Here is a 115,343-nt window from a genome sequence, read left to right as displayed (position 1 = left end):
TTTTGACATGGCTTATGGTGGATGGGAAATCGATGGAGAGCCGTACACCCGCAAAAACGGAACTAAGTTTGATTGGTTTCGTTCCAGAATGCTAGGAGGTCGAACCAATCACTGGGGTCGTATTTCTTTACGTTTCGGTCCTTTAGATTTTAAAAGAAAAGACTTTGATGGCAAAGGTGATAACTGGCCTATTGGTTATGAAGATGTAAAACCATATTATGATAAGGTCGATAAATTAATAGGGGTATTTGGTACGAAGGAAAATATCCCGAATGAACCGGATGGATACTTCCTTCCTCCTCCAAAGCCCAGACTTCATGAACTTTACCTTAAAAAAGCGGGGCAAAAATCTGGACTGCCAGTAATCCCTTCCCGTTTGTCAATTCTTACAAAAAGAATAGACAATCGCCGGGGAGCATGTTTCTACTGTAAGCAATGTTCAAGATCGTGCAGCATCTATGGAGACTTCTCATCCTCTTCCGTTTTGGTTAAACCTGCTCTTGAATACGACAACGTCGATTTATACGTAAATGCAATGGTAAGGGAAGTACTCACAGATGAGAACGGTAAAGCAACAGGTGTTTCTTATATCAACAAACACGATCTGCAGGAATATACGGTAAAGGCTAAAGTCGTTATTTTAGCAGCAAGCGCATGCGGTTCAGCAAGAATCCTTTTGAATTCCAAATCTTCCAAATTTCCAAATGGATTGGCGAATTCAAGTGGCGTTGTCGGTAAGTATCTGCACGATTCAACCGGCGCAGCACGAACAGCGCTTGTACCTTCTTTAATGGACAGAAAACGCTACAATGAAGATGGCGTTGGAGGCATGCACCTCTATGTGCCATGGTGGTTAAACGATAGTAAAAACCTTGGTTTTACCAGAGGATATCACATGGAATTCTGGGGAGGCATGGGAATGCCTGCCTATGGAGTAGGTTTTGGAATGGAGAATATCAACGGATTGGTTCCTGGAAAAGATGGACAAATGAAAAAACCAGGTGGTTATGGTTTGGATTTTAAAAATGATGTGAATCGATTCTATGGCGCCATTGTTGGCATGGCAGGAAGAGGTGAAAGTATACCACAAAAAAATAACTATTGTGAAATTGATCCGGATGTAGTAGACAAATATGGTATTCCTGTTCTGCGCTTCAACTATAAATGGACAGATGAAGAGCGAAAACAAGCCAAACATATGCATGAAACGTTCGAAGAATTAATTCACAATATGGGAGGTATAGCCTTAGGAAATAAACCCGGAAAAGAAAGTGACTACGGCTTAGATGTTCCCGGCCGGATTATTCATGAAGTCGGCACCACAAGAATGGGCGACAATTCGAAAACTTCCGTTTTAAACAAATACAACCAAGCCCACGATGTTCCTAATCTATTTGTTATGGATGGGGGTGGATTTGTATCACAGGCCGATAAAAACCCAACATGGACTATACTTGCCTTGGCTTGGAGAGCCTCTGAATATTTAACTGAAGAAATTAAAAAAATGAATATTTAAAACATAAGTCATGGATAGAAGAAAAAGCTTAAAAGCAATGGTTGCAGGAACGGTTACTTCCGGATTTATGTTTTCCGGATGTTTAACTGATTCTGAAGAACAAGTAGCCAATGAAACCCCGACCCCTGAGATTGAAGAAAGTGGGTATGGCCGAACTCCCGAAGAATTAGCAAGAGATAAAGAATTATATAGCAAAACATTCTTCAATGAACATGAAATGGCCACACTGGCGGTTTTGTCGGATATTATAATTCCCGCAGATGAAACTTCCGGATCGGCTACAGATGCAAAGGTACCCGAGTTTTTAGAGTTTATCGTAAAAGACATGCCTCATCACCAGACACCAATGCGTGGCGGACTCATGTGGCTAGACCACGAAAGCAACAAACGATTTGATAAAGTCTTTAAAGACACCCCTGAGACGCAACAACTTGAAATCATTGAAGATATTGCCTATCCGGATGATGTGAAACCTGAATTTTTACAAGGCGCTAAATTCTTCTCGAGACTTAGAAACCTGGTGGCAACAGGGTATTTCACAAGCAAAGAAGGTATAGAGTACCTAGGCTATGTCGGAAACGTTCCTAATGTTTGGGACGGCGTTCCTCAAGACGTACTGGATCGACATAAACTATCTTATGACGAGAAAACGCTTAACGAATGTATTAAACCAGAAGAGCGAAACGAAATAGCCAATTGGGATAATTATGACCTCGCATAACGCTTGTTAAAAATGAAACTTACAATCATTGTTTTGTTACATTTCATTGCTATATTTGAAGTAATTAAAACCAACTTAGCATGAAGCCAGATTTATTTGAAGCGCCCGACTATTTCAATATAGACGACTTATTATCAGAAGAACATAAATTAGTAAGGGATGCAGCTCGCAGCTGGGTAAAACGCGAAATATCTCCTATTATAGAAGAGTACGCTCAGAAGGCTGAATTCCCCAAACAAATCATTAACGGGTTAGCCGAAATTGGCGCCTTCGGACCATACATTCCTGAGGAATACGGTGGTGCCGGATTAGATCAAATCAGCTATGGCCTCATCATGCAAGAAATAGAGCGTGGAGATAGTGGTGTGAGATCTACTGCCTCGGTGCAGTCTTCATTGGTCATGTATCCAATTTGGAAATATGGCTCAGAAGAACAACGTCAAAAATACCTCCCAAAATTAGCCACGGGAGAATTCATGGGCTGCTTTGGATTAACAGAACCAGATCACGGGTCAAACCCCGGAGGAATGATTACTAATTTCAAAGACAAAGGAGATCACTATCTTCTTAACGGTGCTAAAATGTGGATCTCCAACGCTCCATTTGCAGACATCGCAATTGTGTGGGCAAAGAACGAAGAAGGTCGCATACACGGATTAATTGTAGAACGAGGTATGGAAGGATTTTCCACCCCTGAAACACACAACAAATGGTCATTGAGAGCTTCTTCTACTGGTGAATTAATATTTGACAATGTACAAGTACCCAAAACTAATCTATTGCCCGGAAAAAGCGGCTTAGGCGCTCCATTGGGCTGTTTAGACTCTGCTCGCTATGGTATTGCCTGGGGAGCCATTGGTGCCGCAATGGATTGTTACGATACAGCTTTACGATACGCAAAGGAGCGTATACAATTCGACAAACCCATTGCTGCAACACAACTTCAGCAAAAAAAACTAGCTGAAATGCTTACCGAGATCACCAAAGCCCAATTGATGGCATTGCGCTTAGGGCAATTAAAAAATGAAAATAAAGCTACTACAGCTCAAATATCTATGGCGAAACGCAATAATGTCGACATGGCCCTAAAAATTGCCAGAGAAGCAAGACAGGTATTAGGAGGTATGGGTATCACCGGAGAATATAGCATTATGAGACACATGATGAATCTTGAAAGTGTGATTACCTATGAAGGGACACACGATATACATTTATTAATTACCGGAGCTGATATTACCGGAATGCCAGCATTTAAATAAAATCTCCAGATGTATACATTTTATTATCAGGCAGAGAAGTAATATCAATTCTATTGAATAACATAAGCTGGCGTACAATGTGCTTTTAATACCAAAAGACCATAGTGCGCCTTTTTATTCTCTAACAAACTATCAAAAACCTTTTAATAATTAAAACCTGCCGTTATTTCAAACCAAAAGACGGGTCCTGTAAAAATAAAATTGAAACCAATAAGCAATTAACTTATATTTGGATGATTATAACCTTTATAATCAATCCTGGCAATAGTGATATAATTGAAGTAATATGCAACTAAAATTAACACATGACTCAAAAAACCTCTCGTTTTATATTCCGGAACTAGATCATGAGGAAGATCATTTTTTTGTGACTGAAGGCATTGCTGCAGGGCTACCATCACCAACGGGCAGTTATACAGAAACCAGAATAAGCTTAGACAAAACCTTAGTTCGAAATAAAGAAGCTACCTTTTATGCAAAGGTTAGAGGTCAGTCAATGATTGATGCGAACCTTGATGACGGTGATCTTTTAGTTGTTGACAAAAGCATTGAACCACGAGATGGAAAAATTGCTGTATGCTTAATTGATGGTGAATTTACTGTGAAACGATTAAAGATTGAAAAAGAAAAGGTTTTTCTAATGCCAGCAAACGAGATTTTCAGACCTATTGAGATAACTACAGAAAATAATTTTCAAATCTGGGGTGTGGTTACCCACGTTATCAAAAAATTATAAAGAAAAAAGCCCGGTAAAAACCGGGCTTCCATTAACCAACCAAAACTTTAAATTATGAAAACTTTACTTAAAGTTACAAAAGGGCACCACCCACTTTTGCATCGACAAATTTACGTCAAGTTTTTTACTATGCAAGCATAATAACTAAACTTTAACTTATTTAACAGCACCTTGACAATAAACAAAGTTTAATATTGTCAAAAACGCAAAAAAACCGAAATTTATTCAAGCGTTCCCCTTAATTCCTGCTCTCTTTCTATGCTTTCAAAAAGGGCTTTAAAATTACCTGCTCCAAATCCTTGAGCTCCCATACGCTGAATGATCTCAAAGAAAAGCGTTGGCCTGTCTTCTACTGGCTTCGTGAAAATTTGCAATAGATACCCCTCCTCATCTGCATCAACTAATATTGACAGCTCCTGCAGCTCCTTAATATTTTCTTTCATAATCTTCATATGGGTTCCCATTCGCTCAGGAATAGCATCGTAATAGGATTGCGGAGGCGGTGGTAAAAATTCAATTCCCCTGGCTTTCAAAGCTCTGACAGTCGATATAATATCATCTGTCGCCACCGCGATATGCTGAACCCCTGATCCTTCATAAAAATCTAAGTATTCCTCTATTTGAGACTTCTTTTTACCCTCGGCAGGTTCATTTATTGGGAATTTAATACGCCCATTACCGTTACTCATCACTTTACTCATTAAAGCGGAATATTCAGTATGGATCTGCTTATCGTCGAACGTTAAGAAGTTAACAAACCCCATAACGTCTTCATACCATTTAACCCACTTGTTCATCTCTCCCCAACCAACATTACCAACCATGTGGTCTATATATTTTAAACCAACAGGAGATGGATTATAGTCAGACTCCCATTTTTGATAACCAGGCAAAAATGCACCTTTATAGTTCTTGCGCTCCACAAACATATGAACAGTTTCTCCATAGGTATAAATTCCTGCTCTTACCACTTCGCCATGTTCGTCTTTTTCTACCGTTGGCTCCATATATGATTTAGCACCGCGTTTGGTCGTCTCTTCATAAGCAGCTCTGGCATCCTCAACCCAAAGAGCAATAACCTTTACACCATCTCCGTGCTTCACAATATGATCATTGATTGGCGATGATGAGTTTAATGGAGTGGTTAACACTAGTCGGATCTTATCCTGCTTTAAAACATAGCTGGCTTTATCCCTCACGCCCGTTTCCAACCCTGAATAGGCATGAGATTGAAATCCAAAAGCAGTCTTATAAAAGTGAGCTGCCTGCTTGGCATTACCAACATAGAATTCTACATAATCCGTTCCTAAAAGAGGCAAAAAATCTTCTGCTCCTTCAAATATTTTTTCCAGTCCGTATTCTACTGACTTAACTTCCTTTGACATTTTATCTTTGTTTTTAGTTGTGATCTATACAATTAATTAATCTTCTAACCATGATTGATAATACGAATCATCAGCAATGGCCATCGCTTCCTCAGTTAGCTGTAATGGTTTAAAGGTATCAACCATAACCGCTAATTCATCGGTCTTTTCTTTACCAATACTTCTTTCAGCTGCACCCGGATGCGGCCCATGAGGGATTCCTGCCGGATGTAAAGAAATGTGCCCTGCATCAATATCATTTCTACTCATAAAATCACCATCAACATAATACAGCACTTCATCCGAATCAATATTACTGTGGTTATAAGGTGCTGGAATTGCTTGTGGGTGATAATCATAAAGTCGAGGCACAAAACTACAAACCACAAAAGCATCAGTTTCAAAAGTTTGATGCACTGGTGGCGGTTGATGAACTCGACCGGTTATAGGTTCAAAATCATGAATACTTAATGCATATGGATAATTAAACCCATCATACCCCACAACATCGAAAGGATGTGTGGCATATTCCATGTCAAAAAGCTCATTTTGTTTTTTTATTTTCATCAGGAAAGATCCTTTTTCGTCATTAGTTTCTAACTCATAAGGTCTTCTTATATCACGCTCACAAAAAGGCGCATGTTCCAATAACTGACCAAACCAATTTCGATATCTTTTAGGGGTATAAATAGGCCTGTGCGACTCTACAATAAATAACCTGTTGTCTTCGGTGTCAAAATCTATTTTATAAATAGTTCCTCTGGGTATTATTAAATAGTCTCCATACTTAAAATCTAAATTCCCTAAATGAGACCTTAACTTACCACTTCCTCTATGAATAAAAATCATTTCATCCGCATCGGCATTCTTATAGAAATATGAAGCTGTAGATTCCTTTGGAGCCGCCAATATAATGGTACAATCACTATTGGTCAAAACAGGCTTTCTACTATCGAGGTAATCATGCTCCGGTTTAATTTTAAAGCCATGTAACCGGTATGACTGAATATTGTTTTTTATAGACACCCTTGGAGCAACATCCTTTTTACCCAGAATGTTTTTAACCTGAGTAGGCCTGTGCACATGATACATATTAGTTGACATGCCATCAAACCCAATCGTACCAAACAATTGTTCGTAATACAACTCCCCGTTTGACTTTCTAAATATGGTATGTCGTTTATGCGGGATTTCTCCCAATTTATGATAAAAAGGCATAATTTTAATTTTTGAAGAAATTAAGCTTTAGATAATATAATAAAATAGTATCTATTTCTTTGTTATTTTACTATCAACCTTGTATTATATTGCGGTTGCCTAAGAAGTATCACTCACTCAGGATTTCTCTTGATGAGGTAATGGAGTAATATGAGTAAATCTTTCCAAAAATTTGTCATATTCACAAATATCGGTAATTTTTCAGAGAAAAACACAAACATTTAAAATGTTTCGTGACTTTCCATAAAAAGATCTTAAAACCAGAAGCCAACGTTAAAAAGCCAAAGCCCCTTCCCTCTTTCAGGAGACCAGGTGTATTTAGCCTCTATTGGACCCAGAAAAGTTTCCAGTCCATAACCTATTGCATACCCTGTATAATCAGGCTTACTAAACCATTCGCCCGTGTCGAACAAGCGGTCATCAACATTAGCGAAATTAGCCGAAAAATTAAGGTGATTTTTACGTACAAACTCCCAATCTACAATCGCTAACCCTTTAACAAAGCTATCAGCACCAAAACTCAAAAAGTCGTAACCTAAAAACGGAATGAAATTATTAATCAGGTTATTGCCGTATCCTCCCAAAATAAAATCAAAAGAATTCAAAGCTGTATTTCCTATTTTAAATCCACCCTCAGAAAATGCGTTAAAAGACACTGTCTTGGTTACTGGCATTGCAAAACCAAGCTTAGCCTTAGCAATTGAAAATTCATCAAATAAGCCCGTAAAGTCATCCGGTGAGCTAAAATATAAATGAAAATCACCATCAAAATAAATCCCCCGGGAAGGAAAATATTTATCATCAAAGGAATCAAATTTTAAAAATCCATAGGTACTAAAGTAGTTGCTGTTATCAAATACAGCATTATTACTATCCTGTCCGGAAATAGTCTCTGACTCAATCTGTAAATACTTATGTTCCAGGCCCGCCCCAAAAGAAAATTCCTCCCTGAAAACAGACTGAAGATATATCTGATTGGTCAAATCGTCTAATTCAACATCTACCTGCCTCACCCCTGCATCTTCAGACCCCGCTCTTTCTCTGACAAAGTTAAAATCAATAGGCTTTAAAAACGAATTAAATCTCGACTTGATACCAAAACTCCAGTAAAAACCTTTATCTAAATAGTACTCAAAATTATAACGAATCCTATCTCCCAAAACAAAATCCAGCGATACAACATCATCATCAAAAAGCAAATGCTTTTGTGTTAAATTAACCAATACGGCAGATTTGTATAAATCATCATAATGAACTCCCAAACGCAAAAACAAATCTGTAGGCGATTCCTCAACTCGCATCAGCAAATCCTCCCTGCCAGATGCTTCGTTATGCTTTAATTCGTATTGTATGGCTTTAAAATTGTTGGTGGCTGACAAATTACTAATACCCTCATTGAATTTTTCAAAAGTGATAGGCTCCTCCATTTTAAATCGAAGCTTTCCACGTATATAAGCCCTGGAATATCGATCGTAGCCCTTTATCTGAATTCTGCTTAAACTAATGGTATCTTTAGCATAAGGTCTTAATTTACTTTCTTCAGGATGCTTTTTCTGCAGCAACGCAAGGCTATCTAAAACACTTGAATGCTCTATTGCAGCATAATATCCTTTTTTAAAGATCTTCCCCCCCTGATCAAAAGAAAGCACATTAAAATCCGTTATGTCCGGTTTAATATATACATCCGTTTTTTTAATTTTCTCCTTCATGCTCAGAGCCGTCCTGTAATTACTAATTTGTAATAGAATCTCATTAGCGGCTTTCAAAGACTCCCGATCAGATAATTCATCCTGAACATCGACTCCTATAATCACATCCATTCCTTTAGCCTTAACTTCATCTATAGGAAAATTATTCACTACACCACCATCGATTAGGAGTTTATCATCAATCGCTACTGGCTCAAAAACCGACGGTAACGCACCACTGGCAGCTATAGCCTGTGGCAAATACCCCCTATCTAATATTACCGGCTCACCCTTTTCTATATCCGTGGCAATACAAAAAAAAGGAATTGGCAGCTTTTCGAAATTATCAACATCTCTAACGTGAAATAATAACTGTGAATAAAGATTATAAACATTCTGCCCCTTAGATATAGCAGTCGGAATGGCAATTTTAAAATTGTCAAAAGGAAGCGTTAAGGCATAACGCTCACTGTTATTCTTTTCGTAAAAGGTCTTTGCTGATCTAGGTACTTCATCTTGAATTAATTTTTGAAAATCAACACTTTTAAAGATCGAATCCAGATCATGAGAAGAATATCCGGAAGCATACATAGCACCTATGATCGCCCCCATGCTCGTACCACCTATATAGTCAATCCTTAAACCCGCATCTTCTATAGCCTTTAACACTCCAATATGAGCCAATCCCTTAGCCCCTCCTCCACTTAAAACTAAGCCTACTTTTAAATCCTGATCGCTATCATTTTGAGCCTGTAAAACAAAGCCAAATTGAAGAATGAAGATCAACGACGTAAGTATTTTTTTCATAAAATGAAGGTAAGTATTTTTAATGAAATGCCTCATAAATTTTCTGCGCTTTTGAAACACCGACTACTTCGATTAGCTTTTCAATTGATGCCTCCTTAATGCGCTTCACTGACTTAAACTCTTTTAACAACTCCACAGCGGTTTTTTCCCCTACCCCGGGAATGTTTTCAAGTTCGGAATCAATAGCAGCTTTACTTCTTTTTTGCCGATGAAATGTGATTCCAAATCGATGTGCTTCATTCCGCAAATACTGAATTACTTTTAATGTTTCAGACTTTTTATCCAAGTACATTGGAATCGAATCTCCGGGATAGTAAATCTCCTCCAATCGCTTTGCTATGCCTATTATTGCTATTTGCCCCCTCAAACCCAAGGCATCCAAACTCTTTAAAGCTGATGATAATTGCCCCTTTCCACCATCTATAATAATTAACTGGGGAAGGGACTGATTTTCATCCAACAACCTTCGGTATCTCCTGTGAACCACTTCCTCCATAGAAGCAAAATCATCAGGTCCTTCAACAGTCTTTATATTAAAATGTCGGTAATCTTTTTTACTAGGCTTACCATTCTTAAACACAACACAAGCAGCTACCGGATTCGTACCCTGAATATTGGAATTATCAAAACATTCAATATGACGGGGCTCTTCCGAAAGCCTTAGATCCTTCTTCATTTGAGCCATTAACCTATTCACATGTCTATCGGGATCTGTTATTTTAGCTTGCTTAAATCGCTCCTGTCGATAAAACTTCGCATTCCTCTCAGACAGATCCAAAAGCTTCCTTTTATCCCCCACTTTGGGTATCGTTACCTTTATGCCCTCCTCCATCGTTATTTCAAACGGCACATAAATTTCTTTAGACTGTGAATGAAAACGCTGTCTTAGCTCAATTATTGCTAATTCCAACAACTCTCGATCGGTTTCATCAAGTTTCTTCTTCATTTCTATGGTATGCGAACGAATAATTGCACCATAAGACAATTGAAGAAAGTTGACATACCCATAAGCCTCATCCGACACAACAGTAAATACATCAACATTAGTAATTCGAGGATGTACTATCGTAGACTTGGCCTGATAATTCTCTAAAACTTCTAATTTTTCCTTTATTTTTTGGGCCTCCTCAAACTTTAACGCTTCGGCAAAATCCTTCATTTGCTTTTTAAAAAGCTGTAAAGACTCTTTTAAATTCCCTTTTACGATCTCTCGAATAGCCTTAATTTGCTGATCATAAGATTCGGTCGACTGAATTCCTTCACATGGACCTAAGCAGTTTCCAATATGATATTCTAAACACACCTTATACCGTCCGGCATCAATTTTCTCTTTAGAGAGATCATAACTACATGTTCTTAAAGGATACAAATCTTTAATTAATTCAAGTAAGGCCCTAACGGTTCGTACATTGGTATACGGACCAAAATATTCCGATCCATCCCGGACCAACTTCCTGGTGGAGAACACCCTTGGAAAACGTTCATTCTTAATACAGATCCAAGGATAGGTCTTATCATCCTTAAGCATTACGTTGTACCGAGGCTGATACTTTTTAATCATATTATTCTCCAACAACAGGGCATCGGTTTCAGTTGGAACAACAATATGTCGGATCTCTACGATCTTTTTTACCAACACTCTGGTTTTACCAGAATCGTGTTCCTTATGAAAATATGAAGAAACTCTTTTCTTTAGATTCTTTGCCTTACCAACATAAAGAATCTTGCCTTCTTTGTCGTAAAACTGATAAACACCAGGGTTATTCGGGATGGTTTGTAACTGAAGTTCGATTGATGCTTGGCTCATAACTACGAAATTACTAATTTGCCATTGCTTTTACATTTAATTGTATAAAGATTAAACAAAATTTTAACCCAAACTTATCTAAACATTGATCTATGAAAAAAGTTATTTTACTAAGCGCCATGGCAATTTTCGGAATTACTATATTAGGATCTTGCTCTTCACACCACGCTATTTCAATAAATTCAGGAAAAAAAGTACCTCCAGGACAAATGAAAAAAATGACTGGCTCTAAGAGCGCAAAAGATTATGCTCCTGGGCAACAGAAAAAGAAACACAAACACTAAGATGTTAAAAAACACACTCAGAAAGAAATATAAAACTTTAAGAAGTCAATTATTATCGGAAGACCTGGAAGAATTAAGTATAAAAATTGCTAATGAATCTCTGAAACTACCTATTTGGGATAAGACCTATTATCATTTATTCTTACCAATTGAAGAACAAAAAGAAGTTGATACCTCTTTTTTATTAAGCATTTTACAAGGTAAGGATAAGGAGGTTGTAGTTGCTAAAAGCAACTTTCAAAACCTAAGCCTTACCCATTATTTACTTACAGAAAATACACGGTTCAGAAAAAACAGTTATAATATCCCTGAGCCTGTAGATGGTATTGAAGTTCCGATAGAAAAAATTGACGTAGTATTTGTCCCTTTATTAGCTTTTGACCAAAAAGGCAATAGAGTTGGTTATGGCAAAGGGTTTTATGACCAATTTCTTTCTGAGTGTAAAAACACTACAATAAAAATAGGATTATCCTTTTTTGAAGCCGAAAGTTTCATTGAAGATCTTCGGGAAGACGATATAAAAATTGATTATTGCGTCACCCCGGAAAAAGTCTATACTTTCCCCTGATCTTCCTCTTTTTTAGGAAATGCCTTTTTGTTAAAAACCAATAATATCCCTACCCCAAAACTAATGGAGGTATCCGCGATATTGAAGACCGGTTCGAAAAACCTGAAGTGATTACCTCCTACCATAGGTATCCATTCAGGAAACGTTGTATCAATCATTGGAAAATATAGCATATCTACCACCTTTCCGTGAAATATACTACCATAAGGATCATCAGAAAACATAGTTGCTACCTGACCATAACTGTCATTAAAAATCATTCCGTAAAAAACAGAATCGATTATATTTCCCAAGGCCCCAGCGAAAATTAATGCAATAGAAACAATTAAAATCTTAGGACTTTTCTTCTTCACACTATCATATAACCAGTATCCAATCCCTCCAATAGCAAATATTCTAAAGATTGTTAACGACAACTTGGCCACCTCATCTGAAACAAAAGGAACGATATCACTTAACTTGGTACCCCAGGCAGCTCCTTCATTTTCTACAAATAATATTTTAAACCAATCAAAAACGTCAGTATGCTCTCCCAGAACAAAATTTGTCTTAATATATATTTTTGAAATTTGATCTACCAATAAGACCAAGGCTATAATGAAAATCGATTTTTTTAATGACATATGTTCTTAAATATAAAATGGGTCTGGATTTTTCCCAAAATGAGCTCCAAAAATAAGAATATTATTCATTTTGAGATATGTAAATATTACCATGAACCGTTTTTAATGATATTAAACTATTACCTGAGGAAACTCCACGATTTATAACCTTTCCAAATTTTGAGGAAGCTTTTATATTTCCTCCGGAAGACTTATATCGTATATCTCCTTGAAAAGAATAAGCATCCAAATCGCCTTCCACATCATAAAACCTGGTAGTACCTGATCGTGTTTTGGTTTTCACCTGATTGTACTTCCCACTTACATCTACTTCAGTATCCGCCCCCAGCACAAGCACTTCTAAATATTCGGGTACTTCAACAATAATTCGCACCGAGATCACCTTATGCGCACTTAATTTATCGTCTGGCATATCAAATGAAGGTGAAAATTCTGCTTTAACATTTAACGTATGCTCCTCTACATTAGCTACCACATATAATTCATTTCTATATTCTCCGTTCATTTGGGCCTGTATCCTTACGTGATCAGTTTTTTTGGCAAATACTATAATTTTATAGGCGTTTAAACCCTGAATCTCCATTGATGAAATCCCTGAAGAAGGAAATACCTTTTCAACCTTCTTCTGCCCCATCGCACTCATGGTAAAAACAAAAAGTAATAATCCTGTAAAATAATTACGAATACCTTGCATGATAACTAGTGTAACGTATTGAACTAAATAAAAAAACGCCCAGTAATGGACGTTTTTTACGATAGAAAAGAGCTGTGTAAATTTAACTCTTTTGCATGTTTTTTGCTTCTATACTTAAAGTTGCATGAGGAACCAACTTTAAACGCTCTTTATTAATAAGTTTTCCTGTAACTCTACAAATTCCGTATGTTTTATTTTCAATACGTACTAAAGCATTTTTTAAATCCCGAATAAACTTTTCTTGACGAATTGCCAATTGAGAATTTGCTTCTTTACTCATGGTCTCTGATCCTTCTTCAAATGCTTTGAATGTAGGAGAAGTATCATCCGTACCGTTATTCCCATCATTCATGTAAGCACTTTTTAAAAGATCCAGATCTTGCTTGGCTTTCTCGATTTTAGCTTCGATTATAGCCCTGAATTCTTCTAGCTCTTTATCAGAGTATCTTACTTTAACGTCTGTGCTCATAGCTATAAGTGTTTTTGAATAGACAATTTGGTGTTTACGTCATCAAAAGCAATTTCCGTACCATTCTCAAGATGCTCTTCAAAGCCTAAGTCTGCTGTAAGGGTTTCGGCCTTGATATAATCTATATTACTCATTACCGCCTGTTCTATTACAGTACTGTCTTTTTGAAACTTAACATCTATTTTATCAGTCACTTCTAAACCAGAATCTTTTCGAAGATTTTGAATTCTGTTCACCAGCTCTCTGGCAATTCCTTCCTTACGTAAATCATCGGTTATAGTAACGTCTAAAGCTACAGTGATGGCCCCTGAATTAGCAACCAACCAACCTTCAATATCTTTCGATGAAATCTCTACTTCATCGATTCCTAAAGTAATATTTTTTTCGTTAATAACAAGCGTTATATCGCCATTTTGCTCAAGTTTTTGGATATCTTGTTGGTCGAATTTTTTTATCTTACTGGCAATCAACCCCATATCCTTGCCAAATCGAGGACCAAGAACTTTAAAATTCGGTTTAATCTGCTTCACCAAAACTCCTGATGCATCGTCTAAAAGCTCCACCTCTTTTACATTTACCTCCGCGATAATCAAATCTGAAACCGCCGAAATTTCCTGACGTTGATTTTCATCCAATACTGGCACGATCACCTTCTTAAGCGGCTGTCTAACTTTAATTTTTTCTTTTTTCCTTAACGACAAGACCAGGGAAGTAATTGTCTGGGCAGTTTCCATTTTACGCTCCAGACGTTTATCAATAACCCCTTCATCACATGTTGGAAACTCTGATAAATGCACACTTTCAAGCGCTTCTTTTTTAGTAGCTCCATTTAAATCTTTATACAACTGATCTGTAAAGAATGGCGCTATAGGTGCCGCTAACTTCGCTACAATATCCAGACATGTATACAGCGTTTGATATGCCGAAATTTTATCTTCTCCATACTCCCCTTTCCAGAAGCGTCTTCTACATAGTCTAACATACCAGTTACTCAGGTACTCCTGTACAAATTCTGAAATAGCGCGCGCTGCCTTTGTAGGTTCATAATCATTATACGCATCATCTACCTTCTTGATCAAAGTATTCAATTCCGAAAGAATCCAACGGTCTATCTCCGGACGCTTTTCCAACGGAATATCACTTTCAGCATACGTAAAGTTATCGATGTTTGCATATAGACTAAAGAACGCATAGGTGTTATATAGTGTTCCAAAAAACTTTCGCCTAACTTCTGCAACACCATCTATATCAAACTTTAAGTTATCCCATGGATTAGCGTTACTAATCATATACCATCGGGTTGCATCAGGTCCGTATTCTGAAAGCGTCTCAAAAGGATCGACAGCATTACCCAATCGTTTAGACATTTTTTGTCCGTTTTTGTCCAATACCAGACCATTTGAAACTACATTCTTGTAAGCAACAGAATCAAAAACCAGGGTTCCAATAGCATGGAGCGTATAGAACCAACCTCTTGTCTGGTCAACCCCCTCAGCAATGTAATCTGCAGGATACGACAACTTATCATCAATCAATTCTTTGTTCTCAAATGGGTAATGCCATTGGGCATAAGGCATTGAACCACTATCAAACCAAACATCTATTAGATCTGCCTCACGATTCATTGGTTTTCCTGAAGGAGAAACCAGGGTTATCTGGTCCACAATATTTTTATGAAGATCTACCTTGTCATAGTTGTCTTCACTCATATTACCGACTTCAAACTCGGCAAAAACATCTGATTCCATATATCCCGCCTCCACAGCTTTAGCCATTTCAGCTTTCAGTTCTTCTACCGAACCAATAATAATCTCTTCTTTTCCATCTTCCGTTCTCCATATAGGTAATGGGATCCCCCAATAACGTGAACGAGAAAGGTTCCAGTCGTTTGCATTTTGCAACCAGTTTCCAAACCTTCCCTCTCCTGTAGCTTTCGGCTTCCAGTTAATAGTTTGATTCAGCTCAAACATTCTATCCTTAAGCTCAGTAACTTTAATAAACCAGGAATCTAACGGATAATATAAAACAGGCTTATCCGTACGCCAGCAATGTGGATAACTATGGACATACTTCTCAACCTTAAAAGCTTTATTTTCTTCTTTTAATTTAATGGCAATCTCAACATCAACAGATTTTTCGGGAATCTCACCATCAGCATAATACTCATTCTTTACATATTTTCCTCCAATCTCAGGAAGTTCTGATCTGAATCGTCCCTGAAGATCTACAAGCGGAACCAAATTATCATTCTCATCCCTCACCAACATTGGCGGCACCTCAGGAGTTGCCTCCTTAGCCACCTTGGCATCATCTGCACCAAAAGTTGGCGCTGTATGAACGATACCTGTACCGTCTTCAGTGGTAACAAAATCACCAGAGATTACTCTAAACGCATTTTCAGGATTTTGATAAGGCAAAGCATAGGGCAATAATTGCTCATACTTTATACCCACCAAATCAGCTCCTTTAAAATCTTTAACAACGAAATAAGGGATCTTTTTATCACCTTCAGCGTAAGCCTGCAGCTCCTCTTCGCCCAGAACGGCCACATATTTACCCGAAAACTGACTGGCTAACAATGGCTTCCCTAACACAACATTTATCGGTTTATGTGTATACTGATTATAGGTTTTTACCAACACATAATCTATCTTAGGACCAACAGTTAATGCCGTATTTGACGGAAGTGTCCATGGTGTTGTCGTCCAGGCCAGCAGGTCGATCTCCCCATATCCTCTTAAGAACTCCGGCAATGTTTCTTCCTTCGTCTTAAACATAGCCACTGCCGTTGTATCTGATACATCCTTATAAGTGCCAGGCTGATTCAATTCATGGGAACTTAATCCAGTTCCGGCTTTGGGAGAATACGGTTGAATCGTGTACCCTTTGTAAAGCAAATCTTTGTTGTATATCTGCTTTAACAACCACCATACACTCTCCATATACTTAGGCTTGTAGGTAATATATGGATTCTCCATATCTACCCAATAACCCATTTTTCTGGTAAGATCATTCCAAACATCCGTATAACGCATTACCGCTTGCTTACATGCTTTATTATAATCCTCGACAGAAATCTTCTTTCCAATATCTTCTTTAGTAATACCCAACTCCTTTTCAACACCAAGCTCCACGGGTAGGCCGTGGGTATCCCAACCGGCTTTTCGCTTTACCTGATATCCTTTTTGAGTTTTATAGCGACAAAAAATATCTTTGATGGCACGAGCCATCACATGATGAATCCCCGGCAAACCATTTGCTGAAGGAGGTCCTTCAAAAAAAACAAAAGGCTGAGCGTTCTCACGCGTAGTTATACTTTTTTCAAATACATCATGCTCCTCCCAGTAGTTCAAAATTTCTTCTGCTACTTTCGGTAAATCAAGTCCTTTGTACTCAGTAAACTTCATTAAAAATCTTTTTCCTAATTCTGGATATTTAATACTAAATGTTCAATTTTAACCCTGAGAGTAAGTTGCCAATCACTTCACATAAAGCTTTCAACCCTGACTCACTCTTATGAGTTGCGCGAAATTAGTGATTTTCATCGAATTGTAGGTTTTAAATACATAAAAAAAGCCCCTTAAAAAGGAGGCTTTTTACAAAAACAGGCTAATTATTAACTACAACTAAATCCATTTTTAATGGATTTAACCTGCTATAAATATTTTTTAAAGACAAGCTTATTGCTTATGACTCTGGATTATTACCGTATGAATTAGCAAATCATTACCCGAAATATACCTTCCCGATTCAACGTCATAACCACTGGCAACAAGTGACGAAAAATGTCGTGCCCTATAATAAAACAATAACACAACGCATTAACCCTACCCCTACCAGAAGAATTTTTTAAGAAAACTACCCAAACAACTGATCTAAAACGTCCAGGGATTTAGGCTCTCTGAATCCATGTAAATGGAATTGGTAAAAACGAATAATAGCCTTTAATAACTCCTTCCTTGTTGCCTTGGTAGCTCGAATGTATACAAATGTATCGTAATCGGAACCTAAAAACGCATTAAACAATTGAAGCTGGTCTTCACTCAAGTAGGAATGTTTCGGCTTTATTGAGGTGTACTCTGCTTCCTGAAGATCAAAGTATTTTGCATCTTCCATAATTTCGTAAGGTTGAAAACCGAGATATCTTGATAATTTCAGCAGAAAAAATATATGAAAATTTGCCACCTCTTCATGTGTATCCAGCCACTGTATAGAAGATTCAATAAACTTAAACATAGACTTGTTTTCCTCCTCCTCCTGTAATACGCTTGCTAAAGTTTCGGAAAGAAAAAAAACGATATAATTTTTAATAATATCGATATGAATGGATTGAAAATAATACAAAACCCGAACCTCGCTTAAACGTTCTAAAGTTCCTTTACCCCTATGGTTAGCAACTATTTCAAGCTGCGTCAGGGGCTGAAAATAACTAGCTTTTAGCTTACCTCTTTTAGCGGCCAACACCCCCTTAAGCATATAACTCTTAACGCCTTCAGATTCGGTGTAACATTTAACTATTAAACTCGTATCAGAATATTTAATAGCTGATAGCACAATCGCTTTTGTTGTTACTAGCATTATAACCTCAATTCTATAAAGATTTCATACGACAATGTACGATTCAAAATTATCAAATAAAAAAGCTCCTCAGTAATTCTGAGGAGCTTTTTTTACAGTTAATAACACGTAAAACAAATTAATTACACTACGCCTTGAGCAAGCATAGCATCAGCAACTTTTACAAAGCCTCCAATATTTGCGCCTTTGACATAATTTACATAACCATTCTCTTCACCATATGATACACACATATCGTGAATATTCTTCATGATCCCTTTTAAACGCTCATCTACTTCATCTCTTGTCCAGCTAATTCTTAAGGAATTCTGAGACATTTCAAGTCCTGAAGTTGCAACCCCTCCAGCGTTTGAAGCTTTCCCCGGAGCAAATAATATTTTATGTTCATGGAAAGCATGGATTGCCTCTGGAGTTGACGGCATATTAGCACCCTCGGCAACAGCTATACAACCATTAGCCAATAACGCTTTGGCATCCTCCCCGTCTAATTCATTCTGTGTGGCACAAGGCAGAGCCACATCACAAGCAACACCCCATGGCTTCTTTCCTGGATGAAACGCTGCGTCCGGATATTTCTCTACATATTCAGAGATACGAACACGCTTCTCATTTTTTAAATACATTACATGAGCTAACTTATCCTCATCGATACCATCCTTATCATAAATAAACCCGGATGAATCAGACAAAGTAAGAACGGTACCGCCAAGATGAAGCACCTTTTCTGCCGCATATTGAGCAACATTACCAGAACCAGATATAACAACTTTTTTACCTTCAAAGCTATCACCTTTGGTATCAAGCATACTTTGCGCGAAATATACCGTACCATATCCAGTGGCTTCTGGCCTTATTAAAGAACCTCCCCAAGAAAGTCCTTTTCCGGTAAGCACCCCTGTAAACTCATTTCTTATCTTCTTATACATCCCAAACAAATACCCCACTTCACGAGCTCCAACACCAATATCTCCTGCAGGAACATCTGTATTTGGACCGATATGACGACACAACTCAGTCATGAAACTATGGCAAAAGCGCATAATTTCTGCATCAGACTTTCCTTTAGGATCAAAGTCAGAACCTCCTTTTCCGCCACCCATAGGAAGTGTCGTCAAACTATTTTTAAACACTTGCTCAAAAGCAAGGAATTTAAGAATACTCATATTTACACTCGGGTGAAAACGCAACCCTCCTTTATAAGGACCAATTGCTGAATTCATTTGAATTCTATAACCTCTGTTCACATGTATCTCTCCTTCATCATCAACCCATGACACCCTGAAAGTAATCGCCCTTTCAGGCTCTACCATTCTTAATAAGATGTTCTTACCACTATAGATATCATGTTGAGCGATATACGGAAGAACCGTTTCAGCTACTTCCTGAACAGCTTGCATGAACTCCGGCTCATGTGAGTTACGAGCCTTTACAAGCTCCATAAAATCGTGGATTTTTTGTTCCATGTCTAGCAAATAATGCGTTTTAAAAAGTTCGTAATAAATCAGAGCAAATATACGATATACTCAAAAATGACCATCTATTTTTTATAATTTTATAATATCAGTCTTAAACATTAAGCCTATATTAACAAAAATTGATTTTTAACCAATAGCCTGTTTTAAATCTTCAATTAAATCTTCAACATCTTCAATCCCCACACTTAAGCGTATTAAGGCATCAACCACCCCCGACTTTTCTCTTTCTTCTTTTGGGATGCTGGCATGTGTCATACTTGCAGGATGACCAGCCAAAGACTCTACCCCTCCAAGGGATTCAGCGAGCGTAAAAACTTTTAAACTTTCTATGATCCTAATAGCGTCTTTAAAACTACTGTCTTTTGTAACAAAAGAAATCATACCCCCAAAATCTTTCATCTGCCTTTTAGCTATTTCATGGTTAGGATGGTGTTCAAAGCCGGGCCAATACACCTTTTCAATTTTGGAGTGTCCGGCCAAATATTCAGCAACTGCGCGTCCGTTCTCACAATGACGCTGCATTCGAACATGAAGTGTTTTGATTCCTCTTAACACCAAAAAGCTATCCATAGGCCCACATATCGCACCACTAGCATTTTGAATAAAGTATAATTTATCTGCCAGATGCTTTTCCTTCACCACCAAAGCTCCCATAACAACATCACTATGCCCGCCCAGGTATTTGGTAGCGGAATGCATTACTATATCAGCACCTAAATCCAAAGGGCGCTGCAGGTATGGAGTAGCAAAGGTATTATCAACAGCCAAAATCAATTGATGTTGCTTCGCTATTTTAGAGACAGCCTCTATATCTATAATATTCATCATTGGATTCGTCGGTGTTTCTACCCAAATAAGCTTCGTATTTGGATTAATGCAGGAGGATATATCCTCCACTGTTCCCATCTCAATAAAATGAAATTTAATACCAAAATTTGAGAATACCTGATTGAATAAACGATAAGTACCTCCATAAAGATCATTCGTCGAAATAACCTCATCGCCTGGCTTCAAAAGCTTTAATACTGCATCAATTGCAGCCAACCCACTGCCAAAGGCTAGACCGTAGTTCCCGTTTTCTATACTTGCCATTGCATCTTCCAAAGCCTTTCTGGTAGGATTGTGGGTTCTTGAATACTCAAATCCTTTATGACCGCCAGGCGTAGATTGGGCATAGGTGGAAGTTTGATAGATTGGAGGCATAACAGCTCCATAAGCCTCATCGGGTTTCTGGTTTCCGTGAATTGTCTTGGTATTGAACTTCATATGATTATTTATTAAAATCCCTCTAACAAAAATATCGTTTCCTTTTGGGGATTCCAACGAAGAACGTACCTTTATCCTATTATAATATGACTTTTATCCAGATGAAAAAATACTATTTCCTGTTTCTGGCAATTCTTGCATTCATTTCATGTAACTCAGACGGAATTAAATTAACAACCGAGGCTATCAATTCAAAATCATGTAAAGATTGCGCTAAAGTCTCTATTAACCTACCTAAGGCCACTGGTAATTTTGTAGCAGACTCGATTAACCAGCACCTTAATGATTACGCAATTCAAGTGTTGAATTATACCGAAGAGCATACTTCTGAATCCATAAAACAAGAAGTGGAAAATTTTGTATCCGAATATCAAAAAACGAAAAAAGATTTCCCTGATATGGCCGCTGTGTGGGAAGCTACTATCGATGGAAATGTATCTTACCAAACTGAAGATTTAATTAGCCTTCAACTCGACTCGTATGTTTATACCGGAGGAGCACATGGGTATGGAGCAGTTTCTTACATGAATATCGACGCTAAAACCGGAGCATTATTGGAGACTAAAGATCTTTTTACAGATTTTTCTGCATTTAAAGTTTTAGTAGAAAAAAAATTCAGACAAATCCATAACATCCCTGATGAAGAAAGCATCAATAGTACAGGATTTATGTTTGACAACGATGTATTCGAATTACCCCAAAATATCGGTTATAATGAAAAAGGGATTGTACTAATTTACAACCCCTATGACATTGCGGCTTATGCTGAAGGAATGATTAAAATTGAAATCCCTTTCGACGACCTGCAAAATAACCTCATTATAAAATAATCACTAAGCTCCCAGCGACCTTCGCTGAGCTAATACATACCCCAAATGCAAACCTTCGTGGAAATTATTGAACTCTAATGCTTCTTCAATATTACTTAAAGTACTGTCGTTTGTAGACACTGTATACTGTTGATAAACTTTGAATTTACCTTCTTCATAATCTTTTTTTAACTGATCCAAGGTTGAGAACAAAAGCCCTTTCAAGGCTTCAACCTCCGTTTGGGTTACATCCCTGGTAGGTTTGGTTCCTTTACTATATGATGCTATCATTTCATCCGAAACATTTACTTCAAGGCCAGATAACTTATACGCGAGTAATTGTTGTGTTACCACAGCATGAGCTATATTCCAAAAGACATTGTTATTATACCCCTTCGGAACTTTATTCAAGTCCTCCAAAGACATTTCTTCCAATATTTTTTTAAATATGGCTCTGTTTTTTGTTGTTATATCAAAAGTCCATTCCATTTTACTATATTTTTTTCCAAAGATATTTTAAAAGGATTTACTTTGCATATTCTTTCGGAACGAAAACTAATTTTCATGACAAAAATATACTACCTCAGCACTTGCGACACTTGCAAACGAATCATTAAAGAGTTAAATCTTCCCGAAGACACTATAATGCAAGACATTAAAAAGGAAGTTATAACTAATGAACAGGTAGAAGAAATGAAATCATTATCCGGGTCGTACGAATCTTTGTTTAGTAAAAGAGCTAGGCTTTATAAAGGACGTGGATTGAAAGACATGGAATTAAGTGAAGATGATTATAAATCTTTAATACTGGAACACTACACCTTTCTTAAAAGACCCGTAATTATAGTTGACAAACAAATCTTTGTTGGAAATAGTAAAAAAGTAACGGAAGCTACTTATAAAGCTCTGCATCCTTAGTTATGAATAAAAGAATTCTTGCATTAATTGCCGCCTTTATTGCCTCTGCCATCTATGGTATTAATCATACACTTGCGAAAGGAGTGATGCCAACCTATGTACAGCCTTATGGATTTATATTGATTAGAGTACTTGGTGCAGCCATCCTGTTTTGGGGTATAAGCTTTTGGGGGCCTAAAGAAAAAATAGCTAAATCCGATTGGCCTAGAATTATTGGTTGTGCAATTCTTGGAATGGTTATTAACATGCAAGTGTTTTTTAAAGGTTTAAGTCTCTCCACTCCCATACACAGCTCCCTGATTATTACAGTAACCCCGATACTGGTTTTTGTACTATCAGCCTTGTTGATAGGTGAAAAGCTTAGTTGGCTCAGAGCATTCGGAATTCTACTAGGTTTTGCGGGTACTGCCGGTCTCATTTTATACGATAATACTACTGCAGAAAACGCCCCGAACATCCCATTGGGCAACTTGTTGTTTGTGATTAACGCAACCTCATACGGACTTTATTTGATACTGGTAAAGCCACTTACAAATAAGTATCACGCTTTTACATTAATGAAATGGCTCTTTTTAATTGCCGTATTCATTAATTTTCCAATTAGTTACGTTGAGTTCTCCCAGGTCCAATGGCAAGAATTACCTGTTGATATTGTTTTAAAGATTATATATGTCGTATTAGGAACAACATTTGCCACCTATTTACTTAATATTTTTGCTATAAAAACACTGAAAGCATCAACCATCGGAGCTTTTATATACCTACAGCCACTAATAGGAATTCTGTTTGCGGTAGTTGTAGGTGCAGACCAACTAAATTTAATGAAAGTTGCCACTGCCGCGATGATCTTCACAGGCGTTTATCTGGTAACCAAAAAAACCGAAAAATCAGTTTAGATCTTTAGGCTTTTTATTAAATTTTCTGGTATCCTCTTTGGTAAGCTCCTTGAAATCTTCAGCCTTGTGAGCCATATCAAACAGTGATCGTATTTCCGGTTCCAAACCTATCAAGGTTCTGGACTTTAAATCAATCCACCCCCCCATCATTTCACAGCTGGCAAAATTTCGCCCTTTGTGATCATAATAATTATGCCTGAAAGCAAAGAACTTGGCATCATCACTTAATCCGGTTAACTCCAGAGAGACCTTAACAGGCTTCCCTGCAAAAACTTCTTTGAAATAATAAATATGTTCATAGAATACTACAGGTCCAATATTTTTTTCTTGCAACAATTGTTGATTAAACCCATGCTCAATTAAAAAAGACATTCTTGTATGCGCAGCATAAGCTATATAAGCTTGATTGGCAAGGTGCCTGTTTGCATCTATGTCATTCCATCTAATTTCAAATTCTTTCGTATACATCATTTTTATTATTATGCGTGCATAGCAAAACTACCACTATTTCATCGTTAATTCAAATAGATCGATTCTTAAATTTTAAACAAAATTCTATTATAATTTGGTAGTGTCTAGGGGCAAAAAACTATTCTATTACTTATCTTAGCGAGAAACTAAAATTACACATCATGAAATTATTTAATAGAGCACTCGTAGTTGCTTTTACCGGCCTGCTAATTAGTTGTGGAGGTAAGGAAGAAAAGAAAAAAGACGGCTTTCAATATGAAGAAGGAAGCAAAAAAACTGAATCAACCACCCAAACAAAAAAGGAAGATGGGGTTAGCGAAGTTGTTATCACCGGAGACGATATGATGAAGTTTAACCTTAAAGAAATTAAGGTGAAAGCTGGCGATAAGGTTAAACTGACTTTAAAACACATCGGTAAGCTTGATAAAAATGTAATGGGACATAATTTTGTATTACTTGCTCAAGGTGTAGACCTCGTTGATTTTGCAACCAAGGCTGCTACTGCAAAAGACACCGAATACATTCCTGAAGGTTCTGAAAATGATGTATTGGCCCACACAAAAATCCTTGGTGGTGGTGAGACTGACATCATAGAGTTTGAAGCTCCTGAAAAAGGAACATACCAGTTCTTATGCAGCTTCCCTGGACACTATGCTATGATGCAGGGTAAATTTATAGTAGAATAACACGCTACAAAACCAACCAAAACTTATGAATAAAAGCCTTTTATTAAGTACACTCATACTATTCTCTGTTATTACATCGTGTAAAAACGAGAAAAAGGAAGTAAAACAAGAATCAAAAACAACCGTAACACTCAACTGGGAGCAATTGTTCAATGGTAAAGATCTCTCAGGCTGGACCCCTAAAATATCTAAACATGAATTGGGGGAAAACTTCGGAGAGACTTTCCGTATAGAAGACGGTAAAATGGTCGTTCGTTATGACCAATATGGTGCATTCGATCAACAATATGGTCATATCTTTTACAATCAACCCTTTTCTGCATACTTCTTAGCAGTAGAATATCGCTTTGTTGGCGAACAAGCTCAGGAAGGAGAGGGTTGGGCCTGGAGAAATAGCGGGGTGATGCTCCACGGTCAGGACCCAAAAACCATGACCGTTAATCAAAATTTCCCAATAAGCATTGAAGCACAATTTCTAGGGGGGGATGGAGAAAATGAAAGAACCACTCTTAATCTATGCACTCCGGGCACTAACGTGTTCATCAAAGACACCTTATTCACCCCTCACTGTATCAGCTCAACATCAAAAACCTATCATGGTGATCAATGGGTAAGAGCAGGATTCTTAGTATTAAAGGATTCCTTGGTCCAACATTATACAGGCGATAAAGTAGTTATGGAATATACAAAACCTCAAATTGGTGGAGGTATGGTGAATGAAACCTCCGAAGGAGTTCAAATTGAAGGAAAGGCACTGACCCAAGGATACATTTCTCTTCAAAGTGAAAGTCATCCAATAGAGTTCAGAAAAGTTGAAATAATTGATTTGGAACCTATTTATAACGACAAGCCCCTTCTGGAAACTACCATTGAAACCATTTTAAAAGAAGAAGCAAAATAAAAGTCGATCTATGATCGACTTTTTTTATTTAAATTGTAATAAGGACTCACTAAAAACTATCAACCTCTTTATAGGCTTTAATCAGTGACTCTTCACCCTCTTTACCAGGTTTAGAATTTCCATGCTCCATCCCCAGAATTCCTTCAAATCCTCTTGAGTTGATATGCTTGAACACATTTTTATAATTAATCTCTCCTGTTGTTGGCTCTTTTCTACCAGGATTATCACCTATTTGAAAATAGGCAATTTCATCCCAGCAAGCATCAATATTTGGGATTAAATTTCCTTCAGTAATCTGTTGATGGTAGATATCAAACAATATTTTACAAGAAGGAGAATCTACAGCTTTACATATTTCGTAAGCTTGCGGAGACTCACTTAAGAACATCCCTGGATGATCCCTGAAGTTAAGTGGCTCCAATACCATAACCAGATTATGTGGCTCTAAGATTTCTGCGGCCCTCTTTAAAGACTCCACCACATTAGCAGTTTGATAAGCTTCATTTTTCCTTAGGTCTACATAACCCGGCACCACAGTCATCCATTTGGCATTCACTCGTTTAGCCACTTCTACCGACTCCTTGATATCATTTAAAAATTCATCTCTAAAAGTCGCGTCACCGCTGGCCAGATTTGGCTTATCCCAATATATTTTATGAGCTACAAACACCCCCATTTGCATATTGTATTTTTCCATGGTGCCCGCCATCTGTTTCTGAATGTCAAGGCTTCTATTCTTCATTCCATTATCTTCAAAAGCCTTAAAACCCTGACTCGCCATAAATTCTAACTGAGCAACCTCCCCAGAACCGGCATGATTTCTGAACATCCCCAAATGAGGGGCATACTTTAAATTAAATGCATTCATATTTTTCTTACGGTCCTCTTTATTAAACGATAAAGCCTCTGAAGTTATCATAGAAGCTCCTAGTGTCGATAAGGCCGTGTTTTGTATAAATTTTCTTCTCTTCATTTATTGATATTTTTGGATGCATTAAACAATTGACAAGCAACGCTAAAACAAAAAACCGTAACGTTTACAGGTTTCGCTTTTTAAGTTCCTCAACTGCGTGGTTGGCGGCTCTGGCAGTAAACGCCATATAGGTTAAAGATGGGTTTTGACAACCAGAAGATGTCATAAAAGAACCGTCTGTCACAAATACATTTTTAGCCGCATGTACTTGATTAAATTTATTTAAAACTGAAGTTTCTGGGTTCCTTCCCATTCTGGCGGTTCCCATTTCATGGATCCCCAAACCAATTCCACCGATATCATCATAAGTACTAACATCCTTGAATCCTCCTGCCTCCAACATTTCAGCAGCTTGCTGCTTCATGTCTTTTCGCATAGCTAATTCATTTGCTCCGAATTCTGCATCAAAGGTAATAGTAGGTAAACCCCAGGAATCTTTTGTATCATAATCCAAATACATTCTATTCTTATGATCAGGTAAAGTTTCTCCAAAACCGGTAAGCCCCATACTCCATCCTCCGGGTTTAAGTATAGCTTCTTTAAGCTTCTTACCATAATGAAGCTCTGCAACAAAACCTCCATCATAACCTGCTCTTCCCGCTCCCCCTTGATAACCATATCCTCGAAGAAATTCTTTCCGGTCAGTTTTACCTCCTAGATTTCTGAATCTTGGAATATAAATTCCATTCGGTCTCTTACCCTTGTAATACATATCCTCAAAACCGTCAATTTTACCGGAAGCTCCAATTCTATAATGATGATCCATTATATTATGCCCTAATTCTCCACTATCATTCCCTAAACCTTCAGGAAAGCGACTTGACTTAGATTGTAGTAATATTGAAGTTGAGGCCATTGAAGACGCGCATAAAAATATCAGCTTAGCCCTATACTCAACAGTCTCTTTGGTTTCCCTATCAATAACACGAACACCTGTTGCCTTACCTTTCTGCTCATCGTAAATCACCTCATGAACAATTGAATTCGGCCTCAAGGTCATATTCCCCGTAGCGTCTGCCACCGGCAATGTTGAAGAATTACTGCTAAAATATCCCCCAAAAGGACAACCTCTACCACAGCGGCTCCTATACTGACAAGTACTCCTCAATCCTGGTTTTGTACCTTCAGTTATATGAGCTGTACGCCCTATGGTTAAGGTTCTATCACTATAAGAATTCCCTAAGGATTCTTTCAAATGCTTTTCAACGCAATTGAGTTGCATCGGCTTTAAAAATCGGCCGTCCGGCAATTGTTTTAAACCAAGTTTTTCACCACTCACCCCTATAAAACGCTCAACATGATCATACCAGGGCGCTATATCTTTATACCTTACCGGCCAATCTACTGCAATTCCTTCTTTGAGGTTAGCTTCAAAATCTATATCACTTAAACGATAACTCTGTCTTCCCCATATCAAGGATCTCCCTCCAACCTGATAACCACGAATCCAGTCAAATCGTCTCTCCTCGTTGTATGGATGTTTCGTGTCATCAACAAAAAAATGATGATTGGTTTCATTCACCCAACCTCCGGTCCTGTTTTGTACAGCGGTTTTACTCCTTATTTCTCTGGTAATCTTACCTCCATGTTCAAAGTCCCACGGATCCATATTGGCCGTTGGATAATCTTCCAAATGCTTTACCATTCGTCCCCGTTCCAAAACCAAGGTCTTCAAGCCCTTTTCACAGAGCTCCTTTGCCGCCCATCCACCTGATATACCCGTACCAACTACAATGGCATCATATTCCTGCAATGGGGTGCTATAATAGAATGTTTTCATTAAAGATTCTGAATTGGTGGTTTATGCTGATGTACCTTTATAAAGACCAAGATTTACCTCCGGTAAGATCTTGTAAATTTTCGCAACCTAAATATTGTCCCGGAACAGGATCATAGGCCAAAACAGTCTCACCAATTAGTTCACTATTTCTATAAGCGTTAATGGTCATCCATTTTATATTACCCAGTAATTGAGCAATTCCCTTCTCTTCCCCTGTTCTTTCAGCTTTAGAAAGATAGGCGTCTAAAATTTCTTTATACTCCGATTCTTTTACCTTATTTAAATCTTGAGCATATTTAGACTTAATGATTGCAATCAGAGCATCCATCGCCTTCTGCTTCTGCTCCTGTTCTTTCACACTGATGACATCTTTAAAAATAACATCAATAAACTGAGGTACATTTACCTCAGATGCCGATGGCAAGTCTGTTTTCGGCAAAATGGTATCCACCAATCCCTTTAAAACAATACCTTGTTCTACCGTTAAAAATTCTGGCTGCCAGTTCTCCACTTCAGATTGGCAACTTTGCAATAAACTCAACAATGATGGAGTGGCAACTACAAACCCGGTAGTTAATCCTATATTTCTAAGTGCTTTTCTTCTATCCATTTGATCTGGTATTAAATATTTTGTTTTTTTAATTCCTTAACTGCATGATCTACAGCTCTTGCTGTAAATGCCATATAAGTTAATGAAGGGTTTTGACATCCGGAGGAAGTCATAAAAGACCCATCCGTTACAAACACATTTTTGGCAGCATGAACCTGATTAAACCCATTCAATACAGATGTTTTAGGATCATTCCCCATTCTGGCAGTTCCCATTTCATGGATACCAAGCCCCATTCCTCCTATATCATCATAAGTACTGATATCCTTAAAGCCCCCTGCTTCTAACATCTCAACGGCTTGTTGCTTCATATCTTTACGCATCGCCAATTCATTCTCACCAAAGTCCGCATCAAAAGTTACTGTTGGTAATCCCCATTCATCTTTTTTATCATAGTCCAGATACATTCTATTCTTATGATCAGGAAGTGTTTCTCCAAATGCAGTCATTCCCATACTCCATCCTCCCGGATGAAGAATAGCTTCTTTCAGTTCCTTTCCATAATGAAGCTCACTGACATAACCACCATCATAACCTGCTCTTCCGGCTCCACCCTGATAACCATATCCACGAAGAAAATCCTTACGATCAGTATCCCCGCCTATATTCCTAAATCTTGGGATATATATTCCATTTGGCCTTCTTCCTTTATAATACTTGTCTTCAAAGCCATCAATTTTTCCTCTTGCTCCAACTCTGAAGTGGTGATCCATTAAGTTATGTCCTAGCTCTCCACTATCGTTCCCAAATCCTTCAGGAAATCGATTTGATTTAGACTGCAGTAAAATTGATGAAGAAGCAATAGCAGAAGCACACAAGAATATCACCTTAGCTTTAAACTCATAAGTCTCCTTAGTTTCAGAATCAATTACACGCACCCCAGTTGCTTTTCCCTTCTGTTCATCATAAATAACCTCATGAACAATTGAGTTTGGGCGTAATGTCATATTACCTGTTGCTTCAGCTACAGGTAAAGTTGAAGAATTACTACTAAAGTAACCCCCAAAAGGACAGCCACGGATGCAACGATTTCTATATTGACATGAACTTCTCGTTCCTGGCTTTGTTCCTTCAGTAATATGTGCAACCCTTCCGATGGTTAATAAACGGTCGCTAAACTTTTCAGCAATAGAAGATTTTAAATGCTTTTCAACACAATTAAGCTCCATAGCTTTCAGGAATTGCCCATCAGGCAATTGCTTCAGCCCAAGGTTTTCTCCACTCACTCCGATAAAACGCTCAACATGATCATACCAGGGTGCTATATCTTTATATCTTACAGGCCAATCTACACCAATACCATCTTTAAGGTTGGCTTCAAAATCTATTTCACTTAATCTATAACTCTGTCTTCCCCACATAAGAGATCTTCCTCCTACATGGTAACCTCTTATCCAATCAAAGCGCCTATCTTCATTATATGGGTGTTTATGATCATTAACAAACAAATGATCCGACGCTTCACTAACAACATAACCAGTACGGTTTTGTTTAGGTTTTCTTTCTATCATTTCCCTGGTAGCCCTTCCTCCATGTTCAAAATCCCACGGATCTTTATTTGCTGTAGGATAATCCTTCACGTGCTTAAGGTCACGGCCTCTTTCAAGTACAAGAGTCTTCAACCCTTTCTCACAGAGTTCTTTAGCCGCCCAACCGCCAGAAATTCCTGTCCCTACCACTATAGCGTCGTAAGATTCCTGAGGTGTGTTATAATGAAAAATACTCATATTTTTTGTTTTAAAAATTCGATGCCTTCCAAATATATAAATTAATTTTTTACATTAGTTGGATAATTATTTTAACAAATTCACAACTAAACAACACCTTACATATCTAATTTCCGATTATTCGGTTAAAAATCTATCCCTTATGAAAAGAAGAATTTTTATAAAGAACACAAGTCAGTTTGGTTTAGCTTTATCTGTACTTGGAATAACCTCTTGCGCCGATAATAAAAAGAAAAAAGAGCCAGAAAACACCGTTACCATTGAAGATCCTAAGGATCCATTCTTTAAATTATCATTAGCGCAGTGGTCAGTTCACAAGATGATTCACAACAATGAACTAGATCCAATGAATTTTGCTGCAAAAGCAAGTGAGTGGGGATTTGCAGGACTGGAGTACGTAAATCATCTTTACAATAAGGAGTTAGACAAAAACACAAATTTAGCCTTATCTGTTAATAAATTAACTACCGAATTAAATAAGCGAAGTAAAGACAATAATGTCGAGAACTTAATTATGATGGTAGACCTACCAGGAGATATCGGAAGCCTGGCATCTGGCGACAGCGCAATGAGAAAAAAAGCGATTGAAAGCCATCAATTGTGGGCAGATGCTTCTGCCGCTTTGGGATGTCACAGCATGAGAGTCAACTTACATGGAAATTCAGAGTTAGAGGGCTGGAAAAATTTCTCTGCAGAATCGCTTGCTAAACTCTCAGAATATGCCGCTCAGCAAAATTTAAATATCATTGTAGAAAATCACGGCGGTTTTTCGTCAAACGGACAATACCTCTCTGAAGTTATGAAAACTGTCGACATGGATAATTGCGGAACGCTTCCAGATTTTGGAAACTTTTGCATTAAAAAAGAAAATGGCGAATGTGTTGACGAATACGATCGTTATACAGGCCTTAAAGAACTGCTTCCTTATGCAAAAGGGGTTAGTGCCAAGTCTTATGACTTTGATGCCGAAGGAAATGAAACAACAATCGATTACCAAAAAGCATTACAATTAGTTAAAGATTCAGGATATAGTGGATTTATTGGTGTAGAATACGAAGGTGGCAGATTGAGTGAAGAAGACGGCATCAAAGCTACAAGAGATCTTCTTATTCGAATTGGATCTGCATTGGCATAATAACACGAATCAAAACTACTTTTTAAAATGAACAAAAAAATACAATTTCAACTTTCCCTGATGATGTTCCTCGAATTTTTTATCTGGGGAGGGTGGTTTGTTTCACTGGGTACTTTTCTGGGAAATAACCTCAATGCAACAGGCGCAGAGACAGCAATGGCTTTTTCAACACAATCATGGGGTGCTATAATAGCGCCTTTTATTATTGGCCTGATAGCAGACCGGTTTTTTAATGCTGAGCGAATCCTGGGCTTATTGCACTTAATAGGAGCTATTTTAATGTATCAAATGGCAAATGCCGCCGACTTCAGTATTTTTTATCCCTATGTTTTAGGCTATATGATATTATATATGCCTACCCTGGCCCTGGTTAATTCTGTATCATTTAACCAAATGAAAGACCCGGCCAAAGAATTTCCTTTAGTGAGAGTTTTTGGAACTTTGGGATGGATTATCGCCGGACTTACAATAAGCTTCGTCTTTAATTGGGATTCTTCCGAAGGTATTGAACAAGGCTTATTGAAGAATACCTTTATAATGACTGCCGCTGCATCAGCCTTCTTAGGACTCTTTAGTTTCACCTTACCAAAAACACCTCCGAGAGCGAAATCGTCTGGAGAAAAACCCACCATATCTGAAATTCTGGGGCTGGAAGCTTTAAGTCTGCTTAAGAGTAAAAACTTTTTAATATTCTTTATGTCATCAGTACTCATATGTATTCCTTTGGCCTTCTATTACCAGAATGCCAATCCGTTTTTAGCCGAGGTTGGAATGGAAAACCCAACCGGTAAAATGACATTAGGACAGGCCTCTGAAGTGCTTTTCATGCTATTACTGCCTGTGTTCTTTAAAAGATTCGGAATTAAAATGACCCTCTTGGTTGGAATGCTTGCCTGGACAATCAGGTACTTACTATTTGCTTATGGAGATGCCGGAGAACTTGCTTTCATGCTGTTAATAGGGATTGCCTTACACGGAATTTGCTACGACTTTTTCTTTGTTTCCGGACAAATCTATACAGACTCGAAAGCTGGAGAAAAATATAAAAGTGCAGCTCAAGGATTGATCACGCTGGCAACCTATGGAGTGGGAATGCTCATTGGATTCTGGGTGGCAGGTAACATTTCAGATCATTTCTTGTTGTCTGACGGCACTCATGATTGGAATTCAATCTGGACATATCCGGCATTCTTTGCCTTGGGTGTTTTAATCTTATTCATTATCTTCTTTAAAAATGAAAAAGTAGAATACAAACAGTAAAATATGAGAAAAATTAGAATGGGGATGATCGGTGGTGGCATTGGATCTTTTATAGGAGACGTACATCGTAAAGCAGCCTCAATTGATGGAATTATAGAACTTGTATGTGGCGCCTTCAGTAGTTCTTCGGAAAAATCAAAGCAATCGGGGAAAGCCCTGCTTTTACCTGAAGAAAGATGCTATGGGAGCTATGAAGAAATGATCCGGAAAGAAAAGGAACTTCCGGAAGATCAGCGCATGGACTTCGTAGCTATTGTCACTCCTAATCATATGCATTTCGAACCGGCTAAAATGGCTTTAGAAAATGGATTCCATGTGGTTTGCGACAAACCAATGACGCTTACTATAACTGAGGCTGAAGAACTAGAAAAAATAGTTCATGAAACCGGACTCCTCTTTGCGCTAACCCATAATTATACCGGACACCCCATGGTAAAACAAGCCAAGGCCATGGTTAAAAATGGTGATTTGGGAGGTATCAGAAAGATTCAAGTACAATACCTTCAAGGCTGGATGGCTACGCAGGTGGAAAAAACAGATAACAAACAAGCCTCCTGGAGAGTTGACCCAAAGAAATCAGGGGTAGGCGGTGCCTTGGGTGATATTGGCACCCACGCAGAAAACCTTGTGGAATACATTACAAACTTAAAGATTACTGAACTCGCAGCCGACCTGGGCAGGTTTGGTGAAGGACGAGTTTTAGATGATGACGGCAATATTCTATTGCGCATGGAAAATGGAGCGAAAGGAACCATGTCTTTTTCACAAATAGCCGTTGGCGAAGAAAATAATTTAGCGATCCGCGTTTATGGAGAAAAAGGAAGCATCGAATGGCATCAGGAAAATCCAAACCAGCTAATTACGCGTTGGATCGATCAGCCTAAAAAAGTATTCACTCCTAATGGCAATGACCTTTATCCGGAAGCCATTAAAACATCAAGGATACCAGCCGGTCATCCGGAAGGGTATTTAGAAGCTTTCGCTACCATTTACAAAAATTTTGCAATTCACCTCAATAATGTGCTCGCTGGAAAAAACATCGAACAACCAGATTACCCTTCAGTTTCTGATGGTGTAAGAGGGGTTAGATTTATTCATGCCTCAGTTCATAGTGATAAAAATAATACAGCCTGGACAAAACTTTAAAACTGATTATATGAAAACGATAAAAGGACCAGCAGTATTCTTAGCTCAGTTTGTAGACAATAAAGCTCCTTTCAACAGCCTGGATGGTATGTGTAAATGGGCTTCAGACCTGGGGTATAAAGGAATACAAATCCCTACCTGGGAAAACTTCCTTATTGATCTGGACTTAGCTTCCGAGAGTCAAACTTATTGCGACGAATTAAAAGGTAAAATAAATTCCTACGGACTTGAAATAACAGAGTTATCGACCCACTTGCAAGGACAACTGGTTGCTGTTCATCCTGCCTATGATCTCATGTTTGATAATTTCGCTCCGGAAGCCTTAAAAGGCAATCCAAAAGCCAGAACGGAATGGGCCGTGGATACCGTTAAAAAAGCTGCTATTGCAAGTAAACGACTCGGACTTAATGCACATGCTACATTTTCAGGAGCTCTGTTATGGCATACCTTTCACCCATGGCCACAAAGACCGCCCGGTCTTGTAGAAATGGGCTTTGAAGAACTTGCAAAAAGATGGCTCCCGATCTTAAACGTTTTTGATGAAAATGGAGTAGATGTGTGCTATGAAGTTCACCCGGGAGAAGATATTCACGATGGTGACACCTTTGAACGATTTCTGGAAGCTACAGGAAATCACAAACGTGTTAACATCCTTTATGACCCTTCGCATTTTGTACTACAACAATTGGACTATATTGAGTATATCGATCACTACCATGAATTTATTAAGTCATTTCATGTTAAGGATTCCGAATTCAATCCAACAGGTAAAAAAGGAGCATTTGGTGGATACAATAATTGGAGTGAGCGAGCAGGCCGTTACAGATCTCTTGGTGATGGACAGGTGGATTTTAAAAAAATCTTTTCTAAACTTACACAATACGGCTGCGATGTATGGGCAGTAATGGAATGGGAATGTTGCATTAAAAGTCCGGAACAAGGAGCCAGAGAAGGCGCCCCTTTTATTCAGAGGCATATTATTGAAGCCACTGAAAAGGCATTTGATGATTTTGCAGGAGCAGAAATAGATCAAAAAACTTTGAAGAATATCTTAGGACTCTAAAACTAATTAACAAAATGAAGAAGCTAGCTTACATCATTTTTGCCTGCCTGACGGTAATCGGGTGCAAACAAAAAGAGGCAAAAGAAAACAAAGAAGCTCCTGAAAAAACAGCAGCTATGAATACAGACATCCAAAACAATGGTTGGATTACCTTATTTGATGGCTCCTCCTTTGATGCATGGAGAGGATACCTTAAAGAAGAAATGCCATCACAATGGTCCATCGAAGATAAGGCCATGGTATTTACTCCCGGAAAAAATGGAGGAAACAACATTATAACCAAAGAAAAATTCAAGAACTTCGAATTATCTCTGGAATGGAAAATATCTGAAGGAGGAAACAGTGGCATTTTTTGGGGTGTTTATGAAGATCCAAAATTCCCGGAAGCCTATCAAACTGGTCCGGAAATTCAAGTGTTAGATGATGAACGTCATCCAGACGCCAAAAACGGAACCACCCATCAGGCAGGATCACTCTACGATATGATAGCTCCTTCAGAAAAAGTGGTAAAACCGGCAGGCGAGTGGAACACTTGTGTTTTAAAGATAAACCACGAAACAAATGCTGGCAGCATCACCCTTAATGGTACTGAAATTGTTACTTTTCCGGTACACGGTCCGAAATGGGATGAAATGGTTGAAAATTCTAAATTCAAAGGATGGGAAGGCTTTGGAAAATACCAAACAGGACATATTGGCCTACAGGATCATGGCGACAAAGTTTGGTACAGAAACATAAAAATAAAACCTCTTTAAGCCATGGTTTTAAGAAATATAGCTGCCACCATCTTAACCATAGTTCTTTTGACGGGATGCAAAAACAAAAAAGAAAACTCCACTTCTATAGCAATTAATGAAGTTGTAGAAAAGGACTCTATTAAAGAAAAGGAACCTACCAAACCTGAAGAAACTGAAATATGGGAGCCAATCCCACCAAAAGTAGATCCAACCGGAAATAACGGTGTTCCATCAGACGCCGTCATCCTTTTTGATGGATCAGATTTAAATGCCTGGGTTAGCAGTAAAGACACCACTAAAACCGCTGATTGGATACTGAACAACAATGGCAGCATGACTGTTAAAAATGGTGCAGGAAACATTCAAACAAAACAAAAATTTGGAGATATTCAACTCCATATAGAATGGAAAAACCCGGCAGAATCCGAGGCAACCAATCAAAGTAGAGGAAATAGCGGTATTTTTCTCCAAAACAGATATGAAATACAGGTTTTGGACACCTACCAAAATAAAACTTATGTAAACGGACAGGCAGCAGCTATTTATAAGCAACACATCCCTTTGGTCAATGCAAGTAAGCCTTCGGGAGAGTGGCAAACCTATGATGTAATCTACAGAGCACCACAATTCGACAGTGAAGGGAATAAAACACGTTCGGCTACAGTAACCGTTTTACACAATAATGTTTTGGTACAAGATCACGTAATCATAAAAGGTACTACCGAATATATTGGCTGGCCAAAAAACGAACCACATGGTAAAGCCCCTTTAAAGCTTCAGGACCATATGGACCATAGCGGAGTCAGCTTTAGGAATATTTGGATTCGGGAGCTATAAAGCATCAATCGACCCTATCTATTATTCCACCTACTCAAGGCTTTTTTATATCACCAGTGAAAAATGATTTCAAAAAAACTAATAGCGCTTTTCATCTGCAGCTTCATTTTTGCATCTAACAATGCTCAAAAGCGGCTTAGAGATTATGGAATTGAAATAGGTGTCATTCCTACAGGAGAACTGAACGCTATTACAGATGTTTCAGGAGTAAAAGTAGGTCATACCACAAAATGCCTGGGTGATAGTATAAGAACGGGGGTAACGGCAATATTACCTCACAGCGAAAACATTTTCCAGCAAAAGGTGCCCGCTGCGGTTTTCGTCGGTAATGGTTTTGGCAAATTAGCCGGAAGTACTCAGGTTAATGAATTGGGAAACATTGAAACGCCAATCGTTTTAACAAACACTTTGAATGTGGCCACTGCCATGGATGCCCTCATTAAATACACACTCCGCCAGGATGGGAATGAAGATGTAAGGTCGGTGAATGCCATTGTTGGTGAAACTAACGATGGTTATTTAAATGACATTAGAGGGCAACACATCACCACAAACGATATATTTAGCGCCATTGAAAATTCGTCAGAAACCAATGTACAGGAAGGCAGCATTGGAGCTGGCACAGGAACTGTTTCTTTCGGGTACAAAGGCGGTATTGGCACTGCTTCAAGGAAACTCCCCGAAAGTCTGGGCGGCTACACTGTAGGTGTTATCGTTCAATCTAATTTTGGAGGGGTTCTCCAGGTTGCCGGAATAAATGTAGGGAAAGAACTAGGTAATTTTGCCTTTAGCAATCAATTGTTAAACAACGTTGATGGCTCTTGCATGATTGTCGTCGCTACGGATGCCCCTCTTGACCACAGAAACTTGAATAGACTGGCCAAACGAGCATTCTTAGGTATTGCCAAAACCGGAGGGATTGTTTCCAACGGAAGTGGCGATTACGTAATTGCATTTTCCACCGCTGAAGAAGTTCGAATTCCATACAATACCCCACAACTAATGACTTGGCAAACGGTATCTAACGACCATATGTCTCCTATTTTCATGGCCGCCATTGAAGCTACAGAAGAAGCTATTTTAAACGCATTATTTAAGTCAAAAACAACGGTCGGCAAAAATGGTAGAACTATTGAAGCCTTACCTGTTTCAAAAGTTTTAAAGATTTTAAAAAAGCACCAGGTAATAAAAAACTAAAAGATGGTCATTGAGCAGTTAACGCGATAAAAGCATGTTGTAATCGCTTCGTTATTTCCCCGGCTTCCTGCTTTTTAAAACACACTTCACCATTCATAATCATCGATTTGACCCCTAAAATCTGTGTAGTGGTTCCTGTCAAAAAAACTTCATCAACCTCCGACAATTGATCAATTTTCAATGGATCTTCATGTATTACCACATCTAATTTCTTACAAAGATCAATAACAGCCTTTCTAGTAATACCAGGTAATATGTAGTGCCCTTCAGGATGAGTGTATACTTCATTATTCACTACAAAGAAAATTGAAGAATGCGACCCTTCTGTTATTACTCCCTGTCTATGTAAAATAGTTTCGTGAAACCCGTTTTTGATAGCTTCATCATTCATCGCTACATTGGCTATTAAAGAGGTGGCCTTAATATCACACCGATGCCATCTGTAATCTTCGGTAATTAAAACATCCACAAATCTCTTATCAAATCCTTTTAACGCTACAGGAAAGGCATACACCAAAATAGTAGGCGTCACATTTTCCGGGTAATAATGAGTACGGGGTGCTACTCCACGAGTAATCTGAATATATACAGCCCCATCCTGTTCTCCCAGTTTAACTTTAGTAACAGCTTCTTCTAATACAGGTTCTAGCCTACTGACATCAAAATCAATATGAACCTGGTTTAACCCATACCTTAACCTATTTAAGTGTGCGTCTTTTAAAAAAAACTTTCCGCTGTAAAAAGGAATAACCTCATAAAGTCCATCACCGAAAATAAACCCTCTGTCAAAAACAGAAATAGTAGCATGCTCTTGCCTAAGCCACTCACCATTTAAATACACAACTTCGGGAAAGGTTTTTTTCATAACGTAATCCATAAACTTCTCAAAAATAAGCTAAGTTGGCAAAAGATCATACATTAAATCCCTGAAAGGCATATAACAACCCTACTTTCAAATAAATATTCTTTATTGTATTTTATGTAATTTTAAATGACATAAATTTTAATGTACTTTTGCATAACTTTTAAAATCAGAGCATGATACAATCCATGACAGGTTACGGGAAGAATGTAATACAGCTTCCCAGCAAAAAAATAACCATAGAGCTAAAATCATTAAACAGTAAAGGCCTGGACCTTAATGCCCGTATACCATCTCTTTACCGAGAAAAGGAAATGGAATTAAGGAATACTATAGCCTCTTCCTTAAAACGAGGAAAGGTTGATTTTGGATTGTATGTGGAGATTACAGGGGAAGAAACTTCTTCCGCGATTAATATCCCTGTTGTTAAAGAATACATCAGGCAACTTAAAGAAGTTACGCCGGAAGCAGCCGAATCTGACAACAACATTGAGCTGATGAAAATGGCTGTTCGCCTGCCCGATGCCCTGAAAACGGAACGTGATGAAATTGACGAGGAAGAATTCAAGGCGATCGCTGAAGCACTTGATAACGCCTTAAAAGAAATCAACAAATTTAGAACTTCAGAAGGGGAAGCTTTAGAAAAAGAATTTAACATCAGAATCAATAATATAAAAGATCTCCTTTCTCAAGTGGAGACTCTTGATGCTGAGCGCTTAAATGCCGTTAGAGAACGACTCACAAAAGCCATCGCAGACTTAAAAGAAAATGTTGACGAAAATCGTTTTGAACAAGAGTTGATCTACTATCTTGAAAAATTAGATATTACCGAAGAGAAAGTTCGTCTGGCCAATCACCTGGACTACTTCATCAGCACTTTAAAATCTAAAGATTCTAACGGAAGAAAACTAGGCTTTATATGTCAGGAAATTGGAAGAGAAATCAACACGATGGGTTCTAAGGCCAATTACGCCCCTGTTCAGCAATTGGTTGTTCAAATGAAAGATGAACTGGAAAAAATAAAAGAACAAATTTTAAACGTACTTTAAATGGCCAACGGCAAGCTTATTATATTCTCTGCACCTTCGGGCAGTGGAAAAACTACTATTGTTAAACATTTACTGGAACATCCCGAATTAAATCTGGAATTCTCTATATCAGCGACAACACGACAGCCCAGAGGTGAAGAAAAAGATGGAATCAATTATTACTTTCTATCGCTAGACAACTTTAAACAACATATTAAGAATGGTGATTTTGTTGAATGGGAAGAAGTCTACAGAGATAATTTCTATGGCACTCTTAAGACGGAAGTCGAACGTATTTGGGCACAAGGCAAAAACGTGATTTTTGATATTGATGTGGCAGGTGGTTTGCGAATCAAACGAAAATTTCCGGAAGAAACACTAGCTGTTTTTGTAAAACCCCCAAGTATTGACGAATTAAAGATCAGATTGAAAAAGCGCAAAACAGAAAGCGAAGACAAAATTAATATGCGTATTGCCAAAGCTTCAGTCGAATTGGCAACAGCTCCTCAATTTGACACGATTATAAAAAACTATGATCTTGACACGGCCAAACAAGAAGCCTATGATCTGGTAGCTGATTTTATTGGACTAAAAAAGAAGGTTAATGAATAAAAAAATAGGCCTGTATTTTGGAACCTTTAATCCTATCCACATTGGTCACTTAGCCATCGCTAATCATATGGTTGAGTTTTCTGATCTGGAAGAGGTGTGGTTTGTAATCACTCCTGTAAGTCCATTTAAAAAGAAATCTTCATTACTTGACAACCATCATCGTCTCGAAATGGTATATAAGGCCACTGAGGATTATGAAAAGTTGAAGCCCTCTGATATAGAATTCAAAATGGAACCTCCATATTACACGGTAAACACCTTGGCCTATCTCGAAGAAAAATATCCAGAAAATCAATTCGCTCTGATCATGGGTGAAGACAACATTAAAGGATTCCATAAATGGAAAAATTACGAAGTTATCCTCGAGAGAAATAATCTGTACGTTTATCCCAGAATATCATCCGGCAATATAGTGGACGACCTGAAAAACCATCCTAAAATACACCATGTAGATGCTCCGATCATGGAAATATCAGCATCATTTATCAGAAAGAGTATCGCCGAGGGTAAAAACATAAGACCGTTGCTTTCAGAAAAAGTCTGGGAGTACATTGACAGCATGAATTTCTACAAATAAAATTCAACCCTTTCTATTAGGGTACTTCTATCCGACATAAAAAAATGCTAACATCCTATGCGTGCGACGCGCTTTTTTCGATGGGGGGCATGTTCATATAACAAATTAAAATTCGATAACGTGATTCTCGCCCTTTTCAGGATTATCCTGTTTGTTTTAACAGAAGAAAAATCCACTACCCAATATCTACAACCACCTGTATTACAACACAATAAATCATTTTCAGATATGGATAACTTGACTGCCTTAAGGCAACATTTGCTATAACAAACCTGAACTTCTAACAGTCCTGTATTCTCAACTAATGTGTTGTCCTGTTTAGTCCATAATGGTCTATTCAATAATCCGTAACTTTATACACTAAACTTTAAATTTCATGAGCACTAAAAAACCTTTTAATTTACTTAAGTGGGTTGAGGAAAACAGAGATCTCCTGAAACCTCCGGTAGGTAACAAAAACCTCTACAAGGAAGCTGAAGATTATATTGTAATGGTTGTTGCGGGACCTAACGCCCGTAAAGATTATCACTATAATGAGACCGAAGAATTATTCTATCAGATTGAAGGGAAAATAGAGGTGCATGTACAAGAAGAAGGAGTAAAAAAAACAATGGAATTAGGTCCTGGCGACATGTATTTACATCCCGCTAAAGTACCCCATTCGCCAGTTCGAAAGGAAGGCTCAATAGGGCTTGTTATCGAACGGAAAAGAGCTGGAAAAGGTTTCACTGACGGACTACTTTGGTATTGCGACAATTGCAATAACAAAATACACGACGTTTATTTTGAACTAAAAGACATAGAAAAGGATTTCCTCCCTCATTTCAAGAATTTTTATAGTTCGGAAGACCTTCGAACCTGTAATAATTGCGGAACCATAATGCCTGTTGACAAACGATTTACGGCAGATGATGATTAAGCAATTAATTATTTGTACATTCGTGAAAATTTATAACAAAAACATTAAAAAAAGTTACAAATGTCAATAGTTGCTACAGATTTTGGTATTGAAGAAGCCCTGAAAAGCCTAGGCGTTAAAGAACTTAATGCCGGTACATCTACAGGCTCTAAGTGGTTTTCTAATGGAAGTGAAATAGAATCAAACTCTCCGGTAGACGGTCAACTAATCGCAAAGGTTACCTCCACCACAAAAGAAGATTATGAGAATGTTGTAAAAACTGCGCATGCAGCTTTTAAAGAGTGGAGAATGTTACCTGCCCCAAAACGAGGTGATATTGTACGTCAATTTGGCGATAAACTTCGCGAATTCAAGGAGCCTTTGGGAAAACTTGTTTCTTATGAAATGGGAAAAAGTTATCAGGAAGGCCTGGGTGAGGTACAGGAAATGATTGATATATGTGATTTTGCATTGGGATTATCTCGTCAATTACATGGTCTTACCATGCATTCTGAACGTCCATTGCACAGAATGTATGAACAATATCATCCATTAGGAATTGTAGGTATAATATCCGCTTTTAATTTTCCGGTAGCTGTGTGGAGCTGGAACACTGCTCTCGCTTGGGTATGTGGTGATGTTTGTATTTGGAAGCCTTCGGAAAAAACACCTCTTACAGGGGTGGCATGCCAAAACCTAATCGCTGAAGTGCTAAAAGAAAATGATATGCCAGAAGGTATCTCATGTTTGATCAATGGTGATTATAAAGTTGGAGAGCTCATGACTCATGATAACAGAGTTCCTTTGATATCTGCTACTGGCTCGATAAGAATGGGAAAAATAGTGGCGCAGGCAGTTGGAGCACGCCTGGGTAAATCCTTATTGGAGTTAGGTGGTAACAACGCCATTATAGTGACTCCGGATGCAGATCTGAAAATGACTGTTATTGGTGCGGTATTCGGTGCTGTCGGAACCGCCGGACAACGATGCACCTCTACCAGAAGATTAATTATACACGAATCAATCTACGACACTGTTAAGAAGAAACTGGTAGATGCTTACAAACAATTGCGTATCGGAAATCCTCTTGATGAAAACAATCATGTAGGTCCGGTTATAGATAAAGATGCCGTTAAAAATTATCAAAATGCACTGAACAAAGTTGTTGAAGAAGGAGGAAACATTCTGGTTGAAGGTGGTGTTCTTGAAGGTGAAGGATACGAAAGTGGCTGTTATGTTAAACCAGCCATTGCAGAAGCTCAAAATCATTTTGATATTGTACAGGAAGAAACCTTTGCTCCCATTTTATACCTAATGAAATATTCAGGAGATGTTGCCAATGCACTAGAACTTCAAAACGGTGTTAAACAAGGGCTATCTTCTGCAATAATGACCACAAATCTACGTGAAGCCGAGCAATTCTTGAGCCACTCCGGATCCGATTGTGGTATTGCCAACGTAAACATTGGAACCTCTGGCGCAGAAATTGGAGGAGCTTTTGGTGGCGAAAAAGAAACTGGTGGTGGTCGTGAAAGTGGATCTGACGCTTGGAAAGTTTACATGCGTCGTCAAACCAACACCATAAACTACTCAACAGAATTACCATTAGCACAAGGAATAAAGTTTGATCTTTAAGATCGCATAAATTATAATCATTTTATAAGCCACAAGCCGGTTCGATTCATCGAATCGGCTTGCTTTTTATCTGTATATCAGTGGTTTATTGTTAAAATTTGTCTTAAATTTAAGAAGAGTTAATTTCAATAAACCAAACATGACAAAAAAAACACTTTACATTTTAGGAATCATCCTCACCATCATCGTTGGAATGATTTTAAACTGGCTGTACTGTTGCAATATTTCTTCTCCCGCAGAAATCCCTGCTATTTCAGAAGAAATTGAGGCTCCGACTAATCCTCTGGAAATACGAGAAAACGATGGCAGTTTCTCTTATAATAATCCAGATAATTTTAACTTTAAAACTTCCGGCTTTGATATTGTTTCACCGGTAGCAACAGGAGTCCAAAAAGGCGTAGACTCCGTAAGGAATTATTTAGCATCACATAATACTAAATACATTCATATTACCGGACTTTACCTGGCTTCCGAAGAAAACTTATCACCTTATCCAAACTTGGGTATTGCCAGAGCAACACATGTCAAAAATTATTTTGTATCCAATGGGGTTCCATCAAACCAGGTCATTACCAATGGTGAATTAAAAGAAAACCTTACCACCTTTAATGATATGTTATACGGACCTGTTGAATTCGAAATAACTTCAACTGGTGAACACGACGAAGAATCACTTCAAGCTTTGCTCGAGAAAATTCAAAACGATCCCTTAATTATTTATTTTGAATATGGAGAAAGTCGAATCGACCTCAGCGCCGAACAACGTCATAAGGTAGCTGATATCTCCGACTATCTCGATAAAGTATCTGGAGCTGTTTGTCACATTACAGGACATACTGATAACACCAGCAGCGAAGAGTTCAATTACGAACTTGGGCTTAAAAGAGCAAAGTTCCTGAAAGATTATTTTGTGACCCACGGAATTCCGGCAGACAAAATAACCACAGACTCAAAAGGCGAAACCGAACCTATAGCAGACAACACATCTGATGAAGGTAAAGCAAAAAATAGAAGAACAGTATTAACTATAAATAAACAAAACTAGACATTATGAATTTGTGTATCCTAATCCCATTAATCACAGGAATAATCTGCGCAATTTTAGGTTATTTAATCGGAAAAGCAGCCGCTGGAAACAATACTCGTGAAATAGATGAGTGGAAAAATAAATATTCCGCTCTGGAAAAAGATTTGGCTGATTGCAATGAAAAGTTAAATTCAAAAGATCAAAATACCCTAAACATCATTCCATTCGATGCTACATTGGCAAAATCTATTTTTGGCAAAGCAGTCAAAGAAAATGATCTAAAGATCGTTGAAGGTATTGGACCTAAAATAGAACAGCTATTCAAAGACCACGGCATAGCCACATGGAAAGAACTTTCTGAAACGAGCGTTCATAAATGTCAGGACATCTTAGATGATGGTGGCGAAGCTTATAAAATACATAGTCCGATTACCTGGCCTGAACAAGCCCGACTGGCTTATGAAGGAAAATGGCAAAGACTTCATGAATGGCAGGACTTCTTAAAAGGAGGACGTATCAAATAAAATAAAAAAGGGTAACCGTCGGTTACCCTTTTTTTGCATCAATTAATTATAAAACAAATTAAACTAGAGGTCCTCCAGCTTTTATTTCATCATTTGCATATGATTCGAATTTTTTAAAGTTCGCTTTGAACGCATCGGCTAATTCCTGAGCCTTTTTATAATAACCTTCGTCATTATTCCAGGTCCTTCTGGAACTAAGTACCTCAGTTGGCACATTAGGACAAGATCTTGGCTGTGCCAGTCCAAAAACGGAATGAATGTGATAATCATCATAAGATATTTCATCCGGCAAATCTCCATTCATAGCGGCAGTAATCATGGCTCTGGTATGCTTAAGTGCCATTCGTTTTCCAACCCCGTAAGGACCACCAGTCCAACCCGTATTAATAAGCCAGACATTCACACCTGATTCCTTCATCTTTTTGCTTAACATCTCAGCATAAACCGTCGGGTGTAGTGGCATAAATGGCGCACCAAAACAAGCCGAAAAACTTGGTACCGGTTCATTAACACCAGCTTCTGTACCTGCAACTTTAGCAGTATATCCGGAAATAAAATGATATGCTGCCTGACCTGGTGTTAGTTTAGAAATTGGAGGCAATACACCAAATGCATCAGCAGTTAAAAAGAAAATATTCTTCGGATGCTTCCCTATAGAAGGTTGCTGAATGTTTTGAATATGGTATATGGGATAACTTACCCTTGTGTTTTGTGTTATACTCACATTGGTAAAATCAACTTTACCATTTTCATCCATAATAACATTTTCGAGAATAGCACCTTTTTTTATAGCACCGAAAATTTCAGGCTCACTATCTGCAGAAAGATTAATTGCTTTTGCATAGCATCCCCCCTCAAAGTTAAAAATGGTATCTTCAGGAGTCCAACCATGTTCATCATCCCCGATAAGCTTTCTATTCGGATCGGCTGATAAGGTCGTCTTTCCCGTACCTGATAACCCAAAAAATATTGAAGTATCTCCCTCCTTACCAACATTCGCACTACAGTGCATTGGCAAGGTATCATGATAAACAGGCAATAAAAAGTTTAATGCAGAAAAAATCCCCTTTTTGATTTCTCCTGTATAACCGGTTCCTCCTATTAAAGCTATTTTTTTAGAAAAGTTTAAAATAGCAAAGTTATGTTGTCGGGTGCCATCAGTTTCAGGATCTGCCATAAAACCAGGAGCATTTACAATCAACCAGTCTTCTTTAAAACCTTCCAACTCCTCCTCTTCAGGACGTAAAAACATATTGTAAGCAAATAAATTACTCCACGGGTATTCATTTACCACTCGAATGTTTTGCCTGTAGTTTTCATCAGCGCACACATAACTATCCCTAACATAAACCTCTTTCTCTGAAAGATAAGCAACTACCTTATCGTATAGCTTATCAAATTTATCAGGGTCAAAAGGAATATTGATATCTCCCCACCAGACCTTGTCGCTAGTAATTTCGTCTTTTACAATAAATCGGTCTTTAGGCGAACGTCCAGTAAACTCTCCGGTATTTATGGCTAAAGCTCCAGATGAAGCTTCCTTACCCATATTTTTTTCGATAGTAATACTGTGCAGCTCATCCGGTGAAAGTTGATAATACACATTGGCATTATGTATTCCGTACTTCTTTAACGAAATGTGATTCGTTACCAAGGAATTTGTAGCCATAATAACTTCTTTTTTTGTTAGTTTGTTTTAAGAGTTCTTATGACGCAAAAATATGAAAATATACCTACTACAACGTTTGAGTTGTGATATTTATTTGGTTTTTATAGATAAAACGTTAAATATTAACATTCCCCATGCGATTATCAGAAGTAAACCACCAATTGGAGTGACAAATCCTATTTTCTTAAAGTCAAATGATGATAAATTATTAGTGGCTAATCCATAAATTGAACCTGAGAATAGAATTACACCTATCAAAACCAGGTAAAAAATAGTCATTTTGGCTCCATTACTGAGATAACTACTTCCACCAACAAATAATAAAAGTAATGCATGATACATCTGGTATTTAACACCCGTTTCAAATGTACCGATAGCATCTGCATCGATAAGCTTTTTTAGCCCATGAGCTCCAAAAGCACCCAAAATCACTGCCAACATTCCTAAAAGGGCAGCAACACCTAAAATTGTTTTGTTCATAACTTTATATAAGAAGTTTTTTATAAATATAACAAATTGCTACATTCGTGTTATAAATTTCAAAAATACACAACTTACGATAGAATGAGAAACATTTTAATCATTGGAGCGGGAAAATCAATTTCATATTTAGTTAAATATTTTCTGGAAAAGTCTCAACAGGAAAATCTAAGGCTAACCATTGCTGATAAAAATCTGGAAAATGCCAAAATCTTGATTAAGGATGCTACTAATGTTGAACTTTTGGAACTGGATTTATTTGATGAAACAGCCAGGCATAAGGCCATCGAGAATGCGGCTATTGTCATTTCCATGGTTCCTGCACGATTCCACATAGAAATAGCCAAAACTTGTCTTAGTCTCCAAAAGAATCTTATTACCGCCTCTTATATCAGTGATGAGATGATGTCCTTGGATGAAGAAGTTAAGAATAAAGGTCTTGTCTTTATGAATGAAATAGGACTCGACCCCGGAATTGACCATATGAGCGCAATGAAAATCATTGATGAAGTAAGAGATCAGGAAGGTAAAATGATTTTATTCGAATCTTTTACCGGGGGACTTGTTGCTCCGGAAAGCGATAACAATCTATGGAACTATAAATTCACCTGGAATCCCAGAAACGTAGTTTTAGCCGGACAAGGAGGAGCCGCAAAATTTATTCAGGAAGGATCCTATAAATATATCCCCTATCACAAATTATTCAGAAGAACAGAATTCTTAAACATAGAAGGATATGGTAATTTCGAAGGTTATGCCAACCGGGACTCCCTTAAATACAGGTCGGCTTATGGACTCGACAATATCCTGACTTTATATAGAGGAACCTTAAGGAGAGTTGGATTCTCCAAAGCATGGAACATGTTTGTTCAACTAGGAATGACAGATGATAGCTACGTTATCGAAGATTCCGAAAACATGAGCTACCGCGACTTTGTAAATGCATTTTTACCCTATTCGCCTTCTGACTCTGTAGAACTAAAACTAAGACATTATTTAAAGATAGACCAGGATGATATTATGTGGGATAAACTGGTTGAATTAGACATTTTTAATCCTGATAAAAAAGTAAATCTCATAAAAGCTACACCTGCTCAAATTCTGCAAAAGATTTTACAAGACAGCTGGTCACTTTCAGAGAATGACAAAGACATGATCGCGATGTATCACAAATTCGGTTATGAACTCAATGGTGTAAAACATCAAATAGATGCTAACCTTGTGGTTATAGGTGACGATAAAACGTATACAGCAATGTCAAAAACAGTTGGATTACCTTTAGGAATAGCAACATTACAAATCCTCAATAAAAAATATACTAAGCCAGGAGTTCAAATGCCCTTGCAAAAGGATATTTACCTCCCCGTATTGAAGGAATTAGAACAGTATAATATCGTTTTTCAAGAACATCAATTACCCTACCAGGGGTATAATCCAAACAATGTAGCAGGCTAACCAACCTTACAACCAATATAACACACCTCCCACTTTGTTTAAGGGTTAAGCGGGAGGTTGTTTCATTTTATAACCAATTTTGTATATTTACTTTCAAATTAAAACCAATAAAATGAAAGTGAACGACAATAAAATAGAAATTGACGGTATTGACAAAGAGATTCTTCGTTATCTCATGGAAGATGCCCGTAAACCGATACTCGAAATTGCCCGAAAAATTGGAATTTCAGGAGCAGCAATCCATCAGCGGCTTAGAAAACTGGAACAAAGCGGACTTATTGCGGGCTCCAAATTCATAATAAATCCCAAAGTTTTAGGCTATACAACAGTAGCCTTTATCGGAATCTATTTAGATAAAGCCATGCGAAATCCAGAGGCTGTAAAACAACTACGTAAAATACCTGAAGTACTCGAATGTCACTACACAACCGGAAACTGGAGTATCCTTGCTAAAATTATATGTAAAGACAACGAACACTTGATGAATCTTTTAAATCATGAAATACAAAGCATAGAAGGTGTTTCCAGAACAGAAACCTTTATTTCTTTAGCTCAGCAAATCGACAGACAAATTAGTATCTAAAAAAATATCCTTACTCCAACTCAAAATTATATGACGAGATTAGTTGAATTGAGTTAACAAAAAAACGTCCGGATATACCGGACGCTCTTCCTATTTATTAACACTAAAAATTTAATCTCTTCCTCCAAAAACCTGTAACGCCCAATAAACCAGGTTGGCTAATGCACCTATAGCTGCTACTACATAAGTTCTTGCGGCCCACTTTAATGAATCCTCAGCAGCCTTATACTCTTGCTGACTCACCATATTTTTATTCTGCAACCAGGCAAGAGCTCTGTTACTGGCATCGTATTCTACAGGTAGAGTTACAAAACTAAACAACGTGGCCATTCCCATAAAAACAAGTCCGGCTACGGCTATCCAATAGCCAAATCCAGCACCCGAAGCGGCTCCTAAAATCAACCCTCCAAAGACTAACCACTGAGACATTCCTGAAGTAATACTCACAACAGGCACTAATTTAGAACGCATTTCCAACCATTCATATGCATTGGCATGCTGAACCGCATGACCGCATTCGTGTGCCGCAACGGCAGCTGATGCAGCATTACGCTGATTATATACAGCCTCACTAAGATTAACTGTTTTATTTTTGGGATTGTAATGGTCAGTCAACATACCTGGTGTTGAAATCACCTTTACGTCGTAAATACCATTATCAGCTAACATTTTTTCGGCAATCTCCTTACCACTCATTCCATTTCTCAGATAAACCTGAGAATAATGCTTAAACTTACTTTTAAGCTTAGAACTAACCAACATACTTATAAGAGCAATTCCACCTATAAGAATATAATATCCTAACATATTTTAAAAATTTACTTTGATAAATATACAACGAAGAAAACAAAAACCTCGCCAAATTAGGGAGGTTTTAACAATATGAAGTTTTGTCAGCTGCCTATCACTTTTTGATTTATTCAGGGTAGGTAAAGAAAACAAAAAAGCTTAAATTCAGATGAAATTATCTAGATGTCCAAAACAGTAAACTCACCCTACAACACTAAAACAATCGGAGTTTAAACAGAAAGCTGCAGATTCCTGATGTTATTTAAATCAAGCTATACTGACATTCCAGCCAAAGGCGTTTGCAATTTCATCGTACACAACCTTACCATGAACTACATTAACTCCCTTTGCGAGAAAGGGATCTTCATCACACGCTCTTTCCCAACCTTTATTGGCTAATTGCAGGATATATGGCAAGGTAACATTAGTCAGAGCCAGGGTTGAAGTATAAGGAACTGCACCAGGCATATTAGCCACACAGTAATGTACCACATCATCAATAATAAAGGTGGGCGCCTCATGGGTAGTGGGCTTTGAAGTTTCCACGCAACCTCCCTGATCTACTGCAACATCAACAATAACCGTTCCGGGGCGCATCTCACTTATCATGTCACGGGTTATCAATTTTGGTGCTTTGGCTCCTTTGAGCAATACTCCTCCAACAATAAGGTCATGAGTTTTTATATGCTTTCTGATATTGTACTCATTAGAAAATTCCGTTACCACATGATTAGGCATTACATCATTAACATACCGCAAACGCTTCATATTAACATCCAATATCGTAACATGAGCTCCTAATCCGGCAGCCATCTTTGCAGCCTGTATTCCAACAACTCCAGCCCCAAGAATTAAAACTTTACCAGGAGGAACACCCGGTACGCCTCCTAATAGCACTCCTCTTCCCTTAATGGGTTTTTCCAAATATTTTGCTCCCTGCTGCACCGCCATTCTACCAGCCACCTCGGACATCGGAGTTAAAAGGGGTAGCGTTCCATTATCGTCCTCAACAGTTTCATAGGCAATACAAACAGCTTTACTTTTCAACATCGCTTTGGTCAATTTTTCACTGGAAGCAAAATGAAAATACGTAAACAGCACCTGGTTATCGCGAACCAACTCATATTCTTCTTCCACCGGTTCCTTTACCTTCACAATCATATCACTTAACAGATAAACTTCCCTGATCGAATTCAAAATGGTAGCACCTGCACTTTCGTAATCAGCATTAAAAAAACCGCTGCCTCCGCCAGCGGTTGATTCTACATACACCGTATGCCCATTTTTTGTGAGTTCAAACACCCCCGCCGGAGTCATCCCCACTCTATTTTCATTGTTTTTAATCTCTTTTGGAACTCCTATTTTCATGATGTAGCTTTTTATCAACTTAAATTTCGTTACAATTACTCATAAAACATAGACGCTGCTCAAAAAACATCAAATTATTCGATAAAATACTGATTTTAAGATAATACCCCCCCTAAAAAACAAGGGTCAACGGTATAAATGTTAATATTTACACCATTGACCCCTATACATAAAAACTCTTTAGCGTCTTAACCGACGATATTAATAATCTTTCCGGGAACTACAATCACCTTTTTCGGAGTTCTTCCATTCAATTGTTTTTGAGTTCGCTCATCCGCCATAATTACCTTTTCTATTTCTTCCTTAGTAAGGTCTAATGGTAATTCTTTTTTGAAACGCATTTTACCATTAAAAGACACTGGATACTCCTTACTACTTTCTACCAAATGCTTCTCATCAAACTCAGGCCATTTTGCCGTACTTATCGATTCTGCATGACCGAGGCTTGCCCATAATTCCTCCGCAATATGAGGAGCATATGGCGAAATCAAAATAGCCAAAGGTTCCAAAATGGCTCGCTCGTGACATTTATGAGCGGTCAACTCGTTAACAGCAATCATAAAACCGGATACTGAAGTATTGAATGAAAAATTAGCAACATCTTCTGTAGCCTTCTTAATAGTCTTATGCAAAGTTTTTAAAGATTCTTTACTCGGCTCATTATCGGTAACCACCAATCCGTTATCGTCAAAATACAAACGCCATAACTTTTTCAAGAATCCTGCAACACCGGTAATTCCAGCAGTATTCCATGGTTTTGCCTGTTCTAATGGCCCTAAGAACATTTCATACAATCGCAAAGTATCTGCTCCGTATTCTTCACAAATATCATCAGGATTAACAACATTGTACTTAGACTTCGACATCTTTTCAACTTCTCGTCCAACCAGATACTTGTCCTCTTCATAAACAAACTCTGCATCTTTAAATTCAGGACGCCAGTTCTTAAAGGCTTCAACATCCAACTCATCTGATGCATTTACAAAAGAAACATCCGCATGTATTGCCTGTACTTTATAATTATTCTTTAAACCTTTGGAAACAAATTTATTTTCTCCTTCTACCCTGTAAACAAAAGCACTGGTCCCCAAAATCATTCCCTGGTTTATCAGTTTTTTCGCATACTCATCAACAGGCAATAACTCTCTGTCGAACAAGAATTTCTGCCAAAAGCGACTGTACAATAAATGCCCGGTAGCATGCTCGCTTCCGCCTATATATAAATCGACATCTTTCCAATAATTTAAAGCCTCCTGAGACGCAAATTCATTTTCATTAATTGCATCCATATAGCGATTAAAATACCAGGAAGATCCGGCCCAGCCAGGCATGGTATTAAGTTCTAATGGAAATACGGTCTCGTTATCGATAAGGTCATTACTCACCACTTCATTCTTATCCGTATCCCAAGCCCATACATTGGCATTACCTAATGGCGGCTCTCCTGTTTCAGTTGGTAAATACTTCTCTACTTCCGGCAAACGAATTGGCAGATGTTCCGCTTCGATCATCTGCGGTATACCATTTTTATAATATACAGGAAATGGCTCACCCCAATAGCGTTGACGACTAAAAACTGCATCTCTCAAGCGATAATTAATTTTCCCTTCACCCTGTCCCATAGCCTCCAGTCTTTCAATTACCAGCTGGGTCGCTTCCTTAAAACCTAATCCGGTAATAAAGTCTGAATTGGCAATTTTAGTATTGTCTTTATCAGCAAATGCCTCTTCGGTGATATCAACACCTTCAAAAATATTTTTTATTGGAATATTAAAATGATTTGCAAAATCATGGTCACGCTGATCGCCACAAGGAACCGCCATTACAGCTCCGGTACCATAACTAGCCAGTACGTAATCCCCAATCCAAATCGGGATTTTTTCTTCAGTAAACGGATGAATTGCATAAGCTCCGGTAAAAGCTCCGGAAATAGTTTTCACATCAGCCATACGGTCACGTTCGCTTCGTTTAGCTGTAGCCTCAATATACGACTCAACCGCTTCCTTCTGTTCGGCTGTTGTTATTGCCTTTACCAACTCCAATTCTGGTGCTAAAGTCATAAAAGTAACCCCAAATATGGTATCAGGACGTGTAGTAAACACCTCAATAAACTCATCATGACCATCAATCTTAAACTTCACTGACGCCCCTTTCGAACGACCAATCCAATTAGTTTGAGATTCTTTTAAAGGCTGTGGCCAATCAAGCCTGTCTAAACCATCCAGTAGTCTTTGAGCATAGGCTGTTATGCGCATACTCCACTGCATCATCTTTTTACGCACGACCGGATGACCTCCTCGCTCTGAAACTCCATTAACAATTTCATCATTGGCCAAAACAGTACCTAAGGCCGGACACCAGTTCACCTCTGTTTCTGCCAAATATGTAAGCCTGTATTTTAGCAGAATTGACTGCTTTTCCTCCCAGGTATATTCGTTCCACTCTGCAGCTGTAAAAACCGCTACATCATCATCACATACAGCATTTACTTGTGCATTCCCCGCTACTTCAAAAGCAGAAATCAACCTTGCAATATCCTCCGCACGATCAGCATCAACATTATACCAGGAATTAAACAACTGAATAAAAATCCATTGGGTCCATTTATAATAATCAGGATTAGAGGTACGCACCTCTCGGCTCCAATCAAAAGAAAAACCAATTTTATCGAGCTGCTCTCTATATCTTGTGATGTTCGCCTCGGTAGTAATTGCAGGATGCTGACCAGTTTGGATCGCATACTGTTCAGCAGGTAATCCAAATGAATCATACCCCATTGGATGTAATACATTAAACCCTTGATGACGTTTAAATCGCGAGTAAATATCACTAGCTATATAACCAAGCGGATGCCCCACATGCAGTCCCGCCCCTGACGGGTAAGGAAACATATCAAGCACATAATATTTTGGCTTATCGCTGTTATTTTCAGCCTTAAATGTTTTGTTTTCTCTCCAATACTTCTGCCACTTGGCTTCAATTTCGTTGAAATTGTATTTCATGTGTTTCTTTTTATTGCTTTTCAACAGTCACATGCAACCTCATTAACTAAAACAACCTTATAATTGGTAAGACTATTTCAGTAAGTCGGCTTCATCTTTTTTAAAACTCTGACCTCTGGTTTGATCTAACAAACAATTATTATAATTCGGTGGGCAAAAATACGATTAATGCATGACTCTGAAAAAGAAATGAATACTTCTTTAACCGATTAAACATCAGCAACAAACACATTCAAAAACGCTAAAAATTCTTACTTTTACTCAAAATTAACGCTGCATGTCTGAAAAGAAAATTGGAATTGTGCTCTCTGGCGGAGGGGTTAAAGCCTTGGCACATGTCGGATTTCTAAAAGCACTGAAAGAACACGGAATTGAACCTACTGCGATGTCTGGCACAAGTGGCGGAGCTTTGGTTGCGGCTTTATACGCCTCTGGCTATGACCATGAAGAAATGATTTCTTTTTTCAAGGAAACGCCTGTTTTCAAGTTTTCACTGTTCGCTATGAACAAACCTGGGATTATGGACAGTGCCAAATACCATCATATTTTTAAAAAATACTTCAAAGCAATTAACTTTGAAGAATTGGAAATACCTCTTACGGTTACCGCAACAAATATTACCACAGGCCGAGCCGAGTTCTTCAATTCCGGAGAACTTATCAGGCCCCTAATCGCCTCTTCGGCATTACCCCCTTATTTCTCTCCAATCGAAATCAATGGTGATTTATACTCTGACGGAGGTATCCTGAATAATTTTCCAATAGCTCCTTTGAGAAAAGATTGTGAGGTCATTTTAGGAAGTTTTGTCAACCCAATCCGAAAAGTAGAAAAATCAGAAGTTAATACCACCTTAAAATTAATTCAACGGGTATATCATATAGGATTAGATGCGAATTATTACAATAAATTCAAAAGCTGTAATTATGTTTTCCTGCCTGAAGACATAGAAAAAATTAGTGTTTTGGACACAAAAATGATCGACAAAGCATTCAGCATGGGCTACGAACACGCCTTGAAAGAAATGAATGTAATTTTAGGCACTATTTAAATTTTGCCCTCGCTCTCTTCTCTTGTGGAAGTAATAAATGATATATAAATTCATTCACCGGCACTTCAATCCCGTATTTCTTTGCCTCTCTAACCACATAACCATTAAAATCCTCTAGCTCGGATGGCTTTCCTTCCATGATATCCCGCTGCATAGACGCAGTGGTATGAGGATCCTGATTCGCTATTCCTTCAAAAACAGCTTCTACATCTTTTTGAGTTAAATGAACTCCCTTGGCTTGAGCTAATTTCAAAATTTCATCCGCTGTCTTACGCATCACCTCCATTACAAACGAATTTTCACGCATCACTCCCATTTCCGCTCTGGTCAATGCCCCAATTCCACTAATCGTACATATGAACAAAAACTTTTTCCATATGGCGGCTTGAATATCATCAGCAATCAAATTGTCAAAACCAGCTTCATCAAAAACTTTTTTAAGAAGCTGAATTCGCTCTGACTTTTCATTATTCAATTCTCCAAACATCACCTGTGGATGAAATGCTTTATGATGTATGACACCAGGAGATTCCACGAAACTAATAATTCGACATAACCCTCCGATAACGTTGTCCTTTCCAAGGACATTAATTAATTTATCCACATTGTCTGCCCCATTTTGTAATGGAAGCACCATCGTATGTTCCGAAACCAAAGGCTTAATATCTCTGGCCACATCATTTACCTGCCACGATTTAGTACACACGATAATCAGATCTGCAGCATGCAAAGAATGAACATCACTGGTAACAGTATTAGGCGCAGCGACAAAGTCTCCATAAATACTTTTTACCTGAAGCCCATTTCTCTGAATAGCCTCCAGATGTCTTCCTCTCGCAATAAAACTTACCTTATGACTGGTTTTCGCCAATTTCCCCCCAAAATATCCGCCAACTCCACCTATCCCGTATACAACAATCCGCATGACTTTGAGTTATTATTATTAATGATAAAATTACTACAATACACATTAAACTAATAATAATCTATTTAAAATGTTACCTTTTATATCACGGTCAAAAGTCAAATCGAATGAGAAACACACGCTAAAGGTTCTTCTCTCCTTGCACTTTACACAAAAAATAATTCATTTTTTGTACAGCAATTTCAAATTATAAATGGTATTATTACTTTTACACCAGCAATCGTATTAATAATGAGCAATTCTTTTGAACGTTACCAAAAACGAAAATTAATTTCATCTTACTTTTCTGTAGTACTAAGTATAGCTTTAGTATTATTTTTACTGGGAATGTTGGGGATCTTGATTTTAAACACTAAAAAACTGGCGGATCATTTTAAAGAGCAGGTTGCGGTTACTGTTTTTTTAAAAGATCAGGCTAAAGATGTTGAAATCAAGCAGCTTCAGCAAAGTTTAGCCATGGCAGACTACACAAAATCTGCAGTATTCGTTTCAAAAGACGAGGCAGCTGAAAAACACAGCAAGGAAATTGGCGAAAACTTTATGGATTTTCTAGGGTACAATCCATTACAAAATTCAATTGATGTCCATTTGAAAGCAGCCTATGTTCATCCTGACAGCCTTCAAAATATTGCCACAGGTCTTACAGAGAAAAATTATGTTGACGAAGTAGCATACGACCAACCGTTAATCTCACTTCTTAATGATAATATAAAGAGAATTAGTTTATGGATCTTGATAGCCAGTGGTGTTTTCACGCTTATAGCCGTCCTCTTAATAAACAGCTCCATACGCTTATCGGTGTACTCCAACCGATTTATTATTAAAACCATGCAAATGGTTGGGGCTACGAAAGCTTTTATTCGAAAACCATTTATTTGGCGAAATGTTAAACTTGGCATGGTCGGTGCAACCGTTTCAATTTTGGCCATGTCAGGAGTACTCTATTATGCTGATGGCCGTTTACCCCAACTCGATATCCTGGATGATCCGGTTTGGCTGGTAGTATTATTTATAGGTATTTTTATCATCAGTATTGTAATTACCACAATAAGTACCTTTATTGCAACTCAAAGGTTCCTGAACCTTAGAACAGACGATCTGTACTATTAAAATCACATTATGAAAAAGAATCAACAAAAAGAACATCATAAATTTAATCACGATTTCGTTTTTCAAAAGAAGAATTACATCGTAATGTTTATCGGTCTGGCTGTTATTGCTCTTGGGTTTATCCTGATGAGCGGAGGTGGCAGTGAGGATCCAAATGTTTTTAATCCTGAAATTTTTAGTTTCCGAAGAATCAGGCTTGCGCCAACTCTGGTATTAATTGGTTTTGCCATTGAAGCTTATGGAATTCTGTTAAACCCGAACAAGGAAAACAAAAACACCAAATAGCCACACCAGATTAAATGGATATAATTGATGCCATAATTCTTGGAATAATCCAGGGATTAACCGAATTTTTACCCGTTTCTTCCAGCGGACATTTAGAACTTGGGAAGTTTATTTTAGGGGATGATTCCATTCCCCAGGAAAGTTTAATTTTTACAGTCGTCTTACATTTTGCAACTGCGTTGAGTACCATAGTAGTTTTTAGAAAAGATGTGCGTGACATTCTTAAAGGCCTGTTTCAGTTTAAATGGAATAAAGAAACCATTTTCTCTCTAAAGATTATAGTCTCTATGATTCCGGCTGTTTTTATAGGTCTTTTCTTCGAGGAACAGCTAGAACAGTTATTTGGTGAAAACATTCAGTTAGTTGGTTTTATGCTTATGATAACTGCCCTTTTACTATTTCTGGCAGATCGTGCTAAAGACACTTCCAAAAATGTAACTTATGGAAACGCCTTTATTATTGGAATATCTCAAGCGGTTGCGATGCTTCCGGGAATTTCAAGGAGCGGGGCAACAATTTCAAGCTCAGTCTTACTGGGAATTGATAAAACTAAAGCCGCGCGTTTCTCATTTCTAATGGTGGTTCCTTTAATTTTTGGAAGCATCTGTAAAGAAGTTGCCTCAGGCAACATCACTTTTGAATCACAGCAATTCACCCCGTTGGCTATAGGTTTCATAGCAGCATTTATATCCGGGCTATTAGCCTGTACCTGGATGATAAAATTGGTAAAAAGCAGCAAACTGACTTACTTTGCTATTTATTGCCTGATCGTTGGCACAATTGCTATTGTTTATTCTTTTTATTACAGTTAACATGTACGCACTAGAAGAATTGAAGGAAGGAAAAATACTGTTGATTGACAAACCATTGAATTGGAGTTCATTTCAAGCGGTAAATAAAATGAAATGGGCAATCCTCAAAAAATTCAAGATCAAAAAAATTAAGATTGGTCATGCCGGAACTCTTGATCCGTTGGCCACAGGATTGCTGGTTATATGTGTTGGTAAATACACTAAAAAAATCCCTGAACTCCAGGGACAAATAAAAGAATACACCGGAACATTTACAGTCGGCGCAACGACACCTTCGTACGACCTGGAAACAACTATAGACCAAACCTACCCTACAGAACATATTACTTCGGAACTTATCCTTGATACAACCAATAAATTTATTGGAGAAATCGAACAGATTCCACCTGTCTTTTCAGCCTTAAAAAAAGATGGCAAACGACTTTACGAATTTGCGAGGGAAGGCAAAGAAGTAAAAGTTAATCCTCGTATCATCAAAATTTCAGAATTTGAAATCACAAAGATAGAAATGCCTGAAATACATTTTAGAGTGGTTTGTAGTAAAGGTACCTACATCCGATCGTTAGCGCATGATTTTGGCAAAGCTCTCAACAGCGGTGCTCATTTATCTGAATTGAGAAGAACCAAAATAGGGGATTTCAACGTAGATAAAGCAATAACGCCCGAAGCATTTGCAGAAAGTTTATAGAGGATATTTCTATTTTTCTTTTATATTTAGGGAGAAGAAATTGTAATCATGAGCCCCAACAACAAACAATTATCATTAATGATTTCGTTCTTCATTTTGGCCCTATTCGTATTGACCCTTTTCAATATTCGATTACAAGGGAAACAGGAGGACGAGATACGCTATGAAATGGTGTACGAGGAAGAGATTCCTGAGGAATTCAAAGAAGAACTTAAACCTGATCTTGCTGAACTGGAAACCCACGAAGCCTATAATGAAGCTGAAAAAGAAGTAAAAAGTCGTTTCAACGATGAACTTGAAGAGTTCAAAACGCTAGAAGAACTTCAACAAGAACAACAAGAAGCAAAAGGAGAAGACAGCCCTGATGAACTCAATGATTTATCTTTAAACAGTGCTACTGCCAAGTATAAAGAAAAACTAAAAGAGCAACGCCAAAAAATGGCTGAACTCAACAAAAAATCTTCCGAAGACAAGGATGTTAATATTAAGCGTAAAACTACCATTTCATACTCTTTGATCGGTCGATCAAAAAGAATCATCCCTAATCCCGTTTATACATGTGACTCCTTTGGTAAGGTAGTTATAAATATCAAAGTGGATTCTTATGGCAATGTGGTTGAAGCTACATATAACAAATCCAGCTCAACCACCTCAAATGGCTGCCTTATTGACAATGCCATTAACTATGCACTTCAGGCAAAATTTAATAAAGACTTGCAAAAACCAGATCAGTTAGGAACCATCACCTACCAATTCCAGGGGGAGTAACTCCAATAACTCATTTGCTATTGATTGTCCCTTATCTTTATTATACCATACCTGAAGGTCCTGCTTTAATTCAGGAGTTAGCTTACCGTATTTTTCTTTGTAATCCTCGACCATTTGGGTGGCTGTCGCAGGTCGAGGCCCCCAGGTACCAATAATTTCTTGACTATCTATGTCAATCGCAATAAGTTTCGGAATCGATTTACCTCCATTGGTTAAAAACATATTCATAAGATCCTCATGCTGATCCCTGAAAACAATTTCCAATTGTATTTTATCAGATTGTTCTGCAATCTTGTTCATTACCGGTAAGGCATGTGCTGCATCACCACACCAACTCTCAGTAAGAACTAACCACCGAACCGACCTGTTCAACCCCTTAACCGTTGCCAATACCTCTTCAGTAAGGCTTATGGTTTTATCCCATCTTTTCATTCGCCGGTCATTCAACACCGTAAATTCAGTCATCGATTCACTTTGTTCCGGAGCACTTGACTTTCCTTCCAAAGCAAGGAACTCAACCAACTCCCTATATTTCCCGTATGAGATAGCTTGCTCCAAGCTACGCTCAATTGTTTTATTTACCAATACTTCCATACATCTGCAAAATAAACACATCCCTGACTAAAAAAAGCTAACAATTATCAGCTTTTATTTTTAAGCCATGAAGTATCTTGGACGTTTCATTATTTGAAAACTTACATCTGCCTTGGTCATAAAAAAATAGTACTTTTAAGGGTTCTTAAAAAAGAAAACATGAAAGAAAAAAAACGTTGTGGATGGTGCGAAGGAGATCAATTATATGAAGCATATCACGATGAAGAATGGGGAGTTCCTGTTTATGACGACGAAACACTTTTTGAATTCCTTACTCTTGAAACTTTTCAGGCAGGACTTAGCTGGATTACAATTTTAAGAAAACGAGAAAATTTCAGAAAAGCATTCGACGAATTTGATTATAAAAAAATAGCCAGCTACTCCGAAACGAAAATACAAGAACTACTGGAAAACGAAGGAATTATACGAAACAAACTAAAAGTAAGAGCAACGGTAACCAATGCTCAGGCATTTATACAAATTCAAAATGAGTTTGGAAGCTTTAGTAATTATATATGGGGATATGTTAATGGACAACCGATTCAAAACCAATTAACAAATTACAAAAAAGCCCCAGCCAATACAGAACTATCAGATCAAATCAGTAAAGACCTGAAAAAACGTGGTTTTAAATTTGTAGGTTCTACAGTAATTTATGCCCACATGCAGGCGACCGGGATGGTAAATGATCACGAGATGAGTTGCTTCAGATATAAGGAAGTTATCCCTTAACCGTTTTATTTAAAACTTTTAAAAATTCATCTCTGGGTATCTCTTCGGCACCCAGGCTGGCAAGATGATCGGTATATACCTGACAATCTATCAATTGATAATTTTTATGTATAAGATCTTTAACTAAAGAAATAAACGCAACTTTAGATGCATTGCTTTCCTTAGAGAACATACTCTCTCCACAAAACACATGTCCTAAATCCACACCATACAAACCTCCAACAAGGTGATCACCATTCCAAACCTCCACAGATTTGGCATAACCCAAATCATGCAACCTCTTATAGGCAGTAATCATCTCATTAGTAATCCAGGTACCGTCCTCTCCTTTACGCTTAATTGTTGAACAATTACGCACCACTTCTTCAAAATTCTGGTTGTAAGTAACTCTAAACTTTCCGCTTCTCAAGATTTGCTTCATACTTTTAGACAGTCTCAATCGATCAGGATATAACACCATTCTCGGATCCGGACTCCACCATAATATCATTGAGCCTTCATCAAACCACGGAAAAATACCATGCTGATAAGCATAAATCAACCTTTCAGAAGAAAGATCTCCTCCAACTGCCAAAAGCCCATCTGAAGAAGCTAACTCCAGGGCCGGAAATTCTATTTTATCACTTAAAAAAAACATCCTTCAAATAAATAAATTTAGTAGTTGATTGAAAAACAGGAAAAAAATGATTTTTGTATTGCTTTTATAGAAAAAATTACTCACTTTTGTTCATACCTTTACATTCTGTTAATATTATTTTCATCATTGCTTTTTGAGTTTGATGTAAAGGTAAACCTAAAACCACAACATTTAATCCCGTTATTCTTTAACGGGATTTTTTATAGCAATAAAAGTCCTGTCAAATAAACTACAGATCCTACCAACATCAAAATAAGAGTATAAGGCAAAATTTCCTTAGCCTTTAATTTTGTAATAGCCAATAAAGGCAAAGCCCAAAAAGGCTGTAACATATTTGTTATTTGATCCCCATAGGCAAGGGCCATTATAGCTTTCGGAAGTGGCACCCCCAATTTTAATGCTGATTCTAAAACAACAGGCCCCTGAACGGCCCATTGACCGCCTCCACTTGGCACAAAAATATTAACCAGTCCGCCACTAACGAATGTTAAAACAGGTAAAGTTAAGTCATTCGCTACAGATACAAAGAAATCTGAAATTTGAGTTATCATCCCACTTTCACTCATTAGTCCCATGATTCCAAAATATAAGGGAAACTGAATTAATATTCCCGAGGTATCTTTAATGGCTTCATTCAAAGCTTTTAGAAAACTATGAAAATTACCATGAAGCAAAATCCCTAATCCCAACATAAAAAAATTAAGCATGTTAGGGGTAATGTTTAATTGAGATAATGATTGCCAATACCGTGCAATAAATGCCAGCAAAATGATAACCCCAAACAATAATGCAACCCAAGGGGAGAATTCAAGTTGCTCTGCTCCATTTCCCTTTAACTTTTCATTTGTTCTTAATTTATATGTTTTTAAATAAGTCTTTTTAGGTTTTGTTTTTATAGCCAGGTATTTTAATACAATGGGGATTACCATAAGTAACACTCCAAAGAGCATTAAGTTCCACCAACTGAAAATCGTTTCGTAGGTGCCTATCTGAGTAGGTAACTGACTTAGTAATTCAGGTTCAGCACCGCTCATTATATCTTTTAGATGCCCTTCTTCGGCGACTTTTAAGGGTGCAGATCCACTTAAACCTCCATGCCATATCATCAGACCTACATATCCCGCAGCCCCAACCAAAGGGTAATTAATTGGAATGTTTTCTTTCTGAGCATATTCCCCGACCTTTCTGGCTATGATAGCTCCAAAAATAAGACCAAGTCCCCAATTAAAAAATGACACCAGCATGGTACTAATACTCACCAAAACAACAGCACTGCCAGTATCCTTAACACGCTCCACCAACAGAGAAATAAGCCTACTCATGGGTTTACTTAAAACCAAAATATGCCCGAGAACCAGAATAAGCATCATTTGATACCCAAAAACCAGCAAACTATTATTCCAAACACCTGCTTCCCAGAATCTCAAAACCTGTATAAATCCATCAGCATCATGCCCCGGTATAGAGATAAAAGCTAACAATATAGTTAACAAGGTCAGCAATACAGCAATCGTAAATGGAGAGGGCACATATTTTCTAAATATGTTTTCGATAAAAGCGGTGAAGTTCATATGGTGAAAAATATTTTGATCAAATTACTGAAAACCATATAAACAAAAAAGAGGGACAACCGCCCCTCTTTAAATTTTATTATGCGACCTACTAAAATGGCAGGTCATCAAAATTCTCTTCTTTAAAATCGTTTGTCGGCTCAAAAGCATCTGCTGGAGGAACAGGTGGAAGATCGGGCGCCTGCTGTTCTTGTTGTAAGTTTTCTATTCTCCAACCCTGAATAGAATTAAAATATTTAGTTTCACCTTGTGGGTTTACCCATTCTCTACCCCTTAGGTTAATACTCACTTTCACCAATTGTCCTTCATTAAAGTTGTTTAACAAATCGGTTTTATCCTGAACAAACTCCACTAAAATATGTTGTGGATATTGCTCTTCCGTTGTTACCACCAACTCTCTTTTTCTAAAACCATTACTTCCATAGGTCTTAGTTTCTTCAATCATTTTAATTCTTCCTTGTATTTCCATTATTTCTATTTTTTTGCAAGTAAAACTTTCCAGGCAGAAAGCACATCATTATTATTTAAAAATTTCTGAGACAACCTATGAAGCTCATCCTCGGTTATTTCCTCTAAAGTACCATTTAATTTAATCTCTGAATTAATAAAATCTTCAATTTCATTTGCTGTTGGCAATGCTTCTATATTTCCTAATTTCCCCAGGTCATTTCCAGTCAAGACCTTGCTCAGGCGAATATGATCAGGCAACTGATCTACCCCAATTCCCATAGTAGATAATGGTTTTGGTACTTCAAAAAGCCCTTCCCGACTTCTGCCATACCAATTTCCTCCCAATCGGCTAACAAGATCAATTTTATACTGGTCAATCTTGCCATCTGAGGTCAAGATATCTTCATTCACATGAACCTTAACAACCTCACACAAAATAAGATTTCCAGAGCCGCCCTCATTCCCCAATTCGATGATTTCACGAACTTTACACTCAAACTGTACTGGAGATTCCGCAACCCTGAATGGTATTACCTCTTCAGATTTAAGCATTGTTAACCCGGCTTTCTCAAACTCATTTACACCTTCGGGATATTCCGTACTTGCCAGAGACATTTGTTGAACAATGTCGTAATTAACCACATTGATTACCATCTCTTTGGTCGCCTTTGCATTTTCATAAGTATGTTTTGTCGTATTGTTTCGTACACGTCTATTGGGAGAAACAATCATAACCGGAGGGTTAGAACTAAATACGTTAAAGAAACTAAATGGAGACAAATTTGGCCTTCCCTCCTCATCAATTGTGCTGGCGAAGGCTATTGGCCTGGGCGCAACAGCCCCCAACATGTAACCATGTAATTGAGCCGTAGGGATTTCTTTAGGATTAATTGATAGCATGTGTATAGTTTTGAGCAAAAATAACCAATCTGCAAGAGCCTGAAAAATGTTTAATATGTCAAAACAATAAATTTAATGGTTTTCCTTTATATTTATGTTGTAAAGATTTTTTTACGTATATGGATTATAGCGATCAGAAAAGCACAACGCGATGGATATTGATTGCAGCTTCGTTTATCATTACATCGTTGATTCTATGGAATACATACATATTCTTTCAGCGATTTAAGGAAGAAGAAGAGGCCAAAATGAGAGTGTGGGCTGCAGCATACGCTGAATTTATTCAAACGGTCGATCTCAATAAAGACCTTGGGAATCTTACACTGGAGGTGCTTAAAAATAACAATTCCACTCCCATGATTTACCTAAGGGCAGATGGTAAAATGGAACCGAGAAATCTCGACTCTGAAAAATCAAAAGACACCTTATACCTGAAACGAAAAATCCGAGAATTTGAACAAGAAAACATTTCGATTAGAATTTCCTATAAAGATAAGTTTATGGGAACCCTCTATTATGGGAACTCTGACCTATTAAGAAAATTAAAATATTATCCAATTGCTCTTTTACTCATCTTTTTACTATTCGGTACCGTTGTTTATTTTTATTACAAAACCAATAAAATGTCGGAACAAAACAAACTATGGGCCGGCATGGCTAAAGAAACAGCTCACCAGATCGGAACTCCTTTATCTTCCTTGCTTGGATGGACAGAGTTCTTAAAATCCGAAAATGTAGACAATACCATTATTAGTGAAATTGAAAAAGACATAAGCAGATTACATACCATTACTGAGAGGTTTTCTAAAATAGGATCTATCCCGGACTTAGAAAGACATGATATTGTTGATGCAACAAGAAAAAGCTACGAATATCTTAAAGCGAGAAGTTCTGACCTAATCGAATTTAAATTTAAAGCGCCTGACCAAAAAATTTATGCCTTAATCAACTTACAACTCTTTAGCTGGACAATTGAAAACCTGGTTAAAAATGCGATAGATGCAATGAAAGGACGAGGATTGCTAATCATAGAGGTAACTGACGATAAAAACTATGTCAGTATTCTTATATCCGATTCAGGGAAAGGCATACCAAAACAACTATATAATAAGATTTTCGAACCTGGATTTACTACCAAAAAAAGAGGCTGGGGATTAGGCCTTTCCCTGGTTAAAAGAATCATTGAAGATTATCACAAAGGGAAAGTAAAAGTTCTTAACTCTGAAATCGATAAAGGAACAACTATTCAAATTATTTTAAAGAAAGAAGATTAATAAATTAACTCATGAAGCCCAATAAACTTAAAATTGAAGATTTTACTTTAGCGAATAACTGTCCTGAGTGTTATGCTCAGGAAGCAATGGTACTAACCTTTTATCAGGAACAGATTAAAAATGGTTTTTTTGAAAAGCTAACTAAAAAAATAAATCATTCAATTTTCTGCGAAAAATGTAAACAACAGATATACCCGGTTAAATGGACCGAGGATATTGAACGAGTATACGATTTCTATTATAAAACCTTATCGCCCAAATCAGCTTTTAAGCTAACAAAATTAGGTATTATACTAATAGCAACACTATTACTATCAGTTATAGCAGCACTGCTTTTGTGGTATTGAATTTACTTTATTCTGTTAAGGCTGCGTTTATCTTTTCAGCAATTTGTACGAATTCTTCCTGATCTAAACTAACTTTATGTTGAAAGGTAGCGTCCTTCATTTCATTGAGAGGAATTAAGTGCACATGAACATGCGGCACCTCTAAACCTATAACGGAGATTCCGACACGTTTACATACAACAGTCTTCTCTATAGCTTTTGCTACTTTTCTTGAAAAAGCCATAAGCTCCATATAGGTCTCTTCATCCATATCAAAGATCTTATCCACTTCCTTTTTTGGAATACACAGGGTATGGCCCTTGGCATTGGGATTTATATCCAGAAACGCCAGAAAATTTTCATTTTCAGCTACCTTATAACAAGGAATTTCTCCATTGATTATTTTTGTAAATATACTTGCCATTTTTTCTGCTTTTGTGATCCTATAAAAATAAAAAATCCTTTCCTGAACAGAAAGGATTCCTTTAATTCAGATATCCTACTATTTATCTGGTGATTTCTAAAATTTCAAATTTGAGAGTTCCGTTTGGCACATTAACTTCAGCTACATCTCCTACTTTTTTACCTAACAGTCCCTTCCCAATTGGTGAATTAACCGATATTTTACCACTCTTTAAATCAGCTTCACTTTCTGCCACCAAAGTATACTTAACTTCCATGCCATTTGCCTGATTTTTTATTTTTACGGTCGAGAGCACCAGTACTTTTGAAGTGTCAAGCTGACTTTCATCAATAAGCCTGGCGTTGGCAACCGTTTCTTCTAATTTTGAGATACGCATTTCTAAAAGACCCTGTGCTTCCTTCGCGGCATCATATTCTGCATTTTCGGACAAATCTCCTTTATCCCTGGCTTCTGCAATCGCCTGAGATGCTTTTGGACGTTCGACACTCTTCAAGTGATCCAACTCTTCTTTTAATTTTTTTAATCCTTCTGCTGTATAATAAGATACGTTACTCATAACTTCATCGTTTATAAATAGAAAAAATCCCCTTCATTCCAAAGAGGATTTAGACAAATATACAAAATTTTATTGAAGTTTGTTTTTGTTGTATTTTGCTAAAAATTTTGAAAATGAAAAAAATTATTACGTACATATGCTCCTTTATATTTCTTGCGTGCAGCAATGATTCAAGCACCCGAAATCCATACCTGCCGGAAACCAATTTCTCTTTTGAAATCAACCTCAACCTTCCATTATATGGAAGTTTAGCAAACCCTGGAAGTGCAATTTACATAGGTAATGAAGGTGTTGGCTTAAAAGGGGTTTTCGTATACAATGCAGGTTTTGGTCAATTTCTGGCATGGGAGGCAAGTTGTCCCAACCATACTCCCACCAGTTGTTCTACAATGACTATTATTAATGGAAACATGTGCAAGTGCTCGTGCGAAGATTATGAGTATAGCCTGGTTAACGGAACCATGCTCTCAGAAATTCCCGCCGATAAAAAAATCCATGAACTCTTGATCTACAGAACCACTGCAAATGACAACGTTGTAACAATTTTTAACTAATACCAATATACCCAATAAACTTTGTTATCTAACTGATTGTTATTACTTTTAAGTGATAACCAATTACTTCTTATTTTGAAATCAACAAAGATTATTACAATTTGCATCCTGACCTTCTTTAATTCCCTCCTGTTGGTAGCACAGGAGAAATTACCCGTAAAAGGGCTATGTATTGCGGCTCCGAGCAAAGAATACGTGAATGAATTTGTTCAATTTATAGACGACGAGTTAGGGCCTGACGGAATTAACACACTGGTACTGCGTATCGATTTTAATTATACCTATGTCTCAAGGCCCGAACTAAGAGGGAACAGTCCCTTAACCAAAAAAGAAATAAAAGATATTCTTGCTGTTTGCAAAAAACACAATATTGATCTCATCCCGCAGATTAACTTGTTAGGTCATCAATCGTGGGCGGAAAAAACAAATAAACTTTTAGAGGTTTATCCGGAATTTGATGAAACCCCTGATGTTGTTATTCCAAAAAAATATGAATGGCCCAACGATGACGGACTTTATTGTAAAAGTTATTGTCCCCTGCACCCGAAAGTACACGAGGTTGTGTTCAATTTAGTTGATGAAATCGTTGATGTGTTTGAGGCAACCTCATTTCATGCTGGAATGGATGAAGTATTTTATCTCGCTCATCCAAACTGTGAACGCTGTAATGGAAGAGACCCAGCCGAGTTATTTGCAAATGAGGTTAATAAGATTTCAAACCATCTTTCGCAAAAGAACATTAGGTTATGGATATGGGGAGACCGCCTTATCGATGGTAAGACAACAGGAATCGGGATGTGGGAAGCCAGCATGAACAATACAGCCAGGGCAATTGATTTAATCAACAAGTCCGTTGTAATATGTGACTGGCATTACGAAAATGCCTTACCGACCGCTACCCTCTTCGCCATGAAAGGATTTGATGTACTAACATGTCCTTGGCGAAAACCGGAAATCACCAAAACCCAGGTAGAAATGACTTATTTCTTCAGGAAAAATGCAACTGAAAAAATGAAGGAACATTACCAGGGAATGCTTCAAACCGTTTGGTCGCCAGCAAAAAAGTTCATGGATGAATATAAAAATGAAAAAAATCGCTCCAAAGAGCAAAGTCAGGCCGCTTCATTCCATACCATGATAAAAACCATACATGAGAATGAGTTAAAAGAAAAAGACCCCATGTAATTGTACACAGGGTCTTTTGAAACTTTCTACTACGTTCATATTTCTAACCCTAAAACATAAACGTAGCTCCTATCAGAAAGTTTATACCGGCTTGAGGATAATAACCTGCCCCTTCAATGGTAGTTACCTGATTAGGGTCTGTCCAGTTATCATCATATGTATAGAAATATCCGTTTGAAACGTATTTTTTATCAAAAATATTATTCACCAAACCTGTAAGAATTATTGAATCAATGAAGGTGTTTGTCTGAATTTCATATTGAACATTAAAATCATTCACAAAATAACTTGAAAGCTTTGAGCCATCTGAATCAATATTCCCCATATATTGCTCAGATACATATTTAGACAACAATGAAAACTGGAGGTTATTAACCGGAATATATGTAAAAATATTAGATCCTACAAAGCTTGGAGAGTAGGCTATGGTAGTATTACCTAAATCTCTTAAACTTCCATCTCTCTCAAAATAAAAATCTATATTTTTATTTGTGCTCAAGGATACATTTGGGCGTACGATAAACTTACTGTTAAAAACAATGGTTGCATCAGCCTCAACCCCTAATCGGTAACTATCACCAATATTTTCTCTTAGTGGAGCACCCACATCATTTAACTCCCCGGTTAACACCAATTGATCTTTGTAACGCATATAATAAGCGTTCAGATTCCACTTAACAGCTTTGGATCCATACCTCCATCCCAGTTCAAAATCATTCAGTTTTTCCGGTTTCGGACTTCCATTCTCATAGTCATTTCTATTGGGCTCTCTGTTAGCTCTAGCGTATGAAAAATATATACTATTTTGATTATTCACATTATAAGTGATCCCCGCTTTAGGGTTGAAAAAGTCAAATTCATCATCTACCAACCCGGTATCCTCGCCATTCGCTTTATACGTAACCCTCCTATATTGCAAGTCACCAAACAGACTCAACTTATTAGTCAACATAAAACTGACTTTCCCATAAATATTAAAATCCGTTTTTAAAGAATTATCGTCATAATAGCGATCGCGGATTTCACTATTGGAAGCATATCTTGCCCATATAACCTCTCCAAAATGATCACCTTCATATTTATTCCATGCCCCTCCTAAGATAAGATCGAAATTATCATCCTGATAATTTGCAGAGAATGTAGTTCCATAGAAATCATTATCTAACCATCTTCGTCTTATCAGGTCTGTAGAACTTATTTCTCCATCAGACGTGGTGATTGGCTCCAGATTATAATCCTCAAAAGATTCATCTTCCCTATACTGCTCAAAATATCCTCTACCATATGTATAATGTAATGCGAAATTAGTATTCCAATTACTATTCCACTTTTCGTTCCAATGCAATTGCGCATGATCCTGCTTATAATCATCCACCTCATTATCGTAGAACTGAACATTCCCATCTTCATCTGTATACATCCCGGCAGTATTGAAACGTCGGTTCGATTCCAACATTTCACTATCAATTCCATTCCACGCCTGATAAGTGATCTCATGCCCTCCAAAAACCAAAGCTTTAATGAGGGTGCTCTCGTCAACATAAGCTCCCTGCAGAAAATAAGATTTAAGATCAGATGAAGCTCTGTCAATGTAGCCATCAGACTCAATTAAAGACAATCGACCTGAGATCTCAACATGATCATTCAACTTCCCTGTACTAAACTTAATATTATGTTTTTGTGTATTAAAACTCCCAACAGAGCTTGAAATTTCTCCATAACTCTCCTCAGAAATAGCATCTGTCAAAAGATTTAAACTAGCTCCGAAAGCTCCAGCACCATTGGTTGAAGTTCCAACTCCCCTTTGCAACTGAAGATTTTCAACAGATGAAGCAAAATCAGGCATATTAACCCAAAAAGTTCCCTGAGATTCGGCATCATTATAAGGAATCCCGTTAATAGTAACATTAACTCTGGTAGCATCACTTCCACGTACGCGAATACCTGTATAGCCTACACCTGCACCAGCGTCTGTAGTAGTAACCACAGAAGGCAGGTAATTCATTAAAACAGGAATATCCTGTCCAAGGTTTCGTTTCTTTATGTCTTTTTTACTCATATTGGAAAAAGTAACCGGAGTCTTTGATGTTACTCGAATAGCTGAAACCAAAACTTCATCCAATGAAATGGTTTCATCTTCTTGTAAAGTCGAATCCTTTACTTTATTGGTTTGAGCAAATGTTGATAAGGCACATAAAAAAAGCAATACAACACAACTAAATAACTGTTTCATTCATAGTATTTTACGAATAAAAGGGGATTATTCTGAGGTTTAAAAACGATTTGATTACATTTTTCTTGCAAAAAATAAATTTCTATGCTACTTTTAAGAAACTAATACATCACTAATGAGCCTTATTGTAGCATCTTGTTCCTAAACAGCATTACCTGTTCTAGGTTCAATGGGTATGATCTCAGCTTGTCTTCTTTTAAATGTATAGAAGATATAAGCACCCCTTACGAGATGTTGCAAAGTTAAAAACTTAAGTTGAAAGACCGCCCTGTTTTTCAGATTTATTGAAGTTAACCTATCACGTATGGCACGATGAATCTACTAATAAGTAAAATTCCTCAAAAAGCATTCATAAGTTATATTTTACTGTGCCTTCTTTCATTCACTGTTGGGGTGATTTTTTATGCAGAATTTCAAAAGTATCTGAAGCTCACAGAAAACAATACTGCAGATCAAAATAAAATTTTTAAAATAGGAAACATTATAAGCTTAATGTATAAAAACGAAAGTGTTTCGAAATATACCATTCAGTCGAACGCTCAAAGCTCCTATAAACAATACCTCCTTAATAACGACGAACTGTTTACTGAAATCGATTCCTTAAAAGTTGTATACTCCTCCGAACAACAAATTAAACTTTTGGATAGTGTAAAACATTTAATCGCACAGAAAGAAGAAAACATCTCAGCTATTAAGACATTAAAAACCAACAATGAAACATACGAATCTGTTGATGATGCCATTCTACAATTGAGCCAAATGAAATCCTCTCTGGAAGATTACTCCTTAAAGGATTTTGTTTCGAACCCAAATGCTTTACACCCCGAAACACGCAAAGCCCTGGAAGAATACATCGCTACTTTAAATCAACTAACATCACAAAGCGAAAACCTCAACAAGCAATCGATTAATGCTATTTTAAATGCTTCAACCAACATTTTAAAAAAGCTCAAACTAAATTCAGGTGATCAGCTATCTTCGGCATCAATCGAAAAAAATAAATTACTGGCAAAAGATCTATTGATCTCCCGACAAATTCAAGAAATCTTATCAAAAATAGAGAGAGACACCATTCAGGAATATACCAATGTAAGCTCTTCCAGAAAAACCGCTATTAAAAAAAGTCAGAACAGGCTTGTGTCTGCTTCCATAATAGGCGTTATTATGATTATACTGTTTATAATAATCATCCTAAATGATTTTCTGAAAATCCAGAAGTTTAAAAAAGAACTTGAATTATCAAGCAGTTATACTAATACATTGCTTAAAAGTAGAGAACACCTCATTAAGATGGTAAGTCACGATTTAAGATCCCCTCTAAGCAACATTTTAGGGTACAGTGATCTCTTACAGACCAGCACAACCAAAACCAAACGCGATTCTTATATTGATAAAATAAAAAATGCCTCAAGCTATATGATAAGGCTCGTTGAAGACCTGTTAGACTACTCTAAACTTGAAGCGGGGAAAATAAAACCCAAAAACAATGATTTTAACCTTTCGCTTTTAATAAATGAAGTTAGTCAAAGCGTTAAGCAACAGCATTCTCACAAACCCATTCAACTTGGTATTAACATAGATAATGCCTTAAACCAAAATATCATCAGCGATTCACATCGGATTCGTCAAATACTAAATAATCTTATCAGCAATGCTTTTAAATATACCGAAGAAGGTTTTGTGAAAATCAATGCCTATATAAACGATTTAAATGAAATAATAATAACAGTTAAAGACTCAGGAGTTGGTATTAAAAAAGAAAAGCATGATTTAATATTCAATGAGTTTACGCAAATTGAAGAACAAGATGAAGTAACTCAAAATGGGTTTGGTCTCGGACTTACAATCACCAAAAAATTAGTAGAAATTCTACAAGGGGAACTTTCTTTTGAAAGTCAGGAAAATTTTGGAAGCATCTTTACCGTTAAAATTCCTGTAAGCCTATCGGAAAAGAAGGTGCCTGAATCCATTTTTATAAATAACGAGGCAAATAAACCAATCTCCAAAACTCAAAAAAGTAACCTTAAAGCCATTGTTATTGAAGACGACAATCCTCTAAGAATCCTGATTGAAGAAATTTTTAATACTGCAGGAATAAAAGTTAAGAGTTTTAAGAGTGGAGACGAAGCCTTAAAGGCCATAAACAATTCATCGTTTGACTTTATTACAACTGACATCCAAATACCTCATATGAGCGGTTTTGATATTATGTAAACCTTAAACAGAATTGATGGCTATAATGGAGAACCGGTAATTGCATTAACAGGAAGAAAAGATTTCGACAAGGAACATTATCTTTCAAAAGGATTTTCAGAAGTTATTTTTAAACCCTTTACCCCGGAAGCATTACTAAAAACCGTAAAAGGATTATTTCCGGTTCATAAGGTTAAAAGAACGGCCGCTATTAAACCTGTATCTTTAAACTCCACCAGTGAAACCTATAGCATCCAAACATTAGAACGCTATATCTCCAATGATGATTCTTTAAAGAATATATTATCCCTCTTCATTGAAGATTCGCATAAAAATGCCGAACTTTTAGCGAAGTATGTCAAAGAGAAGAATATTGAAGGCATTAACGAGATCAGTCACAAAATGCTGGGTATGTTTAAACAAATAGAGGCTTATCAGGTAATTCCTATACTCTCACAACTCGAAACCACAAAAACATATGAAGAAACTATTTTGAAAAACATTGTCTTCATCTTAAATAAACACATCGAGGAGATCGTGGAGGATCTTAAACTTAAAATTGCTTAAAACAGCCAATTTTCTATTCCAACATACTTTTTAACTTATTTCCAAGTTAATTTATATAGCTCCCCGAACCTTTTTAGAAACATATTTATTCATATTTACTTAGCAGTTGATTAATTTTGAAAATGGATTTTTCTAAAGGTAAAATTACGCTTAAGGTACTCATTAGCTACATAGTACTCGGAATACTCTCTATTGTAGTTGGTCATTTCGTTTTTGCTGAAATTGAATCTTATACCCAATTACAAAAAGACAATATTTCTGATCAAAATAAAATTTTGCATGTTGGAAAGGTACTAAGCTTAATGTATGAAAATGAAGGCTTGGCCAGAGCAGCTATTCAATCAAAGTCCTGGGTTCCTTTTGACGAATACAAATCCATGAACGATAGTTTATTGATTGAAATCGACACCTTGAAAAGATTATTGAGTACCGAAGAACAATACCACCTGCTCGATAGTATTTCCCTGCTCATTGAAAAAAAAGAAAGCAATATCCAAAGCTTAAAAACATTAAAACTTCAGGATACCACCGAAACAATTATTTTAAGAACCATCGATAAGCTGAGAACAATGGAGTCTTCACTTGGAAGATTAACCTTAAAAGACTTTGTAAGTGACCCGGAAAGTCTGGATTCCAGAACCAGAAGTGCGCTCATTAATTACATTACTTACCTAAATGAAAATACGCCTCGAGATTCGAATAATGAGATCAATGAAAAAACACTTGACTCCATATTCAGAGCCTCGACCCAAGCACTTCAAGAACTGCAAACTAGTTCATCAAAACAACAAGCATCTATAATCCAAAAAGAGAATGAACTAATAGCCAACGACTTATTGATCTCTCAACAAATTAGAAAAATATTATCCACCATAGAAAATGAGGTCCTTCTATATGCCAGTGAAATTAGTCAACAAAGAAAAGTGGCACTCAATCGAAGTAAAAAAATCATAACTTTTGCAGCAGTCATAGGCATTGCCCTCATTATAATATTCTCCGTTTTAATACTTAATGACTTCTGGAAAAGTCAACGCTATAGAAAACAACTTGAAAAGACTACCAGAAAGGCACAATTGCTTGCAAACACCAGGGAACAATTAGTCAATATGGTTAGTCACGATCTCAGATCCCCTTTAAGTACGATTGTTGGATATGGGGAATTATTACAAAAGTCCCTGGGAAATAAAGAAAAAGGATTGCACTATATTAATAAAATCAAAAATGCATCTACCTATATGAATCATTTGGTAGAAGATTTACTTGATTACTCGAAACTGGAAACCGGAAAAATAACCTTAGACCTGGTTTCCTTTAATTTGAAATCAACTATTGTAGAAAGCTCCCAAAATATTCAACAACAATACCCAAAAAAAGATATATCCCTCATTTTGGATATTGACCAATCACTCAAAAGAAATATCATTAGCGACCCCTATCGTATTAAGCAAATCCTTAACAACCTCATTGGAAATGCTTATAAATTTACTGACGAAGGCTCAATAACCATAAAAGCATACACCTCAAAAGATCTTGCTGATGGAGATTCAAGACTCACCATAGAAGTACAAGATACCGGGGTAGGTATTAAAAAAGAAAAGCAACATTTAATCTTTAGTGAATTTACCCAGGTTGATGATGATATTAATAAAAAGAAGGATGGGTATGGCCTAGGCTTAACTATTTCAAAAAAGTTAGCTCATTTATTGAATGGAGATTTAGTGTTTACCAGCGAAACGGGTAAAGGAAGCTGTTTTAAATTAAGTGTCCCTGTTAAATTTACTAAAAAACAGCAGGTTACCGAACCTAAAAAAGAATTCGACCAAACTACTCCATTTCCAAATATTAAACTGAAGGCTGTAGTGATTGATGATGATGAAACATTACGTAAGCTTATCACCGAAACCCTTGTGTCAAATCAATGCGAAGTCTATACCTGTAAAGATGGTGACGAGGCCATTAATATTATTAATCATCAAGAGTTCGACTTGATTATTACCGATATTCAACTCCCAAAAATGAATGGATTCAGATTTGTTGAGATTTTAAAAAATGACGTAAAAGCATACAAGGGTCAACCTATTATTGCCATTACAGGTCGTAAAGATATAGACCAATCCTTCTACACTTCAAATGGCTTTTCAGAAGTGATTTTTAAACCATTTACACCCGAAAAACTCCTACAACAAATAACCACTCTATTCAGCAGAGACTTGAAGGATAATTACACTTATATACACAAGGACGAACCTAACTACAATACGAAAATAGTAAACCTTAAAAGCTTAAGGTCATTTGTAAATGACGACCTGGCGCTAAAAGAAGTCTTGAAGATTTTTTTAAAAGACACCAAAAAGAATTTAGAGGAATTAAATACAGATTATCTGAACCGCAATATTGAAGGACTTAAAGCTACAAGCCACAAAATGCTTACAATGTTTAAACAACTCGATGCAAACGGGGTCGTTCATGAGTTAGAATTAATAGAAAACATGGATAGTTTTAATTCGAATACGATACAGGAAACATTGAAATCCTTAAAAAATCATATTCATAAGGTAACCAAAGAATTAAACAAATTCATTAATGGATATCATACTCCTTGAGCTTATTGTATAAAGTCTTTCGAGTGATTTTTAATAATTTTGCGGCCTGAGTTTTATTGTTCGCGGCTTCCTTTAAGGCTCTAATAATCAATTCTTTTTCGTGTTCCTTGGTAGAAAATCTAACTTCCTTTGGTTCTATTTGAGTAAATACCGACGGTAATACTTCAGGAGTAATAAAGTCATTTTGTGCTAACAAAACGGCTCTCTTTATTACATTCGAAAACTCCCTTAAATTACCCGGCCATCGGTAATCTTGAAACATTTCTATGGTTTCATCGGTAAAACCAATAATCTTTTTATTCAGTTGTTCATTCGAACGCTCAAGAAAGAAGTCGGCAAATATTGGTAAATCTTCGGTACGATCGGATAACCTGGGTACACTAATTGAAAATTCATTCAATCGATGATATAAATCCTCCCTAAAATCACCGCGGTCAACGGCTTCCTGTAGATCTTCATTGGTTGCAGTTATTAAGCGAATATCAACTTCTATTTCTTTATTACTTCCTATCGGCTTTATTTTTCGTTCTTGTAAGGCCCTTAGAAGCTGTACTTGATTTTCATACGAGAGATTGCCCACCTCATCTAAAAAAAGTGTTCCTCCATTAGCCGCTTCAAAATGACCAGATTTATCAGTTACCGCTCCTGTAAAAGAACCCTTTACATGTCCGAAAAATTCACTGGCAGCGATTTCTTTTGGAATTGCACCACAATCAACTGCTATAAACGGCTCATTCTTTCGATGACTATAATTATGAATCGATTTGGCTACTACCTCTTTACCGGTACCGCTTTCTCCGGTAATTAACACCGACATATCTGTAGGTGCTACCAGGCTTACAAATTCATTCAACTTTTTTGAGGCAGCACTAACACCTTCAACAAATGAAGACTTTTCTACGATTTCCTCATCCGGTTTGTTTTTCACCTTAGGGTGTGCAAAAGACTGTCCTCCACTATTAACGGCATTATTAATAACATTAAGCACCTCTTCCTGGTTAAAGGGTTTTGATATATAATCAAAGGCACCTAGTTTCATTGCTTTAACTGCAGAAGGTACCTCAGCATATCCTGTCATCATGATAATTGGTAAAGAAGGAATGTCCTCTCTGACCTTTTCCAGTAGCTCTAACCCATTTCCATCTGGCAACCTCAGATCCGTAAATATCAAATCAAATTTTGCTCTTTTCAACATACCATAAGCCTTCTCCAGTGAATGAGCAATTTGAACCTGATAATTTTTCTTTTTCAAAAAACGTTCAAGCATCACTGAAAAGCTAACGTCATCTTCAACTAATAGTATTGATATCATAAGATTTTTCAGCCATAAATTAATGGCCTTTTTTGCGCTGTCCTACATCCGATTTCAATATACTTACGTCCAGGCGGGTCAAAAAAGATGTTAATAAATTTAAAAAAGAACAGGGGATGCTTAAAAAGCACCCCCTGTCCTAAAAATGGATAGATAAACCTAAAATTAATCCTTTTCAATCCAATTACCGGTTTTATTGGCATACAAAATGAGGTCGTCATCATTATGACTCACGTCTAACTTGTACTCTTCGTTTTCATTTACGTATGCTTTATCAATGCTAGCGCCAGGGTAATCTTTACCCAATGCCTTAGTGATTGCAGCAGGTAGTTTTGAAACCTCAATTTCAGTAAACTCTTCCTGTGCTCTTATAACATCCTCCATTACTCCATCGTGAAATATTACTGGAGTGGCCGCAAAAGTTGAAAAGCTTCCAACGGTAATTGCTGTAACGACTGCTAACTTTTTCATCATTGATCTTTCTGTTTAAATTATTTAATAAATGTAAGATTGGGGGAATTTAGAGATCATTACTGTTTTTTAATCCAGTTTCCATCTTTGTCAGCGTACAAAGTTTTTTCAGCACCATCCTTGCTAATCTCTAATTTATACTCCCCTTTTTCATTTACATAAGCTTTTGAAATCTTGGCACCTGCAAAATCTTTTTGAACAGCATCAGTTACCGCAGTCGGTAATTTAGAAACTTCGATTTCTTTATACTCTTCCTGCGCAATCTTAATAATTTTGCTTTGATTAGCTGCCGGAGTAAATGCTTGTGCAGTTAGACCACCTAAGATTATTGCGATTGTTAGAACGATTTTTTTCATGATTTTTTAATTTTTATAATTATTGAATTTTTTGAATTTGATAACTATAATGAAAAAGTTGTTCCAAATAATCAAACCCCAAGAAAAAACCCATAAAAACCTGATTTACAGGTTTTTATGGGTTTTATGCTAATGAATTAAATTGTATAATTATGTGTAATTAAACTGTAACACTGTATAAGTTTTACACACTTATTTACTTACCTGATGTGGGGGCTTTAAAAGATCGTTTACCGTTTTAACCGGATTGAAGGTGATTAAAGGGACCTCAACAAACACAGTATTCCAATTTGCCATTCCTCCATTCCATAAACCGGGCAGTTCCATTGCCTTTAAAGCCTTTCCATTTTTAGTCTTTTCTGTAATAAAGCCTTGTCTGGGGTTCGTAAATTTAGAAAGATCATATTTTTCCCCAACATAGTTCTTCACTCCACAAACTAAATCAACAGGATTAAAGTGTGTCGCCGTTTTTAAAATACCTCTTTGCTTACTGTTCGACACATCCATTTGGGCAGATTCAATAATTTGTAAAGAAACATTTCCATCCTCATCTTTAATCCAAAAAGGCCCTCCTCCAGGTTCGCCTTCATTTTTTACCATTCCACAAATTCTAATAGGCCTATCCAGTTTTTCTTTTAAATATGCCACCTGATAAACCTCTTTGAATTTATAGAAATCTGGTTTTACAACTACATTTAGTTCTTTCGCAATAAAATCCTTGATCTCATTAATCAACACTTCATCGACACTTTCTTTATCTAAAGCTCTTCTGTATGAAAATGCCGTCTCCTGTATATCAAAGAGCATCCCTGCCAGCATTTTTTTATACGCGGCAATTTCACTGCGTAAGCGAGCTACAACAACATTGTCAATGTTTTTAACAAAAAGGACATCACCCTCCTGTTCGTTCAAATTTTCAATTAATGCTCCATGCCCGGCTGGCCTGAACAACAGTGTATTATCAGATTCCCTGAATGGCTTGTCCTGCATATCAACAGCAATAGTATCAGTGGATTTCTTTTGATACGAAAAGGATATTATAAAAGAAACTCCCGTTTCTTTCTCCACCTTTTTTTCGATTCGATCGAACTCCTTATCAAACTTATTGGCATGATCTTCAGAAATGGTAAAATGCAGGTAGGCCTCACCATTCGATGTTGCATATAAAGCTGCTTCATATAAATGTTCTTCAAAAGCCGTCATGGTTTCGGCTGTATACTTATGAAATGGCAAAAGTCCTTTTGGATACCCTCCATAGTTTAAGCCGTTCTCCAAAAGCATTTCCTTAACGAAATAATATTTTTGAATATCATCCGACAGCAAATTGTAATCAGCATGTTTCGTCTTTAAGCTATGCATAACTTCATCGTAAAAAGGAAACTTTTCCATCCCGATAAAGAACGTACTCACCATAGAAGCATTTGTTCTGTTTACATAAGCATTTATCGATTCCTCGTGCGGATGAAATTCCTTTAGAAACTTGAATAACTCCTTAAACATGCGTGTTGCTGCTCCTGAAGCTGGCACAAACTTAAGCAATTTGAACCCCTCTTTTCTCGCCTCAAATGTTGAAATATAATCTTCCTTTTCCTGATTTGTACATCTTCTGATTCCGTTTCCAATTACTGCACTTGAGATCATATTGACAAAAGGAATCCCCTCTTTAAAGGTCTCCAATTGATTTTCTATTTTTTCTAAAGAAATTCCATGATCAGCTATTTGTTTTTCGTCTGATGTACTAAATAATTTCATATTACTTTATGAGTTTATCAATGTGTTGAATGGCGCTTTTAAACCTTTGATCCCTACTGCCTTTTATTATGCGATAGGGTTTATTAAATTTATCAAGTGCGTTCTTAAATCTCAAAAACATAGGGTCTCGCTCCAGAGGTTTATCCCTCAGATCGTCCTGAACCCAGGGCACGTCCACGTAAGTTAGCAAATATAAATCGTAAAAATTTTGAATAGCATACTTTTCTATCTGTTCGTCACAATACTCGTTGTAGTATGCCTCAGAATACACCTTAAGTTCAAGTAAGTTCGTATCGCATATTAAAAGTTCATTTGCCTTTTCTGCTAAACTATTTTCCTGCTCCATTTGCCCGACGGCAATTGGTGGCATATCTTCAGGTTCACATACCCTCATTTCCAAATCCCACTTTCTTTGAAGATATTCACGCATGTATTCAGGAACACACTCGGTATTATAATACGTCGCAAGGCTTCTGGCCAAAGTTGTTTTACCCGTAGATTCGGGGCCTAACAATACTACCTTAATAAGGTTTCCGGACTTTTGTTTAAGTTTTTCTTCCATGCTTTATAACCATATATGGCTATTATGGTGAATAGAAGATATTGAAAAGAAGTAAAGACCAATCCCTTATACAAATACAATGGAACGGATATCACATCTCCAATAATCCAGTACACCCAGTTTTCTAATTTCTTTTTTGCCATTAACCACATCCCAACAAAAAATATGGCGGTGGTTACCGTATCCACGTAGGCTGTCCAACTATTCCATTTATCAAAATACCAATAAACCAGGAAAACAAAAACAATAGTCCCTACAAATAGCAATAAACTCCATCTCTTCTCCCTTGAAGTAGTTTTGGTTACAGGTACAAAATGGGTCGCATCAACCTTCCTCGTCCAAAAATACCATCCATAAATACTCATACAAAAGTAATAAGCATTTATCATCATATCTCCCAAAAGACTATATACCCACAAAATATAAACGAATATTGCCGTACTGATTATTCCTGTTGGGTAAACTAATATATTTTCTCTTTTAGAATACCATACACTCAAAAAGCCAAACACTACCGCAATGATCTCCAGAAATACTATATGCAGGGGAACCCCATCATATTGAGCAAAAAACCAATCAAAAAAATGGTTCATAATCACTACGGTCTGATTTTACAATTTTCATATACAACAAGCCCTTTTCAATGAGCTCAAAAACTTCCTTGATTTCATTGGTAAGCACCCCCATCACTTGATCATAATCACCATAAATTTGGGTGCTTAAAGGATTTTCCAAAACCTTAAGACCCGAAGCTCTTAACTTTTTTATAAATTCAATAATTGCTGGTTCAAAGTCATCCTGTAATGGAGTTAAAGTTAGTTCAACCGATATCTGCATAGCTTAAGTATTTATTTCTAAGATTTAATTGCATAGGCGCAGGTAAACCCCTCAAATTCTAAAAATTTTATTTTGTAGCGCTCTATCTGTCCATGATAAAATATCCATCCCACCGTCTGCGCTTCATTTAAGTTAAACGGAATGACCTTAGTGTGCTGTTTAAAACTCATACCATCCGTAGCGAATGCTTTATATAAGCTTTCTTTCACACACCAAACTACCGTAAGCCTTTTAATGTCTTCCCTGTTTAGAAAACCAAACTCATAATCAACGAACTTGTGCGCAATAATGCCAATTTTATCTCGCTGTTTTTCAATATCAATACCAATAATCTTATCACTGATTATGATTGCGGAAAATATAAATGAATGGGTAATTGATATTTCTTTACCATCCTTTAAATGAGGTTTTCCACTACTATTATAATACAAGTCTGACGCCTTATAACCAGCCGCTTTTAACAATTGCCTTACACTTAAAAATCCTCGTTGATGAATCTCAGATTTCATCGAAGCAACTCTGGCTTTACAATTCGATGTAAGCTCAATTCCCTCTTGCAGTTCACTGTAAGACTCTTCTATCTTCCAAATCAGCACTTTAGAGTTCTCCGGGGTTGTTATAGTTTTGTAAAGAGGCATTAAATCTAAAAGTTATTATGTACCTTTGCAGGCACAAATTAATGTATTTAAACACATTTAAAGACGTAAAAATATAAAAGTAATATGAGTACTAAAACAATTCCATACGTACCATACAAAGTAAAAGACATTTCTTTGGCGGATTGGGGTAGAAAAGAGATTGAATTAGCAGAGGCTGAAATGCCAGGATTGATGTCACTCCGTGAAGAATATAAAGATGAGCAACCCCTTAAAGGTGCTCGAATTGCAGGTTGTTTGCACATGACCGTTCAAACTGCTGTTTTAATTGAAACATTGGTAGCTCTTGGCGCTGAAGTAACCTGGAGTTCATGTAATATATTCTCTACACAAGATCATGCTGCTGCTGCAATTGCCGCTGCTGGTATTCCCGTTTATGCATGGAAAGGTATGAACGAAGAAGAATTTGACTGGTGTATAGAACAAACTCTTTTCTTCGGTGAAGAGAGAAAACCGCTAAATATGATCCTTGATGATGGTGGTGATTTAACCAATATGGTTTTAGACCAATATCCGGAATTAGCGAATGCCGTTAAAGGATTGTCAGAAGAAACTACTACTGGAGTTCATCGCTTATATGAACGTATGAAAAATGGCACCTTGCCAATGCCTGCAATTAACATAAATGACTCTGTTACCAAATCTAAATTTGACAACAAATACGGGTGTAGAGAAAGTGCAGTTGATGCGATTCGTCGTGCAACCGACATCATGCTGGCAGGTAAAAGAGTGGTGGTTTGCGGATATGGTGATGTAGGAAAAGGAACTGCTGCTTCCTTCAAAGGAACTGGAGCCATCGTAACCGTTACAGAAATTGACCCGATATGTGCCTTACAAGCTGCCATGGATGGTTTCGAAGTTAAACGTCTGGACAATGTCATAAATAAAGCCGACATTGTTATTACCACTACAGGTAATAAGGATATTGTGGTTGGACGTCATTTTGAAAAAATGAAAGACAAAACCATCGTTTGTAATATTGGGCATTTTGATAATGAAATTGATGTTGCCTGGTTAAAGGAAAACCACGGAGAATCATTCGTTAATATCAAGCCACAAGTAGATAAGTACACTATCAATGGTAATGATATCATTCTTTTAGCAGAAGGTCGATTGGTAAACTTAGGTTGTGCAACCGGACATCCAAGCTTTGTGATGAGTAATTCATTTACAAACCAGACTTTGGCTCAAATCGAACTTTGGAAGAATAGTGATAAATATGGTAATGAAGTTTATATGCTACCAAAACATTTAGATGAAAAAGTAGCAAGACTTCATTTAGAAAAAATTGGGGTAGAACTGGAGACCTTAAACGAAGAACAAGCTAAATATATTGGTGTAGAGGTTGAAGGACCTTTCAAACCTGAATACTACAGGTATTAAATTTATCTTATAAATAAAAAAGGCTGTCTTTAAATTAAGGCAGCCTTATTTTATTAATATTGTACTATTAAATTCTAAAAACCAGATTTTTTATCCTGCATTTCCAAATACACTTTTTCCACCTTGCTCCTTGCCCACGGTGTTCTTCTAAGGAACTTTAAGCTCGATTTAATACTGGGATCATTAGTAAAACAATTTATAGTAACCTTTGTGCTTAAATGCTCCCAACCGTAGTAATCTACCAACTCATTAAGAATCATTTTCTAAAGTCTTTCCGTGTAGTGGATTGTTAGTCTGCGTTTCTTTCAATTTCTTAATTCGTGTTTTTTATTAACTAAATATAGTTCAATTACCTTTGTAAAATGAAATCCATTAAAATAAATCAATCCTCGATACTTAAAACCTTAGGATTTGAGTCTCTTAATAAGATGCAAAAAGCAACCCAGGTTGCAACTCACAAAAATAATAATGTCATACTTCTTGCTCCTACCGGAAGTGGTAAAACTTTAGCTTATTTACTAAGCATACTCCCTAAGTTAAAGCAAAAAAATGAGGTTCAAGCCCTTATCATTGCCCCTACAAGAGAATTGGTTTTACAAATAGAGAGTGTTCTTAAGCAAATGAAACTCGATTTAAAGGTAAATTCTTGTTATGGCGGTCATCCTTTTAGTATTGAAAGAAAGAACTTCTCTGTTCCTCCTTCCATACTTGTGGGAACACCGGGAAGAATAAAAGACCATATTGAACGAGCTACTTTTGATACAAGCAGTATTACCCAATTAGTTTTTGATGAATTTGATAAATCGTTAGAATTTGGCTTTACTAACGAATTGAAATTCATTACAAAGCAATTAGATAACGTTCAGCATAAAATCCTTGTTTCGGCAACCAAGACTATTGAATTACCAGACTATCTGGATTTTGACAACCCTTATACCATTGAATTTGAAGAGAAGGAAAAAGCTTCTCTTTCCATTCAAAAAATTATAGTTCCGAAAGATGAAAAACTAGAGGGACTTATCGCAGTTTTGAACAATTTAAAAAAAGGACAAAATGCTATCGTATTCTCAAACCATAGAGATGCTTGTGATCGAATTAGCGAACAACTGGACAATAGAGGTATTATCTATGCACTATTTCATGGTGGTCTCGAACAAAAACAACGCGAATTTGAATTAACCAAATTTAGAAACGGTAGCGTTCAAATACTTGTCGCAACTGATATCGCCGCTCGAGGTATTGATATTCCTGATTTAGATTATGTAATTCACTATCAAATCCCTTATAAAGAAGACTCTTTTATTCACAGAAACGGAAGAACCGCCAGAATGAAAGCTTCTGGGACAAGCATCCTTATTCTAACTGAAGAAGATTACGTACCTGAATATCTAGATGAAGATCCTTCTTTATTTGATTTAAAAGAAAATGCACGCATTGGAAAACCCGATTACATTACATTACATATAAATAAGGGCAAAAAAAATAAGATAAGTAAGTTTGACCTGGTAGGCTACTTCCTTCAGTTTGATTTTATGAAAAAAGACGATCTCGGACTCATGGAAGTTAATGATTTTGACTCTTTCATAGCTATTAAAAGAGAAAAAGCCAATTTAACTATAAAGGCTTCTCAAGGAAAAAAATTAAAGAAAAAATCACCAAAAATATCTATTGCGTAATACCGTAAAATAAAAAACTCCTGTATGTTATCACACAGGAGTTTTTTACTTGGAATAATATACTTCTCTTAATACTCAGCCACCATACCTTCTCCATAATGCTGAGAAACTGCTTTGTTAATCATTACTAACCCCTCTTCCTGAGATGTGTTAGCGTCTAATTGTACTTTTTCTCCGTTCGGTAAATACACGTAATAGAACCCTTGCTCAAAAGAAGACAACTTGATCATTTCACCACTAGGCTTAATAGCGTTCCAAGACTTTTCATCCGGCTTGTAGAACAACTCTAACTTTTCTCCTTTTTTCGGACCATCTACAACCTTGATAAACATTCTGTTTTTCATTGCTGTCATTTCAATGGTATTCCCATCCTTTTCTACAATCTGAGTTTCAACCTCACCATCATTCATCGCGATTGGATTAGATCCTGACCAAAATTCAATCACGTTAAAGATGATGGCATCACCAAGGAAAAACAATCCATATACAGGTATTATGTTTAATCCCCAAAAAATAAGGTTATTAAGAAACTTATTCTCACTCACCCCCTGGTTCCAGTCCTTTAAATTATTAAAAGCACTAAAAGAACCTAAACAACTTGTACAAAGTAACGACAGTGACAACACTGAACATAAAGCTAATTTTTTCATATCTGATGATTTAAATAATGGTTATACGGTATTAAATATATGAAAAATTTTACATACTATTACAGACTATTGTGCTTTAAAAAAAGTAACCGGCTTTTTTACTGTCTAGAAATTAGAAGATTAAGAAAATAAAGCATCTCCCAGGACAGAGAGATGCTTTTCGAAAGATTAAACCCGAGGTCCGCCACCTATTCCAATTGTAATTTATCGTAATTATAAAAGTAAAAAGTACCATCATCATTCATGGCGACAAACAAGCCTTTGGAAAAAACCTTATTCAAAGGATATGTCACCACCTCACAACCATCGGTCTCTGTAGTGCTCAAATTAATAGCTTTAACAAACCTATTCTCCTTTCGTGAAAAAATATTGAATTGCCCCTTCTGTTGATCAGAAACGATTATATATCCGCCCCCATCCTCATGCTTAGCTATGGCAATGCCCTCAATATCATCTTTGAAATATTCCCCGCCAAATGAAGCCAATTCTGTAGCACCCATTTCCGGATTAGCATGGTACTTGCGTATAGCAACACCCTCATCAGAATAATACACATAGCCGTTTTCATCATCTACCGCTATAGCTTCTATCTCCTTTATACCACTAAAATTTCCAAATTTTCGCTCCAACTTAGCATGAACACCTAAACTATCCGCATAAAGAAGATATTGATATAGATAATTCTCCTTAGGCCCATTCTTCCTGCTTACGATAGCATATGTTAAACCATTATCAGGATTCTTATACAGGCTAATCCCCATTGGTCTTCGAAATTCAGGATTTTCCTCATCTTCAAAAACCGGATAGCCGCCTCGGTCTAAAGGTTTCATATTGGGAACAGAAAACAATCTTAACATACCTCGCTCCCGCTCTGTAAAAGCAATGATGTCAACCATTGATGAGTCATTAACTCTAAAGTTATAAGCAACATCAACATTATTTGGATATCGAATACCCCTGATTACCATATCCTCAATCACCTTCCCCTCCAAATCAAAAGCATAAATGGCTCCATCCGTGTCTTTATCGGTACCAAAGACAACACTTTCTGAAGGGTTCGCCGGATTAATCCATATAGCAGGATCATCCGTATCATAATTTACTTTTTCCGTTATAACGTCCGGGGCTACAGGTGATAATTTTTCCTCACATCCAACTACCACCAAAATACCCAACAGACCAATTATGCTTGTTATTCTTTTAATCATTATTGTAAGTCGTATTTAAAATAAGTCGTATTTCAACCCTAAGTTAATTCTACTTCTGTAATATTCCATTTGCATTGTTCTATTTCGAACGCCTTGGTAATATCTTAATGGTTGATTGGTTATATTCGTAATATCCGCATACACTCTTAAATTCTTATTAATAGCATAAGCAGCATTAAAATCAAGGAAAAACTGATCGTCGTAATAACGATCCTCAAAACCATTCCCCCCTAATTCATCCAGATATGCATCCGAGTAGTTAGCAGAAAGTCGTGCGGTAAAGCGTTTTCCTGAATATGACAGAGATCCGTTAAACATGTTTGGAGTAGCTCCCGGCAATCCCAAATCTCCACGTTCATTTCCGTCCTCATTTCTTATACCATTAGCATTAGAGTTCAAATAGGTATAATTTAAATAAACTCCAAAATTCTTAGCAAAACCCGGCAAGAAATCCAACTGGCGCTGTAATGAGACTTCCGCTCCATATACATATGCATTATCACCATTCAATGGGGTAAAAACATCAAACCCTGTTGCTGCATCCTCATAGGTGAAAGTATAGATAAACTGATCTATATCCTTATAAAACACCCCTCCGGATAAAATACCAACATTCTGAAAATAATACTCAGCCATAAAATCAAAATTCATGGAGGTTGTTGGATCTAAATCTGCATTTCCAACTATAATCTCCTCATCTTCCTGGTTAATCTCACTTGAAGGCACCAAGTCTTCATAGTTCGGTCTTGCAAGTGTATTTGTCCAGGCTAAACGCAATATTGTTTTCTCGTTTAAATTATATTTAAAATGAAGTCCGGGCATTATGTTTTGATATGAACTCTCCCCTTTTACTTCCATAGAACCTTCAAAATCCCCATCGTCATTCAATGTCAATTCGTTACCAACACTTTCAACCTTAGTATTTTCTAACCTTACTCCGGCAAGTAAACTTAATTTATTCGTTAGTTTCTGATCCACCATTATATACCCGGCATAAACTGTCTCATCAACATTATAATTCGCGGTCAAATACTCATCAGGCACATCCTCCCTTTCAAAACTACTTGAGTTATTTAAATTTAAATTCCCCAAATACTCCGAAGAAGCAAATTTTCCTACCTGGTATTTATCCCCTGCAGTAAAATCAGTATCTGAGTAATCCTGAGTACTTACGTCGGCCAAAGTTTGAAGCCCGCTTAAAGGTTCATACTCATAAAAATTATTGTCTCGCTCTTTTTTCTTGTAACGGCTTTTCACTCCAAATTTGATACTCCCATCCCCATTATTAAACAAATCGGCCGGAAGGGTAAAATTTGCAAAAAAATTAAAGTCCTTTTCATCAGTATATTGATGTTCTTCCGTCAGCTCGCCAAATTCAAAATTATTTAATGCAAGGTCGGCATCATCAACAGGACTGTAATAAGGCTCTCTGCTGTTGATTTCATTATTAATACTATACTCACCTTCGTATTCCAGATAACGCTCGTCAGGACGCTCTTCTGACGCTTTTGCGTAGGAGGTAAGCCAATCTACCTGAAGACTTCCAAACAAATGCTCTCCTCCCAAACTGTAATTTTGCATTCTTTGATCTTCAAGTCTTCTGTTTTTAGATCGCTTATTATCAATACCTCCTTTCGTTTGTCGTTTTGATTCCACAGGAAAACGAACCAGATTCCCATTATTTATTATAAAATCCCCTTGCGATATATCATCTCCATCCAAAATCTCACTTTCCTGGCGATATCTGTTCTCACGGTCATCCCTCCAATTGTACATTGTTTTAAGAAACACATAATTATTATCATCAAACTCATAATCAACATTAGCAGCAAAACTTCGCCTGATACGTTGAACCAAATATTTTCTGATTTCAAAAACATTGGCATATGGATTCACTTCCATCTCCTCTAGAATATCCTCTCCATCTGCATCCTGATTACCGGTATTATACTCGAATTCATCAGTCCATTCTGCCTCGACATTATCCGAACCAAAATCATTATCATTAATGGAGGCAGAAATCATCCAACCAAACTTTTTATTTGCTGAACGATCCCCCAATATGAAAGACCCGTTGTAAATGGCCTTATCAGAAATAGTATTGACTCCTGAACCGGCAGTAACAGAAAGTCTGAAATCCTGCGGTGTAGAACGTGTAACAAGATTGACCGATCCCCCTAAAGCATCAGCATCCATATCTGGTGTTACAGCCTTATTTACCTCGATGGTTTGAATCATATCCGATGGAATTAAGTCCATTTGCACATTTCTGTTATCGCCCTCGGCAGAAGGAATTCTGCTTCCGTTAAGCGTAACTGAATTTAACTGGGGAGCCAATCCTCGTATAATAATATTTCTCGCTTCCCCCTGATCCACCTGCATAGTGATCCCAGGTATACGCTTTAATGCATCACCCACATTCGCATCAGGGAATTTACCGATTTGCTCCGTAGAGACCACATTGGTAATATTAGGATTGTTTTTTTGCGTATTTAAAGCCCTTGCCTGACCTCCTAAAAAATTACCCACAACTTCCACATCATCTAATACTACATCCGATGGGGATAGTTCAACCACTATAGAAGTTGTCTGCTTTGAATCCACCTTCACTTCAACTGACTTATCTGAAAATCCTAAATATTTAATAAGTATAGTGTGTGAACCTTCTGGCACGTTGACGATAGTGAATTTACCATTTTGATTAGATACAGTTCCCTTTTTTAAGGAAGTAATTTCAATTGAGGCACCCGGAACATAAATTCCATAATTATCTACAATAACTCCTTGTACAGCACCCTCCTGAGCAATAATATGACTCGTAAAGAGGCCTAAAATAAACGTAACAATTAACAGTCTTTTAGCGTTGATTAATTTCATTGTTTTTATGGTTTGGTTTTCATTTCAAAACTATGATTTACAACACCTTTGGATTTAAATATCAGGATAACAAAATGTAAAGATCACTACATTATACCCTTAACTAAAAAGCAACATTTAAGGTTTCGAAACATCTCCTTAACTTTCGATTTACAAAAGGCAGGCAATGCTTATAAATCCAGCATAAAATTTTGAAGGTTACTCCCTTTTTCCAAAAGAAGTTTTTTCCTTAAGCGATAACGTGCAATTCGAATACTATCAGGAGTAATTCTTAAAACAGATGCTATTTCTTTTGACGTAAGGCTAAGTCTCAACAACATACATAACCTCATTTCCGCTGTACTCAAGTTCCCCGAAGTTACTTTATGGATCTTCTTAAAAAAATCAGGGTGAATTTGTTCGAAATATTTAATAAAATCTACCCAACCCTGTTCATCCTCAATATCAGCCTTTATCTCAGCTATTAATCCTTCAAGTTTAGGCTTTATAAACATTCGTTCTCTGTCTTTTAGCTTTATCAAGGTGCTTGAAACATCCGATAAAACTTTATTCTTATGTGCAAGGTGCAAACTGTATTTGGAAAGCGAAGAAGTCTTTATTTGTATCTCTCGCTGAAGACTTTCCTCTTCGGCTATCTTCTTATCCAGATCAGCCTTCAATAGTTGCTGCTTATATTGCTCTATTTTAAACCGTTGATCTTTCTTTTTCCGATAATTAAAAAAGACAATCACGAATATGATTATCACTAAAAAGATCACAAATACCACTGTTCTTTGATTGGCTCTGTTTAACTCATTTTGCTTGGTTAGCAAAGCAATCTTAGCCTCTCTTTCTTTCACCCCATACACAATTTGCAGCGTATTCATTTGTTGTATCCTCCTTAACTTCTGCTCCTCCTTATATTTATAAATAGATGCATTTAAATAGTCGAATGCCTTTAGATGATCTCCGGTAAGTTTAGAGGTTTTAGAAAGGTCCTTTAAAGCACTAGATAACTGATGAACATTATTCGTTTGTTCAGCTTCATATTTGGCTTTATTGGTGTAGAAAAACGCCTTTTCAAAATCACCCTTCTTCCTGTTTACATCACCCAGGTTGTTGAGAATACTAATTTTTCTGTCATCATTCACGCGATAAAAATATTCATACGCGCTTTTAAAATAGGTATAAGCCTTATCGTATTGCTGAAGATCTTCATATATACTCCCTATATTCTCATACACCACAGCAAGCCCTTCATAATCACTTAAGGCACTAAACAATCGTAAACTTTTATTTTGACATTTTAAGCCCTGGTCATATTCACCTTCCTTTTCATAAACTGCTCCCAAAGATGCATATGCTACAGCCTCCCCTTTTTGAAAGTCAATAGTTCTCGATAAACGCAAACTCTTTTGCAAATAACTTTTGGCAATGGCATATTGATCTGCCTCTAAATTAATACTCCCCAAATTATTGAGAATGATCACATGAGTGGAATCTGATACTTTTGAATGAAAAAGTAATGCTTCATTATAATGATGAACCGCTTCATTTGTAACTCCCAGATCATGATAAAAATCTGCCAGTAAAATATGATTATAAATAATGTTTGAAGTGTCTTGTTTTCGAATCGCATCCTTCAGGCGATTTTTAAACCCGAGAAAAGAAGTGCCAACCGGATTTAATTTATCCTTTTCAGGTAGATCCTGACTGTAATGCATCTGAAGGCCAAACATCAAAAGCATTAAAAAAACTATACGCTCCTTAATCATCCGCAAACAAGCTTGATTCAATTAAACCAAACAATATAGTACCACACTATATCCAAGGTGTTAAGCAGCGGTTATAAAAAAGTAATAAAACAGCAAACAAAAAGCCCTTACTGAATTTCAGTAAGGGCTTTGTAAGTTTGAAAAATAAATCAATTCTTATGCCTCGAAAGGTTCAATTGAAACGTATGACTTATTGTTTCTTTTCTTTTCAAATTTTACAATACCGTCTGTAGCAGCATGTAATGTGTGGTCTTTCCCCATGTAAACATTCTTACCTGGGTTGTGAGCAGTACCACGCTGACGAACAATAATGTTTCCAGCTATAGCAGCTTGCCCTCCAAAAATCTTAACACCTAAGCGTTTCGATTCTGACTCTCTACCGTTCTTAGAACTACCTACACCTTTTTTATGTGCCATTTCTTTAAGATTTTAAGGTTTTAAAATTAACTTAAAGCAGCTATTAGTTCAGCTTTCTTCATAGAAGAATAGCCTTCAATACCTTTACTTTTTGCCATTTCTTTTAATTCAACTACAGTCTTTTTGCTTAAATCTTCAGACTCGTTAGCTGATTTAGCTTCTTTCTTTGGAGCTTCTTTTTTAGCTGCTGCTTTTTTCGTTGAACCAGAAGCCACAATGTTTTCAATTACGATTTCAGTAAGAGCTTGTCTGTGACCATTTTTCACTCTGTAACCTTTACGTCTTTTCTTTTTGAAAACTATCACCTTATCTCCTTTAAGGTGCTTAACGACTTTTGCCTCTACTGCGGCTCCGTCTATAGCCGGGGCGCCAATTGTAACGTTTCCGTTGTCATCTAAAAGAAGTACATTGTCAAAAGAAACTTTTGAACCTTCCTCAGATCCTAAACGGTGAACGAATACTTTTTGGTCTTTCGCAACTTTAAATTGCTGCCCTGCTATCTCTACAATTGCATACATAGCGATTCGTTTAAAATTTATTTTTTACACAAAATGAGTGCAAATATACCGCTAAATATCTAAACAACAAATGTTTTTATGTGTTTTGAGGGGATTTTTTTGTGTTCCAACTTGGTTTGAATTTCTGCATGAAAGCCAGGGTCAATACTACCGTAGAGGCAAAACCCTCAACGATTAAAACAAAAACTAATATACCCGGACCCTGATAGTATTCTTCAATCCAACCCTTCATAATAGCTTTTGGGAACTCAGGGTCAATATGAAACATATACAAAGCCATGAAGCCAACAAAAAGAAGTGTGGCAATAAATCCGGTGAATATTCCTGTGCGAAATCCTGAATAATAATTAAACTTTTCACCTTCTGTCAGACGTCTGAATCGTATCGCTGCATAGATTCCATAGGCCACGATGACACCATTCAAAACTCTCAACCATGGATTTTCATGTAATCCAAAAAGACGAACAATTAAAAAATATGCTATCAAAACAATCGCTATTATAGCACCATACCTGAAATTTATTTTAAATGATCCCATTTTTTTCATAACTTTTTGATTTTCACCATTAATTTACGAAAAATTATTAAGCTATTGGTTTAAACTTTTGTTATAAGAGCTGATTTATTTCTACCTGCATTATACAAAAACTATATTTGTTGTAAGAAAAAACTTTTGTAACATTAATGTACTTAAGAACACTAATTAACATACACATTAATCAAATCATCTATAGTAATGAAGAGAACAATTTTAGCGATAACTTCTTTATTTTTTACTGTAACAAACGGTATAGCCCAGGAAGTTGCTTTTGAAGAGTACGACCTCGAAAACGGTCTACATGTAATTTTACATCAGGACAATAGTGCTCCGGTAGTCACGACTTCCGTTATGTACCATGTAGGTTCAAAAGACGAAAACCCTGAAAGAACAGGATTCGCACACTTCTTTGAACATTTATTATTCGAAGGAACTAAAAACATTGAACGTGGCGAATGGTTTAATATCGTTAGTTCAAACGGAGGCAGTAATAATGCAAACACTACTACAGACAGAACCTATTATTACGAAACCTTCCCTTCAAACAACCTGAAATTAGGCCTTTGGATGGAATCTGAACGAATGCTACACCCTGTTATTAACCAAATTGGTGTCGACACTCAAAACGAAGTCGTAAAAGAGGAAAAAAGACAACGCGTTGATAATTCCCCTTACGGAGGACTTATTTATGGTACCGCAGTACAACCACACTTATTCAAAAACCACCCATATCGTTGGTCAGTAATAGGTTCTATGGAACATTTAGATGCCGCCAGCCTTGATGAGTTTATTGCCTTTAACAACAAATACTACGTGCCTAACAACGCTGTTCTGGTAGTAGCCGGAGACATTGATATCGACGAAACCAAGCAACTCATTAAAGGTTATTTTGGTGCGGTCCCAAAAGGAGAGCCAATCATCAGGAATTTCCCTAAAGAGCAGCCTATTACTCAAGAAATTAAAGTCACCGAATACGACTCGAATATCCAGATTCCCGCTTTAGCACTATGCTATCGAACTCCTGCCATGACAGAAAAAGATGCATACGTTCTAAATATGATATCAACCTATTTAAGCGATGGTAAAACCTCTAAGCTGTATAAAAAAATGGTAGACGAAAACAAATCTGCACTACAGGTATTCGCCTTCAACAGAGCACAAGAAGATTATAGCATGTATAACATCTTTGCACTTCCATTAGGCGACAAACCATTGAGCCTTTTAGAAACTGAAATTGATGAAGAAATCACCAAACTTCAAACAGAACTAATCTCACAAAAGGATTATCAAAAGCTTCAAAATAAATTAGAAAATGATTTTGTTAACTCCAATTCGAGCATTCAGGGAATCGCAAATTCTTTAGCGCGAAACTATATGTTATACGACGACACGAACCTGATCAATACAGAAATCGAAATCTACAGATCAGTTACCAGAGAAGACATCAGAAATGTCGCCAAAAAATACCTTAACAAGAACCAACGCCTGAAGTTAGAGTATTTACCTGAATCTGCTAAATAACACCATCAAACAAAAAACAATGAAAATAAAAATAGTATCCATTATAGCTTTTCTATTCTGTGTTGTATTAACACAAGCGCAAATCGATAGATCGAAACAACCTGAACCCGGGCCAACCCCAAAAATTAATTTAGGACAGCCGGAAACTTTTCAACTGAACAATGGCTTAACTGTTATGATCGTTGAAAACCATAAACTCCCTAGAGTATCTGTGAGTCTAAGTATCGACAATGCACCTATCTATGAAGGCAACAAAGCAGGTGTATCAAGTCTAACTGGCTCCGTTTTAGGAAGTGGAACAAAAAACATGAGCAAAGATGCCTTTAACGAACGAATCGATTATCTCGGTGCCAGTATTAATTATGGATCAAATGGAGCGTCGGCAAGCTGTCTTTCCAAATATTTCGAGGAGATTCTGGGACTAATGGCTGACGGAGCATTGAATCCTGTATTCCCACAAGAAGAGTTCGAAAAACAAAGAGAACAACTTCTTACAGGGTTAAAATCACAGGAAAAAGATGTTGCCGCCATTTCAAACAGAGTTAAAAATGCCCTGGCTTATGGTAAAGAACATCCTTATGGAGAATTCATTACGGAAGAAACTGTAAATAATGTCACTCTTAATGATATTAAAAATTTTTACAGTCAGTATTTTGCTCCCGAAAAAGCCTACCTGGTTATTGTTGGAGATGTTGATAGTAAGCAAACTAAAAAATTAGTAAAAAAGAACTTCTCAATATGGAATAAGGCCAAGGCACCACAAGTGTCCTACTCCGCTCCTAACAATCTACAATACACGCAGATTAATTTTGTCGACATGCCTAATGCCGTTCAATCAGAAATCAAAGTGGTTAATAATATAGATTTAAAAATGTCGGACCCTGACTATTTTAACGCCTTAATGGCCAATCATATCCTGGGTGGAAGTTTTGGAAGCTACCTTAACATGAACCTTAGAGAAGAACACGGTTTCACTTATGGAGCCAGATCATCGGTTAACACGGATAAGTATGGAGCCGGTTTATTCCAGGCCTCAGCAAAGGTGAGAAATGCGGTGACAGACAGCTCTGTGGTCGAATTCATGAAAGAGATCAATCGTATCAGAACTGAAGACGTAAAAGAAGAAACACTTCAAAACGCCAAAGCTAAATACCTTGGAAATTTTGTGATGGCGCTAGAAAACCCAAGTACGGTAGCCCGCTATGCATTGAATATTAAAACTCAAAATCTTCCTGAAGATTTCTACGAAACATATCTTCAAAAAATTAATGCTGTTACCGTGGCAGACGTTAAAAACGCAGCCAACAAATATTTCTTGTATGACAATGCCAGAATTGTTATCGTAGGAAAAGGCAGTGATGTTATCGATGGACTTGAAAACACAAAATTGAATGGCAAATCGACAGTGATCAAATACTATGACAAGTTCGCTAAGGAGGTAGAAAAGCCGGAATTTAAAAAAACGGTTCCGGAAGGACTAACCGCAAACAATGTCGTAGAAAAATATCTTAAGGCTATCGGAGGCGTTGATAAACTCAAAATGGTAAAATCCATATATAAAACTGCCGAAGCTGAAATGCAGGGTATGTCAATAAACATGGAAGTTAAAACAACTCCAAACAATCAAATGGCTGTAGACATCAAGATGATGGGGAATTCACTAAATAAACAAGTTGTAAACGGAGATAAAGGATATACGGTAGTTCAGGGTCAAAGAAAAGAAATGTCCGAAGAAGATCTGAAATCATCTAAATTAACCGCTACCACCTTCCCTGAATTAAAATACATAAACAATAGTGATATATCACTTAACGGTATTGAAAATGTAGATGGGCAAGATGCTTACGCATTAAAAGTCTCTGATAAGCTAACGAGCTTCTACAGTATTGAAAGCGGATTAAAGGTTAAGGATCTAATTTCTACCAAACAAAACGGACAAGATTTTTCATCATCCATTTATTACAACAACTACAAAGAAGTTGATGGTATTAAATTTCCTTATACAATGTCCCAAACTTTTGGACCACAAAAAATGGACTTTGAAGTAAAAGAAATAAAAATCAACGAAGGCGTTTCAGATGCCGATTTTAATTAATGATTTATTCTTATTAACAAATCGAAAGGGAGCGCAATAAGCTCCCTTTTTTAATACGTTCAAAATATCAGAATCTATCTACCTATCTAAATAGCTACAGAAAAAGTTAACGCAGCAAAGGGCTTCTTCATACATAATTCTCCGTCATATCATTTCTTTCGATTATTTGCCAAATACACTCCAACCAAAATAATACACCCCCCCATCAACTGCAGAAAACTAAAACTCTCACCATCCAGCACGCCCCATAATATAGCCAATAAAGGCATTGTATAAGTAACCGAAGAAGCAAATACAGGACTTGCTATTTGTATCAATTTATTGAAAAGAACTTTCGCAAATGCAGTTCCAAACAAAGAAAGTATTGTAACGTACAACACAGAAAGTTGCATCTCTTTTGATGCCATGACAGTTTCAAAAAAACCTGTCGCCCATAAAATGATGAATGCTGGTAAAACAATAAAAACAAAGTTACCCGTCGTAACCGCTAAAGCACTGATATCAGTAAGATGCTTTTTTATAATATTTACATTTAATGCATAACCTAATGTAGATAATATAATTAAAATACTGTACCAGTAATTTTGATCCGGATTGAATTCTGCTCCTTTCAAAATTAATATCAAAGTTCCGACAAAACCAATTACAACACCATAGGCTTGTTTTCGTGAAGTCGTAATTCCAAAAAAGAGTGTTCCAGCTAACAAGGTGTTTAACGGGGTAAGTGAATTCAACACAGAAGCTACACCACTATCCACTTGAGTCTGGGCCATTGCAAAGAAGAAAGGAGGAAAAAAAGAACTCAAAAATCCAGACAAAGCAATCCATTTCCAATGCTGCTTTTTAATTTCACCCATTCTTTTGAAACCAACGGAAAACAAAAAGAAAGCCGTGAATACAATTCTCAAAGCACCTACCTGAATTGCCGACAAACCCACTAGTCCTTTCTTAATAAGAATAAAAGAGCTTCCCCAAATTAAGGTGAGCACTAAAAGGTACATCCATTTTTTACCTTGTACACCCATACTTAAAAGTTAAGGCGCAAAATTCGCATTAAAATCACAGTTATCCATACACCTAATTACTATTTTTGTAATTGCTCAATAAGTTTTACTTATAAGCGTTTTTTCAAGGAATTAATTATTTAATAAACAACTCATTAAAAAGCACAACTATGAAAACAATTAAAATGGCATTCAGTTTATTTGCATTACTCCTCATGATTTCTTGTGGAAATGACAACTCAAAACAAGAGGTTTTTGATTCTCTCAAAAAAGAAGTGCTTAAAGTTCATGACGAAGTGATGCCAAAAATGGGTAAAATTAATACCCTTATCACAGAATTAGACAGTAAAATTGACACGACCGAAATGGGAAAAAGTTATGAGAAAGCAAAGCAAGAACTTGAAGAATCTCATGACATGATGATGTCGTGGATGAAAAATTTTGGTGATCAGTTTGGCGGTACTATTGCTAAAGATAGTCTCGATGAAAAAATTCAATTACTTGAACAAGAAGATATTAAAGTTAATGATCTGAAAGAAAAAATTAATTCAAGCATAAAGAACGCCGAAGACCTTCTTGGTAATCAATAAAAAAAAGGCTACACTGGAGTAGCCTTTTTTTTATTTCTTCCACTTGATGGATTCCATCATTTTCCGAATGTCATTTTCTAAATAATCTGCTGCGGGTAAAACTGAATCATAATTAGGCTTCGCATGAAAATAAAGCGAACCTGTTATAAAATGATTGACACTATCCGTAACATAAAATTGTGATTGCGAAGCCGCATTACCACTAATTTTAAAGAACATCCCATAAACGCCATCCTCTTCATTCACAAAAGTCTTAGGAGCTATTGCATCCGCTTTTACTACGTGTTCATAGGTTAACTTCTCAGCATCTTTCAATAACTTCTCAATGTCATTGTTAACGCTTTTGTAGGTAAGAAACACAGTAGCCTTCATAGAATCATAGTTAACATCATAAACACATTGACCCTTCGGAACCAACGAAGCTATGCCATTAAGCTGCATACTAAACGGACAATCATCCGAATGAAAATCAACATAATGAGGTTGAGGATACTCCAATCTTAATACAGCCTGAGGCTTTGGAAGCGTATCTTCTTTACAAGCGATAACATTCAACAATAAAAATATAATTAAAAGACCTCTGATCTCTCTCATCAGTTAATAGTTAGTTTGATTTGCTTGATACGTTTCTTATCCAATGCCTCTACAACAAACGTATAGTTCTCATAATTTATGCGCTCTCCTTTTTTAGGAAAACTACCGGCAATCTCCAAAATAAACCCAGCTATCGTTTCAGATTCTCCCTTATTCTCTTCAAATATAGATTCATTTTCAAGCTGAATAACCCGATAGAAATCTTTCAGGGTCGTCTTTCCTTCAAAAACAAAATTCTTATCATCAAGTTTCGAATAAATCAGATCCTCATCATCAAACTCATCAGAAATATCTCCGACAATTTCTTCAATAATATCTTCCAAAGTAATTAGCCCGGAGGTCCCTCCATATTCATCAACTACAACTGCAAGATGACTTTTCATCTCCTGAAATTCCAATAATAAATCATCCAGCTTTTTATTTTCCGGAACAAAATACGCTTCACGCTTTAAAGAAACCCAATTAAAAGATTTTTTATCTATATGAGGCAATAAATCTTTAACATACAGAACACCGGTAATATTATCCATATGATCATTATATACCGGAATTCTTGAATATCCATTTTTAACGATCTCTTTAAACACTTCCGAAAATTTAGTATCCTCACTGAGCGCAAACACATCAATCCTGGGTGTCATAACCTGCCTGGTTTCTGTATTTCCAAAAGTAACGATACCTTGAAGGATTTTTTGCTCCTCTGAGGTGGTATCACTTTCTGAGGTCAACTCTAATGCCTGGGATAGCTGATCTACACTAATATTAGATTTCTGTTTACCCCATTTCTCCTGAAAGTAATTGTTTGCATTACGCATCGGTACACTTACAGGCGAAAGTATCTTACTTAAAACATTCAGAGAAGGCGCCATGAAACGCGCAAACCGCAATTGATTTTTAGTCACATATATTTTAGGCAAAATTTCTCCAAACATCAATATCAGGAAAGCCGCTACAATTACTTCAACAACAAACTTCAATTCAATAAATCCTAATGAATATGAAGATAAAGTGCCAAAGAAATAATTTGCGGTTGCACTGAATAGGAGCACAAAAGAAATATTGATCAGATTATTAAATACCAGAATCGTGTTGAAAAGCTTTTTGGGAGTTTCTAATAGCTTCAATACCAATTTATCTTTACTGTTTTTACCATTATCATCATCGAGATCGTTCTCATTAACAGTAAAAAAAGCTACCTCTGCACCCGATATAAGTGCAGAACACGCTAACAATAGAGCTAAAACTATGACCTTGGTGGTTGCTACAGTATCTACAACCATTAAAATTGATAAAAAACTCGAGGGCTCAGGATCCAAATGTGTACAGTTTAGTTAAACAATTAAAATGGCAAGTCGTCGTCTGGTTCTGGTTCTTGAGCAACCGGATTAGACTGAGGTTTGTGATCTTGCCTTTGTTGCGGTTGAGATGCAGATGATTGCTGCATTCCTCCTTCTTCTTTCTTGGCAGATAAAAATGTGAAATCAGTTACTTGTATCTCCGTTGTATAACGGGTTTGTCCATCTTCACCCTGCCATTGACGGTTCTTAATTCTTCCTTCAACATAAATTTTATCCCCTTTGGTAAGGTATTTTTCGCAGATTTCAGCTGCCTTATTTCTTACCACTATATTATGCCACTCGGTAGAGGTTACACGCTCACCGGTTTGCCTGTTAGTATATGATTCGTTTGTTGCTAACGGAAAACGACCTATACAATTTCCTCCATCGAAATAAGTCATTTTAACCTCATCTCCCAAATGTCCAATCAACATTACTTTGTTCAGTGTTCCGCTCATAGTTACTTTTGTGTTAAACTCAAAATTATTAAAAAATTACCACAACTAAAAACTATATTCCTTCACAAAGTTGGCAATTAAAACCGGCATTGGATATTCTTCTAATTCGTGATAGGAAATTCCATTTTCAATTGAAGACTGCAAATGTACAATCCAAAATTTAGTATATATATGTTGATGCGATAATTTATGCGTAATGGTTTCTCTATTATATAAGCTCAGTTCAAAATCCCGCCCCTGCAAACGCTCTTTAAACAATGGATGATTTTCAATTTCTTCAATACTAAGCTCTCCGTCACTCTCTATTAAAGGAAATTCATATAGATTTTGCCAAATACCTTTCCCCTTTCTTTGTTGAATTAGGGTCTCTCCTCCTGATTGAAATATCAAATAATTAAAAAACCGATCCTTAACTTTTGTTTTTTTTAGCTTAACCGGGAGCGAACTGATCAAGTCTTTTTCCAGAGCTACGCACCCGTCATTCAATGGACAATCACGGCAGCTTGGCGATTGCGGTTTGCACTGCAAGGCCCCAAACTCCATAACACCCTGATTGTATTCTGCAGGCCTGGATCTGTCGATTAGTTCGGCAGCAAGACTCTTGAAATACTTAATTCCAGTCGTACTATTGATAGGAGTTTCTACACCAAAGTATCGAGATAGCACCCTGTAAACATTACCATCAACTACAGGTTCAGGCCTGTCAAAACAAAATGAAGCAATCGCACTAGCCGTATAATCACCAACCCCTTTTAATTTCTTTAATTCCTTATATGTATCCGGAAATTTTCCATTTAAATCTCGAGCCACATATTTTGCAGTAGCATGAAGGTTTCTCGCTCGGGAATAATACCCCAAACCTTGCCACATTTTAAGAACTTCCTCCTCCGAAGCATCAGCAAGCTGAGATACAGTAGGATAGTGTTTTATAAACTTTTGATAATATGGCAAACCTTGCTCCACACGGGTTTGCTGTAACATAATCTCTGACAACCAAATACGGTACGGATCCCTTGTTTTACGCCACGGAAGCACCCTCATATTCTCCTTGTACCAAGCTATAATCTTACTCGAAAACATCCACTTTTTTTATAACATCGTCAAAAATACTAAGTTATATGGTTAATTTTAACTTAATTGAGTTTCTTTAATTGGTTAATTAATTCATATATTTGCATCCCCAAAAATTATAATAGTCTTAAAAACAGAATAATAAAATGACGAAAGCAGATCTAGTAGCCAAAATTTCAGAAAAACTTGGCATGGAAAAGGGAGATGTACAGGCAACTGTAGAAACTTTTATGGAAGAAGTAAAGAACTCCTTAGAGAATGGAGATAATGTTTACTTAAGAGGTTTTGGTAGTTTTATAATTAAAACAAGAGCTGAAAAAACCGGGAGAAACATCTCTAAAAACACAACCATCAAGATTCCTGCACACAACATTCCTGCTTTTAAACCAGCTAAAGTATTTGTAGAGGGCGTTAAAGCGAACGTAGACGTAAAATAATTTATTAACTATAAAATTTATACCCTATGCCAAGCGGTAAAAAAAGAAAAAGACATAAGGTGGCTACGCACAAGCGTAAGAAAAGAGCAAGAGCTAACCGCCACAAAAAGAAAAAGTAGTTCTTCAACTACTTTTTCTTTTTAAAACAGTTTGTTCATTGAAATAGAAATTTCATAGATTTCCTATGGGGTTTCGCCGGGTTTAATCCTGTTTCATAACAGGAACCTGTGTAATAAAATATTTTGTTTAATCCATCTTCCCAATTATGGGTCGATACAAACCAATTCAGAGTGAATAAAGAATTAATTGTTCGATCTGGTTCCTCTGACGTTGATTTTGCCTTATTAAAGGATGGAAAACTGATAGAATTACACAAAGAAGAAAACAGTTCTGATTTTGCAGTAGGCGATATTATGCTTGCCAAAGTCAGAAAACCAGTTCCGGGTTTAAATGCTGCATTTGTAAATGTAGGATACGAAAAAGATGCTTTTTTGCACTATCACGATCTCGGACCTCAACTCTCTTCTTTGTTAAAGTTTATCAAACGTGTAAGCACAGGTAAATTAAAAGATTTCTCTTTAAAAGATTTCCCATTTGAAGAAGACATAGACAAAGATGGCGTTATTAATGATGTTATTAAAGCCAATCAATCTATTCTCGTTCAAATTGTAAAAGAGCCTATCTCAACCAAAGGCCCAAGAATTAGTTCCGAACTTTCAATAGCCGGAAGATACTTGGTGTTGGTGCCTTTTTCGAATCGAATTTCTGTTTCTCAGAAAATTGAAGACAAAGATGAAAAAGATAGACTTAAAAGGCTCGTACAAAGCATTAAACCTAAAGGGTTTGGAGTTATTGTCCGTACTGTAGCCGAAGGCAAAAAAGTCGCCGAACTGGACAAAGACTTGCAAAACTTGCTCAATCGTTGGCAAGCAATGTGCAAAAAAATTTATAAAGCACCTCAGCCATCAAAAGTATTAAGTGAAATGAATCGTGCAGCCTCTATTTTAAGAGATGTGTTTAACGATACTTTTACCGGAATACATGTAGATGATGAAACGCTTTATTATCAAATTAAGGATTATTTGAGCAATATCGCTCCAAAAAAAGAATCCATTGTAAAAATGTACAACGCTCCTGTTCCGGTATTTGAAAAATTCGGAATTGAACGTCAAATCAAAACTTCTTTTGGTCGTACTGTATCTATGAGTAAAGGTGCCTATTTGGTAATTGAACATACCGAAGCACTTCACGTTATAGATGTTAACAGTGGTAACAGATCCAATAAAGCTAAATCGCAAGAAGAAACTGCACTGGAAGTAAACCTTATTGCAGCAACTGAAATTGCGAGACAGCTTCGACTTCGGGATATGGGAGGTATCATCGTAGTAGATTTTATTGATATGTCTGATGCCGAAAACCGAAGAACATTATACAACCATTTAAGAGAAGAAATGAGTGACGACAGAGCCAAACACAAGATCCTTCCCCCTAGCAAGTTTGGCTTGATACAAATTACAAGACAAAGAGTAAGACAGGAGTTAACAATTAAAACAAGAGAGGACAACCCTAATGCCAATGGCGAAGTGGAAGCTCCTATCGTTTTGATTGATAAAATCACTTTTGATCTTGAAAGAATTATTAAAAATGATAAAGCTAAAAACGGAATCATTTTAAACACACACCCGTTTATAGCCGCTTATCTAACAAAAGGATTTCCATCCATCCGTTCTAAATGGTTTTTAGAACACAAAAAATGGGTAAAGATTTTACCAAGAGACGCTTACACGTATTTAGAATACCGTTTCAAAGATAAAAACGGAAAAATATTGAAATAAAAAAAACCACGCATTTATGCGTGGTTTTTTATTTATAACTATCCCTGGAACCTGATCCTATATAATTTTATATCCGATTCGTTGTAATCCATTTACCTACCTTAGGAGCTGCATAATGCTCCATTCTTTGCAGTAATCGATCTAAATCATCTTCAAACAATATCATGTTTCTATTTTCCTGTTTCAACAAACCATTTTTAGTCATGCTGTCAACCAACTGAATTAACGGGTCATAATACCCCTTTATATTCAAAACCCCTATCGGTTTATGATGCATTCCTAGTTGTGCCCAGGTAAGCATTTCAAATAGTTCATCCATCGTACCGAAACCACCCGGTAAGGTTAATGACCCCTCCGACATTTCGAAAATCTTAATTTTCCGTTCATGCATAGAGTCGACCAGAATTAATTCTGTTAGACCATCATGCGCGATCTCCTTTTCCTGTAAAAAAGTTGGAAGGACCCCCGTAACCTCTCCGGCACCATTTAAAGCACCGTCTGCCACAGCCCCCATTAAACCAACATTAGAACCACCATAAACGATTTTAATTTTTTGGTTTGCTAATTTAACCCCAACTGAATAAGCTATTTTTTCAAAATCAGAGTCACAACCATTACTGGAAGCACAAAAAACTGCTATACTTTGCATAATTACTTTGCTAGATTTACCACAAAGCTATTAAATCATTCAGACCGTTTGTTAATATACTTTTGTAAAATTTTTATCAATTTGCTACCACTGAGATCTTCAGCAATTATCTTCCCGTCAGGATCTATCAAATACGATTTTGGGAAATTCTGAACATCGTAAATATCTGCAATCTTATTATCACCGTTATGAAGGATTTGTGGCCAGGTGATTTTTTTCTTTTTAATGGTTTTAGCAAGTTCCGCCGGCCTGTCATATGCAATTCCCAGAAAAGATATCAAAGCAGGATCTAAATTTTGTTTTGCGTATTTAACATTTGGGATCTCCTTCATACACGGACCACACCAACTCCCCCAGAACTCAAGATATAAGTACTTACCTTCAAAGTCACTAAGACTTATTTTTTGGTTGGTAGTAAATTCATTACCGGAAAAAGCGATGGCATCATCCCCAACATTTGGTTTTTTATAAACACGCTTTTTATTACTTGGCTTCTCCCCTAAAAGCAACAACTGATCATTGGCATCAACACCCATATTCTGATAACTTACCCCGTCAATTTTTAAAATACCCTCCTTTGCTATAGGCTTAAAATTCTCTTTATCCGCCTTAATCCCAATAAGTGTACGTTTATCAAATGTGGTACTTACAATATCTCCTCTCAATATCAGAGACTCACCTTTGAATGTAGCTTCCTTATATACCGGAAAACTATATAACAACCTGTTCATTCCACTTTGGGCTATCAACACCGGAATCGATTTCTTAACCACACCTCCCTTTACAAAAGCCTCATATTGCACCATGGGAGCATATTCCTCACCTGCCTCATTTCCCAACGCTACCACCATTATCGGCGATGAAATAATGCGATCATCACTAAAATCATCATTATTATTTGTATCAATTTTATACTCAATGATGCCTCCAGGAGTTTTATGCATTACAATATGCGTATAACAACGAATGGGTTGCTCCGAAAGATCTCTGTTAGTGAGATCCCACTGCCACAACACCTTCACTCGATTGAAGAAATCTTCACTTATGGCTCCCAATTTATAATTTTGATAGGTAAACTGGTAGATGTCAAAAATAATACGCTTAACAACAGGTTTATCCCAATCCTCCGGAATACCACTAACAGTCTCTATGGTATTACTCCATTCATCCGTTATAAATTCATCAGGATCATACGTTAATTCTTTAAACTCCGGGGAGAAGGGACCAAACCCTTCTTTTTCTGAAATAGGCAAGGTAATTATATGCTTGTCATTTGTATTTTGGGCTACCCCAAAATAGGACAGTAACACAAGTAGTAGTAACCAAATAATTCTAAACATTTAGGCGCTCTTAATCTATTATTTATTTAACCTTCAAAACTATGAAAAGAGCACATTATGCATCAATTTTATTGATGTATGGTATTGGTCTTTGGTTGTAATGCATCATTATAATCTTCACTAACTTTAGGCATAATTGAACTCATGGATATCCTGAATAATTCCCAACAGTTTTTGACACCATTAATCACATAAACTTTTCGCTTTTTTGTAATAGCAATGACGCTTCCGGTTGCTGTTCCTTCAGCAGCACCTGATATCCCTCCGGCAACGACGAACTCTCCCCGAGTCATGAAAAGACCATCATCTCCAGCATAAGCTGCAACCCCACCTAAAATACACCCTACAGCTGCCCCTAAACCTATCGTGTGCCCCATATCTCGCTTAGTTTTAAATAGCCCGATTTTTTCTAATGGAATATCTCTAACCTTTTTAGCACTAAAGAGGCTCAGGGTATCTGTCGTCATAGAAACGATTTTCCCATTGGCTATTTTTTGGCCATCGAGATTAAACACCCGAATGAATGACCCTGTGGTTTGATGAAGATTTTGAGCTGATGCACTTGCAGTTAAAACGAAAACAAACAACAAAAAGAATTTCATAATGCCAGGTTTTAAATTATTCCCAGCATAAGATAAGTCAATGGCACTTCTAATAAATTTACTAAAATCCCTCCTCCAAAGAAATTCTCAACGATAAAAAACCAACTTGGATGTTTACCAGATTACATACGTCGGTTAAGGCTGGAGTTTCCTGTCTTCTCTAATGTCACCTATATGGTAATAAGCCACAATTTTATCAATACTTGCCTCTTTAAAATAATACCATTCACTCACCTCCAATTCGAAATCACCCTGAACAGCCTTGTAACGCACACATGCTTTATCTTGCTCATAAACACCATCAATAATCGAAAAGGTATAGCCTAGAAATTTATCCTTATTCGCAGCCACTAAGTCTATGTACCCTTGCTTTCCTTCTATGGTGCCAAAAGGACTTGTATGTGAGAAATTAGCAGAAATTGGCAGATTGGTAAAATCTCCGGAACTCCATTTCGAAAACCATTCCATAACCAAGCGCTTTGACTCTTTCATAAAACACCGTTTTCCTTAAAGATAGCAAACTGGCCCGGAGCATTCAAATCTCAACTTCTAATAAAGTTTAAACAATAGCCTGCCTATTCCTTATCGTCATACTGAAACACATTAAAAGGCATAGCAGTACCTTCTATCTTCAACACCACAATACCGTGCCCAGGAACCTCCATGGTAACTGAATCTTGCTTAGAAACTGGATAATCCTTTTTCTCCCATAAATCTCTCATAGTGTAACCTTTCGAGGAGTTGATTCCAACTTTTGCAAGCTCCAATGTGATATTGGCCGATTCGGCACTTCTGTTTAACAAGCCTACGGCAACTTCGCCACTTACCGTTGAAACCAATGGCTTAGCCCAAATTTCCAATTCGCCATGATCTACCACCCGTCTGGCCTGATACACAAAAGAACTCTGATTAAGGGCTATAATTTCCTTATTACTTATAATTTGGAGTGTCTCCTCATTCATCTTGGTTAGATCATTCCCCAAAATTAACGGTGAATGCATCATACTCCACATGGAAAAATGAACCTTATTTTCATCATAGGTCATCCCTCTACCTACCTGTAAAATATCCATATCATTATAATGACCATTAGATGCATACTTCCACAAATCTGCATTTTGATCAATAATATGCAAAATAGAATTAAAGTTATTGGCTATATCTCCTGAGATTCTCCAGGAATCAGCAACCTGTGTAACCCACTTACCAGGGAATTTCCATCTGCATACATTATATAAAACTTCTGGTTTAATTTCCGCTATCAAACCTCCTATTTCGGTATACCTGGTTTGCTCATCGAGTCCCATCCATTGACCTCCACACCAGTCGACTTTTAAAAAGTCATAATTCCATTTGTTTAATAAAACACTTAAATCATTATACTCATGACCATACAGCCCCATCCCGGTACCTATGGTGTCTTTATCCCAATATGACGCACAGGTGTTAATCCCCGCATCAGTATATATACCTGCTTTTAACCCTTTATTGTGAATATAATCCGACAATGCTTTCATTCCATTGGGAAATTTAACCGGGTGGGCTATAAGAGCACCATTTTCATCCCGCCCTCCGAAATAACCATCGTCAATATTTATAAATTCATACCCCAGCGTATCCAAACCCAAGGACACCATGGCATCTGCCTGAGATTGAATAATTTCTTCACTTATATTGATCCTGTATGCATTCCAGCTCGCCCATCCCATCATAGGACGGTTAAAGTCTTTCACCCCAGTTTCATGAGTACTTATTATTGAAGCTGAATCATTACCACGGTTCCCTCTTGGATTACAAGCAATTATGAATACAAAAGTGAAGAGCAATGCAGGAAGATATAATTTCATGTTATATTTTTTGCTCAATTTAGCCCATTATACAGACATTGAAAAACTGGTATGATAAGTAGTCAATCGCTACTCACCCTTTAAAATATCTAACAAAAAAAAGGGGGCACACCCCCTTTCCTATTATGCTTCAAATACTTCTAGTTCCGATCCGGCCCTTTCACCCTGTTTGGGTATGCTGGACGAGAAGGATAATTGGGCTGATATTCTTTTAATTTTTCCAATACAACCTCAATCGCCTTTTCCAATTGTGGGTCGCGTCCTTCAATAACTTCTTTAGGCCATTGTTCAACATCTATATCAGGAGCAACACCTTCATTTTCAACCCTAAATCCCTTTTCGCTATAAAATGCTACATTAGGAGCCGTAACGCTGCCCCCATCAATAAATTCCGGATATCCGAGTATACCAACGAGCCCACCCCAGGTTCTCTTCCCTATCAGGGTACCAAGCTCATACTTTCTAAACATCCACGGTAAATAATCCCCTCCGGAACCAGCCGTTTCATCAATCAGCATCACCTTAGGACCTTGTATAGAGGCATTGGGCGCCTTTAAATCTTTCCCATACCTAAAATTCCAATGTGATTGATAAGGCTTTCTTAAAATGTCAATATAATAATCGGCTAACTGTCCACCACCATTATAACGCTCATCAACAATAATTGCCTTTTTATTCACCTGAGGAAAGAAATAGCGTTTGAAATATTCATGACCGGCACCGGCAGTATTAGGCACATATACATAAGCAACCTGCCCGTCTGTGGCCTTGTTTACCTTCTCAATATTTTCTTCAACCCACGCCCGGTTTCTCAACGCATCCTCATTTCCTATTGGAACCACCTTCACCTCTCTGGCATTCGAACCACTGGAATTACTTCCTATTTTTAAATAGGTAATCTTACCCGCTTTATTTTCAAAATAACTAAATAAATTATCATCGGCAGTTACCTCAACACCATCAACAGCTATTAGATATTCCCTTTCTTTCACATTCACTCCCGGTTCAGTAAGCGGAGATCTTAAATCAGGGGTCCAGTTTAATCCACCGTATATCTTTTTAAACCTATATCTGTTATTAGCTATTTCATAATCTGCCCCCAACAATCCTACATTTACGGTTTCCGGATTATTTAAACGATCTCCTGTCCCTTGAAACCGATGATGCCCTACCGCCAGTTCACTAAACATCCATTGCATTACCCGATACAAATCGCTTCTGCATACAACATCAGGTAAGAACTCGATATATTTTGCCTTCATTGCATCCCAATCAGCACCATGCATCCCCGGGTCATAAAAATAATCCCTGTTCACCCGCCATGCTTCATCAAAAATATTTTTCCATTCTTTAACCGGGTCTATTTTAATTTTAATCATATCTACTTTCACACCCCCATTATCAGGTTTTTTACCTGTATCAGCTACATTCCACGAACTACCGCTACGAATTAAAGTCTTTTTACCATCAGCTGAAATAACAAACTGATTCGCCTTTAGCACTTCTTTGGCTTCCCGCTTTTTCAAATCAAAATGCATCAAGGGTTGCGGACTTGAATATCCACTATGAGGTAGAAAATTCATATAATATAAGTTCCCCTCTTCAGGACATGCCAACCCTGAATACATTCCGGGTTGTACAGGTAGATCTATAATTCTATGCTGCAAACCATCAAAATCTATTTCCAGCAATTTATCTTTTTTATCCTTTTTCGAGTCACTTGCGTCTTCATCCAATACTTCTACATCATTTTCTTTGGCCAAGGGCGAAATTATATCTTCCCTAAGGGTCACCAGGTAAATGGAATTTGTCATTTCCATATCCTGATTCGATTGATCAAACCAATTTACAACCGGACCGGCATCCGTTGAGGCTAGCATATACACATACTTTCCTCCCGGATCAAAAATTGGTTCAGACACATTAGACAAACCATCAGATATAGGATATGATTTACTGTTTTTCAGGCTGTATATAAATGCCTGTTCAAAGTTCGTTTCTGTAATGACGGTATAAGTGATGAAATTAGAGTCGTACGACCATGAACCAAACATATCCCTGAAAGCACCCGGAATATAAAGGGTATCGGTAGCTATTTTTTTAATTCTTTTTGATGAAACATCCAGCACGTAGAGGTTCCTTCCGTTATCTACAAAGGTTAATTTCTTACTATCCGGCGACCAATTTAAATACGCATAAAACCCCGTTCCATCGAGGGTTATAGAAGTTACCTTATCACTTTGTATATCTTTCAAGTGAATGGCATATTCTCCACTTACATCAGAAAAATAAGCGATATTCTTTCCGTCAGGTGACCATTGAGGCTCCTTTTCATGAACCCCGGGGGTCTGAGTGATATAGTTGACGTCACCTTTATCAGCTGGCACAGTAACAATGTCACCCCTAAAATCAAATACTGCTCTGACTCCTGAAGGTGAAATACCGGCACTTCGAATATAATTAGCCCCCGAAACAAACCGCGGCCTCATTTCAAGTAAATCGGTAGCTATACCCACCGTTATTTTCTCACTGGAGTTTGATTCCGGATTGAAAATATGTAAATACCCACCCTGTTCATAAATGAGCTCTTCACCATTCGAGCCCATTCCTATAACCGGGAAATCAGTATAATTAGTATGTTGATCTACCTCTTTGGTATTAATATCATAAGAGAATAAATTGAATTCACCATTTCTATCACTTCTGAAGTACACCTTATTCCCAATCCATTGCGGATGCGCATCATTTGACCCCGATGCCGGCTTCGGAATTTCACTTACTCTTTTATTGCTCCTGTTATACACCCAAATACGGGCTTGTGTACCACCGCGATAATGCTTCCATTGATTGAATGCTTCGTAATTCGGGTTATAGGCTATGTAATTTCCATTGCCTGAAATAGTACCTCTAAAAACCGTGGGAATGGGCAATTCTTTTGGCTGCCCTCCGTCCACACTTACAGTATACAGCTTTGCGTGTCGATTCGTATAATTCGTACGTCTGGAGTTAAATAACACCGCTCCATCCGGAGTAAAACCCCTAACAATATCCCACGAAGGATGCCAGGTTAATCGTTTAGGAACTCCTCCTGTTGAAGGAATCACAAACACATCGGTATTCCCATCGTATTCCGCACTGAATGCGATCATAGACCCATCCGGTGAAAAAACCGGATTCGACTCCCTTCCTTCATCGATAGTTAATCGTTTTGGATTCGAGCCATCTTTATCAGCGATCCATAGGTCTTCAGCATAAACAAATGCGATTTGGTCATTACTAATTGCAGGGGAATTTAACAATCTGGTGTCGTTTACATTCTGTGATTGAGCGGTAACGCCTATCAACAGCAACCCTAACACCAAAAATGATGAAAAGTTTTTCATGAGTTATTTTGTTTGACGGTTAGCAATTCAGACCCTAATAACCAGGATCTTTCCTTAATGGACTATGAAGTTAAGAAAAATTTGCCTTCTACAACCATGAAAAACAAGCGATTAGAACAATCACACCTTCTTTATCCGCTGACTTCTTCCTATCAGGAAGTAAAGTATAACTCCTATAGGGTAGAAAAATAAAACAACTAGCAACCAAATAATTTTTCCATACCCTTCAAATTCATGTTTAACAATATCAATTATTGCAAAAATTACGGGAATTATAAAAAGAATTAAAATCAACATAAGGATCTGCCATGGGCCGATCATTCCTAAAAAGTGTGTCATATAAATATGTAATTAATAAAGTTATAATTTTTATTGTCCACTGAATACCAAAACATAGCGCTCATTCAAAAGTTTTATCCCGGCCATAAACTATAGCCCTATTTCGTCCTTAGATAACGATTAAATACTACTATTTAAAAGTTTTTTAAATTCTGTTACGATGAATTTTCGCTCTAATATAGAAAAATCTTTTTTCGTTTCTTTACACCATGATTGAAAAACGTTCGTATACGGTCGATGAAGCCAAACGTAAACTGGAAGCCTATTGTGCCTATCAAGACCGCTGCCATAAAGAGGTTGTTGCCAAACTAACGCAAATGGGTATGATTCCATTAGCTATAGACACGATCGTCGGACATTTAATAGAACATAACTTCTTAAATGAGGAACGCTTTTCCAAAAGTTTCGCCCGTGGCAAATTCAATCATAAAAAATGGGGTCGAAATCGAATTATAAGAGAATTAAAAGCTCGGGACATCTCTAAATACAACATTCAAACTGCTTTAAAGGAAATCCCTGACAAAGCATATTATAAGACCTTCGATGCATTGGCTAAAAAACGTTTAGATCAACTGACTGAACGCAATTTGTATAAAAAAAAGAAAAAATTAGCCGATTACCTGTTGTATCGTGGATGGGAAAGCCATATGGTATATGACAAAGTAAATGAGTTGATTAAATAAATCGTTAGTATCTTCCATGCTGTTACTACTCAGTGTTCAGCTTTAAGTGTTGAGACCATAAAACTAGTCATAGCCATATCAAACTGTATTGAATGTTTTAGTGTACTTCTTACTTTTTCATTGCTTGTTTTTTCCTTTCAGAAGTCATTTTTTCAATTGCATAACGTAAAGAGGTACGAGGCATTACATCTTTTTTATCCATTACATATTCAAAAACTTTTCTTTGATGTACCTGGCTGGCTACTTTTAACAACCATCCGTAACCTTTTAGCACCAAATAGTCTTCATCTAACAATAGCCTATCAGCTATATCAAAAACATCATCCAGAAATTCACCCTTTTTTGCCGGAACTATCAGAGATACTGCTGCTGCCCGCCTTACCCACCTGTTTTCGGAAGTTGTCCATTTTTTTAATTCCTCTATATATTCAGGATACATCACTACAAAGGTTCCTACAGTATGATTACATAGGGTATCACACGAAGCCCAGTTATTTACATAGGTATTCACCCATTTTTTAAAAACCTCAAAATCTTCTCGCTCGTATTGTTTGCGAATATAATAAGACCAATGGCAGGCAATAAACGATTCTTCCATAAAACCCGATTGCCACAAGGTTTCGCACAAATTAAAAATAGTCTGTTTGTCTGCTACTTTAATTTCTTTAAAATACTCTTTACCAATTTTACGAACTACAGCCGCTTTAACCCCATAAAGCCTTACCTCTTCTTTAAAAAAACGGTATCCGCTCTCCCGAGCTCTAACAGAACTATTTTCTTTTAATTCATTTCTGATTAATTCTATAATGTTGTCCATTTGCTTAAAATTGTATGGAGACAGGGACAAAGAAACCCATAGCATCAATAATTATATATCTGAGGCTATCAGCTATTCCAATGTAAATTCATCTATTACACTCTTCAGATCGGGGAATTCCTTCTTTAGTTGAGCATTCGTTGCCAATTCAAAATCAGCAAAATCAAATCCTGGAGCCACGGTACAACTTACAAGGGTGAAGCCCTTTTCGTCTTTAACCTTACACGCAAACCAGGTGTTGGCAGGTATTTTATAAAATAACCTTTCCCCCTTTTCTAAATTATCACCTAAGACAACGGTATGAAGTATACCTTCTGATATATAATATATTTCCAGGGGCGCACCCTTATGAAAGAACCAAAGCTCATCAGATTGGATTCGATGAAAATGCGATTTATCCATATCTTCAAGAAGAAAATGGATAGCAGTACACACATTTCTTTTCTCTCCATCACGATTCAAAGTCGTTTCTGTAGATCGATAAGTTTCCTTATAATACCCTCCCTCCGGATGGGGTTGTAAGTCTAATTGCTCTATTAAGGTTTTCCCGTTCATATCTACTTCGAATTAAATTATTTATCTACCTGTTGCTAATCTATTAAAACCTACAG

The 115,343-nt window shown here is 37.0% G+C and carries 111 protein-coding genes and 1 pseudogene (2 of these 112 running past the window's edge); 49 read left to right on the top strand and 63 right to left on the bottom strand.

What is annotated here, in order from left to right:
• The 4 genes from BM361_RS08615 to BM361_RS08600 form a co-directional block, all read left to right on the top strand.
• Positions 1-1,516: the 3' portion of a GMC family oxidoreductase gene (locus BM361_RS08615; RefSeq protein WP_074978225.1), read on the top strand. 227 nt of this gene lie to the left of the window's left edge; 1,516 of the gene's 1,743 nt are visible here — the last part of the coding sequence; the start codon falls outside the window, past its left edge; it ends in the stop codon at positions 1,514-1,516.
• Between the two features lie 10 nt (positions 1,517-1,526).
• The gene (locus tag BM361_RS08610; protein WP_074978224.1) at positions 1,527-2,237 is read left to right on the top strand and encodes a gluconate 2-dehydrogenase subunit 3 family protein; all 711 of its coding nucleotides are present in this window, start codon (positions 1,527-1,529) and stop codon (positions 2,235-2,237) included.
• An 80-nt stretch (positions 2,238-2,317) separates the two neighbouring features.
• The gene (locus tag BM361_RS08605; protein WP_074978222.1) at positions 2,318-3,496 is read left to right on the top strand and encodes an acyl-CoA dehydrogenase family protein; all 1,179 of its coding nucleotides are present in this window, start codon (positions 2,318-2,320) and stop codon (positions 3,494-3,496) included.
• 286 nt (positions 3,497-3,782) lie between these two features.
• Positions 3,783-4,232 carry a LexA family protein gene (locus tag BM361_RS08600; protein WP_038267135.1) on the top strand — a complete coding sequence of 150 codons (450 nt, stop codon included), beginning with the start codon at positions 3,783-3,785 and terminating at the stop codon, positions 4,230-4,232.
• Between the two features lie 221 nt (positions 4,233-4,453).
• Here BM361_RS08600 and hppD read toward each other — a convergent pair whose 3' ends face one another.
• The 4 genes from hppD to uvrC form a co-directional block, all read right to left on the bottom strand.
• Positions 4,454-5,617, bottom strand: coding sequence for a 4-hydroxyphenylpyruvate dioxygenase (gene hppD / locus BM361_RS08595; protein ID WP_074978220.1), 1,164 nt, complete (start codon positions 5,615-5,617; stop codon positions 4,454-4,456).
• A 36-nt stretch (positions 5,618-5,653) separates the two neighbouring features.
• Complete coding sequence (locus BM361_RS08590; RefSeq protein ID WP_074978219.1) at positions 5,654-6,814, bottom strand: homogentisate 1,2-dioxygenase; 1,161 nt, start codon at positions 6,812-6,814, stop codon at positions 5,654-5,656.
• A gap of 254 nt (positions 6,815-7,068) precedes the next feature.
• Positions 7,069-9,309: a patatin-like phospholipase family protein gene (locus tag BM361_RS08585; RefSeq protein WP_074978217.1), complete on the bottom strand. Its 2,241-nt coding sequence runs from the start codon at positions 9,307-9,309 to the stop codon at positions 7,069-7,071.
• Positions 9,310-9,328: 19 nt separating this feature from the next.
• Positions 9,329-11,116: an excinuclease ABC subunit UvrC gene (uvrC, locus tag BM361_RS08580; protein ID WP_074978215.1), complete on the bottom strand. Its 1,788-nt coding sequence runs from the start codon at positions 11,114-11,116 to the stop codon at positions 9,329-9,331.
• Between the two features lie 92 nt (positions 11,117-11,208).
• Here uvrC and BM361_RS08575 point away from each other — a divergent pair, with 92 nt between their 5' ends.
• Positions 11,209-11,400, top strand: coding sequence for a hypothetical protein (locus tag BM361_RS08575; RefSeq protein WP_038267150.1), 192 nt, complete (start codon positions 11,209-11,211; stop codon positions 11,398-11,400).
• 1 nt (position 11,401) lies between these two features.
• On the top strand, positions 11,402-11,968 hold the full coding sequence (locus tag BM361_RS08570) for a 5-formyltetrahydrofolate cyclo-ligase (RefSeq protein WP_074978213.1): 567 nt from the start codon (positions 11,402-11,404) through the stop codon (positions 11,966-11,968).
• Here the strand turns inward: BM361_RS08570 and BM361_RS08565 are convergent.
• From BM361_RS08565 to BM361_RS08535, 7 genes are all read right to left on the bottom strand, one after another.
• Positions 11,953-12,591 (bottom strand): lipoprotein signal peptidase, encoded by a 639-nt coding sequence (locus BM361_RS08565; protein WP_074978211.1) that lies wholly within the window; start codon positions 12,589-12,591, stop codon positions 11,953-11,955. The genes BM361_RS08570 and BM361_RS08565 overlap by 16 nt on opposite strands.
• 61 nt (positions 12,592-12,652) lie before the next feature.
• The gene (locus BM361_RS08560; RefSeq protein ID WP_038267159.1) at positions 12,653-13,285 is read right to left on the bottom strand and encodes a DUF4097 family beta strand repeat-containing protein; all 633 of its coding nucleotides are present in this window, start codon (positions 13,283-13,285) and stop codon (positions 12,653-12,655) included.
• A gap of 82 nt (positions 13,286-13,367) precedes the next feature.
• Entirely contained in the window at positions 13,368-13,754 is a 387-nt protein-coding gene (locus BM361_RS08555) for a TraR/DksA family transcriptional regulator (RefSeq protein WP_038267161.1), read from the bottom strand.
• A gap of 2 nt (positions 13,755-13,756) precedes the next feature.
• Positions 13,757-17,161 carry an isoleucine--tRNA ligase gene (gene ileS / locus BM361_RS08550; protein ID WP_074978210.1) on the bottom strand — a complete coding sequence of 1,135 codons (3,405 nt, stop codon included), beginning with the start codon at positions 17,159-17,161 and terminating at the stop codon, positions 13,757-13,759.
• A gap of 451 nt (positions 17,162-17,612) precedes the next feature.
• Positions 17,613-18,332, bottom strand: coding sequence for a DNA repair protein RecO (recO, locus tag BM361_RS08545; RefSeq protein ID WP_074978208.1), 720 nt, complete (start codon positions 18,330-18,332; stop codon positions 17,613-17,615).
• Positions 18,333-18,454: 122 nt separating this feature from the next.
• Positions 18,455-19,795 (bottom strand): NADP-specific glutamate dehydrogenase, encoded by a 1,341-nt coding sequence (gene gdhA, locus BM361_RS08540; RefSeq protein WP_074978207.1) that lies wholly within the window; start codon positions 19,793-19,795, stop codon positions 18,455-18,457.
• Positions 19,796-19,933: 138 nt separating this feature from the next.
• Entirely contained in the window at positions 19,934-21,073 is a 1,140-nt protein-coding gene (locus BM361_RS08535) for a cystathionine gamma-synthase (protein ID WP_074978205.1), read from the bottom strand.
• A gap of 101 nt (positions 21,074-21,174) precedes the next feature.
• Between BM361_RS08535 and BM361_RS08530 the strand changes: the two genes are divergently transcribed.
• A complete protein-coding gene (locus tag BM361_RS08530) occupies positions 21,175-21,903 on the top strand; it encodes a DUF3298 and DUF4163 domain-containing protein (protein WP_074978203.1) in 729 nt (242 codons plus the stop codon).
• Positions 21,904-21,906: 3 nt separating this feature from the next.
• Here the strand turns inward: BM361_RS08530 and BM361_RS08525 are convergent, their stop codons facing one another.
• Positions 21,907-22,371, bottom strand: a complete 465-nt coding sequence (locus tag BM361_RS08525; protein WP_038267172.1) for a DinB family protein — start codon at positions 22,369-22,371, stop codon at positions 21,907-21,909.
• A 75-nt stretch (positions 22,372-22,446) separates the two neighbouring features.
• On the opposite strand from BM361_RS08525, the gene BM361_RS08520 reads away from it, so the two are divergent.
• Both BM361_RS08520 and BM361_RS08515 read left to right on the top strand, forming a co-directional pair.
• On the top strand, positions 22,447-22,800 hold the full coding sequence (locus tag BM361_RS08520) for an arsenate reductase family protein (protein ID WP_074978201.1): 354 nt from the start codon (positions 22,447-22,449) through the stop codon (positions 22,798-22,800).
• Positions 22,801-22,802: 2 nt separating this feature from the next.
• Positions 22,803-23,696: a DMT family transporter gene (locus BM361_RS08515; RefSeq protein ID WP_074978199.1), complete on the top strand. Its 894-nt coding sequence runs from the start codon at positions 22,803-22,805 to the stop codon at positions 23,694-23,696.
• Here BM361_RS08515 and BM361_RS08510 read toward each other — a convergent pair.
• Positions 23,688-24,164, bottom strand: a complete 477-nt coding sequence (locus BM361_RS08510) for an acyl-CoA thioesterase (RefSeq protein WP_074978269.1) — start codon at positions 24,162-24,164, stop codon at positions 23,688-23,690. The two genes, BM361_RS08515 and BM361_RS08510, sit on opposite strands and share 9 nt — an antisense overlap.
• Before the next feature lie 164 nt (positions 24,165-24,328).
• On the opposite strand from BM361_RS08510, the gene azu reads away from it, so the two are divergent.
• Both azu and BM361_RS08500 read left to right on the top strand, forming a co-directional pair.
• Positions 24,329-24,853: an azurin gene (azu, locus tag BM361_RS08505; protein WP_038267183.1), complete on the top strand. Its 525-nt coding sequence runs from the start codon at positions 24,329-24,331 to the stop codon at positions 24,851-24,853.
• Positions 24,854-24,878: 25 nt separating this feature from the next.
• Positions 24,879-25,754 (top strand): 3-keto-disaccharide hydrolase, encoded by an 876-nt coding sequence (locus tag BM361_RS08500; RefSeq protein WP_038267186.1) that lies wholly within the window; start codon positions 24,879-24,881, stop codon positions 25,752-25,754.
• A 49-nt stretch (positions 25,755-25,803) separates the two neighbouring features.
• Here the strand turns inward: BM361_RS08500 and BM361_RS08495 are convergent, their stop codons facing one another.
• The 4 genes from BM361_RS08495 to BM361_RS08480 all read right to left on the bottom strand — a co-directional run bounded on the left by BM361_RS08495 (position 25,804) and on the right by BM361_RS08480 (position 30,844).
• On the bottom strand, positions 25,804-26,727 hold the full coding sequence (locus BM361_RS08495; RefSeq protein ID WP_074978198.1) for a hydroxypyruvate isomerase family protein: 924 nt from the start codon (positions 26,725-26,727) through the stop codon (positions 25,804-25,806).
• Positions 26,728-26,791: 64 nt separating this feature from the next.
• A complete protein-coding gene (locus BM361_RS08490) occupies positions 26,792-28,507 on the bottom strand; it encodes a GMC oxidoreductase (RefSeq protein ID WP_074978196.1) in 1,716 nt (571 codons plus the stop codon).
• Between the two features lie 37 nt (positions 28,508-28,544).
• Positions 28,545-29,117 carry a gluconate 2-dehydrogenase subunit 3 family protein gene (locus BM361_RS08485; protein ID WP_074978194.1) on the bottom strand — a complete coding sequence of 191 codons (573 nt, stop codon included), beginning with the start codon at positions 29,115-29,117 and terminating at the stop codon, positions 28,545-28,547.
• An 11-nt stretch (positions 29,118-29,128) separates the two neighbouring features.
• Positions 29,129-30,844: a GMC oxidoreductase gene (locus BM361_RS08480; RefSeq protein WP_038267198.1), complete on the bottom strand. Its 1,716-nt coding sequence runs from the start codon at positions 30,842-30,844 to the stop codon at positions 29,129-29,131.
• Between the two features lie 142 nt (positions 30,845-30,986).
• Here BM361_RS08480 and BM361_RS08475 point away from each other — a divergent pair, with 142 nt between their 5' ends.
• The 7 genes from BM361_RS08475 to BM361_RS08445 all read left to right on the top strand — a co-directional run bounded on the left by BM361_RS08475 (position 30,987) and on the right by BM361_RS08445 (position 38,219).
• The gene (locus tag BM361_RS08475) at positions 30,987-31,979 is read left to right on the top strand and encodes a sugar phosphate isomerase/epimerase family protein (protein ID WP_038267945.1); all 993 of its coding nucleotides are present in this window, start codon (positions 30,987-30,989) and stop codon (positions 31,977-31,979) included.
• Positions 31,980-32,006: 27 nt separating this feature from the next.
• Entirely contained in the window at positions 32,007-33,239 is a 1,233-nt protein-coding gene (locus BM361_RS08470; RefSeq protein WP_038267201.1) for a nucleoside permease, read from the top strand.
• Between the two features lie 3 nt (positions 33,240-33,242).
• A complete protein-coding gene (locus tag BM361_RS08465) occupies positions 33,243-34,385 on the top strand; it encodes a Gfo/Idh/MocA family protein (RefSeq protein ID WP_074978192.1) in 1,143 nt (380 codons plus the stop codon).
• Between the two features lie 10 nt (positions 34,386-34,395).
• On the top strand, positions 34,396-35,448 hold the full coding sequence (locus BM361_RS08460) for a sugar phosphate isomerase/epimerase family protein (RefSeq protein ID WP_038267948.1): 1,053 nt from the start codon (positions 34,396-34,398) through the stop codon (positions 35,446-35,448).
• Positions 35,449-35,462: 14 nt separating this feature from the next.
• Positions 35,463-36,203, top strand: a complete 741-nt coding sequence (locus tag BM361_RS08455) for a 3-keto-disaccharide hydrolase (protein WP_074978191.1) — start codon at positions 35,463-35,465, stop codon at positions 36,201-36,203.
• 3 nt (positions 36,204-36,206) lie between these two features.
• Positions 36,207-37,022: a 3-keto-disaccharide hydrolase gene (locus BM361_RS08450; protein WP_074978189.1), complete on the top strand. Its 816-nt coding sequence runs from the start codon at positions 36,207-36,209 to the stop codon at positions 37,020-37,022.
• A 63-nt stretch (positions 37,023-37,085) separates the two neighbouring features.
• Complete coding sequence (locus tag BM361_RS08445) at positions 37,086-38,219, top strand: DmpA family aminopeptidase (protein ID WP_038267213.1); 1,134 nt, start codon at positions 37,086-37,088, stop codon at positions 38,217-38,219.
• Positions 38,220-38,226: 7 nt separating this feature from the next.
• On the opposite strand, the gene BM361_RS08440 is transcribed toward BM361_RS08445, so the two are convergent.
• The gene (locus BM361_RS08440) at positions 38,227-39,084 is read right to left on the bottom strand and encodes an aminotransferase class IV (protein ID WP_074978267.1); all 858 of its coding nucleotides are present in this window, start codon (positions 39,082-39,084) and stop codon (positions 38,227-38,229) included.
• A 173-nt stretch (positions 39,085-39,257) separates the two neighbouring features.
• On the opposite strand from BM361_RS08440, the gene BM361_RS08435 reads away from it, so the two are divergent.
• The 7 genes from BM361_RS08435 to BM361_RS08405 all read left to right on the top strand — a co-directional run bounded on the left by BM361_RS08435 (position 39,258) and on the right by BM361_RS08405 (position 45,382).
• Complete coding sequence (locus BM361_RS08435) at positions 39,258-40,130, top strand: YicC/YloC family endoribonuclease (protein WP_038267219.1); 873 nt, start codon at positions 39,258-39,260, stop codon at positions 40,128-40,130.
• Positions 40,131-40,721, top strand: coding sequence for a guanylate kinase (gene gmk / locus BM361_RS08430; protein ID WP_038267222.1), 591 nt, complete (start codon positions 40,131-40,133; stop codon positions 40,719-40,721).
• Complete coding sequence (gene nadD / locus BM361_RS08425; protein ID WP_038267225.1) at positions 40,714-41,298, top strand: nicotinate (nicotinamide) nucleotide adenylyltransferase; 585 nt, start codon at positions 40,714-40,716, stop codon at positions 41,296-41,298. Before gmk ends, nadD begins: the two co-directional genes overlap by 8 nt.
• 376 nt (positions 41,299-41,674) lie before the next feature.
• Positions 41,675-42,217: a 3-hydroxyanthranilate 3,4-dioxygenase gene (locus BM361_RS08420; protein ID WP_074978188.1), complete on the top strand. Its 543-nt coding sequence runs from the start codon at positions 41,675-41,677 to the stop codon at positions 42,215-42,217.
• Between the two features lie 60 nt (positions 42,218-42,277).
• Entirely contained in the window at positions 42,278-43,831 is a 1,554-nt protein-coding gene (gene amaB / locus BM361_RS08415; protein WP_074978186.1) for an L-piperidine-6-carboxylate dehydrogenase, read from the top strand.
• A 139-nt stretch (positions 43,832-43,970) separates the two neighbouring features.
• Positions 43,971-44,876, top strand: coding sequence for an OmpA family protein (locus BM361_RS08410; RefSeq protein ID WP_074978184.1), 906 nt, complete (start codon positions 43,971-43,973; stop codon positions 44,874-44,876).
• 5 nt (positions 44,877-44,881) lie between these two features.
• On the top strand, positions 44,882-45,382 hold the full coding sequence (locus BM361_RS08405) for a hypothetical protein (protein ID WP_074978183.1): 501 nt from the start codon (positions 44,882-44,884) through the stop codon (positions 45,380-45,382).
• A gap of 58 nt (positions 45,383-45,440) precedes the next feature.
• Here the strand turns inward: BM361_RS08405 and pckA are convergent, their stop codons facing one another.
• Both pckA and BM361_RS08395 read right to left on the bottom strand, forming a co-directional pair.
• Entirely contained in the window at positions 45,441-47,051 is a 1,611-nt protein-coding gene (pckA, locus tag BM361_RS08400) for a phosphoenolpyruvate carboxykinase (ATP) (protein ID WP_074978181.1), read from the bottom strand.
• A 90-nt stretch (positions 47,052-47,141) separates the two neighbouring features.
• The gene (locus BM361_RS08395) at positions 47,142-47,531 is read right to left on the bottom strand and encodes a DUF423 domain-containing protein (RefSeq protein ID WP_074978180.1); all 390 of its coding nucleotides are present in this window, start codon (positions 47,529-47,531) and stop codon (positions 47,142-47,144) included.
• A gap of 84 nt (positions 47,532-47,615) precedes the next feature.
• On the opposite strand from BM361_RS08395, the gene BM361_RS08390 reads away from it, so the two are divergent.
• Both BM361_RS08390 and BM361_RS08385 read left to right on the top strand, forming a co-directional pair.
• Positions 47,616-48,986: a saccharopine dehydrogenase family protein gene (locus BM361_RS08390; RefSeq protein ID WP_074978178.1), complete on the top strand. Its 1,371-nt coding sequence runs from the start codon at positions 47,616-47,618 to the stop codon at positions 48,984-48,986.
• Between the two features lie 112 nt (positions 48,987-49,098).
• The gene (locus BM361_RS08385) at positions 49,099-49,569 is read left to right on the top strand and encodes an Lrp/AsnC family transcriptional regulator (protein ID WP_038267246.1); all 471 of its coding nucleotides are present in this window, start codon (positions 49,099-49,101) and stop codon (positions 49,567-49,569) included.
• A gap of 111 nt (positions 49,570-49,680) precedes the next feature.
• Here BM361_RS08385 and BM361_RS08380 read toward each other — a convergent pair whose 3' ends face one another.
• The 3 genes from BM361_RS08380 to leuS form a co-directional block, all read right to left on the bottom strand.
• Entirely contained in the window at positions 49,681-50,376 is a 696-nt protein-coding gene (locus BM361_RS08380; protein WP_074978176.1) for a zinc metallopeptidase, read from the bottom strand.
• Positions 50,377-50,625: 249 nt separating this feature from the next.
• Positions 50,626-51,726 carry an alanine dehydrogenase gene (gene ald, locus BM361_RS08375; RefSeq protein WP_074978174.1) on the bottom strand — a complete coding sequence of 367 codons (1,101 nt, stop codon included), beginning with the start codon at positions 51,724-51,726 and terminating at the stop codon, positions 50,626-50,628.
• Between the two features lie 188 nt (positions 51,727-51,914).
• Positions 51,915-54,728, bottom strand: a complete 2,814-nt coding sequence (gene leuS / locus BM361_RS08370) for a leucine--tRNA ligase (RefSeq protein WP_074978172.1) — start codon at positions 54,726-54,728, stop codon at positions 51,915-51,917.
• A gap of 277 nt (positions 54,729-55,005) precedes the next feature.
• On the opposite strand from leuS, the gene BM361_RS08365 reads away from it, so the two are divergent.
• A complete protein-coding gene (locus BM361_RS08365) occupies positions 55,006-55,776 on the top strand; it encodes a patatin-like phospholipase family protein (protein WP_074978170.1) in 771 nt (256 codons plus the stop codon).
• Here BM361_RS08365 and BM361_RS08360 read toward each other — a convergent pair.
• A complete protein-coding gene (locus BM361_RS08360; RefSeq protein ID WP_038267260.1) occupies positions 55,769-56,701 on the bottom strand; it encodes a ketopantoate reductase family protein in 933 nt (310 codons plus the stop codon). The two genes, BM361_RS08365 and BM361_RS08360, sit on opposite strands and share 8 nt — an antisense overlap.
• 231 nt (positions 56,702-56,932) lie before the next feature.
• Here BM361_RS08360 and BM361_RS08355 point away from each other — a divergent pair, with 231 nt between their 5' ends.
• Genes BM361_RS08355 through BM361_RS08335 form a run of 5 tightly spaced genes read left to right on the top strand, consistent with a single transcriptional unit; the run spans position 56,933 to position 60,364 of the window.
• Positions 56,933-57,811 (top strand): cell division protein FtsX, encoded by an 879-nt coding sequence (locus BM361_RS08355; RefSeq protein ID WP_074978169.1) that lies wholly within the window; start codon positions 56,933-56,935, stop codon positions 57,809-57,811.
• A gap of 9 nt (positions 57,812-57,820) precedes the next feature.
• A complete protein-coding gene (locus tag BM361_RS08350; RefSeq protein WP_038267266.1) occupies positions 57,821-58,096 on the top strand; it encodes a DUF3098 domain-containing protein in 276 nt (91 codons plus the stop codon).
• Between the two features lie 14 nt (positions 58,097-58,110).
• The gene (locus BM361_RS08345; RefSeq protein WP_074978167.1) at positions 58,111-58,908 is read left to right on the top strand and encodes an undecaprenyl-diphosphate phosphatase; all 798 of its coding nucleotides are present in this window, start codon (positions 58,111-58,113) and stop codon (positions 58,906-58,908) included.
• 1 nt (position 58,909) lies between these two features.
• On the top strand, positions 58,910-59,596 hold the full coding sequence (truB, locus tag BM361_RS08340; protein ID WP_074978265.1) for a tRNA pseudouridine(55) synthase TruB: 687 nt from the start codon (positions 58,910-58,912) through the stop codon (positions 59,594-59,596).
• A gap of 48 nt (positions 59,597-59,644) precedes the next feature.
• A complete protein-coding gene (locus BM361_RS08335) occupies positions 59,645-60,364 on the top strand; it encodes a hypothetical protein (protein ID WP_038267270.1) in 720 nt (239 codons plus the stop codon).
• Here the strand turns inward: BM361_RS08335 and BM361_RS08330 are convergent.
• On the bottom strand, positions 60,329-60,958 hold the full coding sequence (locus tag BM361_RS08330; protein WP_074978166.1) for a thioredoxin family protein: 630 nt from the start codon (positions 60,956-60,958) through the stop codon (positions 60,329-60,331). The two genes, BM361_RS08335 and BM361_RS08330, sit on opposite strands and share 36 nt — an antisense overlap.
• 159 nt (positions 60,959-61,117) lie before the next feature.
• Here BM361_RS08330 and BM361_RS08325 point away from each other — a divergent pair, with 159 nt between their 5' ends.
• On the top strand, positions 61,118-61,690 hold the full coding sequence (locus BM361_RS08325; protein WP_074978164.1) for a DNA-3-methyladenine glycosylase I: 573 nt from the start codon (positions 61,118-61,120) through the stop codon (positions 61,688-61,690).
• Here the strand turns inward: BM361_RS08325 and aat are convergent.
• The 4 genes from aat to BM361_RS08305 form a co-directional block, all read right to left on the bottom strand.
• Positions 61,680-62,327, bottom strand: coding sequence for a leucyl/phenylalanyl-tRNA--protein transferase (gene aat / locus BM361_RS08320; RefSeq protein ID WP_074978162.1), 648 nt, complete (start codon positions 62,325-62,327; stop codon positions 61,680-61,682). The two genes, BM361_RS08325 and aat, sit on opposite strands and share 11 nt — an antisense overlap.
• A gap of 200 nt (positions 62,328-62,527) precedes the next feature.
• Complete coding sequence (locus BM361_RS08315; RefSeq protein ID WP_074978161.1) at positions 62,528-63,898, bottom strand: short-chain fatty acid transporter; 1,371 nt, start codon at positions 63,896-63,898, stop codon at positions 62,528-62,530.
• Positions 63,899-63,989: 91 nt separating this feature from the next.
• The gene (locus tag BM361_RS08310) at positions 63,990-64,367 is read right to left on the bottom strand and encodes a DUF3127 domain-containing protein (protein WP_038267284.1); all 378 of its coding nucleotides are present in this window, start codon (positions 64,365-64,367) and stop codon (positions 63,990-63,992) included.
• 5 nt (positions 64,368-64,372) lie between these two features.
• Positions 64,373-65,248: a flavin reductase family protein gene (locus BM361_RS08305; RefSeq protein WP_074978159.1), complete on the bottom strand. Its 876-nt coding sequence runs from the start codon at positions 65,246-65,248 to the stop codon at positions 64,373-64,375.
• 119 nt (positions 65,249-65,367) lie between these two features.
• On the opposite strand from BM361_RS08305, the gene BM361_RS08300 reads away from it, so the two are divergent.
• Both BM361_RS08300 and BM361_RS08295 read left to right on the top strand, forming a co-directional pair.
• Entirely contained in the window at positions 65,368-66,522 is a 1,155-nt protein-coding gene (locus BM361_RS08300) for a sensor histidine kinase (RefSeq protein ID WP_038267287.1), read from the top strand.
• A gap of 11 nt (positions 66,523-66,533) precedes the next feature.
• On the top strand, positions 66,534-66,869 hold the full coding sequence (locus BM361_RS08295; RefSeq protein ID WP_074978158.1) for a hypothetical protein: 336 nt from the start codon (positions 66,534-66,536) through the stop codon (positions 66,867-66,869).
• A 7-nt stretch (positions 66,870-66,876) separates the two neighbouring features.
• Here the strand turns inward: BM361_RS08295 and BM361_RS08290 are convergent, their stop codons facing one another.
• Positions 66,877-67,272, bottom strand: coding sequence for an HIT family protein (locus BM361_RS08290; protein WP_074978157.1), 396 nt, complete (start codon positions 67,270-67,272; stop codon positions 66,877-66,879).
• Positions 67,273-67,354: 82 nt separating this feature from the next.
• Complete coding sequence (gene greA, locus BM361_RS08285; protein WP_038267296.1) at positions 67,355-67,828, bottom strand: transcription elongation factor GreA; 474 nt, start codon at positions 67,826-67,828, stop codon at positions 67,355-67,357.
• Between the two features lie 113 nt (positions 67,829-67,941).
• Here greA and BM361_RS08280 point away from each other — a divergent pair, with 113 nt between their 5' ends.
• Together BM361_RS08280 and BM361_RS08275 are read left to right on the top strand one after the other, a co-directional pair.
• Positions 67,942-68,382, top strand: a complete 441-nt coding sequence (locus BM361_RS08280; RefSeq protein ID WP_074978155.1) for a hypothetical protein — start codon at positions 67,942-67,944, stop codon at positions 68,380-68,382.
• Between the two features lie 75 nt (positions 68,383-68,457).
• Complete coding sequence (locus BM361_RS08275) at positions 68,458-69,567, top strand: family 20 glycosylhydrolase (protein WP_074978264.1); 1,110 nt, start codon at positions 68,458-68,460, stop codon at positions 69,565-69,567.
• A gap of 49 nt (positions 69,568-69,616) precedes the next feature.
• Here BM361_RS08275 and BM361_RS08270 read toward each other — a convergent pair whose 3' ends face one another.
• Positions 69,617-71,800, bottom strand: a complete 2,184-nt coding sequence (locus tag BM361_RS08270) for a TonB-dependent receptor (protein WP_074978153.1) — start codon at positions 71,798-71,800, stop codon at positions 69,617-69,619.
• A 312-nt stretch (positions 71,801-72,112) separates the two neighbouring features.
• Between BM361_RS08270 and BM361_RS08265 the strand changes: the two genes are divergently transcribed.
• From BM361_RS08265 to BM361_RS08260, 3 genes are all read left to right on the top strand, one after another.
• Positions 72,113-74,014: an ATP-binding response regulator gene (locus BM361_RS08265; protein ID WP_074978152.1), complete on the top strand. Its 1,902-nt coding sequence runs from the start codon at positions 72,113-72,115 to the stop codon at positions 74,012-74,014.
• Positions 74,015-74,404: 390 nt separating this feature from the next.
• Entirely contained in the window at positions 74,405-74,560 is a 156-nt protein-coding gene (locus BM361_RS16965; RefSeq protein WP_175496556.1) for a hypothetical protein, read from the top strand.
• Between the two features lie 122 nt (positions 74,561-74,682).
• Positions 74,683-77,163 (top strand): hybrid sensor histidine kinase/response regulator, encoded by a 2,481-nt coding sequence (locus BM361_RS08260; RefSeq protein WP_074978150.1) that lies wholly within the window; start codon positions 74,683-74,685, stop codon positions 77,161-77,163.
• On the opposite strand, the gene BM361_RS08255 is transcribed toward BM361_RS08260, so the two are convergent.
• From BM361_RS08255 to BM361_RS08220, 8 genes are all read right to left on the bottom strand, one after another.
• Positions 77,141-78,475, bottom strand: coding sequence for a sigma-54-dependent transcriptional regulator (locus tag BM361_RS08255; protein WP_139226654.1), 1,335 nt, complete (start codon positions 78,473-78,475; stop codon positions 77,141-77,143). The genes BM361_RS08260 and BM361_RS08255 overlap by 23 nt on opposite strands.
• Before the next feature lie 165 nt (positions 78,476-78,640).
• Complete coding sequence (locus BM361_RS08250; protein ID WP_235444285.1) at positions 78,641-78,949, bottom strand: hypothetical protein; 309 nt, start codon at positions 78,947-78,949, stop codon at positions 78,641-78,643.
• A gap of 56 nt (positions 78,950-79,005) precedes the next feature.
• Positions 79,006-79,302 (bottom strand): hypothetical protein, encoded by a 297-nt coding sequence (locus tag BM361_RS08245; protein ID WP_074978147.1) that lies wholly within the window; start codon positions 79,300-79,302, stop codon positions 79,006-79,008.
• 192 nt (positions 79,303-79,494) lie between these two features.
• Positions 79,495-81,054, bottom strand: coding sequence for a DUF4301 family protein (locus BM361_RS08240; RefSeq protein WP_074978146.1), 1,560 nt, complete (start codon positions 81,052-81,054; stop codon positions 79,495-79,497).
• 1 nt (position 81,055) lies between these two features.
• Positions 81,056-81,616, bottom strand: coding sequence for an AAA family ATPase (locus tag BM361_RS08235; RefSeq protein WP_074978144.1), 561 nt, complete (start codon positions 81,614-81,616; stop codon positions 81,056-81,058).
• Positions 81,571-82,209 carry a nicotinamide riboside transporter PnuC gene (gene pnuC / locus BM361_RS08230; protein ID WP_038267319.1) on the bottom strand — a complete coding sequence of 213 codons (639 nt, stop codon included), beginning with the start codon at positions 82,207-82,209 and terminating at the stop codon, positions 81,571-81,573. Before pnuC ends, BM361_RS08235 begins: the two co-directional genes overlap by 46 nt.
• Positions 82,193-82,453, bottom strand: a complete 261-nt coding sequence (locus tag BM361_RS08225) for a thiamine-binding protein (RefSeq protein ID WP_038267321.1) — start codon at positions 82,451-82,453, stop codon at positions 82,193-82,195. Before BM361_RS08225 ends, pnuC begins: the two co-directional genes overlap by 17 nt.
• Positions 82,454-82,470: 17 nt before the next feature.
• The gene (locus BM361_RS08220) at positions 82,471-83,091 is read right to left on the bottom strand and encodes a 4'-phosphopantetheinyl transferase family protein (protein WP_038267324.1); all 621 of its coding nucleotides are present in this window, start codon (positions 83,089-83,091) and stop codon (positions 82,471-82,473) included.
• A gap of 84 nt (positions 83,092-83,175) precedes the next feature.
• Between BM361_RS08220 and ahcY the strand changes: the two genes are divergently transcribed.
• Entirely contained in the window at positions 83,176-84,492 is a 1,317-nt protein-coding gene (gene ahcY / locus BM361_RS08215; RefSeq protein WP_038267327.1) for an adenosylhomocysteinase, read from the top strand.
• 74 nt (positions 84,493-84,566) lie between these two features.
• On the opposite strand, the pseudogene BM361_RS08210 reads toward ahcY, so the two are convergent.
• A pseudogene (locus tag BM361_RS08210) lies at positions 84,567-84,801 on the bottom strand (VF530 family protein).
• 53 nt (positions 84,802-84,854) lie between these two features.
• Between BM361_RS08210 and BM361_RS08205 the strand changes: the two are divergent.
• Entirely contained in the window at positions 84,855-86,168 is a 1,314-nt protein-coding gene (locus BM361_RS08205; RefSeq protein WP_074978143.1) for a DEAD/DEAH box helicase, read from the top strand.
• A 68-nt stretch (positions 86,169-86,236) separates the two neighbouring features.
• Here the strand turns inward: BM361_RS08205 and BM361_RS08200 are convergent, their stop codons facing one another.
• The 7 genes from BM361_RS08200 to BM361_RS08170 form a co-directional block, all read right to left on the bottom strand.
• Positions 86,237-86,818, bottom strand: coding sequence for a DUF3332 domain-containing protein (locus BM361_RS08200; protein WP_038267335.1), 582 nt, complete (start codon positions 86,816-86,818; stop codon positions 86,237-86,239).
• A gap of 188 nt (positions 86,819-87,006) precedes the next feature.
• A complete protein-coding gene (locus BM361_RS08195; RefSeq protein ID WP_074978141.1) occupies positions 87,007-88,026 on the bottom strand; it encodes a phytase in 1,020 nt (339 codons plus the stop codon).
• Between the two features lie 15 nt (positions 88,027-88,041).
• Positions 88,042-90,903, bottom strand: coding sequence for a TonB-dependent receptor (locus BM361_RS08190; RefSeq protein WP_083425890.1), 2,862 nt, complete (start codon positions 90,901-90,903; stop codon positions 88,042-88,044).
• Positions 90,904-91,073: 170 nt separating this feature from the next.
• Positions 91,074-92,657, bottom strand: a complete 1,584-nt coding sequence (locus BM361_RS08185; protein WP_074978140.1) for a tetratricopeptide repeat protein — start codon at positions 92,655-92,657, stop codon at positions 91,074-91,076.
• A 156-nt stretch (positions 92,658-92,813) separates the two neighbouring features.
• Positions 92,814-93,074 carry a 50S ribosomal protein L27 gene (gene rpmA / locus BM361_RS08180; protein WP_038267346.1) on the bottom strand — a complete coding sequence of 87 codons (261 nt, stop codon included), beginning with the start codon at positions 93,072-93,074 and terminating at the stop codon, positions 92,814-92,816.
• A gap of 26 nt (positions 93,075-93,100) precedes the next feature.
• On the bottom strand, positions 93,101-93,592 hold the full coding sequence (gene rplU / locus BM361_RS08175) for a 50S ribosomal protein L21 (RefSeq protein ID WP_038267349.1): 492 nt from the start codon (positions 93,590-93,592) through the stop codon (positions 93,101-93,103).
• 76 nt (positions 93,593-93,668) lie between these two features.
• Complete coding sequence (locus BM361_RS08170) at positions 93,669-94,139, bottom strand: DUF4199 domain-containing protein (protein ID WP_235444286.1); 471 nt, start codon at positions 94,137-94,139, stop codon at positions 93,669-93,671.
• Positions 94,140-94,328: 189 nt separating this feature from the next.
• Here BM361_RS08170 and BM361_RS08165 point away from each other — a divergent pair, with 189 nt between their 5' ends.
• Together BM361_RS08165 and BM361_RS08160 are read left to right on the top strand one after the other, a co-directional pair.
• Positions 94,329-95,651, top strand: a complete 1,323-nt coding sequence (locus BM361_RS08165) for a M16 family metallopeptidase (protein WP_074978138.1) — start codon at positions 94,329-94,331, stop codon at positions 95,649-95,651.
• Positions 95,652-95,670: 19 nt separating this feature from the next.
• Positions 95,671-97,746 carry a M16 family metallopeptidase gene (locus BM361_RS08160; RefSeq protein WP_074978137.1) on the top strand — a complete coding sequence of 692 codons (2,076 nt, stop codon included), beginning with the start codon at positions 95,671-95,673 and terminating at the stop codon, positions 97,744-97,746.
• Positions 97,747-97,895: 149 nt separating this feature from the next.
• Here BM361_RS08160 and BM361_RS08155 read toward each other — a convergent pair whose 3' ends face one another.
• Positions 97,896-98,771, bottom strand: coding sequence for a DMT family transporter (locus tag BM361_RS08155; protein ID WP_038267357.1), 876 nt, complete (start codon positions 98,769-98,771; stop codon positions 97,896-97,898).
• Between the two features lie 149 nt (positions 98,772-98,920).
• Here BM361_RS08155 and BM361_RS08150 point away from each other — a divergent pair, with 149 nt between their 5' ends.
• Complete coding sequence (locus BM361_RS08150; RefSeq protein WP_074978135.1) at positions 98,921-99,340, top strand: hypothetical protein; 420 nt, start codon at positions 98,921-98,923, stop codon at positions 99,338-99,340.
• Between the two features lie 30 nt (positions 99,341-99,370).
• Here BM361_RS08150 and gldD read toward each other — a convergent pair whose 3' ends face one another.
• From gldD to mutY, 4 genes are read right to left on the bottom strand one after another with little or no spacing between them, the layout of a single operon-like run.
• The gene (gldD, locus tag BM361_RS08145) at positions 99,371-99,934 is read right to left on the bottom strand and encodes a gliding motility lipoprotein GldD (RefSeq protein WP_139226652.1); all 564 of its coding nucleotides are present in this window, start codon (positions 99,932-99,934) and stop codon (positions 99,371-99,373) included.
• Positions 99,934-101,250 carry a gliding motility-associated protein GldE gene (gene gldE / locus BM361_RS08140; RefSeq protein WP_074978132.1) on the bottom strand — a complete coding sequence of 439 codons (1,317 nt, stop codon included), beginning with the start codon at positions 101,248-101,250 and terminating at the stop codon, positions 99,934-99,936. The genes gldD and gldE overlap by 1 nt, the downstream gene beginning before the upstream one ends.
• Before the next feature lie 23 nt (positions 101,251-101,273).
• Positions 101,274-101,729: a single-stranded DNA-binding protein gene (locus BM361_RS08135; RefSeq protein WP_038267368.1), complete on the bottom strand. Its 456-nt coding sequence runs from the start codon at positions 101,727-101,729 to the stop codon at positions 101,274-101,276.
• Positions 101,730-101,774: 45 nt separating this feature from the next.
• Positions 101,775-102,809, bottom strand: coding sequence for an A/G-specific adenine glycosylase (gene mutY, locus BM361_RS08130; RefSeq protein WP_074978130.1), 1,035 nt, complete (start codon positions 102,807-102,809; stop codon positions 101,775-101,777).
• 137 nt (positions 102,810-102,946) lie between these two features.
• Here mutY and BM361_RS08125 point away from each other — a divergent pair, with 137 nt between their 5' ends.
• Together BM361_RS08125 and BM361_RS08120 are read left to right on the top strand one after the other, a co-directional pair.
• Complete coding sequence (locus BM361_RS08125; protein ID WP_038267373.1) at positions 102,947-103,237, top strand: HU family DNA-binding protein; 291 nt, start codon at positions 102,947-102,949, stop codon at positions 103,235-103,237.
• Between the two features lie 290 nt (positions 103,238-103,527).
• Complete coding sequence (locus BM361_RS08120; RefSeq protein ID WP_038267375.1) at positions 103,528-105,072, top strand: Rne/Rng family ribonuclease; 1,545 nt, start codon at positions 103,528-103,530, stop codon at positions 105,070-105,072.
• A 67-nt stretch (positions 105,073-105,139) separates the two neighbouring features.
• Here the strand turns inward: BM361_RS08120 and BM361_RS08115 are convergent, their stop codons facing one another.
• From BM361_RS08115 to BM361_RS08085, 7 genes are all read right to left on the bottom strand, one after another.
• Positions 105,140-105,721, bottom strand: a complete 582-nt coding sequence (locus tag BM361_RS08115; protein ID WP_074978128.1) for an LOG family protein — start codon at positions 105,719-105,721, stop codon at positions 105,140-105,142.
• Positions 105,722-105,756: 35 nt separating this feature from the next.
• Positions 105,757-107,061 carry a TlpA family protein disulfide reductase gene (locus BM361_RS08110; protein ID WP_074978126.1) on the bottom strand — a complete coding sequence of 435 codons (1,305 nt, stop codon included), beginning with the start codon at positions 107,059-107,061 and terminating at the stop codon, positions 105,757-105,759.
• A 68-nt stretch (positions 107,062-107,129) separates the two neighbouring features.
• Positions 107,130-107,663, bottom strand: coding sequence for a hypothetical protein (locus tag BM361_RS08105; protein WP_074978125.1), 534 nt, complete (start codon positions 107,661-107,663; stop codon positions 107,130-107,132).
• A gap of 135 nt (positions 107,664-107,798) precedes the next feature.
• Positions 107,799-108,155, bottom strand: a complete 357-nt coding sequence (locus tag BM361_RS08100; RefSeq protein WP_074978123.1) for a nuclear transport factor 2 family protein — start codon at positions 108,153-108,155, stop codon at positions 107,799-107,801.
• 83 nt (positions 108,156-108,238) lie between these two features.
• Positions 108,239-109,510, bottom strand: a complete 1,272-nt coding sequence (locus BM361_RS08095) for a glycoside hydrolase family 27 protein (RefSeq protein ID WP_074978122.1) — start codon at positions 109,508-109,510, stop codon at positions 108,239-108,241.
• Positions 109,511-109,650: 140 nt separating this feature from the next.
• A complete protein-coding gene (locus BM361_RS08090) occupies positions 109,651-112,893 on the bottom strand; it encodes a S41 family peptidase (RefSeq protein ID WP_074978120.1) in 3,243 nt (1,080 codons plus the stop codon).
• A gap of 120 nt (positions 112,894-113,013) precedes the next feature.
• Positions 113,014-113,190, bottom strand: coding sequence for a PLDc N-terminal domain-containing protein (locus BM361_RS08085; RefSeq protein ID WP_254785773.1), 177 nt, complete (start codon positions 113,188-113,190; stop codon positions 113,014-113,016).
• Between the two features lie 251 nt (positions 113,191-113,441).
• Here BM361_RS08085 and BM361_RS08080 point away from each other — a divergent pair, with 251 nt between their 5' ends.
• Positions 113,442-113,915 (top strand): regulatory protein RecX, encoded by a 474-nt coding sequence (locus tag BM361_RS08080; protein WP_074978117.1) that lies wholly within the window; start codon positions 113,442-113,444, stop codon positions 113,913-113,915.
• A 109-nt stretch (positions 113,916-114,024) separates the two neighbouring features.
• Here BM361_RS08080 and BM361_RS08075 read toward each other — a convergent pair whose 3' ends face one another.
• From BM361_RS08075 to BM361_RS08065, 3 genes are all read right to left on the bottom strand, one after another.
• The gene (locus tag BM361_RS08075) at positions 114,025-114,732 is read right to left on the bottom strand and encodes a DNA alkylation repair protein (RefSeq protein ID WP_074978115.1); all 708 of its coding nucleotides are present in this window, start codon (positions 114,730-114,732) and stop codon (positions 114,025-114,027) included.
• 72 nt (positions 114,733-114,804) lie between these two features.
• A complete protein-coding gene (locus tag BM361_RS08070) occupies positions 114,805-115,287 on the bottom strand; it encodes a cupin domain-containing protein (protein WP_074978114.1) in 483 nt (160 codons plus the stop codon).
• Between the two features lie 21 nt (positions 115,288-115,308).
• Positions 115,309-115,343, bottom strand: the end of a protein-coding gene (locus BM361_RS08065; protein WP_074978112.1) for a helix-turn-helix domain-containing protein. The gene runs 859 nt beyond the window's last position; the window shows 35 of its 894 coding nt (coding positions 860-894); the start codon falls outside the window, past its right edge; it ends in the stop codon at positions 115,309-115,311.

Origin of the sequence: Zhouia amylolytica, assembly GCF_900116365.1 — a bacterium.
GTDB lineage: Bacteria > Bacteroidota > Bacteroidia > Flavobacteriales > Flavobacteriaceae > Zhouia > Zhouia amylolytica.
This window is presented reverse-complemented; position numbering and strand designations above follow the sequence as displayed.

What these genes read in the sequence shown, in the direction of transcription:
- BM361_RS08165 (WP_074978138.1), top strand. Translation starts at nt 94,329, where the DNA reads ATGAAGAGAACAATTTTAGCGATAACTTCTTTATTTTTTACTGTAACA.
- ald (WP_074978174.1), bottom strand. Translation starts at nt 51,726, where the DNA reads ATGAAAATAGGAGTTCCAAAAGAGATTAAAAACAATGAAAATAGAGTG.
- BM361_RS08525 (WP_038267172.1), bottom strand. Translation starts at nt 22,371, where the DNA reads ATGGAATGGACTTTTGATATAACAACAAAAAACAGAGCCATATTTAAA.
- BM361_RS08280 (WP_074978155.1), top strand. Translation starts at nt 67,942, where the DNA reads ATGAAAAAAATTATTACGTACATATGCTCCTTTATATTTCTTGCGTGC.
- BM361_RS08350 (WP_038267266.1), top strand. Translation starts at nt 57,821, where the DNA reads ATGAAAAAGAATCAACAAAAAGAACATCATAAATTTAATCACGATTTC.
- BM361_RS08330 (WP_074978166.1), bottom strand. Translation starts at nt 60,958, where the DNA reads ATGGAAGTATTGGTAAATAAAACAATTGAGCGTAGCTTGGAGCAAGCT.
- aat (WP_074978162.1), bottom strand. Translation starts at nt 62,327, where the DNA reads ATGTTTTTTTTAAGTGATAAAATAGAATTTCCGGCCCTGGAGTTAGCT.
- BM361_RS08125 (WP_038267373.1), top strand. Translation starts at nt 102,947, where the DNA reads ATGACGAAAGCAGATCTAGTAGCCAAAATTTCAGAAAAACTTGGCATG.
- gdhA (WP_074978207.1), bottom strand. Translation starts at nt 19,795, where the DNA reads ATGGAACAAAAAATCCACGATTTTATGGAGCTTGTAAAGGCTCGTAAC.
- BM361_RS08440 (WP_074978267.1), bottom strand. Translation starts at nt 39,084, where the DNA reads ATGAAAAAAACCTTTCCCGAAGTTGTGTATTTAAATGGTGAGTGGCTT.
- BM361_RS08295 (WP_074978158.1), top strand. Translation starts at nt 66,534, where the DNA reads ATGAAGCCCAATAAACTTAAAATTGAAGATTTTACTTTAGCGAATAAC.
- BM361_RS08345 (WP_074978167.1), top strand. Translation starts at nt 58,111, where the DNA reads ATGGATATAATTGATGCCATAATTCTTGGAATAATCCAGGGATTAACC.
- BM361_RS08225 (WP_038267321.1), bottom strand. Translation starts at nt 82,453, where the DNA reads ATGCAGATATCGGTTGAACTAACTTTAACTCCATTACAGGATGACTTT.
- BM361_RS08435 (WP_038267219.1), top strand. Translation starts at nt 39,258, where the DNA reads ATGATACAATCCATGACAGGTTACGGGAAGAATGTAATACAGCTTCCC.
- BM361_RS08515 (WP_074978199.1), top strand. Translation starts at nt 22,803, where the DNA reads ATGAATAAAAGAATTCTTGCATTAATTGCCGCCTTTATTGCCTCTGCC.
- BM361_RS08360 (WP_038267260.1), bottom strand. Translation starts at nt 56,701, where the DNA reads ATGCGGATTGTTGTATACGGGATAGGTGGAGTTGGCGGATATTTTGGG.
- BM361_RS08220 (WP_038267324.1), bottom strand. Translation starts at nt 83,091, where the DNA reads ATGCCTCTTTACAAAACTATAACAACCCCGGAGAACTCTAAAGTGCTG.
- ahcY (WP_038267327.1), top strand. Translation starts at nt 83,176, where the DNA reads ATGAGTACTAAAACAATTCCATACGTACCATACAAAGTAAAAGACATT.
- truB (WP_074978265.1), top strand. Translation starts at nt 58,910, where the DNA reads ATGTACGCACTAGAAGAATTGAAGGAAGGAAAAATACTGTTGATTGAC.
- BM361_RS08610 (WP_074978224.1), top strand. Translation starts at nt 1,527, where the DNA reads ATGGATAGAAGAAAAAGCTTAAAAGCAATGGTTGCAGGAACGGTTACT.
- gmk (WP_038267222.1), top strand. Translation starts at nt 40,131, where the DNA reads ATGGCCAACGGCAAGCTTATTATATTCTCTGCACCTTCGGGCAGTGGA.
- BM361_RS08560 (WP_038267159.1), bottom strand. Translation starts at nt 13,285, where the DNA reads ATGCAAGGTATTCGTAATTATTTTACAGGATTATTACTTTTTGTTTTT.
- BM361_RS08495 (WP_074978198.1), bottom strand. Translation starts at nt 26,727, where the DNA reads ATGAAGAGAAGAAAATTTATACAAAACACGGCCTTATCGACACTAGGA.
- ileS (WP_074978210.1), bottom strand. Translation starts at nt 17,161, where the DNA reads ATGAAGTTTACTGAGTACAAAGGACTTGATTTACCGAAAGTAGCAGAA.
- BM361_RS08565 (WP_074978211.1), bottom strand. Translation starts at nt 12,591, where the DNA reads ATGTCATTAAAAAAATCGATTTTCATTATAGCCTTGGTCTTATTGGTA.
- BM361_RS08475 (WP_038267945.1), top strand. Translation starts at nt 30,987, where the DNA reads ATGAAAAGAAGAATTTTTATAAAGAACACAAGTCAGTTTGGTTTAGCT.
- mutY (WP_074978130.1), bottom strand. Translation starts at nt 102,809, where the DNA reads ATGTTTTCGAGTAAGATTATAGCTTGGTACAAGGAGAATATGAGGGTG.
- leuS (WP_074978172.1), bottom strand. Translation starts at nt 54,728, where the DNA reads ATGAAATACAATTTCAACGAAATTGAAGCCAAGTGGCAGAAGTATTGG.
- BM361_RS08530 (WP_074978203.1), top strand. Translation starts at nt 21,175, where the DNA reads ATGAAAAAATACTATTTCCTGTTTCTGGCAATTCTTGCATTCATTTCA.
- BM361_RS08570 (WP_074978213.1), top strand. Translation starts at nt 11,402, where the DNA reads ATGTTAAAAAACACACTCAGAAAGAAATATAAAACTTTAAGAAGTCAA.
- BM361_RS08105 (WP_074978125.1), bottom strand. Translation starts at nt 107,663, where the DNA reads ATGAAATTCTTTTTGTTGTTTGTTTTCGTTTTAACTGCAAGTGCATCA.
- BM361_RS08255 (WP_139226654.1), bottom strand. Translation starts at nt 78,475, where the DNA reads ATGATATCAATACTATTAGTTGAAGATGACGTTAGCTTTTCAGTGATG.
- BM361_RS08190 (WP_083425890.1), bottom strand. Translation starts at nt 90,903, where the DNA reads ATGAAATTAATCAACGCTAAAAGACTGTTAATTGTTACGTTTATTTTA.
- BM361_RS08160 (WP_074978137.1), top strand. Translation starts at nt 95,671, where the DNA reads ATGAAAATAAAAATAGTATCCATTATAGCTTTTCTATTCTGTGTTGTA.
- BM361_RS08305 (WP_074978159.1), bottom strand. Translation starts at nt 65,248, where the DNA reads ATGCTATCAATTAATCCTAAAGAAATCCCTACGGCTCAATTACATGGT.
- nadD (WP_038267225.1), top strand. Translation starts at nt 40,714, where the DNA reads ATGAATAAAAAAATAGGCCTGTATTTTGGAACCTTTAATCCTATCCAC.
- BM361_RS08250 (WP_235444285.1), bottom strand. Translation starts at nt 78,949, where the DNA reads ATGATGAAAAAGTTAGCAGTCGTTACAGCAATTACCGTTGGAAGCTTT.
- BM361_RS08450 (WP_074978189.1), top strand. Translation starts at nt 36,207, where the DNA reads ATGGTTTTAAGAAATATAGCTGCCACCATCTTAACCATAGTTCTTTTG.
- BM361_RS08070 (WP_074978114.1), bottom strand. Translation starts at nt 115,287, where the DNA reads ATGAACGGGAAAACCTTAATAGAGCAATTAGACTTACAACCCCATCCG.
- rplU (WP_038267349.1), bottom strand. Translation starts at nt 93,592, where the DNA reads ATGTATGCAATTGTAGAGATAGCAGGGCAGCAATTTAAAGTTGCGAAA.
- BM361_RS08110 (WP_074978126.1), bottom strand. Translation starts at nt 107,061, where the DNA reads ATGTTTAGAATTATTTGGTTACTACTACTTGTGTTACTGTCCTATTTT.
- BM361_RS08315 (WP_074978161.1), bottom strand. Translation starts at nt 63,898, where the DNA reads ATGAACTTCACCGCTTTTATCGAAAACATATTTAGAAAATATGTGCCC.
- BM361_RS08600 (WP_038267135.1), top strand. Translation starts at nt 3,783, where the DNA reads ATGCAACTAAAATTAACACATGACTCAAAAAACCTCTCGTTTTATATT.
- BM361_RS08380 (WP_074978176.1), bottom strand. Translation starts at nt 50,376, where the DNA reads ATGTTAGGATATTATATTCTTATAGGTGGAATTGCTCTTATAAGTATG.
- BM361_RS08410 (WP_074978184.1), top strand. Translation starts at nt 43,971, where the DNA reads ATGACAAAAAAAACACTTTACATTTTAGGAATCATCCTCACCATCATC.
- BM361_RS08405 (WP_074978183.1), top strand. Translation starts at nt 44,882, where the DNA reads ATGAATTTGTGTATCCTAATCCCATTAATCACAGGAATAATCTGCGCA.
- BM361_RS08100 (WP_074978123.1), bottom strand. Translation starts at nt 108,155, where the DNA reads ATGAAAGAGTCAAAGCGCTTGGTTATGGAATGGTTTTCGAAATGGAGT.
- BM361_RS08205 (WP_074978143.1), top strand. Translation starts at nt 84,855, where the DNA reads ATGAAATCCATTAAAATAAATCAATCCTCGATACTTAAAACCTTAGGA.
- hppD (WP_074978220.1), bottom strand. Translation starts at nt 5,617, where the DNA reads ATGTCAAAGGAAGTTAAGTCAGTAGAATACGGACTGGAAAAAATATTT.
- BM361_RS08185 (WP_074978140.1), bottom strand. Translation starts at nt 92,657, where the DNA reads ATGATTAAGGAGCGTATAGTTTTTTTAATGCTTTTGATGTTTGGCCTT.
- amaB (WP_074978186.1), top strand. Translation starts at nt 42,278, where the DNA reads ATGTCAATAGTTGCTACAGATTTTGGTATTGAAGAAGCCCTGAAAAGC.
- pnuC (WP_038267319.1), bottom strand. Translation starts at nt 82,209, where the DNA reads ATGAACCATTTTTTTGATTGGTTTTTTGCTCAATATGATGGGGTTCCC.
- BM361_RS08420 (WP_074978188.1), top strand. Translation starts at nt 41,675, where the DNA reads ATGAGCACTAAAAAACCTTTTAATTTACTTAAGTGGGTTGAGGAAAAC.
- azu (WP_038267183.1), top strand. Translation starts at nt 24,329, where the DNA reads ATGAAATTATTTAATAGAGCACTCGTAGTTGCTTTTACCGGCCTGCTA.
- BM361_RS08265 (WP_074978152.1), top strand. Translation starts at nt 72,113, where the DNA reads ATGAATCTACTAATAAGTAAAATTCCTCAAAAAGCATTCATAAGTTAT.
- BM361_RS08170 (WP_235444286.1), bottom strand. Translation starts at nt 94,139, where the DNA reads ATGAAAAAAATGGGATCATTTAAAATAAATTTCAGGTATGGTGCTATA.
- recO (WP_074978208.1), bottom strand. Translation starts at nt 18,332, where the DNA reads ATGCTAGTAACAACAAAAGCGATTGTGCTATCAGCTATTAAATATTCT.
- BM361_RS08085 (WP_254785773.1), bottom strand. Translation starts at nt 113,190, where the DNA reads ATGTTGATTTTAATTCTTTTTATAATTCCCGTAATTTTTGCAATAATT.
- uvrC (WP_074978215.1), bottom strand. Translation starts at nt 11,116, where the DNA reads ATGAGCCAAGCATCAATCGAACTTCAGTTACAAACCATCCCGAATAAC.
- gldD (WP_139226652.1), bottom strand. Translation starts at nt 99,934, where the DNA reads ATGAGAGAGATCAGAGGTCTTTTAATTATATTTTTATTGTTGAATGTT.
- BM361_RS08240 (WP_074978146.1), bottom strand. Translation starts at nt 81,054, where the DNA reads ATGAAATTATTTAGTACATCAGACGAAAAACAAATAGCTGATCATGGA.
- BM361_RS08300 (WP_038267287.1), top strand. Translation starts at nt 65,368, where the DNA reads ATGGATTATAGCGATCAGAAAAGCACAACGCGATGGATATTGATTGCA.
- BM361_RS08490 (WP_074978196.1), bottom strand. Translation starts at nt 28,507, where the DNA reads ATGAAAACATTCTATTATAGCACCCCATTGCAGGAATATGATGCCATT.
- BM361_RS08135 (WP_038267368.1), bottom strand. Translation starts at nt 101,729, where the DNA reads ATGAGCGGAACACTGAACAAAGTAATGTTGATTGGACATTTGGGAGAT.
- BM361_RS08245 (WP_074978147.1), bottom strand. Translation starts at nt 79,302, where the DNA reads ATGAAAAAAATCGTTCTAACAATCGCAATAATCTTAGGTGGTCTAACT.
- BM361_RS08605 (WP_074978222.1), top strand. Translation starts at nt 2,318, where the DNA reads ATGAAGCCAGATTTATTTGAAGCGCCCGACTATTTCAATATAGACGAC.
- BM361_RS08390 (WP_074978178.1), top strand. Translation starts at nt 47,616, where the DNA reads ATGAGAAACATTTTAATCATTGGAGCGGGAAAATCAATTTCATATTTA.
- BM361_RS08235 (WP_074978144.1), bottom strand. Translation starts at nt 81,616, where the DNA reads ATGGAAGAAAAACTTAAACAAAAGTCCGGAAACCTTATTAAGGTAGTA.
- BM361_RS08555 (WP_038267161.1), bottom strand. Translation starts at nt 13,754, where the DNA reads ATGAGCACAGACGTTAAAGTAAGATACTCTGATAAAGAGCTAGAAGAA.
- BM361_RS08470 (WP_038267201.1), top strand. Translation starts at nt 32,007, where the DNA reads ATGAACAAAAAAATACAATTTCAACTTTCCCTGATGATGTTCCTCGAA.
- BM361_RS08195 (WP_074978141.1), bottom strand. Translation starts at nt 88,026, where the DNA reads ATGATTAAAAGAATAACAAGCATAATTGGTCTGTTGGGTATTTTGGTG.
- BM361_RS08465 (WP_074978192.1), top strand. Translation starts at nt 33,243, where the DNA reads ATGAGAAAAATTAGAATGGGGATGATCGGTGGTGGCATTGGATCTTTT.
- BM361_RS08090 (WP_074978120.1), bottom strand. Translation starts at nt 112,893, where the DNA reads ATGAAAAACTTTTCATCATTTTTGGTGTTAGGGTTGCTGTTGATAGGC.
- BM361_RS08075 (WP_074978115.1), bottom strand. Translation starts at nt 114,732, where the DNA reads ATGGACAACATTATAGAATTAATCAGAAATGAATTAAAAGAAAATAGT.
- BM361_RS08535 (WP_074978205.1), bottom strand. Translation starts at nt 21,073, where the DNA reads ATGAAGTTCAATACCAAGACAATTCACGGAAACCAGAAACCCGATGAG.
- BM361_RS08365 (WP_074978170.1), top strand. Translation starts at nt 55,006, where the DNA reads ATGTCTGAAAAGAAAATTGGAATTGTGCTCTCTGGCGGAGGGGTTAAA.
- BM361_RS08095 (WP_074978122.1), bottom strand. Translation starts at nt 109,510, where the DNA reads ATGAAATTATATCTTCCTGCATTGCTCTTCACTTTTGTATTCATAATT.
- BM361_RS08585 (WP_074978217.1), bottom strand. Translation starts at nt 9,309, where the DNA reads ATGAAAAAAATACTTACGTCGTTGATCTTCATTCTTCAATTTGGCTTT.
- BM361_RS08500 (WP_038267186.1), top strand. Translation starts at nt 24,879, where the DNA reads ATGAATAAAAGCCTTTTATTAAGTACACTCATACTATTCTCTGTTATT.
- BM361_RS08150 (WP_074978135.1), top strand. Translation starts at nt 98,921, where the DNA reads ATGAAAACAATTAAAATGGCATTCAGTTTATTTGCATTACTCCTCATG.
- BM361_RS08155 (WP_038267357.1), bottom strand. Translation starts at nt 98,771, where the DNA reads ATGGGTGTACAAGGTAAAAAATGGATGTACCTTTTAGTGCTCACCTTA.
- BM361_RS08520 (WP_074978201.1), top strand. Translation starts at nt 22,447, where the DNA reads ATGACAAAAATATACTACCTCAGCACTTGCGACACTTGCAAACGAATC.
- BM361_RS08115 (WP_074978128.1), bottom strand. Translation starts at nt 105,721, where the DNA reads ATGCAAAGTATAGCAGTTTTTTGTGCTTCCAGTAATGGTTGTGACTCT.
- pckA (WP_074978181.1), bottom strand. Translation starts at nt 47,051, where the DNA reads ATGGCTACAAATTCCTTGGTAACGAATCACATTTCGTTAAAGAAGTAC.
- BM361_RS08385 (WP_038267246.1), top strand. Translation starts at nt 49,099, where the DNA reads ATGAAAGTGAACGACAATAAAATAGAAATTGACGGTATTGACAAAGAG.
- BM361_RS08575 (WP_038267150.1), top strand. Translation starts at nt 11,209, where the DNA reads ATGAAAAAAGTTATTTTACTAAGCGCCATGGCAATTTTCGGAATTACT.
- BM361_RS08485 (WP_074978194.1), bottom strand. Translation starts at nt 29,117, where the DNA reads ATGGATAGAAGAAAAGCACTTAGAAATATAGGATTAACTACCGGGTTT.
- BM361_RS08455 (WP_074978191.1), top strand. Translation starts at nt 35,463, where the DNA reads ATGAAGAAGCTAGCTTACATCATTTTTGCCTGCCTGACGGTAATCGGG.
- BM361_RS08460 (WP_038267948.1), top strand. Translation starts at nt 34,396, where the DNA reads ATGAAAACGATAAAAGGACCAGCAGTATTCTTAGCTCAGTTTGTAGAC.
- BM361_RS08395 (WP_074978180.1), bottom strand. Translation starts at nt 47,531, where the DNA reads ATGAACAAAACAATTTTAGGTGTTGCTGCCCTTTTAGGAATGTTGGCA.
- BM361_RS08290 (WP_074978157.1), bottom strand. Translation starts at nt 67,272, where the DNA reads ATGGCAAGTATATTTACAAAAATAATCAATGGAGAAATTCCTTGTTAT.
- BM361_RS08080 (WP_074978117.1), top strand. Translation starts at nt 113,442, where the DNA reads ATGATTGAAAAACGTTCGTATACGGTCGATGAAGCCAAACGTAAACTG.
- BM361_RS08310 (WP_038267284.1), bottom strand. Translation starts at nt 64,367, where the DNA reads ATGGAAATACAAGGAAGAATTAAAATGATTGAAGAAACTAAGACCTAT.
- BM361_RS08260 (WP_074978150.1), top strand. Translation starts at nt 74,683, where the DNA reads ATGGATTTTTCTAAAGGTAAAATTACGCTTAAGGTACTCATTAGCTAC.
- BM361_RS08270 (WP_074978153.1), bottom strand. Translation starts at nt 71,800, where the DNA reads ATGAAACAGTTATTTAGTTGTGTTGTATTGCTTTTTTTATGTGCCTTA.
- BM361_RS16965 (WP_175496556.1), top strand. Translation starts at nt 74,405, where the DNA reads ATGTTTAAACAAATAGAGGCTTATCAGGTAATTCCTATACTCTCACAA.
- BM361_RS08480 (WP_038267198.1), bottom strand. Translation starts at nt 30,844, where the DNA reads ATGAGTATTTTTCATTATAACACACCTCAGGAATCTTACGACGCTATA.
- greA (WP_038267296.1), bottom strand. Translation starts at nt 67,828, where the DNA reads ATGAGTAACGTATCTTATTATACAGCAGAAGGATTAAAAAAATTAAAA.
- BM361_RS08325 (WP_074978164.1), top strand. Translation starts at nt 61,118, where the DNA reads ATGAAAGAAAAAAAACGTTGTGGATGGTGCGAAGGAGATCAATTATAT.
- rpmA (WP_038267346.1), bottom strand. Translation starts at nt 93,074, where the DNA reads ATGGCACATAAAAAAGGTGTAGGTAGTTCTAAGAACGGTAGAGAGTCA.
- BM361_RS08445 (WP_038267213.1), top strand. Translation starts at nt 37,086, where the DNA reads ATGATTTCAAAAAAACTAATAGCGCTTTTCATCTGCAGCTTCATTTTT.
- BM361_RS08590 (WP_074978219.1), bottom strand. Translation starts at nt 6,814, where the DNA reads ATGCCTTTTTATCATAAATTGGGAGAAATCCCGCATAAACGACATACC.
- BM361_RS08510 (WP_074978269.1), bottom strand. Translation starts at nt 24,164, where the DNA reads ATGTATACGAAAGAATTTGAAATTAGATGGAATGACATAGATGCAAAC.
- BM361_RS08335 (WP_038267270.1), top strand. Translation starts at nt 59,645, where the DNA reads ATGAGCCCCAACAACAAACAATTATCATTAATGATTTCGTTCTTCATT.
- BM361_RS08355 (WP_074978169.1), top strand. Translation starts at nt 56,933, where the DNA reads ATGAGCAATTCTTTTGAACGTTACCAAAAACGAAAATTAATTTCATCT.
- BM361_RS08200 (WP_038267335.1), bottom strand. Translation starts at nt 86,818, where the DNA reads ATGAAAAAATTAGCTTTATGTTCAGTGTTGTCACTGTCGTTACTTTGT.